At 52.2% G+C, this 96,056-nt stretch carries 98 protein-coding genes, 2 tRNA genes and 1 other annotated feature; of the genes, 38 read left to right on the top strand and 62 right to left on the bottom strand.

Annotated elements, in window-relative coordinates; all coding sequences use genetic code 11:
• Positions 1 to 174: 174 nt before the first annotated feature.
• On the top strand, positions 175 to 501 hold the full coding sequence (locus tag KNP02_RS09790; RefSeq protein WP_157964161.1) for a hypothetical protein: 327 nt from the start codon (positions 175 to 177) through the stop codon (positions 499 to 501).
• 54 nt (positions 502 to 555) lie between these two features.
• Here the strand turns inward: KNP02_RS09790 and KNP02_RS09785 are convergent, their stop codons facing one another.
• From KNP02_RS09785 to recX, 12 genes are all read right to left on the bottom strand, one after another.
• Positions 556 to 1,626, bottom strand: a complete 1,071-nt coding sequence (locus KNP02_RS09785) for an ABC transporter substrate-binding protein (protein WP_214708799.1) — start codon at positions 1,624 to 1,626, stop codon at positions 556 to 558.
• The gene (locus tag KNP02_RS09780; protein ID WP_214708797.1) at positions 1,623 to 2,423 is read right to left on the bottom strand and encodes an ABC transporter permease; all 801 of its coding nucleotides are present in this window, start codon (positions 2,421 to 2,423) and stop codon (positions 1,623 to 1,625) included. Before KNP02_RS09780 ends, KNP02_RS09785 begins: the two co-directional genes overlap by 4 nt.
• Positions 2,420 to 3,241 (bottom strand): ABC transporter permease, encoded by an 822-nt coding sequence (locus KNP02_RS09775; protein WP_034780994.1) that lies wholly within the window; start codon positions 3,239 to 3,241, stop codon positions 2,420 to 2,422. Before KNP02_RS09775 ends, KNP02_RS09780 begins: the two co-directional genes overlap by 4 nt.
• Entirely contained in the window at positions 3,228 to 4,334 is a 1,107-nt protein-coding gene (locus KNP02_RS09770; RefSeq protein ID WP_214708795.1) for an ABC transporter ATP-binding protein, read from the bottom strand. The genes KNP02_RS09775 and KNP02_RS09770 overlap by 14 nt, the downstream gene beginning before the upstream one ends.
• Before the next feature lie 13 nt (positions 4,335 to 4,347).
• Positions 4,348 to 4,887 carry a helix-turn-helix domain-containing protein gene (locus KNP02_RS09765; protein WP_214708793.1) on the bottom strand — a complete coding sequence of 180 codons (540 nt, stop codon included), beginning with the start codon at positions 4,885 to 4,887 and terminating at the stop codon, positions 4,348 to 4,350.
• Between the two features lie 165 nt (positions 4,888 to 5,052).
• The gene (locus KNP02_RS09760) at positions 5,053 to 5,322 is read right to left on the bottom strand and encodes a YfhJ family protein (protein ID WP_131437825.1); all 270 of its coding nucleotides are present in this window, start codon (positions 5,320 to 5,322) and stop codon (positions 5,053 to 5,055) included.
• Positions 5,319 to 5,633: a YfhH family protein gene (locus tag KNP02_RS09755; RefSeq protein ID WP_138859914.1), complete on the bottom strand. Its 315-nt coding sequence runs from the start codon at positions 5,631 to 5,633 to the stop codon at positions 5,319 to 5,321. Before KNP02_RS09755 ends, KNP02_RS09760 begins: the two co-directional genes overlap by 4 nt.
• A gap of 70 nt (positions 5,634 to 5,703) precedes the next feature.
• Positions 5,704 to 6,882 carry an RtcB family protein gene (locus KNP02_RS09750; RefSeq protein ID WP_214708791.1) on the bottom strand — a complete coding sequence of 393 codons (1,179 nt, stop codon included), beginning with the start codon at positions 6,880 to 6,882 and terminating at the stop codon, positions 5,704 to 5,706.
• A gap of 9 nt (positions 6,883 to 6,891) precedes the next feature.
• Entirely contained in the window at positions 6,892 to 8,937 is a 2,046-nt protein-coding gene (locus KNP02_RS09745; protein WP_214708789.1) for an ABC transporter ATP-binding protein, read from the bottom strand.
• Positions 8,938 to 8,959: 22 nt separating this feature from the next.
• Complete coding sequence (locus KNP02_RS09740) at positions 8,960 to 10,684, bottom strand: ABC transporter ATP-binding protein (protein WP_034781002.1); 1,725 nt, start codon at positions 10,682 to 10,684, stop codon at positions 8,960 to 8,962.
• Positions 10,685 to 11,001: 317 nt separating this feature from the next.
• Positions 11,002 to 12,639: an L-lactate permease gene (locus KNP02_RS09735; RefSeq protein WP_052090274.1), complete on the bottom strand. Its 1,638-nt coding sequence runs from the start codon at positions 12,637 to 12,639 to the stop codon at positions 11,002 to 11,004.
• Between the two features lie 49 nt (positions 12,640 to 12,688).
• On the bottom strand, positions 12,689 to 13,501 hold the full coding sequence (gene recX / locus KNP02_RS09730) for a recombination regulator RecX (protein ID WP_214708787.1): 813 nt from the start codon (positions 13,499 to 13,501) through the stop codon (positions 12,689 to 12,691).
• 158 nt (positions 13,502 to 13,659) lie between these two features.
• Here recX and KNP02_RS09725 point away from each other — a divergent pair, with 158 nt between their 5' ends.
• From KNP02_RS09725 to KNP02_RS09705, 5 genes are all read left to right on the top strand, one after another.
• Positions 13,660 to 14,568: a TIGR01777 family oxidoreductase gene (locus KNP02_RS09725; RefSeq protein WP_214708785.1), complete on the top strand. Its 909-nt coding sequence runs from the start codon at positions 13,660 to 13,662 to the stop codon at positions 14,566 to 14,568.
• 13 nt (positions 14,569 to 14,581) lie between these two features.
• On the top strand, positions 14,582 to 15,733 hold the full coding sequence (locus KNP02_RS09720; RefSeq protein ID WP_214708783.1) for an amidohydrolase: 1,152 nt from the start codon (positions 14,582 to 14,584) through the stop codon (positions 15,731 to 15,733).
• A 201-nt stretch (positions 15,734 to 15,934) separates the two neighbouring features.
• Positions 15,935 to 16,501: a GNAT family N-acetyltransferase gene (locus KNP02_RS09715; protein ID WP_021067763.1), complete on the top strand. Its 567-nt coding sequence runs from the start codon at positions 15,935 to 15,937 to the stop codon at positions 16,499 to 16,501.
• A 169-nt stretch (positions 16,502 to 16,670) separates the two neighbouring features.
• Positions 16,671 to 17,360, top strand: a complete 690-nt coding sequence (locus KNP02_RS09710) for a response regulator transcription factor (RefSeq protein WP_021067764.1) — start codon at positions 16,671 to 16,673, stop codon at positions 17,358 to 17,360.
• Positions 17,357 to 18,742: a sensor histidine kinase gene (locus KNP02_RS09705; protein ID WP_214708781.1), complete on the top strand. Its 1,386-nt coding sequence runs from the start codon at positions 17,357 to 17,359 to the stop codon at positions 18,740 to 18,742. The genes KNP02_RS09710 and KNP02_RS09705 overlap by 4 nt, the downstream gene beginning before the upstream one ends.
• Before the next feature lie 24 nt (positions 18,743 to 18,766).
• On the opposite strand, the gene KNP02_RS09700 is transcribed toward KNP02_RS09705, so the two are convergent.
• Positions 18,767 to 19,054: a hypothetical protein gene (locus KNP02_RS09700; RefSeq protein ID WP_034781013.1), complete on the bottom strand. Its 288-nt coding sequence runs from the start codon at positions 19,052 to 19,054 to the stop codon at positions 18,767 to 18,769.
• Between the two features lie 127 nt (positions 19,055 to 19,181).
• Between KNP02_RS09700 and KNP02_RS09695 the strand changes: the two genes are divergently transcribed.
• Positions 19,182 to 19,391, top strand: coding sequence for a hypothetical protein (locus KNP02_RS09695; RefSeq protein WP_034781015.1), 210 nt, complete (start codon positions 19,182 to 19,184; stop codon positions 19,389 to 19,391).
• Between the two features lie 27 nt (positions 19,392 to 19,418).
• Here the strand turns inward: KNP02_RS09695 and KNP02_RS09690 are convergent, their stop codons facing one another.
• The 3 genes from KNP02_RS09690 to KNP02_RS09680 form a co-directional block, all read right to left on the bottom strand.
• Positions 19,419 to 19,826 (bottom strand): cytidine deaminase, encoded by a 408-nt coding sequence (locus KNP02_RS09690; protein WP_034781016.1) that lies wholly within the window; start codon positions 19,824 to 19,826, stop codon positions 19,419 to 19,421.
• 95 nt (positions 19,827 to 19,921) lie between these two features.
• Positions 19,922 to 21,298, bottom strand: a complete 1,377-nt coding sequence (gene rlmD / locus KNP02_RS09685; protein WP_138859921.1) for a 23S rRNA (uracil(1939)-C(5))-methyltransferase RlmD — start codon at positions 21,296 to 21,298, stop codon at positions 19,922 to 19,924.
• The gene (locus KNP02_RS09680) at positions 21,295 to 21,504 is read right to left on the bottom strand and encodes a hypothetical protein (protein ID WP_016510454.1); all 210 of its coding nucleotides are present in this window, start codon (positions 21,502 to 21,504) and stop codon (positions 21,295 to 21,297) included. Before KNP02_RS09680 ends, rlmD begins: the two co-directional genes overlap by 4 nt.
• 85 nt (positions 21,505 to 21,589) lie before the next feature.
• Here KNP02_RS09680 and yfkAB point away from each other — a divergent pair, with 85 nt between their 5' ends.
• From yfkAB to KNP02_RS09665, 3 genes are read left to right on the top strand one after another with little or no spacing between them, the layout of a single operon-like run.
• Positions 21,590 to 22,696 (top strand): radical SAM/CxCxxxxC motif protein YfkAB, encoded by a 1,107-nt coding sequence (gene yfkAB, locus KNP02_RS09675; RefSeq protein WP_214708779.1) that lies wholly within the window; start codon positions 21,590 to 21,592, stop codon positions 22,694 to 22,696.
• A 53-nt stretch (positions 22,697 to 22,749) separates the two neighbouring features.
• Complete coding sequence (locus KNP02_RS09670; RefSeq protein ID WP_214708776.1) at positions 22,750 to 22,944, top strand: hypothetical protein; 195 nt, start codon at positions 22,750 to 22,752, stop codon at positions 22,942 to 22,944.
• 41 nt (positions 22,945 to 22,985) lie between these two features.
• The gene (locus KNP02_RS09665) at positions 22,986 to 24,128 is read left to right on the top strand and encodes an MFS transporter (RefSeq protein ID WP_214708774.1); all 1,143 of its coding nucleotides are present in this window, start codon (positions 22,986 to 22,988) and stop codon (positions 24,126 to 24,128) included.
• A gap of 41 nt (positions 24,129 to 24,169) precedes the next feature.
• Here KNP02_RS09665 and KNP02_RS09660 read toward each other — a convergent pair whose 3' ends face one another.
• The gene (locus tag KNP02_RS09660; protein ID WP_128123764.1) at positions 24,170 to 24,472 is read right to left on the bottom strand and encodes a hypothetical protein; all 303 of its coding nucleotides are present in this window, start codon (positions 24,470 to 24,472) and stop codon (positions 24,170 to 24,172) included.
• A gap of 138 nt (positions 24,473 to 24,610) precedes the next feature.
• On the bottom strand, positions 24,611 to 25,546 hold the full coding sequence (locus KNP02_RS09655; protein WP_214708772.1) for a DMT family transporter: 936 nt from the start codon (positions 25,544 to 25,546) through the stop codon (positions 24,611 to 24,613).
• A gap of 199 nt (positions 25,547 to 25,745) precedes the next feature.
• Here KNP02_RS09655 and KNP02_RS09650 point away from each other — a divergent pair, with 199 nt between their 5' ends.
• From KNP02_RS09650 to KNP02_RS09635, 4 genes are all read left to right on the top strand, one after another.
• Entirely contained in the window at positions 25,746 to 27,653 is a 1,908-nt protein-coding gene (locus KNP02_RS09650; protein ID WP_214708770.1) for a heavy metal translocating P-type ATPase, read from the top strand.
• 119 nt (positions 27,654 to 27,772) lie between these two features.
• Positions 27,773 to 28,699, top strand: a complete 927-nt coding sequence (locus KNP02_RS09645; RefSeq protein WP_034781033.1) for a carbohydrate kinase family protein — start codon at positions 27,773 to 27,775, stop codon at positions 28,697 to 28,699.
• Positions 28,700 to 28,765: 66 nt separating this feature from the next.
• The gene (locus tag KNP02_RS09640; RefSeq protein ID WP_034781346.1) at positions 28,766 to 29,203 is read left to right on the top strand and encodes an NUDIX domain-containing protein; all 438 of its coding nucleotides are present in this window, start codon (positions 28,766 to 28,768) and stop codon (positions 29,201 to 29,203) included.
• Positions 29,204 to 29,271: 68 nt separating this feature from the next.
• Positions 29,272 to 30,219, top strand: a complete 948-nt coding sequence (locus KNP02_RS09635; RefSeq protein ID WP_214708768.1) for a YihY/virulence factor BrkB family protein — start codon at positions 29,272 to 29,274, stop codon at positions 30,217 to 30,219.
• 41 nt (positions 30,220 to 30,260) lie between these two features.
• On the opposite strand, the gene KNP02_RS09630 is transcribed toward KNP02_RS09635, so the two are convergent.
• Both KNP02_RS09630 and KNP02_RS09625 read right to left on the bottom strand, forming a co-directional pair.
• On the bottom strand, positions 30,261 to 30,812 hold the full coding sequence (locus KNP02_RS09630) for a beta-class carbonic anhydrase (RefSeq protein ID WP_034781037.1): 552 nt from the start codon (positions 30,810 to 30,812) through the stop codon (positions 30,261 to 30,263).
• Between the two features lie 19 nt (positions 30,813 to 30,831).
• Positions 30,832 to 31,731, bottom strand: coding sequence for a 1,4-dihydroxy-2-naphthoate polyprenyltransferase (locus KNP02_RS09625; protein WP_214708766.1), 900 nt, complete (start codon positions 31,729 to 31,731; stop codon positions 30,832 to 30,834).
• A gap of 166 nt (positions 31,732 to 31,897) precedes the next feature.
• Here KNP02_RS09625 and KNP02_RS09620 point away from each other — a divergent pair, with 166 nt between their 5' ends.
• Genes KNP02_RS09620 through menC form a run of 6 tightly spaced genes read left to right on the top strand, consistent with a single transcriptional unit; the run spans position 31,898 to position 39,001 of the window.
• Positions 31,898 to 33,283, top strand: a complete 1,386-nt coding sequence (locus KNP02_RS09620) for an isochorismate synthase (RefSeq protein ID WP_214708764.1) — start codon at positions 31,898 to 31,900, stop codon at positions 33,281 to 33,283.
• Entirely contained in the window at positions 33,280 to 34,929 is a 1,650-nt protein-coding gene (menD, locus tag KNP02_RS09615) for a 2-succinyl-5-enolpyruvyl-6-hydroxy-3-cyclohexene-1-carboxylic-acid synthase (RefSeq protein ID WP_214708762.1), read from the top strand. The genes KNP02_RS09620 and menD overlap by 4 nt, the downstream gene beginning before the upstream one ends.
• Complete coding sequence (locus KNP02_RS09610) at positions 34,929 to 35,705, top strand: alpha/beta fold hydrolase (protein WP_214708809.1); 777 nt, start codon at positions 34,929 to 34,931, stop codon at positions 35,703 to 35,705. Before menD ends, KNP02_RS09610 begins: the two co-directional genes overlap by 1 nt.
• Positions 35,706 to 36,530, top strand: coding sequence for a 1,4-dihydroxy-2-naphthoyl-CoA synthase (gene menB / locus KNP02_RS09605; RefSeq protein WP_021067784.1), 825 nt, complete (start codon positions 35,706 to 35,708; stop codon positions 36,528 to 36,530).
• A gap of 49 nt (positions 36,531 to 36,579) precedes the next feature.
• Positions 36,580 to 37,950, top strand: a complete 1,371-nt coding sequence (gene menE, locus KNP02_RS09600) for an o-succinylbenzoate--CoA ligase (RefSeq protein ID WP_214708760.1) — start codon at positions 36,580 to 36,582, stop codon at positions 37,948 to 37,950.
• Positions 37,934 to 39,001, top strand: coding sequence for an o-succinylbenzoate synthase (menC, locus tag KNP02_RS09595; protein ID WP_214708758.1), 1,068 nt, complete (start codon positions 37,934 to 37,936; stop codon positions 38,999 to 39,001). The genes menE and menC overlap by 17 nt, the downstream gene beginning before the upstream one ends.
• 49 nt (positions 39,002 to 39,050) lie before the next feature.
• On the opposite strand, the gene map is transcribed toward menC, so the two are convergent.
• From map to KNP02_RS09570, 5 genes are all read right to left on the bottom strand, one after another.
• A complete protein-coding gene (map, locus tag KNP02_RS09590; RefSeq protein WP_214708756.1) occupies positions 39,051 to 39,800 on the bottom strand; it encodes a type I methionyl aminopeptidase in 750 nt (249 codons plus the stop codon).
• Positions 39,801 to 39,812: 12 nt separating this feature from the next.
• Entirely contained in the window at positions 39,813 to 40,988 is a 1,176-nt protein-coding gene (locus KNP02_RS09585) for an EAL-associated domain-containing protein (RefSeq protein ID WP_353047348.1), read from the bottom strand.
• Between the two features lie 53 nt (positions 40,989 to 41,041).
• Positions 41,042 to 41,293: a hypothetical protein gene (locus KNP02_RS09580; RefSeq protein WP_214708752.1), complete on the bottom strand. Its 252-nt coding sequence runs from the start codon at positions 41,291 to 41,293 to the stop codon at positions 41,042 to 41,044.
• A gap of 100 nt (positions 41,294 to 41,393) precedes the next feature.
• Positions 41,394 to 42,902 carry a degradosome RNA helicase CshA gene (cshA, locus tag KNP02_RS09575; protein WP_131485905.1) on the bottom strand — a complete coding sequence of 503 codons (1,509 nt, stop codon included), beginning with the start codon at positions 42,900 to 42,902 and terminating at the stop codon, positions 41,394 to 41,396.
• A gap of 163 nt (positions 42,903 to 43,065) precedes the next feature.
• On the bottom strand, positions 43,066 to 43,917 hold the full coding sequence (locus tag KNP02_RS09570; protein WP_214708749.1) for a CvfB family protein: 852 nt from the start codon (positions 43,915 to 43,917) through the stop codon (positions 43,066 to 43,068).
• A gap of 288 nt (positions 43,918 to 44,205) precedes the next feature.
• Here KNP02_RS09570 and KNP02_RS09565 point away from each other — a divergent pair, with 288 nt between their 5' ends.
• The 5 genes from KNP02_RS09565 to KNP02_RS09545 all read left to right on the top strand — a co-directional run bounded on the left by KNP02_RS09565 (position 44,206) and on the right by KNP02_RS09545 (position 47,758).
• Positions 44,206 to 44,355, top strand: coding sequence for a hypothetical protein (locus KNP02_RS09565; protein ID WP_021067792.1), 150 nt, complete (start codon positions 44,206 to 44,208; stop codon positions 44,353 to 44,355).
• Between the two features lie 129 nt (positions 44,356 to 44,484).
• The gene (locus KNP02_RS09560; protein ID WP_034781078.1) at positions 44,485 to 44,727 is read left to right on the top strand and encodes a hypothetical protein; all 243 of its coding nucleotides are present in this window, start codon (positions 44,485 to 44,487) and stop codon (positions 44,725 to 44,727) included.
• Between the two features lie 85 nt (positions 44,728 to 44,812).
• Positions 44,813 to 45,073: a hypothetical protein gene (locus KNP02_RS09555; RefSeq protein WP_034781079.1), complete on the top strand. Its 261-nt coding sequence runs from the start codon at positions 44,813 to 44,815 to the stop codon at positions 45,071 to 45,073.
• 94 nt (positions 45,074 to 45,167) lie between these two features.
• On the top strand, positions 45,168 to 45,869 hold the full coding sequence (locus KNP02_RS09550; RefSeq protein ID WP_034781080.1) for a lysophospholipid acyltransferase family protein: 702 nt from the start codon (positions 45,168 to 45,170) through the stop codon (positions 45,867 to 45,869).
• Positions 45,866 to 47,758, top strand: coding sequence for an ABC-F family ATP-binding cassette domain-containing protein (locus KNP02_RS09545; protein ID WP_138859934.1), 1,893 nt, complete (start codon positions 45,866 to 45,868; stop codon positions 47,756 to 47,758). The genes KNP02_RS09550 and KNP02_RS09545 overlap by 4 nt, the downstream gene beginning before the upstream one ends.
• A gap of 86 nt (positions 47,759 to 47,844) precedes the next feature.
• On the opposite strand, the gene KNP02_RS09540 is transcribed toward KNP02_RS09545, so the two are convergent.
• The 5 genes from KNP02_RS09540 to KNP02_RS09520 form a co-directional block, all read right to left on the bottom strand.
• Positions 47,845 to 48,480: a response regulator gene (locus KNP02_RS09540; RefSeq protein ID WP_034781089.1), complete on the bottom strand. Its 636-nt coding sequence runs from the start codon at positions 48,478 to 48,480 to the stop codon at positions 47,845 to 47,847.
• Complete coding sequence (locus KNP02_RS09535) at positions 48,477 to 49,505, bottom strand: sensor histidine kinase (protein ID WP_138859935.1); 1,029 nt, start codon at positions 49,503 to 49,505, stop codon at positions 48,477 to 48,479. The genes KNP02_RS09540 and KNP02_RS09535 overlap by 4 nt, the downstream gene beginning before the upstream one ends.
• Entirely contained in the window at positions 49,502 to 50,194 is a 693-nt protein-coding gene (gene liaF / locus KNP02_RS09530) for a cell wall-active antibiotics response protein LiaF (RefSeq protein WP_138859936.1), read from the bottom strand. Before liaF ends, KNP02_RS09535 begins: the two co-directional genes overlap by 4 nt.
• An 86-nt stretch (positions 50,195 to 50,280) precedes the next feature.
• Positions 50,281 to 50,952, bottom strand: coding sequence for a PspA/IM30 family protein (locus KNP02_RS09525; RefSeq protein ID WP_138859937.1), 672 nt, complete (start codon positions 50,950 to 50,952; stop codon positions 50,281 to 50,283).
• Between the two features lie 22 nt (positions 50,953 to 50,974).
• The gene (locus KNP02_RS09520) at positions 50,975 to 51,358 is read right to left on the bottom strand and encodes a lmo0954 family membrane protein (RefSeq protein ID WP_034781108.1); all 384 of its coding nucleotides are present in this window, start codon (positions 51,356 to 51,358) and stop codon (positions 50,975 to 50,977) included.
• Positions 51,359 to 51,602: 244 nt separating this feature from the next.
• Here KNP02_RS09520 and rsgA point away from each other — a divergent pair, with 244 nt between their 5' ends.
• Positions 51,603 to 52,574 carry a ribosome small subunit-dependent GTPase A gene (rsgA, locus tag KNP02_RS09515; RefSeq protein ID WP_138859938.1) on the top strand — a complete coding sequence of 324 codons (972 nt, stop codon included), beginning with the start codon at positions 51,603 to 51,605 and terminating at the stop codon, positions 52,572 to 52,574.
• 208 nt (positions 52,575 to 52,782) lie between these two features.
• Positions 52,783 to 54,009, top strand: a complete 1,227-nt coding sequence (locus KNP02_RS09510) for an NAD(P)-dependent malic enzyme (RefSeq protein ID WP_138859939.1) — start codon at positions 52,783 to 52,785, stop codon at positions 54,007 to 54,009.
• 39 nt (positions 54,010 to 54,048) lie between these two features.
• On the opposite strand, the gene pflA is transcribed toward KNP02_RS09510, so the two are convergent.
• Together pflA and pflB are read right to left on the bottom strand one after the other, a co-directional pair.
• Complete coding sequence (pflA, locus tag KNP02_RS09505) at positions 54,049 to 54,765, bottom strand: pyruvate formate-lyase-activating protein (RefSeq protein WP_021067805.1); 717 nt, start codon at positions 54,763 to 54,765, stop codon at positions 54,049 to 54,051.
• 59 nt (positions 54,766 to 54,824) lie between these two features.
• Positions 54,825 to 57,071 carry a formate C-acetyltransferase gene (pflB, locus tag KNP02_RS09500; protein WP_214708747.1) on the bottom strand — a complete coding sequence of 749 codons (2,247 nt, stop codon included), beginning with the start codon at positions 57,069 to 57,071 and terminating at the stop codon, positions 54,825 to 54,827.
• Between the two features lie 361 nt (positions 57,072 to 57,432).
• Between pflB and KNP02_RS09495 the strand changes: the two genes are divergently transcribed.
• Genes KNP02_RS09495 through KNP02_RS09485 form a run of 3 tightly spaced genes read left to right on the top strand, consistent with a single transcriptional unit; the run spans position 57,433 to position 59,714 of the window.
• On the top strand, positions 57,433 to 57,855 hold the full coding sequence (locus KNP02_RS09495; RefSeq protein WP_214708745.1) for a hypothetical protein: 423 nt from the start codon (positions 57,433 to 57,435) through the stop codon (positions 57,853 to 57,855).
• 54 nt (positions 57,856 to 57,909) lie between these two features.
• Positions 57,910 to 59,076, top strand: coding sequence for a DEAD/DEAH box helicase (locus tag KNP02_RS09490; protein WP_034781120.1), 1,167 nt, complete (start codon positions 57,910 to 57,912; stop codon positions 59,074 to 59,076).
• Positions 59,073 to 59,714 carry a hypothetical protein gene (locus tag KNP02_RS09485; RefSeq protein WP_214708743.1) on the top strand — a complete coding sequence of 214 codons (642 nt, stop codon included), beginning with the start codon at positions 59,073 to 59,075 and terminating at the stop codon, positions 59,712 to 59,714. The genes KNP02_RS09490 and KNP02_RS09485 overlap by 4 nt, the downstream gene beginning before the upstream one ends.
• Before the next feature lie 28 nt (positions 59,715 to 59,742).
• On the opposite strand, the gene KNP02_RS09480 is transcribed toward KNP02_RS09485, so the two are convergent.
• From KNP02_RS09480 to KNP02_RS09355, 26 genes are all read right to left on the bottom strand, one after another.
• Positions 59,743 to 60,846 carry a hypothetical protein gene (locus tag KNP02_RS09480; protein WP_214708741.1) on the bottom strand — a complete coding sequence of 368 codons (1,104 nt, stop codon included), beginning with the start codon at positions 60,844 to 60,846 and terminating at the stop codon, positions 59,743 to 59,745.
• Between the two features lie 9 nt (positions 60,847 to 60,855).
• Positions 60,856 to 61,662 carry a hypothetical protein gene (locus KNP02_RS09475; protein WP_214708739.1) on the bottom strand — a complete coding sequence of 269 codons (807 nt, stop codon included), beginning with the start codon at positions 61,660 to 61,662 and terminating at the stop codon, positions 60,856 to 60,858.
• Positions 61,659 to 62,339 (bottom strand): ABC transporter ATP-binding protein, encoded by a 681-nt coding sequence (locus tag KNP02_RS09470; RefSeq protein ID WP_214708737.1) that lies wholly within the window; start codon positions 62,337 to 62,339, stop codon positions 61,659 to 61,661. The genes KNP02_RS09475 and KNP02_RS09470 overlap by 4 nt, the downstream gene beginning before the upstream one ends.
• Complete coding sequence (locus tag KNP02_RS09465) at positions 62,317 to 62,709, bottom strand: GntR family transcriptional regulator (protein ID WP_214708735.1); 393 nt, start codon at positions 62,707 to 62,709, stop codon at positions 62,317 to 62,319. Before KNP02_RS09465 ends, KNP02_RS09470 begins: the two co-directional genes overlap by 23 nt.
• A gap of 124 nt (positions 62,710 to 62,833) precedes the next feature.
• Positions 62,834 to 63,439 (bottom strand): kinase, encoded by a 606-nt coding sequence (locus KNP02_RS09460; RefSeq protein ID WP_214708733.1) that lies wholly within the window; start codon positions 63,437 to 63,439, stop codon positions 62,834 to 62,836.
• 57 nt (positions 63,440 to 63,496) lie between these two features.
• Positions 63,497 to 65,182: a b(o/a)3-type cytochrome-c oxidase subunit 1 gene (locus tag KNP02_RS09455; protein WP_034781132.1), complete on the bottom strand. Its 1,686-nt coding sequence runs from the start codon at positions 65,180 to 65,182 to the stop codon at positions 63,497 to 63,499.
• Positions 65,183 to 65,653 (bottom strand): cytochrome c oxidase subunit II, encoded by a 471-nt coding sequence (locus KNP02_RS09450; RefSeq protein WP_034781134.1) that lies wholly within the window; start codon positions 65,651 to 65,653, stop codon positions 65,183 to 65,185.
• 22 nt (positions 65,654 to 65,675) lie between these two features.
• Positions 65,676 to 65,795: a cytochrome c oxidase subunit 2A gene (locus tag KNP02_RS09445; RefSeq protein WP_232819585.1), complete on the bottom strand. Its 120-nt coding sequence runs from the start codon at positions 65,793 to 65,795 to the stop codon at positions 65,676 to 65,678.
• A 242-nt stretch (positions 65,796 to 66,037) separates the two neighbouring features.
• Entirely contained in the window at positions 66,038 to 66,748 is a 711-nt protein-coding gene (locus KNP02_RS09440; RefSeq protein ID WP_058765723.1) for a Crp/Fnr family transcriptional regulator, read from the bottom strand.
• A 173-nt stretch (positions 66,749 to 66,921) separates the two neighbouring features.
• Positions 66,922 to 68,307, bottom strand: a complete 1,386-nt coding sequence (locus KNP02_RS09435) for an aldehyde dehydrogenase (protein ID WP_214708731.1) — start codon at positions 68,305 to 68,307, stop codon at positions 66,922 to 66,924.
• Positions 68,308 to 68,406: 99 nt separating this feature from the next.
• Positions 68,407 to 69,564 (bottom strand): MFS transporter, encoded by a 1,158-nt coding sequence (locus tag KNP02_RS09430; RefSeq protein WP_034781138.1) that lies wholly within the window; start codon positions 69,562 to 69,564, stop codon positions 68,407 to 68,409.
• Between the two features lie 141 nt (positions 69,565 to 69,705).
• Positions 69,706 to 70,419: a purine-nucleoside phosphorylase gene (gene deoD, locus KNP02_RS09425; RefSeq protein ID WP_034781140.1), complete on the bottom strand. Its 714-nt coding sequence runs from the start codon at positions 70,417 to 70,419 to the stop codon at positions 69,706 to 69,708.
• Between the two features lie 15 nt (positions 70,420 to 70,434).
• Entirely contained in the window at positions 70,435 to 71,142 is a 708-nt protein-coding gene (locus KNP02_RS09420; protein ID WP_034781142.1) for a response regulator transcription factor, read from the bottom strand.
• Positions 71,139 to 72,887, bottom strand: coding sequence for a sensor histidine kinase (locus KNP02_RS09415; RefSeq protein WP_214708729.1), 1,749 nt, complete (start codon positions 72,885 to 72,887; stop codon positions 71,139 to 71,141). The genes KNP02_RS09420 and KNP02_RS09415 overlap by 4 nt, the downstream gene beginning before the upstream one ends.
• Before the next feature lie 107 nt (positions 72,888 to 72,994).
• Positions 72,995 to 73,816, bottom strand: a complete 822-nt coding sequence (locus KNP02_RS09410; protein WP_214708727.1) for a M48 family metallopeptidase — start codon at positions 73,814 to 73,816, stop codon at positions 72,995 to 72,997.
• Positions 73,817 to 73,828: 12 nt separating this feature from the next.
• Positions 73,829 to 74,194: a M48 family metalloprotease gene (locus KNP02_RS09405; RefSeq protein WP_214708725.1), complete on the bottom strand. Its 366-nt coding sequence runs from the start codon at positions 74,192 to 74,194 to the stop codon at positions 73,829 to 73,831.
• A 95-nt stretch (positions 74,195 to 74,289) separates the two neighbouring features.
• Positions 74,290 to 75,399, bottom strand: coding sequence for a PQQ-dependent sugar dehydrogenase (locus KNP02_RS09400; RefSeq protein WP_251129246.1), 1,110 nt, complete (start codon positions 75,397 to 75,399; stop codon positions 74,290 to 74,292).
• Positions 75,400 to 75,434: 35 nt separating this feature from the next.
• The gene (locus tag KNP02_RS09395; RefSeq protein ID WP_214708721.1) at positions 75,435 to 76,895 is read right to left on the bottom strand and encodes an MDR family MFS transporter; all 1,461 of its coding nucleotides are present in this window, start codon (positions 76,893 to 76,895) and stop codon (positions 75,435 to 75,437) included.
• 63 nt (positions 76,896 to 76,958) lie between these two features.
• On the bottom strand, positions 76,959 to 77,678 hold the full coding sequence (locus tag KNP02_RS09390; RefSeq protein WP_214708719.1) for an ABC transporter ATP-binding protein: 720 nt from the start codon (positions 77,676 to 77,678) through the stop codon (positions 76,959 to 76,961).
• Positions 77,665 to 78,468, bottom strand: a complete 804-nt coding sequence (locus KNP02_RS09385) for an ABC transporter permease (RefSeq protein ID WP_251130738.1) — start codon at positions 78,466 to 78,468, stop codon at positions 77,665 to 77,667. The genes KNP02_RS09390 and KNP02_RS09385 overlap by 14 nt, the downstream gene beginning before the upstream one ends.
• Complete coding sequence (locus KNP02_RS09380) at positions 78,469 to 79,014, bottom strand: nitrous oxide reductase accessory protein NosL (RefSeq protein WP_052090279.1); 546 nt, start codon at positions 79,012 to 79,014, stop codon at positions 78,469 to 78,471.
• Complete coding sequence (locus KNP02_RS09375; protein WP_214708717.1) at positions 79,001 to 80,188, bottom strand: right-handed parallel beta-helix repeat-containing protein; 1,188 nt, start codon at positions 80,186 to 80,188, stop codon at positions 79,001 to 79,003. Before KNP02_RS09375 ends, KNP02_RS09380 begins: the two co-directional genes overlap by 14 nt.
• A 147-nt stretch (positions 80,189 to 80,335) precedes the next feature.
• The gene (locus KNP02_RS09370; RefSeq protein ID WP_214708715.1) at positions 80,336 to 81,631 is read right to left on the bottom strand and encodes an ABC transporter substrate-binding protein; all 1,296 of its coding nucleotides are present in this window, start codon (positions 81,629 to 81,631) and stop codon (positions 80,336 to 80,338) included.
• Between the two features lie 182 nt (positions 81,632 to 81,813).
• A complete protein-coding gene (asnA, locus tag KNP02_RS09365; RefSeq protein WP_371819469.1) occupies positions 81,814 to 82,797 on the bottom strand; it encodes an aspartate--ammonia ligase in 984 nt (327 codons plus the stop codon).
• A 66-nt stretch (positions 82,798 to 82,863) separates the two neighbouring features.
• Positions 82,864 to 83,105: a binding site (T-box leader), on the bottom strand.
• A 105-nt stretch (positions 83,106 to 83,210) separates the two neighbouring features.
• Positions 83,211 to 84,116 (bottom strand): carbohydrate ABC transporter permease, encoded by a 906-nt coding sequence (locus KNP02_RS09360; protein WP_084592978.1) that lies wholly within the window; start codon positions 84,114 to 84,116, stop codon positions 83,211 to 83,213.
• Positions 84,113 to 85,018 (bottom strand): carbohydrate ABC transporter permease, encoded by a 906-nt coding sequence (locus KNP02_RS09355; protein ID WP_251129245.1) that lies wholly within the window; start codon positions 85,016 to 85,018, stop codon positions 84,113 to 84,115. Before KNP02_RS09355 ends, KNP02_RS09360 begins: the two co-directional genes overlap by 4 nt.
• 242 nt (positions 85,019 to 85,260) lie before the next feature.
• Here KNP02_RS09355 and KNP02_RS09350 point away from each other — a divergent pair, with 242 nt between their 5' ends.
• From KNP02_RS09350 to KNP02_RS09340, 3 genes are all read left to right on the top strand, one after another.
• Positions 85,261 to 86,946 carry a formate--tetrahydrofolate ligase gene (locus KNP02_RS09350; protein ID WP_214708714.1) on the top strand — a complete coding sequence of 562 codons (1,686 nt, stop codon included), beginning with the start codon at positions 85,261 to 85,263 and terminating at the stop codon, positions 86,944 to 86,946.
• A 19-nt stretch (positions 86,947 to 86,965) separates the two neighbouring features.
• Positions 86,966 to 87,895: an alpha/beta fold hydrolase gene (locus KNP02_RS09345; protein ID WP_214708712.1), complete on the top strand. Its 930-nt coding sequence runs from the start codon at positions 86,966 to 86,968 to the stop codon at positions 87,893 to 87,895.
• A 161-nt stretch (positions 87,896 to 88,056) separates the two neighbouring features.
• Complete coding sequence (locus KNP02_RS09340; protein WP_214708710.1) at positions 88,057 to 91,185, top strand: SH3 domain-containing protein; 3,129 nt, start codon at positions 88,057 to 88,059, stop codon at positions 91,183 to 91,185.
• 42 nt (positions 91,186 to 91,227) lie between these two features.
• On the opposite strand, the gene KNP02_RS09335 is transcribed toward KNP02_RS09340, so the two are convergent.
• Genes KNP02_RS09335 through KNP02_RS09325 form a run of 3 tightly spaced genes read right to left on the bottom strand, consistent with a single transcriptional unit; the run spans position 91,228 to position 92,554 of the window.
• Positions 91,228 to 91,641 (bottom strand): hypothetical protein, encoded by a 414-nt coding sequence (locus KNP02_RS09335; RefSeq protein WP_214708708.1) that lies wholly within the window; start codon positions 91,639 to 91,641, stop codon positions 91,228 to 91,230.
• A complete protein-coding gene (locus KNP02_RS09330) occupies positions 91,638 to 92,192 on the bottom strand; it encodes a hypothetical protein (protein ID WP_214708706.1) in 555 nt (184 codons plus the stop codon). Before KNP02_RS09330 ends, KNP02_RS09335 begins: the two co-directional genes overlap by 4 nt.
• Positions 92,193 to 92,194: 2 nt before the next feature.
• On the bottom strand, positions 92,195 to 92,554 hold the full coding sequence (locus KNP02_RS09325; RefSeq protein WP_214708704.1) for a hypothetical protein: 360 nt from the start codon (positions 92,552 to 92,554) through the stop codon (positions 92,195 to 92,197).
• Between the two features lie 128 nt (positions 92,555 to 92,682).
• Here KNP02_RS09325 and KNP02_RS09320 point away from each other — a divergent pair.
• From KNP02_RS09320 to KNP02_RS09305, 4 genes are all read left to right on the top strand, one after another.
• Positions 92,683 to 92,756, top strand: a tRNA-Gly gene (locus KNP02_RS09320).
• Between the two features lie 16 nt (positions 92,757 to 92,772).
• Positions 92,773 to 92,846 (top strand) — tRNA-Gly (locus KNP02_RS09315).
• Positions 92,847 to 93,025: 179 nt separating this feature from the next.
• Positions 93,026 to 93,826 (top strand): MBL fold metallo-hydrolase, encoded by an 801-nt coding sequence (locus KNP02_RS09310; RefSeq protein WP_214708703.1) that lies wholly within the window; start codon positions 93,026 to 93,028, stop codon positions 93,824 to 93,826.
• 395 nt (positions 93,827 to 94,221) lie between these two features.
• Positions 94,222 to 94,428 carry a DUF3006 domain-containing protein gene (locus KNP02_RS09305; RefSeq protein ID WP_016508383.1) on the top strand — a complete coding sequence of 69 codons (207 nt, stop codon included), beginning with the start codon at positions 94,222 to 94,224 and terminating at the stop codon, positions 94,426 to 94,428.
• Between the two features lie 45 nt (positions 94,429 to 94,473).
• Here the strand turns inward: KNP02_RS09305 and KNP02_RS09300 are convergent, their stop codons facing one another.
• Complete coding sequence (locus KNP02_RS09300) at positions 94,474 to 95,025, bottom strand: TlpA family protein disulfide reductase (protein WP_034781171.1); 552 nt, start codon at positions 95,023 to 95,025, stop codon at positions 94,474 to 94,476.
• Positions 95,026 to 95,099: 74 nt separating this feature from the next.
• Between KNP02_RS09300 and KNP02_RS09295 the strand changes: the two genes are divergently transcribed.
• Positions 95,100 to 95,951, top strand: coding sequence for an aldose 1-epimerase family protein (locus KNP02_RS09295; protein ID WP_251128517.1), 852 nt, complete (start codon positions 95,100 to 95,102; stop codon positions 95,949 to 95,951).
• Positions 95,952 to 96,056: the final 105 nt, after the last annotated feature.

The following is a 96,056-nucleotide window of genomic DNA, read 5'->3' as shown; positions in this document are numbered from 1 at the left end:
TTCTCCATATGGTCGGATGACTCTCGTCCCATTCCGATACCCGCGGAGGGGGCGAGGAAATCTGACGGAATCACGAACTTTTGTTCGTTGTATTTGTCACAGGGACATTCAAAGGGTTCGCAAGCAGGCGATTCATCTCCCACCTACGCCGGGCTTCGCCCGAGACGCTTAGAGGTGGGGGAATTCTCGCCAAGTTTAGTTAAACAAAACGAGCTCCATATGCGGGCGATCGAACAACTGCTCGGTCTCGACCGCAGTTGTTTGCAATCGTGGATCGTCTTCAGTGACCGTTCCACATTGAAACGAGTGGAGTCGTCGAGCGTTCCGGTGTTGAATCGAAAAGCATGGGCCAAACAAATGACGGACTCCGTTGAGTCTCGATTGTCGGCGGCCGAACGAATCAACTTATACGAACAACTTCGTCCCTATATGCACGTTAGCGATGAAGTCAAGGCAGCACACATCGATGCCATTCAACAGACAAAATCCCCCATCGGCTAATATTCCCGCCTCAGGCGACACAAAAAGTCCCGCTCACCGTGAGCGGGACTCCTTTCATTTACTCTGCATTTTGAAGCGCAAGTATAGTTCATTGTAGTAGGCGTTCATTCGCTTGCCTAAGTTTTCATACACTTCGAGCTCATCCGTCACGTCTTTCGACGGATAGAAACGTTCGTCTGACGTCACTTCTTCATCCAAGAATTCAAGTGCCGCTTCGTTCGGTGTCGAATATCCGACATAGTCGGTATTGCGGGCCGCGATTTCCGCGTCGAGCATGAAGTCGATGAACTGGTGCGCGCCTTCGACGTTTTTTGATGTGTTCGGAATGACGAGGTTGTCGAACCAGAGATTCGTCCCTTCTTCCGGGATGACATACGTCAACTCTTCGTTCTCATACATGATCTCGGAGGCGTCACCTGACCAGACGACGGCCGCGGCCGCTTCGCGATTGGCCATGAGCATCTTGATTTCATCGCCGACGATTGCTTTAATGTTCGGCCAAAGTGTCTCGAGCTTCTTCTCCGCCTCGAGCAACTCGTCTTTGTCGGTCGTGTTGAGCGAGTAACCGAGCGAGTTGAGACCGAAGCCCATCACTTCACGCGTCCCGTCTGCGAGCAAGATGTCATTCTCGAGCGGCATGTCCCATAGGTCATTCCACGACGTGATTTCGCCGTCTACGAGCTCAGGGTTGTACACGATGCCGACCGTCCCCCAGAAGTAAGGGACCGAGTACGTGTTGCCCGGGTCGAACGACTTGTCGAGAAAACGTGGGTCGATGTTATCAAAGTTGTCGAGTTTGTCATAGTCGATTGGTAGGAGCAGGTCTTCTTCAATCATTTTACTGATGGCATAGTCTGATGGTACGGCGATGTCGAACGCCGTACCGCCTTGCTCGATTTTCGTGAGCATCGCCTCGTTCGAGTCGAATGTCTGATAAATGACCTTCAAGCCCGTCTCTTCCTCGAACTCGCCAATCAAGTCTTCATCGATATAATCACCCCAGTTGTAGACGACGAGCGTGTTATCGCCGCCAAACCCTTGCGCCATATTGATTTGATACACCCAGAGCAAAAGAGCGGCACTGACGAGGACCGGCACCGTCAACATGATGACCAATTTTTTCATCGTCTTACCTCCTTCGCTTTCGCACCGCGTTGGGCAAGTACATAATACCCAAGGACGAGGATGAGTGTGAACAAGAACAAGATGGCTGACAAGGCGTTAATTTCGAGCGAGATACCTTGGCGAGCCCGTGAGTAGACTTCGACGGCAAGTGTCGTAAAGCCGTTGCCGGTCACGAAGAACGTGACGGCAAAGTCATCGAGCGAATACGTGAGCGCCGTGAAGAACCCGGCAAAGATGCCCGGTGTGATATACGGCAAGATGACTTTCGTCAACACGTCCCACGTGCTCGCGCCGAGGTCACGCGACGCATCGATGAGCGTCGGGCTCATCTCTTGCAGCTTCGGTAAGACCAAGATGACGACGATTGGCACCGAGAAAGCGATATGCGCCAATAGCACCGAGTAGAAACCGAGCTGAATCCCGAGCATCGTGAACAGGATGAGGAACGAGGCCCCGATGATGACGTCCGGACTGACGATCAACACGTTGTTGAGCGACAAGAGCGACGTCTTCGTGAAGCGTTGCCGCGCCGTATAGATGGCGAGCGCGCCGATGACGCCGAGCACGGTCGAGATCGTCGCCGACAGCAGAGCGATGACGATCGTGTTCAAGACGATGACGAGCAAGCGCGTGTCGGTAAAGAGCGACTTGTACCAGTCGAGCGTGAAGCCTTCAAAGTTACTCATCGTCCCGCCACTGTTGAACGAGTAGACGACCAAGTAGATGATTGGTGCGTAGAGGATGAAGAACACCGCCATCAAATAGAGGTTGGCTAATTTAAATTTTTTCGGTTTCATCGACGCACCGCTCCTTTCGCGCCCCAGTCACGCGTGATGACCATGACGAGGACCATCGCCAAAATCAAGAACACGGCAATCGTCGAGCCCATGCCCCAGTTCTGCGTGACGAGGAATTGTTGTTCAATCGCCGTCCCGAGCGTGATGACTCGGTTTCCGGCGATGAGTCGGGTGATCATGAACAGTGACAATGCCGGGATAAAGACGATTTGAATCCCTGACTTCACACCGTCGAGCGTGAGCGGGAAGATGACCCGGCGGAATGTCGTCCAGTTCGAGGCCCCGAGGTCACGCGACGCATAGACGAGCGACGGCGGGAGCTTTTCAATGGCGTTATAAATCGGCAAGATCATGAACGGGATGAAGATATAGACCGACACGAACACGAAACTAAAATCCGTGAACAAAATCTGTTGTGTCCCGATGCCAATCGCCTCTAAAAATTGGTTCGTGATGCCATACGTCCCGAAAATGCCGAGGAATGCATAGGCTTTAAGCAATAAGTTGATCCATGATGGCAAAATGATGAGCAAAAGCCAAAGTTGCTTATGCTTTGTCTTCGTCAATAAATAGGCGGTCGGATACCCGATCAAGAGCGAGAAGAACGTGATCAAGAACGCATACCAGAAGGAAGACAACGTCATCGTCAAATACGTCGACGTGAAGAACATCTGATAGTTCTCTAAACTCAAGTTCCCTTCGATATCAAAAAACGAGTAATAGACGACGAGCAGGAGCGGCGCGATGACGAACAGCGCGATCCATAACCAATAGGTCGTCAAATAGACCGTCTTCGCGGTTTGACTAGTTTGATTCATGAGCGACCTCCTCATAGGACTCGAGACGACGGTCGAACTCTTCCTCCGTCTCCCCTAAGCGCATGACGTGAATCGCCTCGTCATCGAACGTGAGGCCGATTTTTGAGCCGACGACCGATTTTTTCGTTGAATGGACGAGCCATTCGTTCCCTTCTTGGTCATAGCAGCAAATCTCATAGTGGACGCCGCGGAACAGTTGCGAATCGACGTCGACGACGAGTTTCGCCGAGTCGACCGACGTCATCTCCAAATCTTCCGGACGGATGATGACTTCGACTTTCTCATTATGATCAAACCCTTGGTCGACACAATCGAACGTCTTCCCGGCGAACGTGACAATGTTATCTTCTGGCATGACGCCCGGTACGATATTCGACTCTCCGATAAAATCAGCGACGAAACGGTTGATCGGCTCATCGTAAATGTCGGTCGGTGTCCCGCTTTGGACGATCTTCCCGTTATTCATGACGAAAATCTCATCCGACATGGCGAGCGCTTCTTCTTGGTCGTGCGTGACAAAGATGAACGTGATGCCGAGACGCTGTTGCAATTCACGAAGCTCATATTGCATCTCCGTCCGGAGCTTCAAATCGAGCGCCGAGAGCGGCTCATCGAGCAAGATGACTTCCGGTTCGTTGACGATGGCACGGGCGATGGCGACACGCTGGCGTTGCCCGCCTGACATCTCATCGATTTCACGTGACTCGTAACCTTTCAAGTTGACGAATTTGAGCGCTTGTTCGACTTTCGTCTTCACGTCCGCTTCTTTCATCTTTTTGATGCGCAGACCGAATGCGACGTTCTCGAACACGTTCAAGTGCGGAAAGAGCGCATAGTCTTGAAACACAGTGTTCACTTGACGTTTGTTCGCTGGGACGTCGTTAATGCGCTTCCCGTTGAACTGGATGTCGCCTTCTGTCGCATCCGTGAAACCTGCAATCAGACGCAAAATCGTCGTCTTCCCACATCCAGACGGTCCGAGCAACGTATAGAACTTCCCTCGTTCAATCTCAAAGCTAATGTTTTCCAAGACGACGGTGTCATCGTAACGCTTCGACACGTTGTCAAAGCGGATAATCGTTTCTGGGTTCATTTCGGTTCCTCCCTTATAAATATGAATGGGTCGCGACGATCAAACATTCACTCTCGCCATCACAGTCGTTGACGAGCTGATGTGAATCCGAAGCGACGTAATATAATGTTTCTCCCGCTTTGGCGAAATACGTGTGATGGCCGAGCTTCAGGGCGACCCGCCCTGACAGGACGTAGACGAACGTCTCCGATCGCGACGGCTCATATCGTTTGAACTCGCCCTGCTTCGAGAACGTTAGTAAAATGGGTTCCATCTCTTTTTCGTTCGATTCCGGGATGAGCCATTCAGTCCGATATTTCCGCTCCTCGTCGACGTAGACGGTCCGATCGTCCTCGGTATAGATCACTTTTTGATTCACATCTTCATCAAAAAATTCTTTCGGCGAACATCCGAGCACTTCCAACAAGTCGAATAGCGTCTCAAGCGAAGGTGAACTCAAATCACGCTCGATTTGAGAAATATACCCTTTACTCAAATTCGTGCGTTCGGCCAGCTCTTCTTGCGTCAAGCCTTTCTTGACGCGGAGCCGTTTGATTTTTTGACCGACGTCCAAGTCACATTCCCTCCTTTCGGCCTCGTCTCAAGTTTAGTGAAAGATGATTCCAACTAAAGAAAGTTTATAAATACTTAACTATGAAACGAACTAATAGCGACCTTTATTATAACGGATTGTGAGTTGTTTGCAAGTAAAAAAAACACGCCGATTGCAGCGTGATTTTTAATGGATGTCGCGCTTGGACATCAAGTGTTTGAACTTCTCATTTTTCGTTTGGAACAAATGGAGCTGGGGTCCGTACGCATCAATCTGTTGCACGACATATTGGAACGATTTTGCTTCTCCCGGATATGGTTCTCCGGCCCGGGCGAGTGTCGTCTCAAAGTCCTCCCACAGCACTTCGACCCACGTCAACGCCTCCACGTCGCTTAAGACATCGTTCTTCTGTTTTAAGATGTGAGCCAAGCGCTCGTATTGTTCGGTCCGGTTCATGCGTTCACCTCCGACAGCTCCGAGAGCGGAATCGCATGCTCAGCCGTCTCGCCTTCGAATGTCCCCCAACCCATGACGCCGTTCACAAACTTCAATCGGAATGGACGGTCATTATAGTTGACGATATACGTCGCCCCCGGCTTGAACGAGTTCGGATCGATCAAGTAGCTCTCGGCAATCGCGATCCGTCGCAAGACGACCTCGATCTCACTGACCATGCCCATCTGCTCGGCTTTCCGCTTCCGTTCATGGAGCGCTCGAATCTCTTGTTCGAGCTCATATTTCGATAAATCACTCAATCGTTTTTCCATTTCGCTCACCTCTCTTGTAGCGTATCAGATTTTTCGCGGAAAAGAAAAAGGCGAAACTGAATTCGCCCTTTCAGTTCGCCTTGAAGTTATACAGCGGTTTAATGACTTGATCAATCGTGACGGCCGGCTCGATATAACGGACAATTTCTTTCATCGATTTATAGACGAACGGTGACTCGTCAACCGTCGACGGTCGGACCGAACTCGACCAGACACCTGCCATCGACTTTTTAAATTCGTTGAAGTCGACACGTTTTCGCGCGGCCGAGCGTGACATGACCCGACCGGCGCCATGTGGACCCGAGTAGTTCCAATCCGGGTTGCCTTTCCCGGTACAGATGAGCGAGCCGTCGCGCATGTTCATCGGGATGATGACCCGCTCCCCGTTCCGCGCCGAGATGGCCCCTTTCCGAAGCATCATCGCGTCGTGATCGATATAATTGTGGACCGTATCGAATTGGTCGACGACGTTCCAGTTCATCGCCTCAACGATAACGTCGGTCATGACGAGACGGTTGGCGGCCGCATATTGCTGTGCGATGCGCACGTCGTGCATGTAGTCTTCCATCGCTTCCCCTTCGACGTAGGCGAGGTCGCGGAAACGTTTCCGTGCCTCGCGCTCCGTCTCGAGATAGGCCGAGATGTCTTGCTGCCGCCCCGTTGCCTTCATCCGTTCAATCTCGTCTCGAATGTCGATCGTCTTCATCATGTGCTCGACCGCCAACTGTTGATAATGGTCAGCGATTTGGACACCGAGGTGGCGTGAGCCGGAGTGGATGACGAGAAACGTGCGTCCGGCTTCGTCGCGGTTCACTTCGATGAAATGATTGCCCGAACCGAGCGTGCCGACCGAGCGGAGGGCCCGGTCGAGCTTATACGGCGCCCGCACATCCTCGAGTGGGAGCTCAGACGCGTAAGAGTGTGCTGTATCCCGGATGTTCATCCCGCTCGGTACAAATTGGCGGATGACGTCGTCGAGCCGTTGAAAGTCGATGCGCTTTACCTTGATTTCCGTACAGAGCATGCCACACCCAAGGTCGACGCCGACGAGGTTCGGCACGACCTTGTCGTGAATCGTCATCGTCGTCCCGACGACCGATCCTTTGCCGGCATGCATGTCCGGCATGATTCGAATCGAGGCGCCTCGCGTAAACGGTTGATCGACGAGTGTTTGGATTTGGGCCCGCGTCGTATCGTCAATCCGTTCATTGAACACTTTGGCCCGGTTATGCTTTCCGATAATCTCCATAAGACCTCCTCAACTGATGGCTTGTTGTTTACTTTGCAACTCATGCATCCGGGCGTAGACCCCGCCATCAGCGATGAGTGATTGATGGTTGCCTCGCTCGATGATGTGACCGTGATCGAGGACGAGGATTTGGTCCGCTTCCCGTATCGTCGAGAGACGGTGCGCGATGACGAACGTCGTCCGCCCGTATGTGAGCGTCTTGAGCGCGTCTTGGATGAGCGCTTCTGTCTCCGAATCGACACTTGCCGTCGCCTCATCTAAGACAAGGATGGCTGGGTCGAAGACGAGGGCACGGGCGAAACTGATCAACTGGCGCTCTCCGCTCGAGAGCGAGGCGCCGCGTTCGATGACCGGCTCGTCTATTCCGTGTGGCAACTGTTTGACGAATCGATCGGCTCCGACCGCCGTCAACGCTTGCCAAATTCGCTCGTCCGAGATCGTCTCGTCACCGAGCGTCACGTTCGTTCGAATCGAGCCCGTGAACAAGAACGGGTCTTGGAGCACGATACCGAGATGGGCGCGGACGGCTTGCGTCGGCAGTTTCGTCACGTCCATGCCATCGATGTTGAGCGTTCCTTCTGACGGGTCATAAAAACGCATGAGCAGGTTCATGATCGAACTCTTGCCGCTGCCCGTATGACCGACGAGCGCCACCGTCTCACCCGGTTCCGCATGGATATCGATGTGTTGAAGCACCGGTTTCCCGGCCTCATAGCTGAACGACACGTCCTCGAAGGCGACCTCGCCTTTAAAGCGTGCAATCCGTTCCGTGGACACGTCTTCCCCTTTCTCGTCGAGCAACTGGAACATCCGGTCTGCCGAGACGAGCGCTTGTTGGAGCGGGGACAGTTGGTTCATGATTTGTGTGACCGGCTCAAAGATCCGTGACACGTAATCGATATAGGCGTATAAAATCCCGAGCGTGAGCACGCTGCCCGTTCCAAGCGTCTGCGCACCGACGACCCAGATGAGTAAGGCGAGCGCCATGTTGCGGAAGAAGTTGACCAAGTTGTGCGACATGAGCGCATCCAGTTTGAGCAGTTTCCGTCTCGTTTGGAAGTTGTCGCTGTTTTTCTCGTTGAACTCGTCATAGACGAGATCTTCTTTGACGTACGACTGAATGATCGGCATCGTCTGGATGCTCTCATTCAATTGGGCGTTCATATCCGCGACGAGGGTACGGACACGGAAGTTGTTTCGGGTCGACAGGCGTTGGAACAGCTTAATCCAGACGATGACGACCGGGATGATGATGAGCGAGACGAGACCGAGGCGCACGTCCAAGAAGAACATGGCGATCAGGACACCAATCATCATGACGACGCTTTGGAAGACGCGTGCGAGCACGCCCAAATATAGGTCGCGAATCGTCTCAGTGTCATTCGTGACGCGGCTGACGATTTTCCCGATCGGTGTCTGGTCAAAGTAGCGGACCGGAATCGTCTGCAAATGTCGCATGACGTCGAGTCGCATCGTTTTGACAATCTTATGGGCCGATCGTTGGAGGAGCATCTGTTGCCCCCAGTTCAAACCTGCCGCGATAAGAAGTAAGACGACGTACAAGGCAGATAACATAAGCACGGCCCGAAGATCCGTCTCATAAAACTGGAAGACGTCGGTCGAGGAGAGCGGCACGATATTGTCGTACGTCGCTGATTCCTCGCTCCGTGTGATGGTGAGGACGCCGTCTTCGACTTCACGTACTCCACCACTCATGACAGCGTCTGGGACGAGATAGTATCCGTCCGTCGTCTGAACGATTGAGACGGGACGGACGACGGTCTCCCCGTCGAGACGTGTCTCTTTTTCATAGGAGTTGCCGTCAAAGTCGACACTCCCGCCTGACTCGACTTGAACCCAATCGCGCTCGATGGCGACGATATGGTCGTCAATGATAATTTTGGCGATATACGGTCCGGCTAGTTCGGCCCCGACCGCTAAAAATAGTAAGGTCAAACCGAGGAAAATCGAGCGTCTCACTTGTTTGGCATAGCCGACGAGTGAACGGATCGTTTTTTTCCTGCGGGCTGGATCTAATTCATATTGATCGATCATGAGAGATTCCCCCTTTCCCGGATTACTCCGACTCTCCTTGTCGAACGTATTGTTCATAATACCAACCGCGTCGTTCCATCAGTTGGTCATGTGTGCCCCGCTCTGTGACGCGACCGTCTTGCAGCACAAGAATCTGATCGGCATGGGCGACAGCGGACAGGCGGTGCGCGACGATGAACGTCGTCTGTTCGGCGCGGCTCGTCCGGACCGAATCGATGATGCGTGCTTCCGTCTTGGCGTCGACCGCTGAAAGCGAATCGTCGAGCAAGAGGATCTCTGGGTCTTTCAAGAGCGCGCGGGCAATCGAGAGCCGTTGTTTCTGACCACCCGAGAGCATGACCCCTTGTTCCCCGACGACCGTGTCGAGACCGTTCTCTAAATGCTCGATATCGGTATCGAACGCCGCAAGTCGAATCGCCGTCTCGAGGTCTTGTTCCGTCGCATCATTTGAGCCGAACAAGATATTGTCACGGACCGTTTTCGAGAACAGCAAATGTTCTTGCGAGACGTAACCGCTCCAACCGCGCACGGTATCGAGTTTGATGTCGTGAATCGGGACCCCGTTGACGAGTAGCGAGTCATCGATCGGATACTCGCGGAGCATTTGACGCAATAGCGTCGTCTTCCCGGCCCCGGTCGGTCCGACGATGCCGATCGTCTCGCCACGCGACACGTGCAAGACGATGTCTTCAAGCGATGCTCGGGTCGATCCTGGATATTGGAACGATAGTGATTTGAACGTGATTTTCTCCGGGACGCCGACTTCGACCGTGCCGGTCGAGACGACGTCCGGTGTCTCGTTCATCGTCGCCTCGATTCGTTCAAGGCTGGCCGTCCCCCGTTGCACGACGTTGATCAGTTCCCCGAACGCGTACATCGGCCAAATGAGCATCCCGAGATAGATGTTGAACGAGACGAGCTGTCCGAGTGTGATGTCGTTCGTGAACACGAGATACGTTCCGAACGACAAACCGATCAAATAGCTCAAGCCGACGAGCAGTTTAATGACCGGTTCGAACAAGACGTCGATTTTCGCGACGTGCATGTTTTTCGCCATCACGTCGTCGGTGATCGTGTCGAATTTCTTCGTGTCCGCCTCTTCTTGGACGAACGAACGGACGACCCGAAGGCCTGAAATCGATTCGACGACTTGGTCGTTCATCACGCCGAACGCGTCCTGTGCCGCTGTGAAGCGAGCATGGATTTGGCGTCCGAGCTTATTCATCGACCAGGCGAGAAGCGGCATCGGCAAGAGTGCGGCGAGCGTCAACTTCCAATCGATGAACACGCCCATGATTGTGAGGGCGATGAGCGTCATATTGAACGAGTCGACGAGCGTCATGACGCCGAACCCGGCCGTCCGTTCCACCGCCTTCAAATCGTTCGTCGCGAGCGCCATCAAATCCCCGGTGCGGTGCTGTTGATAGAAGCGCGGTGTCTGCCGGAGCAAGTGGCCGAAGAAACGGGCCCGCAATTTTTTCTCGAGCAGGAACGCCGTCCCAAACAGACGGGCGATCCATACATACGAAAGGACGTATGATAAAACCATGATACTGAGCAATGATCCGACGATCATGACGAGACGTTCCGTCGTCAAGCTCCCTTCGCGGATGGCATCGATCGCCTGCCCGATAATCCATGGCGGCAGCATATCGACGACGCCGGTGATGATGAGCAGGATGATGGCGACGATATACGTCCGCTTCTGTCTTTTAATAAACCAATCTAGTTGTTTAATCAGTTTCATGACTGATTCCCCCTTCCGTCCTTTCCGCGCACGCAAAAAAAAGCGCACGTCACCTGATTGTGCAACCAATCGGATGAAGTACGCTTCTGAGTCTTCAGTCTTTTGCATGGTCAGGGAAAGGACACTACCCCTATCCAGCTGCCAAATTACGCAGTCAAATACGAGTAGCCATATGATGTTGTGTGTGTGCGTTGTAGTGTTGGAATGTACTTCATCATGCTGGCTCCTCTCTGTTCATAGTTTGAAAATCTACTAAAACCTTAGCAGACTGTTCAGAAAATTGTCAATATTATTGTCGTAAATAATTTGTAACTTTTTTACAAGAAGAAAGTGGCGAGCATCAAGCCAACAAGGCCAGTCGCCGTCACGTAGTAAATCATCGGCATGAGCGTATAGCGAATGATCGTTCCTTCTTTCCCAAGAAGACCTGCGACCGAGGCGACCGCGACGACGTTCAACACACAAATCATGTTACCTGCGTTGGCCCCTGCCATCTGCATCGATAACGCGAGCGTCTCGTTCAAACCAACGGATTCAGCAACATTCGTCGTCAAACTTGAGAACATCATGTTCGAGAACGTGGCCGATCCGGAAACGAAGGCGCCGAGCGCCCCAATCCATGGTGCGACGAGCGGCCAGACACCGCCGAACGTATCGGCTGCAGCCGTGGCAAGTTCGACCGGCATCGAAGCCAGGCCAGCTCCACCATTTTCTGAGTGAATGAAGATTCGAACCATCGGCACTGACGCAGCGAGCGTGATGGCCGTCCCGACGACACCGAGCGTCGTCGCTTTAAACACCGAAGTCACTTGTGACCAGCTCATGTTGTGGAGGAAGAATGTCGCAATCATCGTCAAGATGAACATGAACCCTGGCGAATAGAACGGTTCCCACGACGTCGAGATCCCTTCGACCCCGATGATGTTTGGCAAGTCAATGCGGACGCTACGTGCCAATTCATTCAAGAATGGCACGGTCCGTGTCAACACGAGGAAAATCGTCAAAATCAAATATGGCGCCCACGCCTTCCACTGCGGAAGTTCACGTTTGCCTTTACCGACAGACGGCTTCTCAAGCGGCTGCTCGATCTCATCGGCATAACCGTCGAACGTCCACACCCGTTTTGGCATGAGGATCCCTTTGCGTGCCATTGCGACGAGGATGACGAGACCCGTCAACCCGCCGAGCATGCCCCCGAATTCAAATCCGAGGATGAGTGTCCAAATGTAGGCCGGGATACTGTAAACGAGTGCCGCGATAATGGCAATCGGGAACACTTCGAGCGCCGGCTTGATTGACTTCTCTTTACTGAAGAATCGGGTCAGCATCAAAATCAAGATAAACGGAATCAACAAACCGACGAACATGTCGATGAGTACCGTCTGTAAGACGACGCTTGTCAAAAACTCGATCGTTTCCGGTTGATTGACGTCAAGCGACAGCCCGTTCCCAATTCCGATTAAAGCTGGTGTGCCGACCGCACCGAACGTGACCGCCGAGACGTCGGCCGATAAAGCGATGACGACCGCTGCAATCGGCGGGAAGCCGAGGGCGATCAACAGTGGCGCCGCAACCGTAGCTGGTGTCCCGAAGCCCGAAGCACCTTCGATGAATGAGACGAACAACCAGCCGACGATGAGCACTTGAATCCGGGGGTCCGGTGTGATGTTAACGAATCCAGAGCGAATCGCGTTCATACCGCCGCCCTCTTTCATCGTATTCATCATTCCAATCGCACCGTACACAATCCAGACCGTCGTGACGGCGATCACGAGTCCTTGTAACGTCGCCGCCATAATCCGTGTCGCATCGAGTTGCCAGACGAAGAACGCCAGTCCTGCCGTCAAAACGAGCGAGAGTGGCATCGCGACCGACGCCGGTAAACGCATAATGACCAATAATACGAGCACTGCCACAATCGGCATGAGTGCTGTAATCCATTCAAAAATCGTCAATGTAGACCCACCTTTTCAGATTTTTCCCCTACCGTAAATGAATCTCCCGTTATGACTCTTGTTCAGCGAGTCGATCTAAAGCCCGATCAATCACCTCATATGGAAAACCTTTGCGTCGAAGCTGCATCTTCATCCGCTGTTTCCGCTCATATGGGGCATATCCACTGAACTTCCGATTTAATTTTTCCGCCTGTGTCAAACAAGCCGAAAGTTCAACGTCCTCATCCTCGTTCTCCCAAAACGTGAGAATCGCCTCTGAAATGATATCAAACGTAAATCCCCTTTGCATTAGGGTTTGTTGAATTCTTTGTTGCACTTCTGTGGCAGAACGGCGATTTGTTTCCATTTGTTTCCTATTTACGAACTTTCCGGCCTTTTCAAGCTGGTCTTCGTGCGAAATTGCGCCGATGACTTCTTCAATGATGTCAGCGTCGATTCGGAGCTGGGTGAGTTCTCGTTTGATTTTGATCGGTCCGCTCGGACTCGTATTGAACTTCGTCTGGGTATAGGCTTTGGCAAATTCAGCATCGTTCAAGTAGCGCTGTTCGATCAATCGCTCGATGACGCGTTTGATGGCTGCCTCATCTATCTCTTTCTTCACGAGGTAGTCACGCACCTCTGAAACGGCACGCATTCGGTACGATAAATAATTGACGGCCGCTTTATATGCTTTTTGTTCTTCTTCGGCTTGAAGGACGTCACGGACGAAGTCGTCTTCGAGCTCCATCCCTTTCGTCAATTCATATTTGATGAAGACGTCGAGGTCGATGGCGAACGCAAACTCCTCACGCCCGTCCTTCTCGACGTACACGTTGAGCCGGTCTTTATTTTTCTTTTGGGTCGTAAACTTGGCAATTTTCACGAAATCCCTCCATTTCCTGCTTCTAACATATCACATTCCCCTTTCGAGCAGGATTTTTGATAAGTTAGAAGAAAGGGTATTCACAATACGAACGGTCCGCTTTCTTTATGGAACCCATACCCGTTTTGAAATCGCTTCAATATACTGGAGGGAGACTTATGAAAATTGCAATCACCGGCGGAACCGGACTAATCGGTCGCCCGCTCGTCCGCGCGCTCGCCGAGGCCGGACATCAAGTCGTCGTATTGACGCGCCGCTCGCGCCCGCGACAAGGAGGGATCTCGTTCGTTGAATGGTTGACGCCTGACAGCCATCCTGAGTCCGAGTTGCAAGACGTCGACGCCTTCATCCATTTGGCTGGTGCCTCCATCAACGATGGACGCTGGACACATAAACAGAAACAAGCCATTCTTCAAAGCCGAATCGACGGGACGAAAGAAGTCGTTCGGATCATTAAAAATATGAAACGCAAGCCGAGCGTCGTCATCAGCGGATCCGCCATCGGGATTTACGGGGAAGACCGTTCTATCACGTATTCCGAAGCGACCCCACTCCCGGACCGGACCAACTTCTTAGGAAACGTCTGTGTATTGTGGGAGAAAGAGGCGGCCCCGATCAAAGACATGGGAATTCGCCTCGTCACGATGCGGACCGGTGTCGTCTTAACGAATGACGGCGGTGCCTTCCCGCTCATGAAACTGCCGTACACGCTCGGTGTCGGAGGACGGCTCGGCTCAGGACAGCAATGGGTACCGTGGATTCATTTGGACGACCTCGTTCGCCTGTTTGTCCATATCATCGAGACGACTTCCATCGAAGGCCCCGTCAACGGCACGGCACCGACGCCCGTCACGATGAATGAGTTTGGAAAAACGCTCGGACGCGTGATGCATCGCCCGCATTGGGCACCTGCCCCAGCACCGCTCCTCAAGCTCGCGCTCGGAGAGAAGAGTGTCATCGTCCTTGAAGGGGCGAAAGTCGTCCCGACGAAAGCACTCAATCACGGTTTCCGCTTCCGTTACGAAACGTTAGAACCCGCTTTGAAACAACTACTTCATTTGATTTGAAAGGAGCTAGCACGTGAGTAATTTGTTAATTCGTAACGCCCACATTTATCCAATCACTGCCCCACATTTTTACGGAGATTTGCGCGTCAAGGACGGCAAAATCATTGAAATGGCAGACTTGCTGGACCCGCTCGACGGAGAAACGGTCATCGAAGCCGAAGGCAACTTCTTGTTCCCAGGGTTTATCGATGCCCATACCCACCTCGGACTGTATGACGAAGGGACAGGTTCAGTCGGAAACGATGCAAACGAGACCGTCGAGGCGATGACGCCGCACGCTCGGGCCATCGACGGCGTCTATCCGCTCGATGAAGGGTTTCAAGAGGCGCTCATGGCCGGAGTCACTGCCGTTCAAGTCATGCCCGGCAGTATGAACGTCATCGGCGGGGTGACGAGTGTCATTAAAACGCACGGCCGCTTCATCGAGGACATGGTACTTCGGCGTTATGCCGGTCTCAAGCTCGCCCTCGGGGAGAACCCGAAGCGTGTCCACAGTATGGGGAGATCTGGTGAGTTGACCCGCATGGGGATCATGGGATTATTGCGTGAAGCGTTCCGGACCGTCGACTCGACGAAGACGATCGGCACGTTCGGCAGCCAGATGATTCAACTCGCCCTTGACCGCAAGATGCCAATCCGGGTCCACGCCCACCGCGCCGACGATATTTTATCGGTCGTCCGCTTCGCGCAAGAGTTCGACCTCGATTATCGGATCGAGCACTGTACGGAAGGACATCTCGTCGCTGAAAAGTTACGCGAACTCGGTGTCAAACATGTCACCGTCGGTCCGACGTTCACACGTAAATCGAAAATTGAGCTCCAGAACAAAACATGGGAGACGTACCGAATTTTACATGAACACGATATGATCGTCTCGATCACGACGGACCATCCTTATACGCCCGTTCAATATTTAAATCTTTGCGCCGGTCTTGCTGCCCGCGAAGGACTTCCGGTCGACGTCGCACTCCGCGCCATCACGATCCATCCGGCCGAATCGCTTGGAGTAGACGACCACATCGGCTCGCTCGAAATCGGCAAAGATGCCGACCTTGTCCTTTGGAGTCACTTCCCGCTCGACTACATGTCAAAGCCGATTATGACCATCGTCGATGGCCACATCGTTTACTCGACGAGCCGATCGAAAACACATCATGAGATGTGAGTGAGGCCAGTCGTGAAAGCGCTCTTATTATTTTTTTGTGAAGTTGCATTTTATTTACTTGCTTTTTCAAAAAAACTATATAAAATAATCTTGTAACTTCATAAAAGGGAGCAGCCAAGGCAAGTTCGAACAACGAAGCCAGAAGTATGCTTTCGTTACAACTATTCTTCAGCGGTCTGAAATAGGAGGAGGAATGTAAAGGTGCTCAAATTTCGTGAGCTTACCGACTGCGCGGAGTTGTTCGAACTGATGCAACACCCAGATGTCTTTCCGTATGTCCGTCAAAAGACGGTCCACTTTGACGAGTTTTTATTTAGCACGAAGCAAATCATCGAGCTAGAAGAGCAAGGAAACATCATCTCACGTACCATCACGAACGAGTTTGGTACCCCAATCGGGACAATCAGCTTGTTCGATGTGGAATCCGGCTATGGATTCCTCGGGACGTGGCTTGGCAAACCGTATCACGGCAAAGGTTACAATCAAGTCGCGAAAGAAGCGTTCTTCTCAGAACTTTTCTTCGAGCTTGACATAGAAAGTGTATTTTTAAAAATCCGTCAATCGAATGAGCGTTCGATCGCGGCGGCTGAGAAACTACCGTACGCTTTCTGCGCTAACGAGATCCGGTCTGAACTATTGACTGAAATCAACCAAGGGGACGTCGAATATGTCTTGTATGAAGTGTCGAAGTCGAGTTTCCAACTCTACTTGCACTCACTCCATGCGCCTGAATTCGACCATACCTATGAAGCACAGCTCGAAGCGTAAGCCAATTCTGACAAAGAATTGGCTTTTTTGTGGCGTTTTTGTGTGGATTTCATGAGGACAACTTTACGGCAATGAATATTTCTGTTCTAATTCGGAGAGATAGGTATGATAGAGGTATGAGGGAATTATCACACAGCCTCGTTAACCGTTTTGTAAAGGAGAATGCCCAATGTCAGAACCAACGTTTCGCATCTTAGTGACCGATGATGAAGAACAAATGCGGGATTTACTCGTTTCGAATTTAGAGAAGGAAGGATATGAGACCGTCACAGCCACGAACGGCCTCGAGGCAATCGACTTATTGAAAGAACAGTCGTTCCACCTCGTCCTGCTCGACGTGATGATGCCTGAACTCGACGGCCTCACGGCGTGCATGCGCATCCGCGAGTTCTCGAACGTCCCGATTATCATGCTCACGGCCCGGTCAGAAGAACTCGATCGCATCCATGGCTTGAAGATCGGCGCGGATGACTATATCACGAAGCCGTTCAGTCCGCGCGAGCTGCTTGCCCGCATCGAAGCAACGCTTCGTCGGACGCATAACTTCTCGAAAGAACAAGAAGCGACGTTCGATACCGGAGTCTTGTCCATCGATATCGATGGCCGTGCGGTCAGCGTGAAAGGCAAAACGGTCAACTTGACCCGTAAAGAGTTCGATTTGCTCTACTTGTTCATCACGAATGAAGAGAAAGTCTTCTCACGTGAACAGTTGCTCGATCAAATTTGGGGCACCGAGTACCACGGTAACCTTCGGACGGTCGACACGCATATCAAGACGCTTCGCCTCAAGCTCGGTGAAGCAGGTGGCTACATTCAAACCGTCTGGGGGATCGGCTACAAGTTCGAGGCGACCGTATGAAGCAATACACGATCCGGAAGCGGATTTGGATCACCATCTGGACCGCTAGCCTCTTCTCCGCGTTCGTGTTCATCATCATGACGTTTTACTTATACGACAAGTTCTATATTCAGACGCAGGAAGAACTGCTCATCAACCGCGGAGAGAAGCTCGTCACCATCTACAAGGCGGACGGCTTCTCTGACGCGTTTTCGGACAGTATGACGTACACGAACGAACTGACCGAGACGAAAGTGTTCCTCTCGTCGGTCAGGGAAGACAGTGTCGGCTCAGGCAAGACGTTTTTAAGGGAACAAGACCTCGCCAAACTGCAAGACGGCTACGCGATCTCCGTCACCCGTAAACACCCGACCGAGGATGTGGATATCCTGATGTCCGCCTTCCCGCTCGTCCGGGACGGCGAGCTCGATAATGCGCTCATCCTATATATGGAGTTAAGTAAAATCAATGAGCCGTTCCAACCGATTCGGCTTATGATCACGTTCTTGCTCATCTTGATGATCGTGAACTTGCTCATCTTCGGGACGCAAATTATCGATACGATCATTCAGCCACTCATACAAATGAAGCGAGCCTCGCAAGTATATGCCAAAGGCGACTTCTCGCACCGTATCCCGATTTATTACGATGACGAGATTGGCGAGCTCGCCGAGACGCTGAACCGGATGGCCGAGTCACTCGGTCTCGTCGAAGAGCAACGGAAAGAATTTTTGGCGAACGTCAGTCATGAATTGCGGACACCGTTGTCATATATTCGGGGCTATACGGAAATGCTCCAAGACCCGTCGCTCGACGAGAAAACGAAAAACCAATATTACGAAATCATCGAGAATGAGACGGAGCGCTTGCAACGGCTCGTCAACGACTTGCTCGACTTAGCCCAACTCGAACGCGACTCATATCCGATGACGAAAGAACCGGTCGTCTATTCGCAAGTGCTCGAAGATGTGCTGTACCGTTTCGAGCCGATTGCCGGGGCGAAAGGCGTCACGATCGAGACGGACCTCGATTTCGACTTGATCATTCTTGGGGACCACGACCGGCTCGAGCAAGTCGTTGGAAACTTGCTCGATAACGCCCTTCGCTACACCGAAGCCGGGAAATCGATCCATGTGAAGACATATGCGACCGCCGACAATGCCGTCACCGAGATTCGGGACGAAGGTCGGGGGATCCCGAAAGAGGATCTCGATCAATTGACGAAGCGATTTTACCGTGTCAATAAGTCACGCACACGCGAAGATGGCGGGACCGGGCTCGGCCTCGCCATCGCCAAACACATCATGGAACGCCACGGCGGCTCGATGCACTTCACTTCAGAAGTTGGCAACGGAACGACCGTCACGCTCACATTGCCGCTCTTGCCGGACGAAGACATATAAAAAAGACAGCCGCGGCTGTCTTTTTTATATGTCTTTGCCTTTATAGGCGTCATCTGATTCATTCATGAGACGTTCCCGCTCGGCGTGCGTCTGTGGATAACCATTCGCTTGCCACTCGGCCCGATAGTTCGAATCGAGTTGAGTGAGGCCTTCCTCCGCCTCATCCTTATCCGAATCGACACTTTCCATCTTGTCCATCTTGCTCCATGTATCGTCATCACGGTCCTGAGTCAAGAGTGCCGCCACTTTTGGTGCGACGAGCGCGGCCCCAGCCACCCCGAGTACGATTCCCATCAATACTTTCTTATCCATCCGAATACCCCTCCTTAGTCACTATGTACGGATAATTCCACTGTTCCGCAAAATCGAAACCCGTTTTCTAAAGCGTTTACACCCATTCAGGAAGTGGAATAACAGTCAAGACAAGGAGGCGATGAAGATGAAACAGTCAAAAGATACGTCCAAGCGACCGTTTGATAATCCGGATGCCGTCGATACGGACAAGGAGAGCATCTTCGACCAGGAAGGGATGGAAACGGTCGACCCGATCCCGGTAGAAGAGCTGAACCAGAAAGTGAAAGATGAGAAACAAAAGCGGCACTCGAAGGATGACTCGGTCAGCGAGAAAAAATATGAGGGCAATAAATAAAAATGCGGACGAAATTCGTCCGCATTTTTATGTTAAATCGCTTGGCGAGAAGCCGTAAGGCAACATCTCTTCTTTCGTCATCACTTTCGTCTCCCCGGCCATGTTCGCGAGAATCAATGTAAAGTCGTCACTGGCAAACTCGGCGATAACTTGACGGCAAGCGCCACATGGCGAGATTGGTCCGTCCGTGTCGCCGACGACGACGACAGTCTCGATTGCCTTGCTGCCTTCCGATACCGCTTTGAATATGGCAGTCCGTTCTGCACACATCGACAAGCCGTACGAAGCGTTCTCGACGTTACAACCCGAGATCTCTTTGCCGGTCTCGTCGATGACGACAGCCCCGACATTGAACTTCGAATAAGGAGTATAGGCGCGCGACCGTGCATCAATCGCTTTATGGACAAGCTCGTTCACTTTTTCTTGTGGGATCATCTGATGTTCCTCCGCTTCTTAACGTTTATCAAAGAAGTCTGACATCTGAACTATAACGTGAAAACGTCGTTCTTGCAAGCGTTTTCACAACCCCGTCAATACTTTTTCTTTTTCTTCTTCTCGAAGACGACGATTGACTCGACGTGCGCCGTCTGCGGGAACATATCGTACGGCTGAATATAGTTGATCTTATAGTCGGCTTTCATGAGTTGATCCGCATCACGCGCGAGCGTCTGTGGGTTACATGACACGTACACGATGCGTTTCGCTTTCGATGAAATCATCGCATTCAACAGTTGATGATCGACCCCTGTGCGCGGCGGGTCGACGACGATGACATCTGGAATCCATCCGTCCTTGACCCAGCGCGGGATCCAATGTTCGGCCCGGCCTTCAACATAGGTTGCATGGCTGAAGCCGTTCTCACGCATGTGCGCGTTCGCATCTTCCACCGCTTCCGGGACGACTTCCATCCCACGGATCTCTTTTGCGTGCGGCGCGAGCCATAGCCCGATCGAACCGACACCGGCATACGCATCGATGACGCGCTCTTCGCCCGTGAGTCCAGCCGCCTCGACGACTTCACGATACATGATTTCTGTCTGAGCCGGGTTGAGCTGGAAGAACGCGCGCGGTGACAAGTGGTAATGGACGTCATCGAGTTGCTCGTCCATCTTGTCTTGACCGGCGATATGGACCGTACGGTAACCGAAGATGACACCCGAACGGTTCGAGTTGATATTAATGTGGAACGATACGACGTTCGGTAACGCCATGATGCGATCGCTCAATTCATCTAAACGCGGGACGTCCTCGTTCCCGACGACGAGCACGACTTGGACATCGTCTGTCTTGTAGCCTGAGCGGACGATGACGGTACGGGCGAAACCGACGTCACGGCGCGCATCGTATACCGGGATGTCGAGCTCGTTCAAAATACGGACGATGGCGTTGTTAATGTTCGTCGTGTCGCGCTGCTGTACCATGCAGTGTTCGATTGGCACGAGCTCATTCGTGTTCGGTTTGTAGAGCCCTGACACGATTTCACCGCGGCGCGTCGAGAGCGGGAATTGTGACTTGTTGCGGTAATACCAAGGGTTGTCCATCCCTTTCGTACCACGGATATCCGATTTGTCGACGTTCAATTTCGTCTTTTGACGGAAGGCGTTGCGGACGATTTCTTCTTTATAGTCCATCTGCAGGCGCGGACTCATATGTTGAATCTGGCAACCGCCACACTCGTCATAAATCGGACATGGTGGCTTGACCCGGTCCGGTGAATCATTATCGCGCTTGATGACGCGTGCCTCGGCGTAGTTCCGCTCGACGCGCGTAATTTCGACTTTCGCCTTCTCGCCTGGTAATAAGTTCGGAATGAAGATGACCATGCGATCAATCGTCGCGATGCCCTCTCCGTTAATCCCTAGCCGCTCGGCTTGGGCGCTTGTGTATTCTCCTACGATCAGTTTCAATGTGTTTCATCCTTTCGAGATACTTGTTCTAAATCTTTGGCGTAACGTACGACTTTCGCACGTAAGGAATCAATATCAGCTAACAATCGATGCAAATCCTCTGGCGTCGTGAATTCGTCCAACGTATTGACTGATAAGCACAGTAATTCCGTTCTCGATTTTAACACGTTCATTTTTCCTGCCGTATCCGTTCGTGATTTACCCATCTCGTGATCGCTCCTTTGGTTCGTGACAAAGAGTTGTTATTATAGCATACTATTTCGTGTGACTTGATGAAAAGGTGGAATTGATATGCAAAACATCTCGACAACGTTTGATCCGTGGGAAGCCTACCTCGATCAAACCGAGTTCGGTCGCCTCGTCCTTTCGAACGTCGAAGTGACGACGACCAAGCTATGCAATATGCGCTGCGAACATTGCGCGGTCGGCTATATGCTCGATCAGACGGAAGAACCTGAAGTCCCGCTCGACCTATTGATTTCGCGCCTTGATGAGATCGAGCATTTGCGCGCGTTCTCCATCACGGGCGGCGAGCCGATGCTGTCGATGAAGTCGGTGCGGAACTATGTCGTCCCGCTCTTGCGTTATGCGAAAGAGCGTGGCGCCCGGACACAAATCAACTCGAACTTGACGCTCCCACTCTCTCGCTACCATCTTATTACCCCTTACCTCGACGTTTTGCACATTTCGCATAACTGGGGCACAGACGCCGATTTCTTAGAGGGCGGTTTCGCGATGATGGACCGGAAACCGAGCGTCGAGGCACGTTTGAAGATGCTTCAGACGATGAAAGACAATACCCGGGCGCTCACCTCCGAAGGCATCATCGTATCCACCGAGACGATGATCAACAAACGGACGATCCCGCACTTGAAAGAAATCCATGAAGAGATCGTCGCACTCGGCTGTCAGCGTCACGAAGTGCACCCGATGTACCCCGCAGACTTTGCTAGCGCGCTCGAGTCGGCATCGCTTGCCGACACCCGTCAGGCGATTCATGACCTGCTCGATGTCCGGAACGAGAACGTCTGGATGTTATTCGGGACGTTGCCGTTTTATGCCTGCTCCGACGCACCAGAGGACCGCGCCTTGTTGAGACGACTCCACGAGGCGAAGAACGTCACCGTTCGGAACGACCCAGATGGCCGCTCACGCCTCAACACGAATATCTTCGATGGCCAAATCATCGTCACCGACTTCGGAGACGAGCTCGGCACGCTCGGCACACTGTATGATACCTCGTTCCAGGATGCATACAAAACGTGGACGAACAGCAGTCTGAACGCCACACTGTCATGCCACTGCCCGGCCGTCAAATGTCTCGGGCCGAACGCGCTCGTCAAGCAAGCGTATTACCCGGACGTGAACTTTCAAGAACGTGTCGCTGAGCCGTTTTAATTGTTTTGTTTCGGGAAATGTTCAGTATATAAACTGAATTGAGGTGTTTAAAGATGACAGGCATCTATGTATTCATGATCACCGTCATGGCCATCATCATTTTCGGTGGTGTGCTCAGCATCTTATTGACAGCCGCATTCGTTTCAGACAAAGTAGACCGTGATGAAGTATTCAGTCAAGGCAGTTGGGATGATGAACTCTTACACTTGAATCATGTACCTCAACCGATTGACGAACCAAAAAGCTGAGACCCTTCTCAGCTTTTTACTATTTGAGTATGAGGTGAATTATGCAACGATTTCGGTTTTCGATTTTATTACTCGTCGTCTTTATTTCTGGTTTGATTCAAGGCGCGCTCATCCCGCTCTTGTCGACGCTCATCGAACGGGACGGCAACCCGGCCTGGTTGAACGGGTTGAATGCGACGATGCTCTACTTGGGCGTCATCGTCTCTGCGCCGCTACTCGAACGGTTCGTCCGCAAGTACGGGTTTCGGCCGACCATCGTCCTCGGCATCGTCTTGACGGCGCTTGCCACGTTCTTTTTGCCGCTCTGGCCGTCACTGCTCATGTGGGCACTCATGCGTTTCGTCATCGGATTTGGGGATTCGGCGCTCCATTACGGATCCCAAGTGTGGGTCACGTCTGCGAGCGAGAAGCGAAGTCTTGGCCGGGCGATGGCGTATTACGGGATGGCGTTCAGCCTCGGATTCGCGGTCGGCCCGCTCATCGCCCCGCTCGTCGACCTCCACTTTTGGCTGCCGTTCCTCGTCTTGATCGTCTTCTGTCTCGCATCCTTGTTCTTGATCTTCAAGGTCGACAACGAGTACCCTGAGGCTGAGAAAGTGAAGACCGACTCGAAAGGACGCATCCGCCTCGTCCTCATCGGCGGCGGATATACGCTCTTACCTGCTTTTACATACGGGTTCCTTGAGGCGAGCTTGAATGCCAACTTACCGATTTTCACGGTCCGCAACGACATTGGGCTGACACAGACGAGTACGCTCATCACGACGTTCATCGTCGCCTCGATTATCGTCCAGTTACCGCTCGGCCGCCTCGCCGATCACTTCGGGAAGAAACGCATCCTGCAAATCGTGTTGACGCTCGGAACGCTCGTCTTCGGCGTCGCCAACCTGGCCGTCGACCATTACGCCTGGCTGCTCGTCTTGTTCGCTCTTGCCGGGGCCGGTCTCGGCTCCACGTATTCTCTCGGTTTGGCTCATATGACAGAAGTGTTGCCACGTTCGTTGTTACCGACCGGCAATATGCTCTATAGCATCTCGTTTAGCGTCGGTTCGATCAGCGGACCGATGATTGGCGCGTTTTGGATTGCGTTACCGAAAGAAGTGTATTTCTTGATGTACACACTTATTCTCGGCATCTTGGCTGTGAGTCTGTTCACAGCGAAAGCGAAGCCGATTGATGCATAAAAGGGTGAGTCTCAACGGAGACTCACCCTTTTTCGTATCACTCATTCCTTGATTGGACCGAGACGAACGTCGTTTCGTTCGAACGCGCGCATGAACACTTCATCGAGCGCGAACGGTTCTGTCTCTAGTGAGGCCAGCACGTCCGACTTGATTGTGACTTCAATAACGCGATCATTGATATGCCACTTCGTCTGGATGTCCTCCCCTTGCCTCGTTGCACGCGCGTCCACTTGGTCGTGATGCTCCTTCAATCCGCGACTTACGCACTTCATCACGTATTTGACGTACTCGTCCCGTGGTTGACGCGAGATGAGTATGTTTCGGACAATCGGATTTCTTGCCATGGCACAATCCTCCCTTCTATCAGATTCGCACGCAAGTCTTTACAACGAAGACCGATTTTCAACTGAAAGAATTCAGAATTTTTAATATATTTTGCCATGGGAACAAGATTCCGTCAACCGTGCGTCAGCTTTGTTTGATCAACGGGCCGAACGGTTGACTCGCCCCTGGAAATAAGTCGAGAGATAGATGCCCGCGATGACGAACAATAATCCGACAAGCGCGTTCCACGGGATCGTTTCACCGAGTAAAACGCTCGATAAGACGACACCGAATAAGGGAACAAAAAACATATAAAGTGATACCCGGCTGACCGGATTATATTTCATGAGTGTGTTCCATAACGTGAACCCGATTGCAGACAAGAGCGCGAGATACAGCAAGAAGAAAAGCGTCGTGATCGTGTAAGGAAGGAACACATCCCCTGGCGCGAACACATAGCCGACGACGAGAAGACCGAGCGAGCCGAATACCATCGCCCAAGCCGTCATCGGGGCGACATCATGTGCGCGTGAGTAGTCTTTCGCAATCAAGTTCCCGAACGCCCCTGAAATCATCGCCATAATGAGCAAGATCTCGCCAATCCCAAATCCTATCTCTGCGTGCGCTGTCGGCCAGTTGGCGATGACGATCCCAGAGAAACCGAGTGTGAGGGCAATCCCCTTCAACCGGTTGAGACGGTCATCCTCATAACGGAAATGGGCAAGCGCCATTTGGAAGAATGAGGTCGATCCCGCGATAATCGAACCTTGCACCCCGGTCGAGATGGAAAGCCCGATATAAAAGAACAAATATTGTAAGAATGTCAAAAATGCCCCTAAATGTGCATACGCCTTCAACTTTTCCGCGTTTAATCGAATCGGCCGTTTGAAGACGAGGCGGCTAATCACGAGCAAGAGCAGTCCGGACAATAAAAAGCGTTCGCCGGCAAAAAACAACTGCTGGCCGTACTCGTGCTCTTGAATATCAAGCGCCTCGTAGCTCAGTTTGATAAACGGGAACGCGCTCCCCCATAAAAACGTGTTGAATAGCGCGAGGAACGTGACCGTCCAAGGGCGTTGAAATACATTTTGCATGACACAAAAACTCCTTAATCTTTTAGTTTGTGAGTTATTACGATTGGTGCTAAAATAGACTTACATGATAATCATTATAAATAAGGTTATGAGCCGAAACTAGTATTAAATCCAATCATATCAACAATAGATAATGATAATCATCCTCAATCATTATCATTTAACTGATATATATTCTCATTTAGAAAGAGGTGCTCACATGAACACATCAACCGTCACACAGGAAAAAAGCCACGTCTTCAAACGGGCCAACTGGTTCGAACATATCGAGCTCATCATGGCGCTCATCAGTGGTGTATTGATTGTACTCGCATATATCACGGAAAGACAAGACGGAGCTCCTGCGCTCTACGTCACCCTCTATTTGACCGCCTTTTTAATCGGCGGATATGCCAAAGCGAAAGAAGGTCTGACCGATACGTGGGAAACCCGTTCGTTGAACGTCGAACTGCTCATGATCATCGCGGCCATCGGCGCCGCGGCCATCGGCTATTGGATGGAAGGTGCCATCCTCATCTTCATTTTCGCTTTGTCCGGTGCACTCGAGACGTACACGATGAACAAAAACGAACGCGCCCTCGAGTCATTAATGGAACTGCAACCTGAACAAGCGACGCGATTGAACGCTTCGGACGGCCTCGAGGTCGTCCATATCGACGACCTTCGCGTCGGAGACCACATCTACGTAAGACCCGGCGAACGCATCCCGGTCGACGGTCGGATTTTGAAAGGCAGTGCCTCGATCGAGGAAGCCGCCATCACCGGTGAATCGATTCCGGTCGACCGAAACGTCGGCGACGAGGTATACGGCTCAAGCGTTAACTTGAACGGTGTCTTGACGTTAGAAGTGACAAAGCTCGCCACGGAAACGTTGTTCCAAAAAATCATTCAAATGGTACAGCAAGCGCAAGAAGAAAAATCACCGTCCGCCCAGTTCATCGACCGGTACGAGGGACGCTACGTTCAAGTCGTGCTCGTCTCCGTCACCGCAATCATCTTGCTCGGACCTGTGTTGACGCCGTGGTCGCTTGAGACGAGTATTTACCGCGGTATGATTTTACTCGTCGTCGCTTCGCCGTGCGCCCTCGTCGCAGCCATCACTCCGGCCGCACTCGCCGCCATCGCTTCATCCGCCAAACATGGGATTTTGTTCAAAGGTGGCGTCCATATCGAGAACATGGGCCGTTTGAAAGCGATCGCCTTCGATAAGACCGGTACGCTCACCATTGGTAAACCAGAAGTCCAATCGGCATTGATCCATCCAACCGTTGAGAAAGAGCACGTCTATCGCATCGTCAGCTTGATTGAAGAACATTCGATGCACCCGCTCGCCGAAGCGCTCGTCCAATTCACAGGGAACTACACAGGAACGATGGAACACTTCAAAGACGTGACCGGGTCCGGGATTGAAGCGACGATCGATGGTGTCGCCTATCGGGTCGGCAAACAAAAATTCGCCGATCCGAGCGGAGATTTCTTCCGCGACGATGTTGAACGTTTAAAAGCTGCCGGCCATACGCTCGTGTTCGTCAGCGATGAAGCGAAGACGATTGGAGCGTTCGCGCTCCGGGACACACTGCGCCCAGAAGCCAAACAAGCGATCGAACGACTCAACCATCTCGGTATCGCGACGATCATGATCACGGGCGATAACGAGGCGACAGCCCGCGCCATCGCCACTGAGGCCGGGTTGACCCGTTACATCGCCGAATGTCTCCCAGAAGAGAAGGTCGAGCAGATTAAACAATTAAAACAAGAATACGGTAGCATCGGCATGATTGGCGACGGCATCAACGACGCCCCCGCCCTCGCGACAGCCGATGTCGGGATCGCGATGGGTGAAGGGACAGACGCCGCCCTCGAGACGGCCGACGTCGTCTTAATGAAAAACGACCTCCGTCGGTTGAGCTCGGCCATCAAACAGTCCCGTAAATTGAATCGCGTCGTCCTCCAAAACGTCGTGTTTGCCCTAGGTGTCATCCTCGTGTTGATTGCGACGAACATCTTCGAACTGCTCGTCATGCCGTTCGCGGTCGTCGGCCATGAAGGATCGACCATCCTCGTCATCTTGAACGGGCTTCGTTTGCTCAGCACCTCGTGGGAATGACAAAATTCGACACTCATTCAAACCGTCGTTGAAAGCCGTTAGTAATTTCGCTATAATTGAAACAATGTGTCTAATGAGACCGGAACTAATAGGAAGATTGGCTAAAGGTGGTACAGTATATGAATACGATTGCAGTAATCGGCAAGGTGTTTGTCGATATTAAAGGAACCTCGTTCGCCCCGCTTCATAAAGATGCCAAGAACGTCGGTGACATCGCGTTCTCGAACGGTGGGACCGGCCGAAACGTCGCCCAAAACTTAGGTGTTCTCGGGAATGACGTCCGTTTCGTGTCGACCGTGACGAACGATCAAATCGGGATGGGTGTTCTCGAAGAACTCCGCGGTTTGAACGTCAACGTCGATCACGTCGATTTGCTCGATGACAATGGGATGGGCATGTGGCTTGCCGTCATGGATAACAACGGTGACCTGCAAACGTCAATCTCGAAGCAACCGGACGAAGCGATGATGGAAGAATGTATCCTCCGTCGCATCGATACAGTGTTCGCTGAAAGTGAGGCGGTCGCGATTGACCTCGACTTGTCGGTCAATGTATTGAACGAGACCATTGAACTGTGCCGCGAAATGAAGCTTCCGCTGTATGGCGTGTGCGGTCATCTGTCGGTGATTGAACGGAACCGTCATTTACTCCAAGGTTTCACCGGCTTCATCTGTAGCCGCGAAGAAGCGGAGATTTTGTCTGATATGTCCATCGTCACAGTGGACGATGCGTTACGCGTCGCCGAAGTGCTCGCGATGAAAGGAGCTCCGCTCACAATCGTCACGATGAGTGAGCTCGGCGCCGTCTATGTCGACTTACGCACGAATGAACAAGGTCACGTCCCGACGACGAAAGTGAAAGTTGCCGACTCGACCGGTGCGGGTGACTCATTCTTCTCCGCTGTCATCTCTGAGTTGATGAAACGTCACCCGATTGAAGATGCGCTCCGACTCGGGATGCGCGTCGCTGGGAAAGTCATCGCCTCGCACGATAACGGCCTGACACCTGACATGTACGCCTCACTTGAACAACCAGCAACAGATTAACCAAAACGCATCGGCCGCGAGTCGATGCGTTTTGTTCACGATACGAAATCGAAAGGAACGATTCCATTGGTCAGAACGAAATTACGCAGTGCCATCATCCTCGTGAATGAACATGACGAAGTCGCGCTCATTCGCCGAGAGAAAGAAAACCTTTTGTATTATGTATTTCCGGGCGGTGGTGTCGAATTCGGGCATACGGCTGAAGAGACGGCCGTCCGTGAAGCGTTCGAAGAGCTCGGCGTCCACGTCGAACTTGAAGGCGTAGCCGCACATGTCGCCTTCAATGGAGAGTTGAACCCATACTACTGGGCCCGGATGACCGGTGGCGAATTCGGCACCGGGACAGGTGAAGAATTTCAAGCAGAGCAAACGAACGGATCGTATACGCCGATGTGGGTGAAGCGAAGCGCGCTCAGCCATTTACCGGTACGACCACCGTCACTCGCCGACTTGCTGTCGAACGAAGCCGAGCGATTTTTCAATAAAACGCTGGCCGAAGACTAATTTCATGTGTAGCCTCCTGACATTTCGGGAAAGAAAGTTTCTAACGATAACGTTCAGGAGGCATACACATGGATACTGCAGAAGTAAAAGAAAAAAAGAATTGGTTCGCCTTTGGGAAGGAGTTGCTTCGTCGCTTTAAAGAACATGATGTTCAAGATTATGGTGCGACGCTCGCTTTTTTTTGGTTCTTATCGATTTTCCCGGGACTCATCTTCATTCTCGCGTTGTTGTCGTTCTTCGACATCTCACAGGCGTCATTCCAAGAACAACTGAATAACTTGGCCCCGGGTGCGGCCGCGACTGAATTTTTATCCGGCATCTTTGACGCCATTGGCGAACCGCGCGGCGGACTTCTTTCGATCGGTGCGATTTTAGCGATTTGGTCGGCCGCTAAAGGGGTTGAACGCTTGATCAATATGGCGATTCACGCGTACGGGGAAGATAACGAACGTAATTTCTTCGTCAGCAAAGGCATCGCCCTTGGGTTGACGTTATTACTCGGCGTTGGCATGTTACTGCTCATCGTCTCGAACGTATTCGGTTCGCAAATCATCGATTTCGTGGCCCGTTTCATCCCGATTTCGGGGGCCGACGTCATCTTGATCAACGTGTTCCGCTACGTGTTGACGACCGTCATCTTGATTTTCACGCTGTCAATTTTCTATAAAATCGCCCCGCAGCAACACGTGTTCTGGAAGAGCACGATTCCAGGTGCGATCTTTGGCGTCATCGCCTGGCAGCTCGTCTCCCTCGGCTTCAGCCTGTACGTTTCGAACTTCGGCAATTACGATTCGACGTACGGCTCACTCGGAGGAATCATCGTCACGTTGCTTTGGCTCCAGCTGACCGGCATGATCATTTTGATCGGCTCAGAAATCAACGCTACTTGGCAACGTTTCTTCAAAACGCCGAGCGAACGTGAGTACGAGAAAAACTATAAGAAAAATAAAAAGTCCAAATCAAAAGATTCGGACGAAGACGACTATAAAGATATCCCCGTCAACACATACGGGTAACGAAAGAAAGGCGGTCTCTCCAGAAGAGACCGCCTTTTGCATTATGCTTCGACGACGTCAAGACGACCGGTCGCAGGGTCGATGACAAACCCATGGACGTTCGTGCCCGGCGGCAAGAGCGGGTGGTTTTTGACGAGGTTGACCGAGTTGACGACGTTCGCTTCGACCGAGTCAAACCCGTGCAACCACTTCTCCAAATCCATCCCTGACGACTTGAGTGTTTGAAGTGTCTGCGGTTCAATGCCGCGACGTTCCATTTCTGCGATGACCGCATTCGGATCGATCGCCGCCATGCCGCAATCATAATGACCGATGACGATGACCTCTTCGGCCCCGAGCGCATACAACGCGACGAGAATCGAACGCATAACCGATCCGAACGGATGTGACAATACGGCTCCCGCATTTTTTATGATTTTAGCATCCCCGTTTTTTAGTCCGAGGGCTTGAGGCAACAACGCCGTCAGACGCGTATCCATACACGTTAAAATGACGATTTTTTTATCGGGAAACTTATCCGAGACAAATTGCTCATATTGTTTCTCTGTTACGAATTTTTCATTGAACGCTAGCATTTCTTGAACGACTGACATGTGGTTCCCTCCTCTTAATTCACGCGATTAGCCGCGCGACCATTAACCCGATGACCATCCAAGCGCCAAACAACGTGTTCACTTTTGCGGTCATCGCCATCGCCGGCATGAGTTCAGCCGGTTCACGCTTGACCCAAAAACGCTTCACTGCCCGTACCATGATTGGAATTGTCAGCAATGACAACAGCACCCACGGCGTCACGCCAAACCCGAATACGGCGACGAGGATGCCGACCAATGCCGCGATAAAGAATCCGGCCAAGACGAGAACGGCACGACGATGTCCGACGAGACAGGCGATTGTTTTGCGCCCATTCACTTTATCATTATCCAAATCACGAATGTTGTTCGCGAGCAAGATCGCCCCGATCAAAAGCGCCATCGGAAACGATACGAGCAACAGTTCTGTCGTCACCGTCCCGATTTGGATATATCCCGAGATGCCGATGATGACATAACCCATGAATAGGCCAGCGACGATTTCCCCGAACGGCGTGTAGGCGATCGGGAGCGGACCTCCCGTGTACAGGAATCCGACGACCATCGACAGCACACCGATCCAAATTAAATTCCAACTCGTTGAAGCCGCAATATAGAGCCCAAGCACAGCCGCTACCCCATACATACCGAGCGCGATCCCGAGCACTTGTCCGGGTGTGAACCCATCACGTACGATCGAGCCACCGATTCCAATGGAACCTTCGTGGTCGAGTCCACGATTGTAATCATAATATTCATTAAATAAATTCGTCGCGATTTGAATCAAGACCGAGGCAATGAGCATCGCTAAGAACAATCCCCACTTCAACTCGACTTGCCCGAGGACGATGAACGTCCCTAACAGCACCGGTATAAAGCTCGCTGTCAACGTATGCGGGCGAATCATGCGCCAATACGCACCTTTCTCTCTCTTCTTCATGCACTTCCCTCCCTTCGTTAGTTTACGTCTCTTTGAAAAAACCTGTCAATGCCCGCCGCTCGGACGGCTCCCTTCACTTTCTCGAGCATTTGACGGCCAGTTCTGTTGTGAAGTCATGATACACTAAAGAATGAGAATTCCATTGGATTGAGGAGGCTTTTCTTTCATGCCAGATACTCAAACACACATTAAACAACGAATCGAACAAGCCCATAAACGGGCACGTGCTTGGCAACGACCGGTACTTGCCTCGTACACGTGGGAAATCCCTTCGTTCGACGCGTTCCATATTATTCAAAACACTGAAACGTCCCACTACTATTTTTCGACGCCAGACCGCTCCCTCGAGATGCTCGGATGTGCCGATGCGCTCGTGTTGACGGCTTCTGGTCCCGAACGTTTCCAACGTCTACAGTACGATTGGAGCCTGCACCGCCGGGACGTCGACGCGGTCATTTATGCGTTCTCGGGCTTTTCGTTCGACACGTTCGTGCGGCCCCAAAAAAATATGTGGGAAGCGTTCGGTGAAGCATCGTTGGTCGTGCCGAAATTTCTATATCGCCGCTCGGGCGACAAGCACACGTTGACCGTTTCGACGCTCGTCTCGGCCAAACGTTCGGTCGAACAATATTTGATTCAATTGGCCGATCAACTCGCCCAGTTCAACGCGCTACATGCGCCCGACAAACAAACACCGACTTACTCGCAAGTCAAAGACGGCGTCGACCATTTCAAGTCGAGTTTCCAACAAGCTAAACTGAACATCACTGAAGAACGAGTCGAAAAGATCGTCATCGCCCGGGAAGAAATCTACCAGACCTCGGAAGAGGCGTTCCCGTTCGCGACGACACTGCGCCACTTGTCAGAACATCAGACGGGCAGTTACGTGTTCTTGTATCAGCCGAAGCGGGAAATCGGATTTTTCGGAGCGACGCCGGAACGGCTCGTCAAGAAACAAGGACCGTACATTGAAACGGCCGCCATCGCCGGCACCATCAAGCGACCAGACACCGAGATCGAATCGGATGTAGCCAAACAGACGTTACTCCACGACGCCAAAAACCTCGAGGAACACCAAATCGTCGTGAAGGACATCAAGAACGCCCTCACACCATACGCGGCTACCATCAAGGCACCGGAGTCGCCGCGCATCTTGGAGAACCGGTCGGTTTTCCATCTGCACACACCGATTCAAGCAACGCTCGATACGAACGCATCCTTGCTGTCGATCATCGAGTCGCTCCACCCGACCCCGGCGCTCGGTGGATCTCCGAAACGGACATCTGTCCGCTTGTTGCGCGAGATTGAACGGTTCGACCGCGGCTGGTACGGGTCACCGTTCGGTTGGCTGAACACGGACGGTGAAGGAGAGTTCGTCGTCTCGATCCGGTCGGCTCTTGTCCACCATCAATTCGTGGCGCTATACGCAGGCTGTGGAATCGTCCAAGAGTCTGAACTCGAAGCGGAGCTCGCCGAGACAGAAATCAAGCTCAGTCCAATCAAGCAAGCTCTCGGATTGGACAAAGTACGCGCAGGAGGCAATGAAGCATGAATGAACCGTTAACGGAGTGGGTCGCCGGTATGATGAACCGGCTCGTCGAACAAGGAGTTGAGGACGTCGTCATCAGTCCCGGCTCTCGCTCGACACCGCTCGCCATGGCCGCCTATCTTCATCCGAGTGTCCGACATCATATCATCGTCGACGAACGGTCGGCTGCCTTTTTCGCACTCGGGTTGACTCGTTCGCAATCATCGTTGCGCCCGGTCGCGCTCATCTGCACGAGCGGCACTGCCGCTACCAACTACTTTTCGGCGGTGGCCGAGGCAAATATCTCACAACTGCCGCTCGTTGTGTTGACGACCGATCGGCCGCACGAACTTCGGAACGTCGGGGCGCCTCAAGCGATCGACCAAGTCCGACTGTACGGCGAACACGTGAAAGCGAGCGTCGACCTCCCCGTTCCTGAAGCAGCGAGCCAGCGCTACATGGAACAGACAGTCGCCCGGCTCGTCCGGACGAGTATGCATGCGCCGTTCGGTCCGGTCCATGTGAACATCCCGTTCCGTGAACCGTTGTTGCCGGATATCGAGCGCTTGACGTCACTCCTGGGCGGTGAAGCCGAATCCTCTGAGCCGACCTATCTTAAACCGACAAGTCTCGACTTGAAACGGTTCAAACAAGAGATTGACGTCAATCGTCTCGCCTTCATCGTCGGACCAGGTACTCCGACATCATGGCTTGAGCCTCTCTACACGTCGGCGCTGGCCCATCGTATTCCGGTCTTCGCCGACCCATTGAGCGGGATGCGCCGGTTTGACCATGTCTTGACGAACTATGACGCGTGGCTCGCGAGCGAGCATCGCACGGAATGGACACCTGACGCGGTCGTCCGGTTCGGGGCTGCCCCCGTCTCGAAACGGCTGAATCAGTGGCTTCACGACGTGCCATACGTCTTGATCGAGCAACCGGGATCGTTCCGCGACCCGTCGAACAGCGCCACGGTCGTGTACGGCGATGCGATTGATTATGTCGCCACCATCAACAAAGACTATGACGCCGACTTATTCGATCGTTTCGCATTGTTCGAACGCGTCGCCGAATCCGCAAAACCTGCTTTGAGCGGAGAAAGCGCATTGACGCGTCATTTGCTGGCGTCTCGTCTTGATCGCATCTTCGTCAGCAATAGCATGCCAATCCGTGATATCGATACAACACTTTCAGCCGGTCAGTCAATCGACGTCCTCGCCAATCGCGGGGCGAACGGGATTGACGGCATCATCTCGAGCGCGCTCGGTGCCTGTCACGATACGGACAAGGCCGCCCTGTTAATTGGCGACTTGGCGTTTTATCATGACAGCAACGCCCTGCAACTCGTCAAATCGCACCCAGGTACGTTCTCCATCGTCGTCGTCAACAATGATGGCGGCGGCATCTTCTCTTTCTTGCCACAAGCTTCGATCGCACCGCAAATGTTCGAGGACTTGTTCGGGACGCCGCTCCACTTGAACTTGCGCGGATTTGCCGAGACATACGGACTCAGTTATCGCTTGCTCGAGCAGCCTGAAGATGTCATGACGGCGATTGAAGCAGGCGTTCAGCTGATTGAATTTCCGTCTGATCGCGCTAGGAACGTGGCCGAGCATCGTCGTTGGACCGCTTCGCTCACGGACCGTTTGACGACGGAGAACGAATCGTGATGCGTTCCGTGCGTGGCGTCTCTTATGAGTTGCTCGAACGTGGGAGCGGCCGTCCCGTTTTGCTTCTTCATGGGTTCACCGGGAGTGCGGCTTGGATCTCCCAGTTCCCTGAGCTCCCCGTCCGGCTCGTCGCCCCGTCGCTATTGCAACACGGCGGCACCGGACAGCAAGCGGTCGGGCGTGCCAAGATGAGTCAACAGATTAAAGACTTGTCGGCGCTACTCGATACGGACGAAGGTCCGTGGACGGTCGTCGGTTACTCGCTCGGCGGACGTATCGGGATGACACTCGCCGCCTATGATGATCGGGTCAACCACTTCATCGGCATTAGCACGACGCCCGGGCTCAACATAGCGGCTGAACGTCGACAACGCCGGCTTCAAGACGAAAAGCTCGCCGAATTTATCGAGCGAGCAGGACTTGAGGCGTTCGTTGACCGTTGGGAACGTCTTCCGCTCTGGCATCAAACCGATGAGATGCGCGCCGCCCTCCGTCCCGAGCGGTTGGCCCAACGTCCAGCCGCACTTGCGGACAGCCTCCGCGCCATCGGGACGGGTAGCATGCCGTCGCTCTGGCCGCTACTCGACCGTTTACCTCGCACCGATTTGATCGTCGGGGAACACGATGTGAAGTTTCAACAGATTGCTCGGAATATGCAGTTGATTCGTCCCGATATTGAAATTCATGAAATTTCGGACGCATCTCATGCTCCACATGTCGAGAATGCCCAACAATTTGGTACAATGATAGAGAAATTGATTTTAGGGGGAATTTAAATGGAATCAGTAGCAAACTGGACATCGGTCCGCACGTACGAAGATATCAAGTACGAGAAGTGGAACGGCATCGCAAAAATTACCATCAACCGCCCGGAAGTACGGAACGCGTTCCGTCCACTCACGGTCAACGAGCTCATCGACGCGTTCGCACGCGCCCGTGACGATAAAGAAGTCGGCGCCATCATCTTGACTGGTGAAGGCGATCAAGCCTTCTGCTCAGGCGGCGACCAAAAAGTCCGCGGCCACGGCGGCTACGTCGGTGACGACGAGATTCCACGCTTGAACGTCCTCGACCTTCAACGTTTGATTCGCGTCATCCCGAAACCAGTCATCGCCATGGTAGCCGGTTATGCGATTGGTGGCGGACACGTCTTGCACGTCGTCTGTGACTTGACGATTGCAGCCGACAACGCCCGTTTCGGTCAAACTGGACCAAAAGTGGGCTCGTTCGATGCCGGTTACGGTTCAGGTTACTTGGCCCGCATCATCGGCCACAAGAAAGCACGCGAAATCTGGTACCTCTGCCGTCAATACGACGCACAGCAAGCGCTTGACATGGGACTCGTCAATACGGTCGTTCCACTCGAGCAACTTGAAGCCGAGACGATCCAATGGTGCCAAGAGATCTTGCAACACTCTCCGACGGCCCTTCGCTTCTTGAAAGCAGCGATGAACGCCGACACGGACGGACTCGCAGGACTTCAACAGCTTGCCGGCGACGCGACGCTTCTCTACTACACGACAGACGAAGCAAAAGAAGGCCGCGACGCCTTCAAAGAAAAACGCGATCCAGACTTCGGTCAGTTCCCGCGTTTCCCGTAAATCGACAAAGAGTAGCGACTTCGCTACTCTTTTTTTGGAGGTTCTGATGATGAATCGTTATGTGACACAACATCGACGCGACGCCATGGCACTCGTCACCGCGTCCGTCAGTTTGACTTGGGCCGAGTTAAGCACGGAAAGCTCCCGTTTGGCCCACTTCCTGGAACGGGTCGCACCCGAAGCCCGGCATATCGGATTACGCGCTGTGAACAGCGCTGATTATGTCATCGCTGTCCACGCCATCCAGTTACTCGGAAAAGTACTCGTTCCGCTCAACACACGGTTGACGATGAGCGAACTGGCAGGACAAATCGAGACGGCCGATATCGATGTATTGCTCGTCGATGAACCGATTGAACTGTCGATCACCCAATTCGCGTTGACGTCACGAGATGAGGCGTCACTCGCTACACCGCACGAGTGGGCAGACGATGAAGTCATGTCGCTCATGTTCACCTCAGGCACGACTGGACGGGCCAAGGCCGTAAAGCAGACGTTCGGCAATCACGTCGCGAGCGCCGAGGCGGCCAAGACGCGCCTCGGTTACGGGACAAGTGACCGGATGCTCGTCGTGACGCCGCTCTTCCATATGAGCGGACTCGCGCAAGTGTATCGGAGCGCTCGTTTCGGTTCGTTACTATACGTCGAACCGAAGTTCGATGTCGCTCGTACACTCGAGTTGATTGAGACGGCGAGAATCACCCACATCTCGCTCGTTGCGGTCATGCTTAAGCGGCTCCTCGACGCAGGTCTCTCCCGCCATCAGTTGCAACTTCTGCTCGTCGGCGGCGGTCCCGTACCGCGTCCGTTGCTCGAAGAAGCCGAGCGGCGGCAGTTACCGGTCGCCCAGACGTACGGGATGACGGAGACGTGTTCGCAAGTCGCGACGCTGTTGCCAGCCGAGGCACTCGCCCACATCGGCTCGAGCGGTCAAGCAATCGCGCCGACCCAACTCCGTATCAATGCGGATGGGGAGATTGAAGTGAACGGACCGACGGTGACCCCTGGTTACTATAAACAGCCAGAGGCCGATGCTTGGACGCCCGACGGCTATTGGCAAACGGGCGACCTCGGCACGATGAAAGACGGTTACTTGTACGTCCATGACCGCCGCAGTGATTTGATCATCTCCGGCGGTGAGAACATTTATCCGGCCGAAATCGAGAGCGTGTTATTGCGTTGCCCGGGCATTCAAGACGTCGGGGTCGTCGGTCGTCCCGACCCGACTTGGGGAGCGGTACCCGTTGCCTTCACGGTCGGTACGTTCGATTTCGATGAGGCGATTCAGCTGCTGCACGACCATCTGGCATCTTATAAACATCCGAAAGCATGGATTGCCGTCGACGAGCTGCCTCGTAACGCCAACGGTAAATTGATGCGTCATCGCTTAAAGGAGGCTGACCATGATTCGTCGCGCTGAACTGTATATCGTCCCCCTCACGTTCAAACATCCGATTGTCACCGCCCACGCCGTGTTGGCGACGAGACGGACGGTCATTCTCCGGCTGGAGACGGTCGACGATGTTGTCGGCTACGGGGAAGGTGTCGCGTTCGATACGCCATGGTATACGGCTGAGACCGTCCGCTCCGTCATCGATACGTCCGCTTTAATTGTCCAACTCCTGAAAGGGATGACGTTGTCTGCCGCCTCGTTCGGTACCCATGTCAGCTCGATCATCGGCCAACCGATGGCGAAAGCGATGTGGGAGAGCGCTCTATGGGAAGTGGAAGCGGCCCGCGCGAATCAGACATTAAAACAATACGTCCAAGCCGGCGATGTCGTGGCATGCGGCCGGACGATTGGCATCGGTCTGCTCAGTCAGACGTTGAACGCCATCGAGGCTGCGCTCGCGTCCGGATTCGACCGGATCAAGTTAAAAGCGTCCCCGCATGAACTGCTTCCTGCACTCGGCGAGATTCGAAGCAATTTTCCGGACGCCCCGCTCATGATTGATTTGAATGGAAGTGGCTCCGAGCAACCGCTTGACTGGTTCGAGGCGTTAGATACCTACCGTCTCTTGATGATCGAACAGCCTTATCCGAGCACACATTGGGTCGAGACAGCGGACTTGCAGGCACGGCTCACCACACCGATTTGTCTCGACGAATCGATCAGTTCGGCTCAAGACGCGACGACGATGCATCGACTTCGAGCCGGTCGCATCGTCAATATCAAACCGGCCCGCGTCGGCGGCTGGAGCGAGGCGCTCGCGATTCGCGATAGCGGCACCCCTTACTGGGTCGGTGGGATGTATGAGTCCTCGATCGGCCGTTATCACACGCTCTTATTCGCCTCATTGAGCGGAGCCTCCTATCCGGCCGATATGGCCGGGACGAGCGCTTACTTCGAGACCGATTTGCTCGATACCCCGCTCGAGGTCGAGAACGGACAATTGATGCTTCCCGACCAGGTCGCACCGGATTGGACGAAAATCGAGCAACTGAGTGAACAGACGATTCGACTCCTGTAAAAACTCCGCAAAAAAGGCGGCAGACTTCGCGTCTGCCGCCTTTTCATCGTTAACGGAATGTGCCCGTCAATACTTCATAGCCGTCTTTCGTGACGACGACCGTGTGCTCGAACTGGGAGACGAGGCTGTTGTTCGGGGTGAACAACGACCAACCGTCCTCTTCTGATTGATAGACGATTTCATCTTTCGTCGAGATGAACGTCTCGACGGCAATGACTTGTCCTTCTTTCAAGATGTCGTTCTCTTCACGGCTATAGTAGTTCGAAATCGTCTCCGGCTCACCGTGAAGCGTGCGACCGAGGCCATGGCCCGCCAAGTTACGGATGACCGTGAAGCCGTTCTTACGGGCATCGGCATAAATCGCTTTCCCGATTTGGTTGACCTTGACGCCGGCCTTCACTTTGCTGAGACCCGCTTCGAGCGATGTCAATGACACTTCGACCAAACGCTCGTGTTTAGCCGATTTCGGTGTGCCCGCGATGACCGTACGTCCTGTGTCCGCATAGTAGCCGTCCTTCACGGCGGATACGTCGACGTTGACCACGTCGCCGTCTTGGATGACGAGGTCACCTGGAATCCCATGGGCTGCGACGTCATTGATGGAAATACACGTATAACCCGGGAACTCATACATCGTGATCGGGGCCGATGCGGCCCCTTCCGCTTCCAAAATACGCTGCCCGATTTCATCCAACTGTTTCGTCGTCATGCCCGGTTTGACCGCTTTCGCCATCTCATCGCGCGCCAAGGCGACGATTCGCCCAGTCTCACGCAATGCATCGTAATCATAATCTAACATTCGTTTTCCCTCTCAATCTAATAATCGATTTTGATATAAGAACTCTTCTGATAAATCCGCAAACAAGAACATGCCGTCCGGTAACGGATAACTGAACGTCCGCGTCACTTCGTTCGAGCTGAAGTCACGATAATCCTCGGACAAGTAGCCCCGTCCACGCACGTCCATTGCCGCCATCGTTCGAATGAAGTACGGTCGGAAACTCCAGTTATAACCGCGATACGTATTGTCGACCGCCCAATCCGACTGCGCCTGATACACGTTCGCGCTCGTCTGGAACCCGGTTTGGTCCGTCAAATAGTAACGGACGAACGTCCCTTCGAGTTTCGGGGCAATATGGAGCAACCATTCATCTTTCTTATCGCGCGACCACTTCCCGTTTTGGACGAGGTCGTGGATTTGTTTATGGAGTTCGAACTCCAATTCATATAATCGCTTTAATCGCTCTTGATCGTGTAAGAAGAACGACGGTACTTCTTGCGTCAATACGCTCATACCTTTCGCTTCGCGCGGCGGCATCGCATCGCTTTGCCCGAGGAGACTGCCCATATAATAACGTCCGCCATGACGCCACGCATAACGCAACTGTCCGAGATGGTCGATTGATTTATAGAGGAGCGGAGCCCCGAGACGGGAAGCGATGTATTCCATCGTCTGAAGCATTTGCGGATACGTGACCGATAACGTCTTCTTCTCGACCATCGTCGCCAAATCGACGAGCAACATCTCAGGCGCCACCGTCATGATGTCTTCGATGCTCGTTGATTCTGCGAAGTCGAGCGCGACTTTAACACCAGATGAACGATAATATTGGACGACTCGTGACAAGCGTGACACGTCAACGAGATCCGTCCCTTGAAGCGTCACATAAATGCGATGGAGCGGGAAGTTCAATTCTCGAAGCGGGGCCAAAAACGCCTCGCCTCCTTGTTCGAGAATCCACTCTGAACGACATCGGAACGTGACGAATTGCGTCGCATCCCTTAACTGTTCGGCCGCTAAACGCTCCATCCGTTTGGCGATGTCGAGCTGATACTCGAGCGGAACGTCATCGTCGTAAAAGAATGGGGTGAGCGACTCGCCCCTGAACTGTCCATGGACCATATAACCTTCTACTTGGAAGGTGGCGGCTCCCAGGATTGGTTCAAATGTCACTTCGACTTCTTCTGGATTCATCATCACATCCACTGCGTCCAACTTGATCACCTCGTCTTTTTTCTAAACACGAAAGCGAGCTGGGTTCAGCTCGCTCGTGTATGCACATACATATAGGCACCGAAACAAGCAATGAAATATACGATACTCATCACACCGTAGCCGATTCCCATCTTCCCGCCCACGCCGATGGCCATCACAAGCCAAATCATCGCGCCGAACAGAAGCGTGGCGACCGGGATATATCGAAAATTCGGACGCTCGGTCCGCGTAATAATCGGTCTCAAAGCCAGGACGCACGCCACTAGTATGACGAGACCAAAACCTAGTTCAATCATCCGTTGACACCTCATTTTTCTGTCTCTACTCATTTAGTGTAGCATGACACCAAAAAAAAAACCGCAAATCCACTTAAGGAGATGCGGTTTTAGTTATTGATTAGTCACGCGGACGGCGTGGGCCACGGTCGTCTGAACGACGACGGTCGTCTCCACCCGTGCGTTTGCCACGGTATCCACCGCCGCCACCGCTGCGTCCACCACGGTCACCGCCGCCACGACGTTCGCCGCCGCCGCTGCGATTTCCACGGTATCCACCACGGTCGTTACGTCCACCTTGACGTTTGACGCGTACTGGTTCTGCATACGAGATTTCAACCGGAGTTGAATCTGGCTCTTTCGTCAATCCACGAAGTGCCGCTGCAAGAAGCTCGACTGCTTCGTATTCTTCAAGAAGCTCAGTCGCAAGTTGCGTGTAAGCTTTGAAGTCGCCCGCTTGAACACGTTCGATCAATTCTTCAGCTGATTGCTTTTGGTTGCCCTCGAGCACTTCTGCGATTGTCGGTACGTGACGACGGTTCATTTTCTTGTTCGTTACGCGTTCGATTGCTTTGACTTGACCGAATTCACGTGGCGTGATGAACGTAAGGGCTGTACCTGTTTTACCAGCGCGGCCTGTACGTCCGATGCGGTGCACGTAGCTTTCCGGATCTTGTGGGACGTCAAAGTTGTAAACGTGAGTAACACCTGAGATATCAAGACCACGGGCTGCAACGTCTGTCGCGACCAAGATGTCGATCGTGCCGTTTTTGAAACGACGGATGACTTGGTCACGTTTTGATTGCGTTAAGTCACCGTGAAGACCATCAGCCGTGTAACCACGTTTGATGAGTGCTTCTGTCACTTCGTCAACACGTTTCTTCGTACGAGCGAAGATGATGCTGAGTTCTGGCGAGTCGATGTCGATCAAACGGCAAAGCGTATCGAATTTTTGACCTTCGCGCAATTCAAGGAATTGTTGGTTGATATTCTCAACTGTCATTTCCTTCGCTTTTACTTTGATGATCGTCGGCGACTTCATGAAGCGCTCAGCAATCTTCTTGATTTGTGGTGGCATTGTTGCAGAGAAGAGAAGCGTTTGACGTTCAGCCGGAAGGCCTTTCAAAATCATCTCGATATCTTCAACGAAGCCCATGTTGAGCATTTCATCTGCCTCGTCCAAGATCACAGTTTGGATCTCGTCGAGTTTGATCGTCTTACGCTTCATGTGGTCCATGAGGCGGCCCGGTGTGGCAACGACGATTTGTGGGTTCTTTTTCAAACCACGGATTTGGCGGTCGATTTGTTGGCCACCGTATACTGGAAGTGCGTAAACGCGCTTCGCTTCACCGATTTTGTTCAATTCTTCTGCAACTTGAATCGCAAGTTCACGTGTCGGTGCAAGAACAAGTGCTTGGACTTGACGTGCCTTTGTGTCGATTCGCTCAATTGTCGGAATACCGAAAGCTGCTGTTTTCCCTGTACCTGTTTGCGCTTGACCTAATACGTCCACTCCTGTGAGTGCGACAGGAATTGTCTCAGCTTGGATCGGTGTAGCTTCTTCGAAGCCCATTTTGAGTACACCTTTTACTAATGCTTCACTTAACTGTAAATCTTGGAATTTTGTCAAATTATATTCTCCTTTTTTCATACAAAAAACGTCTGAGGTTTTGTTCTACAGACGTTTTTCCAATGTTTCCTCGTAGTCAACTTTACTAACTATAACGTATTTGTTTCTAAAATGAAAGAAATACATTCTAAAACTTTTCATAGCCACCTGGACATGAGTTATCTTATTTCAATTTATAGCCGTTGTCGAGTTTTTCAACTTGCTTTTCTTTCAGCAGTTTCCCGAGTGCGCGTTTGAACGCCGCTTTACTCATCCCGAACTCACGATCGATCACGTCCGGCGCCGTCTTGTCGCCATAAGGCATTTGGCCGCCGCGTTCTTCAATATAAGCACGGATACTTTCCGCGTCCGGGTCGATGGCTTCATATGCCCGAGGTTTCATCGAGACGAGTACCGTCCCGTCTTGTTTCACTTGCGTCACACGCACGGTCAATTGCTCACCGAGACGTGGCCAACGTGTCATCTCTGCTTCATGTAAGAAACCGAGTGATTCATTTTCGACCCAGACGTTCACACCGACGTCGCGTCGATTGACGACGACCGCATGGACATCTTGATTGCCCCATTCTTCTTTAGCGGGACGCGCCAACAAGTTCAAGTACGCATAGTGGGCCGGTTCCCCGAGAAGACGGCTCTTTTGATCGTACTTGAGACGAATGCAAAGCTTGTCCCCTTCTTTTGGCCAATACGACCGGTTCTCAGGAAGATCATCTAATGAGACGAGTACATCCTTTTGAATCCCGATATTGACGAACACACCGGTGTTATACCGGACTCCAGTCACTTCATACCACTCATAGTCATCGAACGTGACGCTCGGAATCGTCATCGTCGAAGCGAGACGTCCTTCTGAGTCGTGATAAAGGAAGACCCGCACCGTCTGTCCGACTGTGACTTCCTCAGTTTGTTCTTTTCGATGAAGGAGTACCTCTTCGCGACCGTTTCCGATAAACACACCAAAATCAGCTGAACGTTCCGCGACCAAGTCTACTACTTCTCCTGCACGTAATGCCATACAATCCACATCCTTTTTCATCTGTTACTGTCAGTATACCTACCTACACACGTTCCTAATCATATCACGTTCGATTTCCTTACTCCGTTCAATTGTGTCTAAAATGTGAACAAGATTACCCCCCCGTTATGCTAAATGGGTCCGTATACTAGCTTCTATATTTCAAATTTTGTGACAATTTTGTGAACGTGCATTTTCCATCTAGTATCCACATTTTGAAAACGTTATTATTAAGGAAGTGTTGTTTAACGATTTAGGTTTCAGCCATGGCCGAACGGGGGATATAAAATGTTTGATGTACAATCTCGATCATTCGCGAAGCGCTTCATGAAAGGCTTATTGATTGCTTTCTTCGCGCTACTCGCTTCACTTAGCTTCATTTTTTCAAACGGAGTCGATACGAACGTATCCTCATCCGTCACGATGGTCCAAGAGTAAACGCCCTCTCCTGACAGAAGGCGTTTTTTTTGTTTTGTTCCGACAAAAAAAGGGATTTTTTATGCATCTGTCGAACGAACATAACGTTCGGCTTTTATTATTGAATCATCTGGGAAGGGAGAGTCACTCATGCTATTTTATTTTCTCACCACGATTCTTTCGGTCGTCGGTTTATCCGTCTCGCTCCAAACCGGTTTTTTCAAAGACCCGATCGGTACATTCCTGTTCGCCGTATTGCTCGCTATGGGCTTATCTTCATTTAAACAGTTGGTCGCACAAACGAACGTCTTGCTCATCGAGCGCCGGAATCAAAAAAAGATCAAGCGCATCGTGGCGCGCATGCATTCAACTACGCGTAAACGTTCTACATAACGCTCGTCTTCCCCCTCCACTTTTGTTATTCTATTCTAGACAAGAAGAGCAAAACGGACTCAACCCGTAGGAGGCACAAACACGTATGAACGAAATCCCTTTATCGAACGAGTGGCTATTGCGTTATTCACCTGTCATGGAGCTTTGGCTAAAAGAAGACGGCATCTTGCTCGTCGACGATGACAATCGCATTCGACTCACGCTTGAAATCGGCAGTGACCAAGTCATGCAGTTCAAGAGCATCGAACAAGATGGGGCTTACTTTGCTGTGGACCCGGTGAATAAACGAATCACGTTCGAACTCGAGGAAGAAGAAGAGGAAAGCGATTCTCGCTTCTGGGAATAAAGATTCATGCCGAAGAGTCGGATTCTCGTCAAGAGAGGAAGACTCTTTCTTCGTGTCCAGACTCATTACTGAACGATCGAGAGGAGAAATATGTATGATCCGCACCGCCATCTGGTTTATCGCCTTTTTCGCCGTCTTACCGCTGACACTTCCGTTCTATCCGAAAGCGAAGCGACTGACGCCCCCGGAACGTTATGGATACGTCCAAACCGTCGCCTATAAGTGGGCAAGCTTTCTACTACGAATCGCCGGCGCTCGCGTCCGTGTTCACGGCCAAGAGAACATCCCGAATGAACCGGTCGTCTACGTCGCGAACCACCAAGGGAACTTTGATGTCCCAATTATGATCACAGCGACGAAACATCCAAAAGCGTTTATCTCAAAAATCGAAGTGCAAAAGTTCCCAATCATTCCGCGCTGGATGGAACTGATGGGTTGTATCTTCATCGACCGCAGCGACCGGCGCCAGTCCATTAAAGCAATCCGTTCCGGCGTCGAGACGATCCAATCGGGACAGTCGATTATCGTCTTCCCGGAAGGCACCCGCTCAAAAGGCGGACCGATCAAAGAGTTCAAAGCTGGTAGCCTGACGCTCGCCACATCAAGCGGTGCCAAAATCGTCCCTGTCGCCATTAAAGGAAGCCACCATTTGCTCGAGACGACAAACCGAATCACACCGGGTACGGTCGACGTCACGTTTTTACCGGTCATCGATCCGGCAGACGTCCCGAATAAAGAAATTGCGGCGCTGGCAGAGACGATGATTCGCCGCGTCGTTGAAGGAGAAGAATCATGAGTTTATTAGCCATCGAAGGCATTCATAAAGAATTTGCAGATAAAGTCTTGTTCGACGACATCACGATGACGATTCACCCAGGTAATCGCATCGGGGTCATCGGGGTCAATGGCTCCGGAAAGTCGACGTTCTTAAAAATCATCGCCGGCGTCGAGACCGCAGACCGGGGTTCGATGCAACACCCGAACGATTACCGGATTCGCTATTTGACCCAAACGGTCGACTTCGCCCCCGGGCAAACGATTTTAGACGCGTTGTTCACGAGTGACACCCCGTCCGTCCAAGCGTTGAAACAGTATGAGCTCGCGCGTCAAGCACTCGAGGCGAACCCGACGAGCGAACAATGGTTGGAACGCTTTATGAAAGCCCAGCAAGCGGTCGATGCAGCCGACGCATGGGAGACTGAAGCGAAGTTGAAATCGATTTTAAATCGGCTCGGTCTTCCGGACGTGACGGCAGAGATTAGCTCGCTTTCCGGTGGACAACAGAAACGGGTCGCTTTGGCCGCATCCCTACTCGACGAAGCTGACTTGTTATTACTCGATGAGCCGACGAACGAACTCGACGCCGATACGATTGCTTGGCTTGAGACGATTCTCGCTGATTACCGGGGGGCCATCCTGCTCATCACCCATGACCGTTATTTCTTGAACCGAGTCACGAATCATATCCTTGAAATCGCCGATGGCACGAGTTACTTCTATGACGGCAACTATGAGCTCTTCCTTGAGAAGCGTGCCGAACGAAAAGCCCGGTCGCATTCAATGGAGCAAAAGCGGCAAAACATCTTGCGTCGTGAGCTCGCTTGGCTGCGTCGTGGTGCCAAGGCGCGGACGACGAAACAGAAGGCACGCATCCAGCGCGTCGAGGACTTGAAGCATCAAGAGACGCTTGCCGAGGATGAGGCGCTCGAAGTATCCGTCGGTTCGCGCCGCCTCGGGAAAAAAGTAATCGAGGTGGAGAACTTGTCCTTCGGTTATGACGATCACTTGCTCATTGAAGATTTCACGTGGTTGTTCGGACGCCGGGAACGGTATGGCATCGTCGGACCAAACGGGAGTGGGAAAACGACACTCATGAACTTGCTTGCCCACCGCCTCGAACCGACGAACGGAACGGTCGTCCACGGGGAAACCGTCCATCTCGGATATTATGGGCAACAAGTCGAATTCGAAGACACGACGCGACGCGTTATCGACGAGATCGAGCGCATCGCCCAAGTCATCTATACGCCGGACGGCGAAACGATCACGGCCAGTCAGATGCTCGAACGCTTCCTATTCACCCCGGACGCGCAATACAAACCGATTGCCAAACTGTCGGGTGGAGAGAAACGCCGCCTCGTCTTGCTTCGGATTTTAATGGACGAGCCGAACGTGCTATTTTTAGATGAACCGACGAACGATCTCGACACGGAGACATTGTCCGTCCTCGAGGACTATTTGGAGTCGTTCCCAGGCACGGTCATCGCCGTCAGTCACGACCGCTATTTCTTAGATCGGATCGCCGAACAGCTGATTGCGTTCGAAGACGGGACGATCAACGTTTATCATGCGGAGTACAGTGACTATTTGGCCACACTCCAAGAACAGACGAAGCAACAAGTGAAAAAAGAATCGAAAGAGAAGAAAGAACGTGTCAAAGTCGATGTCGTCAAATTCACTTTTAAAGAGCAGAAAGAATGGGAGACGATCGAGGATGATATCGCCTCTCTCGAATCTGAGATCGAGGCAGCCGAGGCACGGCTCGCCGCAGCGGGTAGCGACCTCGGTAAAGTGAATGAACTGTACGCCGACATTGCCGCGTTGAAAGAAGCGCTCGATGCGAAGATGGAGCGATGGGAATATTTATCGGAGATTGATGAACAAATTCAAGCACAGAAGAACTAAAAACAAGGATCACGCGTCGGCGTGATCCTTGTTTGTCGTGTAGCCATGTATGGACAATTCGAGTGCAGCGCTTGGAAGCACCCTGTTCATCCTTTACTGACGATATTATGTTGAAACGCATAAACGACGGCTTGCGTCCGGTCGTAGACGTCAAGCTTCGTCAAAATGTTGGAGACGTGTGTCTTCACCGTCTTCAACGAGATGTATAGTTCATCGGCGATGACTTGGTTCGATTTCCCTTCCGCCATCAATTGCAAAATCTCACGTTCCCTTGCCGTCAGACTCTCGTGCAACGTCTTTTCCGGATGTCGGAGCCGTTCGAGCATCTTGCCCGTCACTTGGGCGGCCATGACCGGATTGCCGGCTGCCGTTTGACGAATCGCGTCGGCGATCTCGTTGGCGTTCGCCGTTTTCAAGACGTAACTCATTGCCCCGGCCTCGATGACCGGATACACTTTCTCGTCATCCAAGAAACTCGTCACGACTAAAATCTTGGCCTCTTTCCAACTCGCCTTGATCCGCTTCGTCGACTCGACCCCATCGACAGGTTCCATCACTAAATCCATCAAGACGACATCGGGCTTCTCGGCGATGGCAAGCTCGGCCCCTGTCGCGCCGTCCGATGCTTCTCCGACGACTTCGATGTCAGGCTGCGTCGACAGAAACGCCGAGACGCCGGCCCGCACCATCTCATGGTCATCAATCAATACGACTCGAATCATTCTAACCCCTCCACTTGTTGTTTCACACGCACTTCAATCTGAGTACCGACGCCTGGCACACTGACGAGTCGTAACGTCCCGCCGACCTCAGCCGTCCTCTCTCTTATCGATTGTAAGCCATATGAGGCGACTTGTGTATCATCGACATTAAAGCCGATCCCGTCGTCGTTTATTTTTAAGATGACCGTCTGTTGCACGGTCCGCATTTCGATTTCAAGTCGTTTCGCTTTCGCATGGCGAAGCGTGTTGCTGATCGCTTCTTGGACGATGCGGAACAGTTCATTCTCAGTATGTCGCGACAATTCGACTTCTTCGAGGCGCCATACGAGCTCGGTCGATTGTTTGCGTGACAGTTCTTCTAACAGGCGCTCGATTCCCGTCTTGAGCGTCATTCCTTCGAGCTCGACCGGACGGAGTTGCAACAGAAGCGAGCGCATTTCCGCCTGAGCAGTTTGTGCCATCAGTTCGACTTGTTCGATTTGTTTGGCGGCCACGTCCGGCTTCGCCTCGATCGTCTGCTTGGCTGCCGTCGTCATCATCGAGATGGCGTACAGTTGCTGGCTGACCGAATCATGTAACTCTCGGGCGACACGGCGCCGTTCTTCGACGACTGCTTCGCTGCGCGCTTCCTCGACACTGACAGGCCGGTCACCGACCCGTTTCGCCATCTCGACCATTTCTGCGCGCTGTTTCGAGATGCGTGCAATCCGTTCGAGTGTATCGCGATAAGGCGACAATGGACGGAATGTAATCTCTTTTTGATTCTCAAGCTTCCACAAGGCAATCGCCACTTCCCGGAAGTCGCGTCGCAAATAAAAATACGAACCGACCCCGAAGATGCTACCAATCAAGACGGCGATGACGAGGATAGACACACCGAAAGGCAACCCTTCTTCACGTGTGAACAAATCTCGGAGTGAAGTCGAGTCACCTATTAAAAATGCGATCGTGACGAACAGTGCCGTCAGTAGGCTGCTAAATAACTGATGCCAGACGACCGTCCTTGGATACGAATCCTTCTTCATACGGTCATCACCTCGACACTTCCGCTCATGAGCACGATATGAATCCGGACTTTTCGCGTCGCTGACGCGTAATCGTCCGATGCCGTATAAAAGCGACGATTGAACACGGGCGAATAATTCGATTCGTCGACTTGAATCTTGCCGAATCCGATTGATGCATCAATCGAGTAATCGTAGCCGGCCGGAATGAGAATTCGGACGTCCCCGGCGAGTCCGTTCAATAATAAGAACGTCTCTCCCTCCGGAATGATGGCGCGCGACAAGTCGAGTTCGACGTCACGCAACAAGAAGAATTCATTCGTGTCTTGAAGCACGTAGTGACCGCTCTCTTTCGTCCCGAACGAAAAGGCCTGTTCTTGCCGGATATGTGACTTGAACCGACTCGATTCGAGCGGACGATTCTTGTACAGCCGATAGCCGAACATGAGCAATAAACCTGACAATACGAAGCCGAACGCCGCCGACGAGAAGATGAGCCCGACGAGCATGATACCGCCAATCCCGTAAAAGATATAGCTGACCGGCTGATTGCCTTTGCGGCTAAAACGACGCCCGATATACAGCAACAATAGCGGGACGACCATGCTGAAGAGGACGCTGTTACCACCCGTCGCGATATCGATAAATAGTCCAATGGCGAATAGAATAATCATAAAGCCGATGATTTGGCGTGTGTTCCAACGTTCCACGTTGCTTCCCCCTCTCTAACAGTATGTAACATGAAGCAAAGAAGCGATGGCCCAACCATTCGCCGGACCATCGCTGAACCGTTGCGTCAGTCTTGTTTGAAACGACGCTCAAGTTCTTTTAGTTTTGCTTCGAAATCATCTTCGTCCGCTGGATCGATCTTCTCTTCAGCGGCCGGTTCTTGTTTCTTCTCTTCTGCTTTTTTCTCTTCTTCTGTGAATGGATGTGTCTTCGACGTCTCTGCCCCGAAGATTTGATCGAGCGCACCTTTCAATAAATCCAGGTTCTCACGCATTGCGAACTCATACCGTTTGTTTTGCATCTCATCGAGTTTCAATCGCATCTCGAGAGCTCGGCGCTCGAGGGCATCGAGTTCACGTGCTCCTTCATCGAGGAGACCTTCAAAATAACGATACTGCTCACCGTAATGCTTCGACTCGAGAGCTGCCCGTTCGGCGAGCTTGTCTTCGCCTGCTTGTTTGGCGAGTTCCGTCTGCTCGTAACGCTTATCGGCCATCTGCTTGGCGTCATCGCGTTTTGTAGCAAGTTCCTCGAGCAATGACTTTTGACGCTCAACGAGACGTTCGACTGACAGCGCCTCTTTTTCAGCACCGCGGATATGGCGGTTCAATTCGGCTTCCCCACTTGAGCGTGGAGCCGAACGTGGCCCCTCTTTATCTTGAAACTTCTTCATCTCTTTCGATAGTTCTTTCGTCAACTCGTTAGCTAAATCACGAAACTGGTCAAATGGTGTTTTCATCTTGATGTCCTCCTTTTGAATCTTAGCGACGGTTTACAAACTTCTGCCAAACTTGATCGAACGATTGAAAACTGCTGCGGCTCGCACGCGACCCGTCCGCATTGAAAATCTCGACGTCTTGTTTTTGGTTGGCATACATCATATACCCTTTAAACAATACCCATGCCACCACAATCCCGATCAACGCCCAAATATTCGATAAAATTGTGATGATCCCGATCACGGCAAGCGCGCCGTAACCGATTTTTGCGCCGACATGTGTCACGGCCATAAATCTGACTCCAGCCCACAGTGCTAAGAGCGCCCCCAAACCGAACATGATCATGTTCGGTAAAAAGCCGATTAGAACGAGAACTAAAGAGATCGCGGCCACAATGAACAATACTTGCTTCACCTGGCGATTCATCGATTATCCCTCCTCGTTAAGTACACTCTTATCATAATACGTTATTTTCAATAGTGCGACGAGCGGAAGGCTTGTTTTCCCTCGGTCTGTAGACTGAGATGATAGCGTTCTCAAATCGTGTGTTATACTAGAGGCATCGAACAACGAAAGGATGATGTTTTATGAGCACCGTACAATTCGCAGTACACACTTTGTCAGCCAACAGGAGGGCGACTGTCCTCCACAACTAAAAGGAGGATTCTATTTGAATCAAACAACGACAACGGGACGTGTCACGGCACAGTTCCAACATATGTATACCATCACGACTGAAAGTGCGAACTATACGTGCAGTGTCACCGGGAAATTCCGACATGAGGCCGAAAGCGAGCGCGACTATCCGGTCATCGGCGACTTCGTCGAGTTCACCGTTCGTGAGCATGGTCAAGGCGTGATTCGACGTCTCCTTGAGCGGCGCACTGTCCTGTCACGGGCAGCTGCCGGCAACGAGACGCGCGAACAATTGATCTGCGCGAACGTCGATTTTATCTTGATCACGATGGCGTGCGGGCATGATTTCAACCTGCGCCGGCTCGAGCGCTATTCGCTCGCCGCGTGGGAAACCGGAGCCACCCCGCTCATCATCTTGACGAAATCGGACCAAGTCGACAACGCCGAGGCGCTCGTCGATGAGCTCGCTTTGACGGTTCCGGGGGTCGATGTCTTCCCTGTCAGTTCACTCACAGGCGACGGCGTCGAGGCGTTGCGAGCCGCACTGCCGAGCGAAAGCACGATCGTACTCGTCGGTTCGTCCGGCGTCGGGAAATCGTCACTGACGAACGCGCTTGCCGGTGAGACCGTCGCCGAGACACAAGCCGTACGCGAGAGCGATGAACGCGGCAAGCACACGACGACACATCGTGAACTGTTCCGGATTGACAATTTGTTCGTCATCGACACCCCGGGCATGCGTGAGTTCGGACTTTGGGACGGGGCCGATCACCTCGACGACACGTTTCGGGATATCGAGGCACTCGCCGAGACGTGTCGGTTCCGGGACTGTGCGCACAGCACCGAACCGGGCTGTGCCGTCCGATCCGCCATCAAAAACGGTATACTCGATGCGAAACGCTATCAGAGCTTCGTCAAGCTCGAGCGCGAGCTCCGCTACGCGGAAAAACGGCAAGCAGAGGCGGCGCGTCTCGCTGAGAAGAAGAAACGAAAAACGAAAGCTTAATCTAAGAGAGGAGTCACAGAAAAACTGTGGCTCCTTTTTCGACCTTCCTGCCCTAGCACCAAGTCTTATCACCAATCCGACATTTGTGAACAATCGTTCAGAAATAGTTCGCCCAAATGCAGGTAAAACCCTCGAAAGTAAGCGGTTTCTCCGCTACAATGGACTCGTATTGTCACAGATTAAAATCGCTAATTATAGGGAGAGACTTATGAAAACATTGAACGAACGCGCACTCGAGATGCATGCCTTCCATCACGGAAAATTGGAAACGACACCGAAAGTCGACGTCGACACGAAAGAAGCGCTCAGCCTCGCCTATTCACCAGGTGTCGCCGAACCGTGCCGTCGCATCGCCGAGGATAAAGAGTTGTCGTATGACTACACGCTCCGCGCCAACACGGTCGCCGTTGTCTCGGACGGGAGCGCCGTGCTCGGTCTCGGCAATATCGGTCCAGAAGCCGCACTACCGGTCATGGAAGGGAAAGCCGTCTTGTTCAAAAGCTTTGCCGGGGTCGATGCGTTCCCCATCTGTCTCGACACGCATAACGTCGACGAAATCGTCCGGACGGTCGAACTGCTTGCGCCGACATTCGGTGCCGTCAACTTAGAAGACATTAAAGCACCCGAGTGTTTTGAAATCGAGGCCCGTTTGAAACAATCGCTCCCGATTCCCGTCTTCCATGACGACCAACACGGGACGGCCATCGTTGTCCTAGCAGGTCTCGTCAACGCACTGCGACTCGTCGACAAGACGATGCCTGAACTTCGGGTCGTCATGAACGGTGCCGGGGCTGCCGGCATCGCCATCGCGAGACTGTTGAAGCGTTTCGGCGTCGAAGACCTCGTCATCTGTGACACGAAAGGCGCAATTTACGAAGGACGCGTCGAAGGGATGAACCCGTTCAAAGATCAAATCGCCAAAGCGACAAACCGGAAGCAACATGAAGGGACGCTCGCCGATGTGCTTCAAGGTGCCGACGTCTTCATCGGCGTCTCGGCGGCCGGTGCCGTCACCGAAGAGATGGTTCGTTCGATGGCTGTCGACCCGGTCATCTTTGCACTCGCGAACCCGATTCCGGAGATCATGCCGGACCTCGCGACAAAAGCTGGGGCGCGTGTCGTCGCGACCGGTCGTTCCGACTTCGCCAACCAAGTGAACAACGTCCTCGCCTTCCCTGGTATTTTCCGCGGGGCGCTTGACGTTCGCGCCACCGAGATCAACGAAGAGATGAAAGAAGCGGCCGTCCACGCGATTGCCGACTTGTTGACCGAGGAAGATCTCATAAACGGGGTCGTCATCCCAAGCCCGTTCGATGAGCGAATCGCACCCGCCGTCGCAGTCGCAGTCGCCAAAGCCGCCGTCGAGACCGGCGTCGCCAAGCGCCCACTCGATGAGGCAGCCATCCGTCAGCACGTCAGTCAAAAACATTTGTAATCCAAAAACTGCGCAGACCGTGACGGTCTGCGCAGTTTTTTAAACGGTTCCTTGTAAGATTCCTTCCGCCCATTCGACTTCTTCCGTCGTCGGGGGTTTGATCCCTTTGAGTGGATAGTCGAGACCGAGTGCCTCCCATTTATAGACACCCATCTCATGGTACGGCAAAATTTCGACTTTCTCGACGTGGTCGAGCTTTTGAATGAACGCGGCCGTGCGGCGGAGCGCTCCTTCATCAAGTGTCCATTCCGGGACGAGGACGTGGCGAATCCACATTTTCGTTCCGCGCTCGGATAAATGTTCAGCGAGCGCGAGCGTGTTGACGTTGCTCCGTCCTGTCAGTTTCTTACACATGTCATCGTCGATATGTTTGATATCGAGTAAGACGAGATCCGTATGATCTAAGATGGCGTCCAAGTTAGGGGGACGAAGTGCACCCGACGTGTCGAGCGTCGTGTGGAGCCCGTGTTTCTTCGCTTCACGCAAGAGCGCTTCTAAAAACTCTGGCTGCGCGAGCGGGTCGCCCCCTGAAATCGTGATACCGCCTTTTGATGCTTCCATGAACGGACGATAGCTGAGCGCTTCTTGAATGACGTCCTCGGCCGAACGATGGTTATTCTTTTTGAAATCCCACGTGTCAGCGTTGTGGCAATACAAGCAACGAAGCGCACAACCTTGTAAAAAGACGATAAAACGAATTCCCGGGCCGTCAACGGTTCCAAACGATTCGACCGAGTGTACATATCCCATTGTCATCGAAATGACCTCCTAACGAATGAGCGGCCCTCGAGTGAAGGCCGCCAAGCCTTGATTACTTACAATGAACCGTGGAACGTCCGGTTGATGACGTCGATTTGTTGTTCACGCGTCAACTTGATGAAGTTGACCGCATAGCCAGAGACGCGGATGGTGAGCTGTGGATATTCTTCCGGATGCTCCATCGCATCGAGCAACGTTTCACGGTTGAAGACGTTGACGTTCAAGTGATGTCCTTTATGCTCGCCGCCCATATAGCCGTCAAGAAGTGCCGCTAAGTTGAGTTCACGAGCTACTTCTTCTTTGCCTAGTGCTTTCGGTACGATTGAGAACGTGTATGAGATCCCGTCTTGCGCATGCTCGAACGGAAGTTTCGCGACTGATGAGAGCGATGCGGCAGCACCTTTCGTATCGCGGCCATGCATCGGGTTCGCACCTGGGGCGAACGGTTCGCCGGCATTGCGTCCGTCCGGTGTGTTGCCTGTTTTCTTGCCGTAGACGACGTTTGATGTGATCGTCAAGACTGATTGCGTATGGAGCGCGTCGCGGTATGTTTTATGCTTACGCACTTTTTCCATAAACGACTCAACGAGTTCGACGGCGATTGAATCGACACGGTCATCGTTGTTGCCGAATTTAGGGAAGTCGCCTTCTGTCTCGAAGTCGACAGCAATGCCTTGCTCGTTTCGGACCGGTTTCACGGTCGCATATTTGATGGCTGACAGACTATCTGCTGTGACCGAGAGACCGGCGATTCCGCATGCCATCGTCCGTAGGATTTCTGGGTCATGAAGTGCCATCTCGATCCGTTCATACGCATATTTATCGTGCATGAAGTGGATGACGTTGAGCGTGTTGACGTAGAGCTCGGCGAGCCAATCGAGCGTCCGGTCGAAGTCGGCATACACTTTGTCGTACGTGAGCACGTCTTCGGTGTTCATCTCCCAAACCGGTGCGATTTGGTCGCCGCTCTTCTCATCGCGGCCTCCGTTCATGCTGTAAAGGAGTGCTTTTGCCATGTTGGCGCGGGCACCGAAGAACTGCATCTGTTTCCCGATCTTCATCGGTGACACACAGCAGGCGATGCCGTAGTCGTCGCCAAACTCTGGAAGCATGAGGTCGTCGTTCTCATATTGGATCGCAGACGTCTCAATCGACATCTTCGCGCAATATTGTTTAAATCCTTCTGGCAATTTCGTCGACCAAAGCACCGTCAAGTTCGGTTCTGGTGCTGGCCCGAGGTTTGAGAGTGAATGCAAGAAGCGGAATGAGCTCTTCGTCACGTTCGAGCGACCATCCTCACTCATCCCACCGATTGACTCGGTCACCCACGTTGGGTCCCCCGAGAACAATTCGTTGTAGTCAGGCGTGCGCAAGAATTTGACGATCCGGAGCTTCATGATGAAGTGGTCGACGATTTCTTGAACGTCTGACTCGGTCAAACGACCTGCTTCGATATCACGTTCTGCGTAAACATCGAGGAATGTCGAGACACGTCCAAGTGACATCGCGGCGCCGTTCTGTTCTTTGACGGCTGCGAGATATGCAAGGTATACCCATTGGTACGCCTCTTGTGTATTTTCCGCCGGACGGCCGAGGTCAAACCCGTACGCCGCACCGAGTTGTTTCAACTCTTGGAGGGCCCGGAGCTGCTCAGACATTTCTTCCCGTGTCCGAATATCTGACTCTGATAAGAAACCGCCACGGTTCGCCAAGTCTTTTTTACGTTCTGCAATCAAGAAGTCTAACCCGTACAAGGCAACACGACGGTAGTCGCCGATGATCCGTCCCCGGCCGTAAGCGTCAGGAAGACCTGTGATGATCCCTGACTTCCGCGCCGCCCGCATCTCAGGTGTGTACGCATCGAAGACACCTTGGTTATGCGTTTTGCGAATTTCCGAATAAATCTTTGTGATTTCAGGGTTCGGCTCGAAACCGTATGACTCAAGGGCAGCGTCGACCATCCGGATCCCGCCGTTTGGATGAATCGAACGTTTGAACGGCTCGTCCGTTTGAACGCCGACCACTTTCTCGAGCTCTTTGTTTAAGTATCCCGGTCCGTGCGAGACGATTGTCGACGGATTGTTTTGATCGACCGCCCAAACACCACCGCGTTCCCGCTCTTCTTTCGTCAATTCCATCACTTGTGCCCAAAGACGGTTCGTCGCTTCGGTCGGTCCGACGAGGAAATGATCGTCCCCTGTGTATTCGTGTCGGTTCAAACGGATAAACTCACCGACGTTCACTTCGTTCGTCCACTGCCCAGGTACAAATCCTGACCAGGCTGATTTAATTTCGGTTGCCATTGTGGGTCACTCCTCATAGTTGAGATAACTGCGTGCTGTCTATAAGTTGAGTGTACGTGAAAACGTGAACATTTTGTTTTACATTCTTGTGAAAGTTGTAACAATCTCATGAACGTTGGCATAAAGCCGTTTTTTGTAAGCGCTTTAAATACTGTTATAATGCAAACACCCTTCCTTCTGAAACAGATAAGTCTTGTTTCGGCAGGATTCAACTCATTTCTGTATCATTTCAGATGGGATGTGACGATTTATACAGTTTTCGTAGTGATGTACCTCACACCTCGGTGATAGAACTTGAATTTTTGCCTTATATCGGACACAATGAAGGCAGAACATTGTAGAAGAGGAAGGGGTTCTTCCCATGACGTACGAATTATTGACAGCCGCTCACGATTTAAAGACCGGTGACCGCATCTCTCTTAAAGTAGAGGATAACGGTGAACAACGTGACGGATTCATCACAGAATTTGAAGACGCAGGTTTTTGGATTCGGTTTGACGACGACATCGAAAACGAGGATTTCATCGACTACCGCGATAACTTGCTCGTTGCTCTCATCTCGCGCCCGATTGACGTGGCAGCGACGTATCCAGAGCTCGCTTCATACGAACGGTTGACGAAAGAATTGCAGTATCGTGTGTATCAAGGCTTCACCGTCGAAGGCGTCGAGGCGTCGGCTGACCAAATCGATGTGCACATCAAACTCATCGAGGACGGACAGACGTTCACACAGACACTCCGTTCTTCATTCGACCAAGATAATGAACATGTTCGCTATATCTAAGACAGGGAGCGCTTATGCTTCCTTTGTTTTTGCCCCACGATAAGGAGAATTGATATGAACTTTACAAAACCATTTATTAACGAAGCCTGGGATCGCCTTGGCTTTACTGAACCAATGCCGGTCCAAGCCGAAGCCTTCCCGCTTCTTCTTGACGGAAAAGACGTCACGATCGAAGCGCCGACAGGTACCGGGAAGACACTTGCTTACTTATTACCCGCCATCGAAAAAATCGACGCTTCGAACGACCGCATCCAAGTCGTCATCGTCGCGCCGACGCGTGAACTCGTCATGCAGATTCAAACGGTCGCGCAACGCTTCACCGAGAAAGGTGACGTCCGCATTGCTTCGTTCATCGGTGGCGTCGAGTTGAAACGTCAAATCGACCGGTTGAAGAAAAAACCACATTTAATCGTCGGGACACCGGGCCGACTCGTCGAACTCATTGAGAAGAAAAAGTTGAAACTTCACGAGACGCATACGATCGTCCTCGACGAAGCCGATCAAATCATCGATAGCGGTTTGACAGAATCTGCCGAACGGATCATCAAACATACGGCGCATGAACATCAAATCGCCCTCGTCTCGGCGACACTCACAGACACGCTTCAAGCTTGGGCTGCCCCATTCTTGAACGAACCGGCCCACGTGAAAATCGAGCGGGCGGTAAGCGCACAAGTCACCTATGGCTACATGTTGACGACGCGCCGGTATAAACCAGAGTTGCTCCGCCGCCTGTCTCACGTCGACAACGTCAAAGCGCTCGCGTTCATCAACAACCGGTCGTTCTTGCCACCGTTGAAAGGTGAGCTCGACAAGATGAAAGTGAACTATCGTATGCTCGACAGCTTGAAAGGAAAGCGCGAACGTGTCGAAACACTTCGTGAGTTCCGTAAAGGTGACTACCCGCTTCTCATCACGACTGGCCTCGCAGCCCGTGGTCTCGATATCGAGGAAGTGACGCACGTCGTCCACTTCGACTTGCCAGAATCAATCGATGACTTTATTCACCGCTCAGGCCGGACAGCACGCGGAAACGCGGCTGGGACGGTTCTCTCGCTCGTGACAGATGAGGATTTGACCCATTTGAAATCGTTCGCCCGTCAACTCGGCGTTGAATTGAAAGAACTCGAGATTTACCGTGGCGACGTCATCGAGAAACGAATCGAAGACAAACCGCCGGTCGTGAAACGCCCTGCGAACAAGCGAGGACCTCGCCGATGAAAAAAGACCGGAAAGTGATTCCATTCCCTTTGCTCGTAGAAGAGTCCGAATTGCTGGCCGAGCTGAAAAAGTTGTATGAGCAAGCCGCGCTCGCGCGCAGCACGCAATGGACGAACTATATTCAAGAAATCGCCTCGGAAGGCACGTGGCACTTGAAAGACGCGGAGCTATTCCGTGACCTCTTTATCGACTGGGCCGTCTTTTTCGAGACGGATGAGGACGGGATGACGCCGCATGGCCGCTACTTGGCGGACCATAAGGCCGACATGTCTCCTGCCCTCTATCACGCGCTCAGGGGCTTGGCGGTCCCGCGTTGCTCCGTGTTCGAAGTGACCGAGGACGGACTGCGCGACTGGGAGACGAAAGAGATTTACAAAGTGATGCTTCCGGAAGCTCGTGAACCGGGCGATATGATGCTCGGCAAACTGCTCGATATCCGCGGCAACTGGCGCTTCGGGTCGGCATTCCTCGCCCTCCCGGCGAAAATGGCCGGTAACGTTTCAGACCTGTATATCGACTTCACCGATGAGGTCGGTCCGGGTGCGTTCCTCGACCAGTTCCCGGAGTTCTGTGCGGAACTGATCGACATGTTGCTTGATCTAGAAGAAGGGGTCATCATCCCGAAACCATCAAAATAAGCGAGAGGCAGCCGCCTCTCGCTTTTTTTTATTCCACGTAATATTCTGTGTTGGTCACCAATGCTTTCGCCTCGTCGTTCGTCGCTTTCACCGTGGCGCTCGAGATGGCTTTTCCATCTTGATAGACGTCGATGACGGCCCCGTCTTTCGTAGGGCGGGCATGGTACAGTCGGTCCCCGACGTATGAGGTCGTGCCGACCGAACCATCGATGACTGAACGTGTCGACTGCTTCCCAGTCTTCAAATCGATGACGAATTCGGTCCCGTCTTCTTGTAAGGAAATCAATTGATCCTCGTACACCGTTGCGTTCCACATGTCACCGTCTGGCATCAATTCAACGACTTGCTTCGTTTCCGCATCATACGCATAAATCCCAATCTTTTCTTGCTCACTTAAATAAGTTTCTCTATTTTCCGTGATGGATGTTTGCTCGGTCATGCCAACCGGGATGAACCGATTATCCGCGTCAATCGTCGCCATGTGCGGTCGGAAAGCCCACGATGTTCCAGTCACGGTCGAAATGGATTCATCTTGTAACGCCACGCTCTCGATCACGATTTGTTTGGCAGCCTCATCGAACCTAGCAATTTTCGTCTCTGGATTCTCTCCATAACCATCTCGGTAAATGACATGCACGTTTCCGTCATGAACAAAGAGGCCGGCCCAAGGACTGTCCATCAATTCAGAAGCGCCATCAACTTCATTCCCAAAGACTTGTTTGGTGACTTCTTGTCCATTCATTCGAAACACCGCAATCTCTTTGTTCCCGTTCTGGCCGACGCCAATATAGCCGTCAGCTGTTCGAATCGATTGCATAAAACTTAAGCCAGACAATTCTCGATAAAAACCACGAACTGACGGATCTACCTCGCTCCGATAATTTAACGCCTCTTCGATATAGTTCACATTGCTCGTCACACGACTACGATTGGTCGTCAATTGGAATCGTTCCGTCGTACCTTCTTCTTCCGTTCCGTAAAATAGACCAACCGTTTGTGACTTCCACACACTAGGATTCGTTTTGATATCTAACTCCCATTCCGCTTTCGTGTCCCGCATATCGAAAGCGAACGTCCCGAGACCGATGACGACGACCGCACCGAGTGCGACCACATTCCACATTCGTTTCATACGCTCACCTCACACACTTAATTTCTTCATTAGGTAACGACGACTAATCCACACCGCTGCCATCATCCATGCCATCAAACCGAGACCAATCACAAGCGTTATCTCATCCATAAACAAGCGGTTCTCCAGGAAGAAAAGTGCCGTCATAGGAACGACAATCAACGTTCCAAGCATCAGCATCGCAATGATTGACGACCACATTGTCCGTTGCCATAGACTTCGTTCAATCAACACGAATGTGAAGACGAATAAAATGATGATCACAATCAGCACTTGATGGATGATAAAGTTGACGATTGAAGCAGGATACATGATTGAGAGCGCCCCATCGTAGCCGATGGCCTGTTCGAAGGAGCCACCCACCGGAATCATCTGCGAGTCCAACCAACTCGAAAACGCTATGTACTGGAGTTTGAGCGCAATCCACTGGACGGAGAACAAGCCAAGGATCATCAACATCATCGTCACTAGCTTCGCACCGAAGACGATCATCCGCTGTTGCGGCATGAGCAATAGGCGCATCATGAACGTCCCACGGCCTTGGAAGTCGCGATACCAAATCCAAAAGCTATAGAGGAGCATCGCTGCGACGGCCACGCCGATTGACAAAATGAACGGCGTCCCTCCGAGATAATTGGCAAACGTTAAGACGTAATCTGGCGTCCCGGTGAGACGAATCTCTTCATACATATTCGTCTCGCTCCATAAAAAGAAGCCGAGCCAAGCGAACTGTGCGACAACAAGCAATGTGATCAAGATGAGATACGGTTTCGTCGCCCGCTCCACTTCCCACCCGAGTAATTTTAATAGGTTCACGCGCCATACTCCTCTCTCATGACATCGACGATCGACTTGCCGTGAATGAAACGGACGTCCTCGACGTCGAACTCGCGAACGATTCGACCGCGGTTCAACATGACGGCCTTGTCGACCAAGTATTCGATGTCTTCAATCTCATGCGTCGTAATCAATACGCCGCGGTCTTCCATGATGTCACTCGAGAACAACTCGACGATTTGTTCTTTCGAGAATACGTCGATGCCCGAGAACGGTTCGTCGAGCAATAAATAGTCCGGGTCTTGGGCGATGCCGAGCGCCAAATTCACTTTCGCGAGCGTCCCTTTCGACAGTTCATTCAACTTGTCCTCGGGGAACAGCTTGAACTCATCGACAAGACGGGCAAACAATTTCGGGTCGAACTTTGGATAAAAGTCGCGCATGAACGCCTCGCACTGTTCAATGGTGAAATGGATGGGGAACGTCGAATGATCCGGTACGAACGCGACACGATTCAAGTCGAGCGGTTTGCCGTCGACGAGCACCGTGCCCCGGTCGAATGGCGTCAGCCCCATGATCCCTTTGAGAATGGTCGACTTCCCGGTCCCATTCAAGCCGATCAGGCACGTGATTTCTCCTTTTTGGGCTGTGAACGACACGTCTTCGATAACTTGTTTTCTCCGGTAACGTTTTTTAACTCCCAATACTTCGATCATCGAGATTCCCCTCCCCGTATTGCCGTTTGATTTTATCGACGAGCTCATCCATCGTGACGTCGAGTTCTTGAATCGATTCGACGAAGACGGCGACCGCCTCATCGACGAGTTCGGTACGGATCCGTTTCAATACATGTTCATCGGTCGTCACGCGACTTGGGCGATTCCGTTCGGTCGTAATCAATTGTTGTTCCTCCATTTCTTTGAACGCCTTTTGGACGGTGTTCGGGTTAATTTTCAATTCGCTCGCTAACTCACGCCGCGACGGCATCTCTTCGCCCGCTTTCAGTTCGCCAAGTGCCATTTTCTTTTTGAAGTAGTCGACGACTTGGATGTAGACCGGGGCTCTCGTGTTGAATTGTATGATCATGTGGTCACCTCTCTAAGTGTATGATGCGACTAATACACTACCTGACTGTATTATCACCATAGTACACTAACGGAGTCAACAGTTTTTTCCAAAATAAAAACGCATCCTCCTATAAGTGGATGCGTCAACTGGATTGAACGATGTGATTGGCTTTGGCTTTCGGGTTGACCGTCTTCAAATAATGCACTTCTCCGGGCCAGTACCGGCGCTCGTACTTGGCAATCCGCTCCGACAACTCGCCGATATACGTATCCCGATTCAAGACCCGTTCATACCGGACCTCTCGTGGGCAGTCGAGATAGACGACGTAGTCAAAATAATCGCGCCACTCGGCTCGCAATAAGAAAATCCCTTCAATCAAGACAAGTGCGTTCGGAGCAATCTCGATCGTTCGCATGACGATTTCGTCCCGGTCGCGCGCATAGTACGGTAACGTCAGCGTTGTCTCCCCTTGCCGCAACGGTTCGAACAACGTCTGGACAAGTAAGTCGACGTCCCATTGGAGCGCATAATATTCCATCGCTTCCGATTGTCCCGTCCCGTAACGCCGATGCCGCTCGACGATAAAATCATCGATATGTAGCATCACTTCCTTCGGTGAGGTCCCGCACAGTTGATCAACAAGCGTCGTCTTCCCAGCTCCGCTCAATCCATCGATGGCGACGATGAACGGCCGGCCTTGCGGATACTTGGCGTGTTCTCGACGAATGGTTTCCCGTAAAGTGTCCATCCCCTCATCCCCTTCCTACAAAAAAAGTCAGCCCTAAACTACAGGGCTGACTTCAGTTTACCAGAGCACCCAGCCTTTCGCTCCCGGTGGCGCACTCTCAATCAAGTGCCAAATCGGGACCGTATAAGCGAACGCGATCAAGACGAACGTGACGGTGATCCATAGTTTCCAGTTTTCAAAGAAACGAGGCGTCTCCATCGCTGCCTCTTCCGTCTCAGCGAGCGGGAATTCTTCCTCTCCTTTCGGCGCGAGGAACGACAAGTTGAACATTGAGTAAACGAAGATGAGGACCGAGATCAAGAGGATCGTCCCGCCAATCGCCATGGCGATGTGGTATGGAATCCATTCGCGCGTAAGCGCATCCGAGAAGTACGTTGCCGGTCCGGTCCGACGCGGGTTACCTTGGAGTCCTGAGATGTGCATTGCGTAAGACATGATTGACATCCCAAACGCCCACGTTCCCGTTTGAATCAATCCGAGTCGGTTCATCTTTTTCGTGAGTGTACGACCGCGCAATACCGGTACGAGCCAATATGCCGTTCCGAAGAACGTCAAGGCGACGGCCGTCCCGACTGTGATATGGAAGTGACCTGTGACCCAAAGTGTGTTGTGGACCATCGCGTTCAATTGGTGCGATGCGTTGATGATCCCGCCGGCTCCGGCTGGAATGAAGAACAACATGCCCACGAACGGCGCGAGGAAACGGACATCCCCATATGGCATTTTCTTGACCCAACCGAATAGCCCACGGGCACCGAGTGCGCGACCGCGAAGCTCGAACGTCGCAAACAGCGAGAACGCCGTCATAAACGACGGGATGACGACGAGGAACGTCAAGATGACTTGAACGAACTTCCAGAACGGCTCAATCCCCGGCTCTGTCAACTGGTGGTGGAAACCGACCGGGAACGAGAACAAGAGGAACAACAGGAACGCCATCCGGGCGAGCGCATCCGAGAAGATTTTCCCGCCGATGACTTTCGGCACGACCGTATACCAGACGATATAGGCTGGCATGAGCCAGAAATAGACGAGGGGGTGACCGAAGTACCAGAACAACGTCCGTGATAACTCAATCCCGACCGTATCTTTCCATCCGAGCGAGAGCGGTAGCAGCTGGAACAGAATCGTTCCGGCAACACCAAGCGTTGCGATGACCCACAATAGCATCGTCATGACACTCATATACGCCGGAAGCGGCGGGTGAATACCTGGGTTCTCCCGTTTGTAGTCCGCATACATCCGGAACATGGCGAACGCAGACAACCATGTGCCGACGACGAACAAGACGAGGCCGATATAGAAGATCGGGTCGGCCATGAGCGGCGCGTAAAACGTATACAACACGGTCGCTTTATTGGCGAGCACCATGATCGTGACGAGCACGGCACCGGCGATGATCATCCAAAATCCGAGCCACGCGACCCGGGTCGGGAACGACTCAAAACGTCCGAACGACTTAGCGAGGAGCGCGTAAAGAAGACCGATGATGAACATTGTCGTGAAGACGAGACCGAGCATGATGCCGTGCGCGGTCAAGAGTTGATAATAACCGAACACTTCCGGGATGACGCCCGTTCGGATGAGCGTCTGCATGAGTCCTGCCAAACCGCCGATCAGGACGGCGAGGACCGAAATGACGACATGGGCATAGGCGAGGCGCGCTTCTTTAACACCGATACTTGGTACCGGTACGCCGCGTTCCATTTCCCACTGTTTTAATTTTGAGGCTACGTCATTCATTTAGTCCACCACCTTAATTTTTGTCGACATCATGTGATGTCCGGTCCCACAGTATTCGTTACATAGAATCAAGAATTCGCCTGCTTCTTCGAACGTATACGTGAGCGAGTTGATGTGGCCTGGCACGACCATCATATTGACCGGTGTCCCTGTCAATTGGAACCCGTGGACGACGTCCGGTGACGTGACGAGAAACGTGACTTTCGCCCCTTTTGGGATTTCCACATTGCCCGGTGTGAATGTGAACGCTTGGGCGACCATGACGAGCTCATACTCGTTGTCACCGATTTTATGAAGCCCTGGTTTGTCGAACGGTGCAGTTTGATGCACTTTTGCCGGGTCGATCAAATCGGCGTCCGAAGCCGGCTGATTCCCTGCCGCAAACGCAGAGATACCGAGCACTGTCAAAAAGACACCTAATAGAATAATGCCGAATACTAACCAATACTTCTCAAGTTTATGAATATGCATCGTGCTTCCCTCCTCTTGCTCGTTATCGTGTCACAAATAAGTAAAAGACCGACGACCACATGGCAATGATGACGCCAGCGACAATCATGACCGATGTGAACGTGCCTTTTAAGTTCGGTTCTTGTCCATCGTTTTTCTCCACGTGAAGGACCCCTTTCCCTTTGATTTCCACTTTCATTGTATGAAAAGGGGCACTGATTAATATGTGACATTTGTCACTTCAAAAGTGACAATCACATCAAATTTGCGTAGTTTCCACACATAAAGTTCACATTTTGTATAAAGGCATACAAAAAAGGCGATTGTCCCGATACGAATCGAGTCAACCACCTATTCGGTTTCACGCGCTTTGACAAGGTGAAACGTTGCAGCTCTCTTGAAAGATTAAAGCCGACAAATACCGGCGGGACAGCCTTCGCAGTAACATAGCTCTTTCAAGAAATCGATGTCATGCAAAATCATCTCTGTCCCCGTCGTCGTCAACATGCCTTCCTTCCGCCACTGGTTCATCATCCGATTCACCGTCTCGCGAGGTGCGCCAATCAGCTGCCCGAGCTCCCCGTCTGACGGATGTTTCGGCACGACGATCCCTTCTGCTGACTCGACGCCGTCCATCGCCGCCATGCGAAGCAACGTCGAGGCGAGCGCCCCTGGCTTTCCATACAGCAACAAGTCACGCAACTTCATCTCGGACTGTTTACGCATCATCGAAGTCCAACGCAACACCTCCGTAGCCAGCTGCGCGTCTTGACGCACGAGCTCGTCCATCTCTTGTTTTGAAATCCAGCCGATGACACTGTCCTCGGTCGTCTCGATACTGTAGGAGCTCGGGAATACATCGTCGATGTCGAACTCTCCAAAGAAGTCGTCAGCGCCGTATATGAACATGATGAGCGAACTCCCTTTTTTCGTCAGTTTCGTGAATTTGACGGTACCGCTCTTCAAATAAAAGAACTTACTGCATTTTTCTCCTTCCCAACAAACGATACTCGCTTTTGAATATTCTTGAAACGTCATCATCTCGAATAAGAGCTGTTTCGTCTCTTCTGAGAAGACGAAGCTGTTCGGTTGGGTCGTCCCACATTTCATAGTCATGTTGTCTGCTCCCTCCACTGGTCTCATGCCTAATCTGGCCTCGTGCGTGATATATGGTTTTATTATACAGGAGGGCAATGGGCATTTTCATAAAAGTATGTGACATTTCAAACAATCTTCTTATTTTTTCGTTCACAAAAAAAAGACTGCAGGCTCTCTGCAGTCTAATCCAATCATCGGTAGACGAGTCGAATCAACTTCTCGGCTCCTTTGAAGTTCGGATAACGAACCGGTAAATCAAATTTCGTCGTATTGCGTAAAATCGATTTGGCATGGCTGAACGTCTCAAAGCTGTAGCGACCATGATACGAGCCCATTCCGCTCTCACCGACGCCACCGAACGGCAGGTTCGGGTTCGTCAAATGCATAAGGACATCATTGACACAACCTCCGCCAAACGCGAGATGCTTCATCACCTTCTGCTCCACCTCTTTCGTCTCAGTGAACAAATAGAGCGCGAGCGGGTGTGGGCGCGCTGCGACGAAATCAATCACTTCGTCGAGTTGACGATACGTGAGTACCGGTAGAATCGGCCCAAAAATCTCATCCTTCATAACGTTTGCGTCTTCTTCGATGTCCGTCAATACAGTCGGAGCGATCTTCAATTGATCTCGGTCGGTCTGACCTCCGAAAAATACGTCGCCTTCCGTCAAATATCCGATCAAGCGGTCGAAATGTGTCTCATTGACGATTCGTGTGAACCGCTTCGTCCCGACGCCATTCCCGAACATCGTGAACGCTTCACGTTTAATGGCTTCGAGGAATACCTCTCGTTTCGATTCATGGACGAGGACATAGTCTGGAGCGACGCACGTTTGCCCGGCGTTCATCCATTTGCCCCAAGCGATCCGTTTCGCCGCAATCTCGATATTGGCATCGTCATGGACGATGGCCGGCGATTTCCCGCCGAGCTCAAGCGTGACCGGCGTCAAATGTTTTGCCGCCGCCTCCATGACAATTTTTCCGACCGGTGTCGACCCAGTGAAGAAGATATGGTCCCACTTCTTTGCGAGCAGTTCCGTCGCCACGTCTTTATCTCCTTCGACGCTGACGACGTAGCGGTCAGTGAACGCCCGTTCGAGCACTTTTGTGATTATTTGGGCGACGTTCGGTGTCAATTCCGAAGGCTTCACGACGGCCGTGTTCCCTGCGGCAATCGCTCCGATGAGCGGTGCCATCGCCAATTGAAACGGGTAGTTCCATGGAGCGATAATCAGTACCGTGCCATAAGGTTCATACATGACCTCACTTTTCGTCCCGAGATGAATCGAAGCACCGCGGACTCGCTTCGGGCGCATCCAACGTTTCAACTCACGAGTCGTCCGTGTAATCTCATCGTAGACGAAACCAATCTCCGTCGTGAACGCGTCGAGTTCCGATTTGTTCAAATCCTGCTCCAACGCTTGGAGAATTTCGGCCTCATGATGTTTAATCGATTCTTTTAAAAACGTCAGCATACTGAGACGGAATGCGAGCGATTTGGTCGCTTGTGTCCGATAGAAGCGACGTTGTTTACGGATGAGCTCTTCGATGGTCAACTGTTCGATTGGTGCGAGCATAAATCTGCCTCCCTTAGATGATAGCGCTAGCTTCATCTTATCATTTTCTCTTGGCCATCGACCATTTTGAACCTTCGCTCCGCACACTCTCGGTCTGCCTTATCTCACGGGCACGTTCCGCTTTTTCGCTTGTTGCATCATGACGAGAACCAACCCGGCGGCGAGCAAGATGCCTCCGGTCACCGTGAATTTTTGCGTCAACGTGATGGAAAGCCAGCCTAAAAAAGCCGATCCCGTTACCGTCCCGAGCGAGAAGAAGGCATAAAAATATCCGTAGGATTTGCCACGGTTGGCATGGTTGGTGGCTTTGATCAACATCGTGTTGATGGCTGGGAATAAGATCGCGAAACCGACACCGTACAAGGCGAGCACCCCGTATAAGAGACTAGATGTCTCGGCACGGCCGATCAACAGTTGGCTCACACCAAGAATGCCGACACCGAGTGCCGCAAGTTTCGCTGGTTCGATTTGATCGAACAAACGGTTCGTCGGTAACACAAATACGAGCACCGCCATGATTCCGAACGTACTAAGCAGTGTCCCGCTCAAGCGGGAGTCATAGCCGAGCGACTGTACATAAAGCGGTAGCAAGAACGCGATCGCACCTTGCGAGAACATTAAAAGGAAGGCACCGATATACGCCTTCACGACGTCACGTTCAAGCCGTGATTTTCCTTCTTCTTGACGGCTCGATGTTCCGAGCGACAGTTTCGACGGACGTAAAAAGATGAGTGCAAGTAATGCGACCATCGCCCCATAAAACGCGACATATGTGAAAACGACGGGGACGGTCGTTCGACTCGCCATGATCCCACTGAACGCCGGCCCGATGATGGCCGCCAACCCGACAAAACTGCCGGTCAATGCCACTTTCTTCCCTTGACGGTTTGCTGCGGTCAAATTGGCAGACAATGTGAACGCGGCCGGTACGATCAAGCCGGCGACGAACCCGTGCACGATGCGGACGATGAGAAGCGTCGTCGATGTGTCGACGAGATGGTATGACAATAGACTGAGGCTCGATAGCCCGAGACCGACGAATAAGATGACAATCGGACCGATCCGGTCAGTCCAGATTCCCGATAAAATGTTGCCGAACGTGTTCGACAACGAATAAATGGCAATGACGAGTCCGGCGATGAACGGTGTCGCACCGACCGATGTCGCGAACGTGCTCATGACTGGAAGCTGGGCAAAAAGATCAAAGAAAGCAAAAAAGACGATACTATAAATGACAAAGGCAGATGCTTTGTTCATAGTCACAACTCCTTGGTACAGCCCGATTTTCGAACTGTTCGTTTCAGCTTCAGTCTAGCTTGCCGGTTTCACTTTGTATACACGGGAAGGCGCACGGACACAAAAATGCCCTACAAACCAGTGGCTTGTAGGGCATTTGCATCAGTTCGTGACTTCGACCGCTGTATCGAGTGCGACACGGATCATCTCGTCAAACGTCGTTTGACGTTCTTCGGATGTCGTCTCTTCTCCTGTCAACAAGTGGTCTGAGATCGTAAGGATCGTCAACGCGTTCACTTTATGTTTCGCAGCGAGTGTGTAGAGTCCTGCCGCCTCCATCTCGATGGCGAGGCAACCGAAGTCGGCCCACTTCTTGAAATGGTGGAAATCATCTTGATAGAATTGGTCGGCTGTGAAGATTTGACCGACTTTGACCGGGATGCCGGCCTTTTCAGCGTTCATATAAGCGCGATGTAGGAGGTCGAACGTCGCTGTCGGTGCATAGTCCATCCCGTTGAAGCGCACACGGTTTTGACCCATCTCACTCGATGCGCTCATCGCGATGACGACGTCACGTACTTTAACGTCTTCTTGAATCCCACCGGCCGTACCGACACGGATCAAGTTTTTCGCGCCGTATGACATGATCAATTCGTTCACGTAAATCGACATCGATGGAACGCCCATTCCTGTCCCTTGAACCGAAATGCGTTTCCCTTTATATGTTCCTGTGAAGCCATACATCCCGCGGACCTCGTTATATAACTCGACGTCCTCAAGGAACGTTTCCGCGATATATTTCGCGCGAAGCGGATCCCCCGGTAACAATACCGTTTCTGCGATTTGTCCTGGTTCTGCCCCAATGTGTACACTCATGATTAAATTCCTCCTTCAAGATAGTCGGTGACACTGCTCCCGATATTCATTCGGGGTGATGCCAACCTGTTTTTTAAAGACTTTCCGGAAATATTTATCATCCGAAAAGCCGACCGCTTGGGCGACTTCATAAATACGTTGTCTACTCGTCTCAAGGAGACGTTTCGCCTCGAGCATCCGGATCGACAGCAAATATTCGGATAAGTTGACGCCGTACTGTTGTTTGAAGCGACGCGATATGTATTCGCGGCTCAAGTAAAAGCGCTCGCTCATCCCTTGTAAGCTGAGTTCTTCCGCATAATGGCGCTCGATGAACGCACCAATCTGTAGAATCGGATCCGCTTCATCAGGCGTGACGTCAGCAAGAGCGCGTGCAAGCGTCTCATTCAAGACGTCCGGGTCGATCGGCTTCAACAAGTAATCAAAACTACCGAGCTGAATCGCACGCCGCATGTACGAATATTCGTCATAACCGGTCAATACGATTAGCTTGGTCGCCTCAGCTTCCTTATGAACCCATTCCATCAGCTCGATGCCGTTACAACGAGGCATCTGTAGGTCCGATAAAATCAGTGCCGGCCGTTCCTTGGCGATGATTCGTTTTGCTTCTTCCCCGTCCTGCGCCTCGATCACTTTCGTGACGCCGAGCTGTTCCCACTCCCCGAGCAGTTTCACGGCTTCCCGGACCGGCGACTCATCATCGACGATCAATACTTTCGTCATGACGCATCCGCCTCCTTTACGGCCGGGAAACGCATGACAATACGAAATCCGCCTGTCTCTGGTGTAGCCAACATAAACTGAGCCTCCCGATTATAGTTTAACATGAGTCGATCCCGAATGTTCTTTAAACCGGTGCCTTCTGCACCATTCAAAGGTTGGGTCGACTTCTCAATCCGTTCTTTTAACAGCGCTAGCTCTTCGTCCGAGATATCGCGTCCGCTATTCTCACATCGAATCACGAGATCTGGCCCTGCTTGGTGAATCCGGACCGAGAAGTGGTTCGCTGCTGTCGCACCGTCCCGCTCAAATCCATGCTTAAAGAAGTTCTCGGCGAGCGGCTGCAAAATCATCTTCGGCACGGTCAAATCGAGGAGCGTCTCCGGCACGTCGACCTCGATCTCGAATTGATCCGGGAACCGGACTTGCTGCAGCCGAATGTAAGACGTGAGGTGGGCGACTTCTCGCCTAAGCGTCACCATCGATTCGTCCGGATGCATCGTGTAACGCATCATCGACGAGAGTTGGGTAATCAGACGGTACACCGTCTTACCGTCCCCTTTCAACGCGAGCGTCCCAATCGACTGCAAGGCGTTGAATAAAAAATGTGGGTTTGTCTGGGCTTGAAGCGCTCTCAGTTCATTCGTCCGATTTTCGAGCGCCAGACGATACTCGCGTTGAATCAAATCGTCAATGCGTTCGATCATCCGTTTGAATTGCCGTCCGAGCACACCGAACTCATCATTTCCCAGGGAATCGAACGAGACCGTCATATCCCCTTGTTCAATGCGCCATATATTCGATGTCAGTGTCTTGATTGGGGTCGTCAAGCGCATCGAAGCGTAGGTCGCACCGATCAACGCCAATACGAGCGACACCATCCCAACAACGAAGATGATAAACGATGTCCGCGATGCCGGTTCGGTCAACAGACGATCAGGAATCGATTTCCCGACGTAAAACGTCTGGTTCTCAAACTCGAACGATTTGACAATGCGGTGATGCTTCCCGTCGCTCGACAACGAGTTCGTCGACACGTTTTGCGGGATTTCACCGTCACCGAGTTGCGCGAACACCTGATTACCGCCTCCGATGAACCAGAGGCTCTCAGTCGGGTTGTTCTGTAACGAGGCGAGCTGACCGATGAAGACGTCTTCCGGGATATCAATGGAAAGAATCGCGAGCGGCTGGTCCGTCTCAATCTTATCGAGCCGAAAATGAAGCGTGACGACCTCTTCTTCCGAGACGAGCGGACCGAAATCATGATACGGCACAAGCGGATGCGAGGCCTCGAGCAGGACGCGACTCTCTTCATCCTTCAACAACTGCTGTTGAATCGCACTCGGTTGCTGTTTCGAACGCGGGGACACTTTCATTTTATAAGCGGCGAACGAGTCCATGTCTTCGAGCATGAGCAGTTGAATCTGGGCCACATCCTCGCGGGACAAGTACATTCCGAGGAGCGCCCGTCTCACTTCCAATTCGGTCTGCTGAAGGGATAGCCCCGGCCCATACTCGAGAATATCGAGCACGTCCCGGTTCGCATATAGACTTGTCGGCAGGCGGCTCAAGTCCGAGATATATCGCTCCATTTGCAGCGTCCCACGCTCAAGCGACCATTCGGTGAGCTGGAGCCCCCGCTCTCGCTCCCTATCTTTGACGTACCAAAAAGAAATGACCGTCGCCAAAATGACGGGAACGATAATCGTCAAGGCGATCATTCCCGTAAGCTTCGTCCGAATGCTCATCCGCGCATCGCATCCTCGCTGTCATTATATCACGGTCCATGCAAGCGTTTGCAACAGCTGTTATTAAAAAGGTTTATGGCCACACGCATGGCCATAAACCTCTCTGTTCACTCGTACGATTGAATCAATTCGATGATTCCTGTTGGTTGACCGGAGTCGGCAGCGAGTTCGGCCGGCGTCATGCCATCCTCGTTCTCAAGCGAGACGTCGGCGCCGTTCTCAAGCAACAACCCAACCGTATCGATGTCCACGCCTTCATTATAGAGCAAGTTATGAAGCGGCGTGTCGCCGTACAAGTCTTGCGTGTTGACGTCAGCCCCGTCTGCCAATAAAGCCTCAAACTCTTCGTACGTTGCGGCGTTATAGGCAAGTTCTTGAATCGGTTCTTCTGACATCGCATCAAGTGAGCCGATGCCTTCCGATAAGCCCGTCAATCCATCGCTCGTGAACAACCAGGCGACGATGGCCACGTTGACAATGACGCTCAAGATGATCGTGCTGATAATCGAACCTTTGACGTATCCGGCCGTCTTGAAGACCGGAACGTTCGTTTCACCCGCGTTCGTCGCGATGGCCGCAATCCGTTTCGGGAGCGGCGGATGCGTCGATAACAGCTCGCTCAACTTGGCGATAAATCCGTTCTCACGGCTCGCTTCGTACAAGTAGTCAAACTCGCTCACTTCTTGTGCCAACTTCCCACCGATCGCAAGAATCGTGAGGGCACGTTTCGATGCGGCTTGTTCTTGAATGTAGTGGGCGGCCATGCGGTCACACGTAAATTCACAGGCGCGCGAATAGGCAGACCCTAAAAACGGGATCCAGCCGCCGAGCATCATGGCCCACTGTTTTTGAACGTGATTACGGCGAATGTGTGCCAGTTCATGCGCAATGACAAACTCGACTTCTTTCGTGTACCCATCACGTGACAACTCGATGATATCCTAATACAAGATGACCATGTTCTTTTGGAAGAAACGTGTCGCGAAAGCGTTCAAGACGCCCCCGGCTTGAAGAATATAGACGTCCGGGAGTAGGCGAATCCCCATCTCTTGCCCGACACGCTGATACGTATGACGCAAGTCGGCGAATTGACGCTCTGTCACTTTGACGCCGTTCGTGCGAATATATCCGATTTGAAGCCAGTGCGTGAATAGAGACAGTGCTAAAATCGTTCCGATTATCCATAAGAAAATACCGAGTGAGGCGATTGTGAAGACGATTCCTAACACCACCGTCAACACGCTGGCCGCGACGAGCAGTCCAAAATACAGTTTTTCGTTCTTATGTACCAATTGCGATTGTTTCATGTAAAATTTCCCTTCATTTTCCATATGAAGTCCATTATACCTGATAATTGGATATCGACAACAAAAAAAATAGAAACTGACACGGGTGTCAGTTTCTATTCGAGGGTCAAGCGATACAGCTGATCATCCTCATTGCTCGGATTTCCGCGTCCATCCGTATTGTTCGTGATGAAGTAGAGCTCTCCGTCTCCTAACCAGACATCACGGATACGCCCTTTGTCCTCGACGAGCGGGGTGACCTCTTTTGTCTCTCGGTCGATGGCAACAAGGCGATTCCCCCGAAGCGTCGCCATGTACACGTAACGGTCGTCCGCCGCGATTCCCGAAGGTGCCCACGACGTCTCTCCGACTTCGAACCATGGTGTCTCGAGACCATCTTGTTCCTGGTCTGCCTCGATGAGCGGCCAGCCATAGTTGTTTCCCCGCTCGAGAATGTTCACTTCATCGTGACCGGACGCCCCATGTTCACTCGCATAAAGCGTGTCGCCAACTTTCGTCAAGCCTTGGGGATTGCGGTGGCCCGACGAATAAATCCAATCGGTCGGCTCGCCTGTTCCGGATAAGGACACCCGTAACACTTTTCCGGCAATCGACGTCTCATCTTGAGCGAGATCCGGAACGAGGGCGTCTCCCGTGGTGACCCAAAGTGCGTCGCCATCGAGCAATAAGCGGCCGCCGTTGTGGAACTGGGCGCCTGGGATCTCATCGAGCACGACAGCCGTCTCTTCAAAGCGCTCCCCGTCCCACGTCAATTCGACGACCCGGTTTCGTACGTCCCCAGGTGTCCCGTACGTATGATAGGCGTACACTTGTCGGGATGTCGTGAAATCTGTCGTCAAGGCCAGGCCGAGTAAACCGCCCTCACCGATTTCGAGCACATCTTCTTCGAGGACGACCGGTTGTCGGTCGAGATTCCCGTCCGCATCGATGACGGCGATTGTGCCACCTCGTTCCGAGATAAGCCACCCTTCGTCGGTCCTTACCATCGACCACGGTACGTCCAATTGCTCAACGACAGACTCGCTCGCACCGAATGTCAGCGAATCGTCTGCTTCCGATGTTGGTGTATCGCCTGGTGTATCTTCCGCAGGTGTTTCTTCAGTCGACTCTTCGCCCGGAGTCTCCTCTGGCGCCGGTGCGTCAGCAGGTTCCGATGCACAACCTGCTAATACGGCAAGAGATAACACAAGGATCCATCGTTTCAACATGATCGCCTCCTTTTCACCATCATACCGTGTCTTTAGTTGTCGCGTGAAGGTTCGGGTGGGTTAGCTGGTAAGCGAAGCGCGATCAACAATGCGATGAACGCCGCGAGTGCCGCTCCGATGAAGACGGTATTCAATCCCGTGGCGATGAGTTGCTCGCCTTGGAGCCGGACCGTCGTGTTTAACGTCTCGGTGACGCTTCGATTAAAGAACGATTCGAGTGATACGTCGCTCAAGCCCGCCTCGTCACGGAAACCGCTGAGGACGATAAAGTTGAATACTGCACCAAACACGGCAACACCGAGCGTCTGACCGACTGTACTCAAAAATGAGTTCGCGGCCGTCGCGGTCCCGCGTTGCCGGTAAGATACGACGGTCTGCAAGACGACGATGAACATCGGCTGTGACAAGCCGAACCCGACGCCAATAATGGCGACAGCGAGGTAGACGAACAGATCTGGGCTTGATTGCGTGAGCAGCGTCAAGATGGTTGTCCCGATCAACAAGAGACTCATTCCTGTCACGGCCCGACGCCGTGGCGAGGCCGCTCCAAGTGTACGGCCGCCGATAATCGACGTGAATGTCCAAGCGACCGAGAGTGGCATGAGCATGAATCCGGCTTCGGTCGCTGATTTCCCAAGGACGGCCTGTGCCCAAATCGGGATATAGGCCGACATTGACACGAGGACCCACGCCGCGAAGAAGACGGCCCCATTGATCGACGCGATGATTGGTTGTTTCAATAATTCGAGTGGCAAGAGCGGTGTCTTCGCCCGTCGTTCCGATAAGAAGAAACTGGTGAGCAAGATGACGCTGAAGACGGCACTGGCGACGACCGAGGCCGTCCAGACGTTCGTCTCGCTGAACGTGATCAGCCCATACAAGAACGCCGTCGTACCGAACGCGAACAACAACGCTCCTTTGACGTCAATCCGTTCCGTCGTCTCGGTCACGGTCTCTTTATAGAACGTGACGATCATGATGAACGATAACAGTGCGAACGGTACGTTCAATAAGAAGACGTAACGCCAAGACAACGTCTCGACCAAGAACCCGCCGATGACCGGACCGAGAACGCCCGATACGCCCCACACCGCGCTCAAAATCCCTTGAATCTTGCCGCGCTCTTCGTATTTATACAAATCGCCGATAATCGTCATCGAGATCGGTAATACCGCACCGGCGCCGAGCCCTTGAAGCGCCCGGAAGACAATCAGTTGTTCCATCGATGTGGCAAGTCCGCAAAGAAGTGAGGCGAGCGTGAACAGCCCGATTCCAAATAACAGGACACGCTTTCGGCCGAACAAATCGGCCACCTTCCCATAGATTGGTGTCGATACCGCCGTGAACAGCAAGAAGGCGGCAAACACCCAGCTCACGAGGGCAGCCCCATTCAATTCGCTCGCGATGACCGGCGTTGCGACGGAGACGACCGTCCCTTCAATCGCCGCTAAAAAAGTCGCCAACAACAGCGCGACCGTAACATTCTTTCTCATTTGTTTCATCTCCCCAATAAAATAGTGGTGCCGGAAGGTTCCGAGCACCACTTCAACTGTCTATTATTTTGTGCGAGCCGCGCCGGTTTGACAAGCCTCAACTTCCGATTCGAAAAAGAAACGTTTGATTTCAGCATAAGCCGCCGCTTCGTCCGTGACGAGGACGCGACCTGCAAGCCGACCGTCCTTGAGCATCCATACTTCATCAGCGAGCATCGCTGCCACATCAAGCTGGTGTGTCGAGCAGACGATCGTCGCACCACGCTCAGCTTCTTCCCGCAACAAGCCACCGAGCAGACGCATCCAAGTCGGATCGAGTCCGTTCGTCGGTTCATCGAGGAGCAAGATGTCAGGTTTCGTCACGAGTGCCTGCGCCAGTAGGAGACGTTGACGCATCCCTTTCGACAACTTCCCGACGGCTCGGTTTCTCAATCCATCGAGACCGACGCGCTCCAACAACGCTAAATCCGGTTTCACACCTTGCCATAATGCGTAATAGGCGTACGTCTCACCGACGGTCCAAGACGAATCGAACGCAAAGTCGTCTGGCATGTATCCAAACGTCCGATGGTACGCCTTCCCGTCATCGATCGTTCGACCGTTCAAGGACACGCTCCCGACGCTTGGGGGAATCGTGCCGTTCATAAGATTCAACAGCGTCGACTTCCCAGCCCCGTTACTGCCGCATAAAGCGACGACCTGGCCTGAGTCAATCCCACCGTCAAGCGGATGGAGCGCCCATGACTCGCCGTATCGTTTTCCCACTTGATTAAGTTGAATCATGTCGACCCTCCCGTCGTAACCACCACGCCACCGCGCCCAACATACTGAGAATGACCCCGATGATCGTCGCACCGACGACAGCCGTACCGACCGGGCCGTCGAGCCACCTAATAAACGTCTCATAGATGGCCCCGAACAAATCGGGGGCCGCCAATACTGCGCTCACCCAGACGCGCAACAACTCAAATCCGTTCAAAAACAAGGCGCCGACCATCGCTTCCGCCTGAACACCGTATGGTATCCATGCAATGACACTGACGAGCACCGTCGGCCATAACAAAATCAAGACCGTCCAAACGAGGAAAGACATGAGGACGGCTTGAAGCCGATTTCGACCGATGACGCCAACGAATGTCCCGAACGCCGCCCCATACGCGATGAGCCCGAGCGAATATGCCCAAAGGACGACCCACGTCTTGAGAGGCATCGATACGAAGAATGACGAGAGCGCATAAGCGAGCGTGACAATTAAAGCCTGCGTCGCGAGAAAGGCGGTGTAACGCATCCAGACGAGGCGAAACATCGATAGCGGGTACGTCGTCAAGAGGCGCAAACGTTTCGACTCCCGCTCCCCTCCCCACTGGAGCGCCGTCGTCAACATGACGAAAAGCGGTAAGACGAGTCCGATGATGGTGAGGAATGTCGCGTTGACGTTCGTGTAGGCGGTCGCCACCGGTAGCGCTTGTCCGAGACCGCCAAGCAGCACGAGCGTCACCATCCAGGTGAACAGGAAGACATAACTCTCTTTTTGACGTAACGTGCGCGACCACTCGATCCGCCACAGCATCATTTACTGTCCGTGGCCTTCTGAGGAATCATTCTCACTCATCTTGCTATCATCATCTGCGTTCATCTTTTTATGCTGTTTCATTTCCCCGCGCTCCCATGAATGGTCTTTCAAGTCGTCGAGGTCCATGACCATGCCGCCGTTCTCGTCCACGTATGCCTCAGCATCCGCTTCCTTCGCAAACGAGACGATATTGTAAGCCATCGGTGTCTTCGACATCTTATCGTAGACAAATGTTCCTTCTTCAAGGTCGACCCATTCTTTCGTGTTGTAGTCTTTGACGTACATAGCTGCGATGTCTTCTTCTGTCTGTTCCGGATACCAGTCCCGCATCAAACAACCGATGTCATCGAATGCATAGCCTTTTCCGTTGTCCATAATCGCCTCGGCAGCGAACTGTTCGTCCATGATCTTCATGTTACATACAACGCATTCGGTCTCGCCCCATTCGATGTCAAACGGTTCCGCCGCCGCGCTTGAACACGCACCTAATGCGAGCGTCAATCCTGATACGGTAAGTAATCCTGCCATCTTCTTATAAGTAATCATCTTGTTTCCTCCCAAATCGCCATAATAAAATCAATAATCCACTTAACACGGTTGCCCCAACCGTCCCCTGCCACTTTAACTCGAACGTCGTCGCCCGTGGCGAAACATCGGTGAGCGTGACCTCGTCGGGGCTCCTGAGGACACGCTCGAGTACGGTCAACCCTGGAGCCCCGTACAGCAATTCAAACGCTTCATACGAATCAGCGAGCAAAAACAAATATGGGTCGGCCCGATACGGGATCTCGCTCTGCCCGTCCTGGGTCAAATCGAGTGTCTGCCCGCCCCATTCGTTGCCGACAATCACGTTATCGGCCGCTTCAAATGATACGACGGGATAGCGATTGTTCGTCACATCGTTCCCGGTCAACGTCATCCCGTTGGCCCGTTTCATCCTTAGGCCGATATCATTTCCGTTCACACCGTTATCATGAATCGCTGTCCATTCCGATTTTTCGGCATAAATGCCGACGCGGTTCCCATAAATCGCATTGGCACGGATGCTCGTTTCAATCGCTTCGAACAGCATGAGTCCCATTCCTGTCGCACCGACTTGATCATAGATTTGTCCATTCTCGATACGGACGCGCTCGGTCCCCATCACCATCGCGCCAGTTTCATTGTTGTGCAGATTCGGGGACACAATCGAGACGTCCGTCGGGAACATAAGATGAACGCCGTATCGTGAGTTCGTGACGAGCGGCCGGGTCAACTCGTATCCGGTCCCGTTTTCAATATAAATGCCGTCACGGACGTGGTCGACGATGGCTCCTTTGATGACGGTCGCCTCGCTATCCTCGATCGAGATTCCTTCCTCCTCACCCTTCCCTGTCACGTTCGGTCGAATCAACCTGACCCCGTAACTGTTCTCGACGGCGATCCCGGTCCCGGTCGCCTCAATCGTAACGTCGATGACTTGATGGCCGAGTCCCACGACGAGCACCGCGGGTACGGTCGTCCGTTCGCACTGTTCAATCTCGACGTTCTCGAGCACGGCCCCGGTCCCTTCGAGTTGAAACGCAGGATGTTCACAACTACTGAACCGCTTTCCTTCACCGTTAAACGTTTCGTTCGATTGAATCACAATCGGTTCTTCGAGCGACACCGGTTCCTCGTTCGCTTGAACAGTGATCGGTGAGAAGAACCATAACGCAAGTAACCCGCTTAGTCGTTTCATAACCCCTCCTCTTGATCAATCGCTTACAGAAAATATTGTACGAAAACCCAGGGGGGTATGTGTGTCATTTTTATGGGATTCATGTGACAGTTTCTTCATAAAAAAAACACAAGTGGCGAAGGGGTCATTTCGCCGCTTGTGTTGCTATCATTTCGCCTTATCGGCCCATACTTTCGTGAAGTCTTGAAGCATCTCGTCGCCTGTCTTTTGACCGCCAACGTATGCTTGCATCAGTGCGCCATACTCGTTGACCGCACCATCCGGATACTTGAACCAGTTCCACGAGATCGTCTTGCCTTCGTTTGAATAGGCCAAGATATCGTCTGCAAGTGGTCCAAGGTCGTTCGCTTCAATCGATTTGAACGCTGGGATAAATTTGAACTTGTTGACCATGTAATCTTTACCCGTATCAGACGTCGCCATCCATTCGAGGAAATCCTTCGCTTCTTCCTTATACTCGGAGTTTTTGTTGACGACCCAGTTGTTCGGGACACCGACCGGGAGGCGGTCCATCTTCTCTTTGTCATCATTGATCGGAATTGGCACGAAGCCCATCTCGATGTCCGGGTTCACGTCAAGAATCATCTGTTGCGCCCAGTTCCCTTGCTGAAGTATTGCCGTCTCACCTTGAGCGAACTGTGTGACTTGCGTGTTATAGTCCGTCGTGAGCGGGTTCTTATTGCCGTATTTGATGGTGAGGTCAAACAGTTTCAAGAATTGTTGGAACTGCTCATTGTCCTCAAATTTTTCTTTATTCTCGTTGAGTGCCTGGATGAACGCATCCGGGTCGTCTTGTTGCGCCATCGGAATGTTGAACAAGTGAATTCCGAGAATCCAAAACTCGGCATAACCGACCGAGAACGGCGTGATGCCTGCTTTATCCAACTTCTCAGCCGCATCCGTCAACTCAGACAACGTCTTCGGCAACTCACTGATGCCCGCCTTATCGAACAGCTCTTTATTATAGATGAAACCATAGCCTTCCAAGTTCATCGGCATCCCGTACAGTTTGTCGTCCATCGTCATCGGTTCTTTGGCCACTTCGGTCAAGTCACCGACCCATTTCTCGTCCGACAAGTCTTCCAACTTGTCTTTCCACGTTTGTGCTTCGGTGAAGCCACCGTTATTGAAGATGTCCGGCTCGTTGCCTGACGCGAACTGGGACTTGAGCGCTGCCCCATAGTCGGCTCCGCCTCCGACCGTTTGGACGGTCACTTTGACGCCAGTCTCTTCTTCGTATTCTTTCGCCATCGCCTCGAGGTCTTTGGCGATTTCCGCCTTGAACTGGAAGACGTTCAACGTGACGTCTTGTTTGTCCCCGCTATCCGCGTTCGCATCGTTCGATCCTTCATCTTCCGTAAGCGACCCGCCGCCACAGGCCGCAAGAGTCAATACCATCCCAGCCGTCATCACGGCGGTCGATAATCTCCATTTACGTTTCATTTCGCTTCCTCCCTAAGTATAGAGTCGACATTCATGATTCCAATCGGTACACCCTAACTTTAGATGAAAACGCTTCCATTATGTAGGTGTCAAAATTGACGTGTAGGGTGGAAAATGTTGCACAGAAAACCAGGACTTTCTTATTGAAAAAGAAAGTCCTGGTTTTAGTTTCTTCTATATAATTACAACAGGCTGATTCCGGCTTCTTCACACGCGGTGATCATCTCACTCGGCCAAACCGAAGATTGGACTTCGCCGATATGGCGGGCACGAAGCAAGTACATGGCGACGCGGGATTGCCCGATGCCCCCTCCGATGGTAAGCGGGAGGCGTCCTTCGAGGACGGCTTGGTGGAACGGGTACTTCCGTTTCTCTTCGGCACCGGCTGTAGCCAACTGCTCAGCGAGTACCGTCTCGTCGACACGGATCCCCATCGACGACAATTCGAACGCCGATTCGAGTTCCGGGTGCCAGACGAGGATGTCGCCGTTGAGTGACCAGTCATCGTAGTCGGCCGCACGACCGTCATGCTTATCGCCTGAGGCGAGTGCACCACCGATTTGCGAGAGGAAGACCGCACCGTACGCTTTACAAATCGCGTGCTCACGTTCTTTTGGTGTGAGCGTCGGGTAAAGGTCTTCGAGTTCTTGGCTCGTCAAGAAATGAATCGACTCTGGCAAAATCGCCTCAATCCCGTACATCGATTCGACCGTCTGTTCCGTCTCGCGGAGTGCCGCGTAAATCGATTCGACCGTCGCCTTCAAGTACTCCGTCGTCCGGTGTTCCCGGGCGATGACGCGTTCCCAATCCCATTGGTCGACGTGAAGCGAGTGCGTCGCGTCGAGCTCTTCATCACGACGGATGGCGCACATCTGGGTGTACAAGCCTTCCCCGACCTCGAATCCGTAACGGCCGAGCGCTTCTCGTTTCCATTTCGCGAGCGACTGAACGATTTCAAGTTCGTGTCCCGGATACTGCGTGTCGAACTGAATAATGCGTTCGACGCCGTTCAAGTGGTCGTTGACACCGCTCGCCGATGTGACGAACAGCGGGGCCTGCACTTGTGTCAACCCAAGCGCCGTGCTGAACTTGTCTTCGAATGTCGCCTTCACTACTGTAATCGCCTGTTGTTTCGCTTTCATCTTGCTTGTTGCTGTCGTTGTCATGTTTTCTTCCTCCAATTGTGGGATTTTGGGACGGAGCAATAGAAAAAAGCCCTCCAATCCCATGGACTATGGGACGGAAGGCTTCAAGCTCCGCGGTGCCACCCAAATTAGTAGACGAATCTACTCACTTTTTCGAGACGAACATCTCGTAGTTCCGATAACGGGGAACATTCCGGCTACGTCTACTTGCAAAGCGTTCGGGTAGCGACTCCAGGAGGTTCTTCGACAGAGATTTCAGTCCGGGCTCTCACCTTCCCCGGCTCGCTTTGCTTACGTCTTCTGTGTACTCGTCCTTTCAATGTCGTTCACAATTGAATTGACCCAATTATTATAAATATTCCGACGAATGTCAACAGCTTTTTTCAAAAAAATTCTCCCCCGTGTAGCGGACGGGGGAGATCCCTTGGGAAGGGTTATTTGATCGAGCCGCTCGTGATCCCTTTGATAATATGCTTTTGCATACCGAAGAAAAAGACGAGGAGCGGAACGATCCCAAGGACTAAACCAGCGAGTGCCAAATCCCATTGTTTTGTATATTGTCCGAAGAAATAGAACGTCGCGAGCGGAATCGTCCGCAGTTCGATGTCTCGGAGGACAAGTGAAGGTAACAGGAAGTCGTTCCAAATCCAAAGGCTGTTCAAGATGACGATCGTCACCGTGATCGGTTTTAAAAGCGGGAACACGATGCGCCAAAAGACGCCCCATGTCGAACAGCCGTCAATGATGGCTGCTTCTTCGATCTCTTCCGGAATCGACTTCATAAACCCATGATATAAGAACACGGAGATGCCTGACCCAAACCCGAGATACATGACCATCAGTCCCCAATGGCTATTTAACAGCCCGAGTACGCTCGATACTTTCACGAGCGGAATCATGATTGACTGAAACGGGATGACCATCGCCGCGACGAACAAGAAGAAGATGACCGTCGAAATCCAATGTTTCGTCCGGACGAGCTTCCAAGCCGCCATCGATGTGAACAACACGATCAGTAGGTTCGCGCCGGCCGTGATGAGGAGCGAGTTCAAGAAGACGCGTCCGTAGTTCATCGCCTCCCATGCCTCTGAATAGTTCGAGGCGAGCCAAACATTCGGCAAGGCAGACGTATTCGTGTAAATCTCGGCGATCGATTTGAACGAGTTGACGATGACGTAATAGAACGGGACGAGGTACAAGAGCCCGAGTAAGATCGCCACCAACTCGACGAGACCGAGCCCCGCCGTATATCCGCCCGTCCGCAACGGCTTTTGCGGCAACAATTGTCGTGGTGCCTGATCGATATTCGCTTCGATGCGTTCAATTTTTTCCGTCGTCATGCCTCCACCTCCCGCTTTTTCGTCAAGTACACTTGCGTGACGGTAATCGCCGCGACGACGAGGAAGAAGATGACTGCTTTCGCCGAGCCGAGTCCGTAGTTGTTATTCACAAACGATTCGGTATAGATGTTCAAAGCGAGCATCTCCGTCGATTTGAACGGCCCGCCGTTCGTCAGTGACAAGTTCGTATCGAATACTTTGAACGACCATGAGATGGTCAAGAACAGACAAATCGTGATCGACGGCATGATCATGGGGAGGGTGATATGACGAAGCATCTTCAACCGGTTTGCCCCGTCGATTTTAGCCGCTTCGAGTAAATCTGTCGGCACATTTTGGAGCGCCGCGATGTAGATGACCATGACATAGCCCCCACCTTGCCAAATGGCGACGATGACGATGCCCCAGAACGCCGTCTGAGCGTCACCTAGCCATGGCAGTTCGAACAGACTCCACCCGGTCAGTGCCCCGATTGATTCAAAGCCTTTCACATAGATAAACTGCCAAATGAACCCGAGAATGAGCCCGCCAATCAAGTTTGGCATGAAAAAGACGGTGCGCAGGATATTGCGCGTCTTAATGTTCATCGTCAATAGTAAAGCCAATAGGAAACCGACGATATTCGTCAGCACCACGGCCACGAGCGTATATTTCGTTGTAATCCAGAACGAAGCGCGGAACTGTTCATCTTCAAATAAAATCCGATGGTAGTTGTCCAGTCCGACCATATTCAATTGCCCCGTCACACCGTTCCAATCTGTGAAACTGTAATAAATCCCGTTGAAAAATGGAATAAGCACGATTGCCACAAATGCCAAAAAGGCCGGACCAACGAATGTGATAAAACTCGCCGGCTTCTTCCAATTTCGTCTCCGTTTGATTCGTTTCGGTGTTTCTGTCATGTTCATCGCCTCCACTATCAACTTACCTTCCTGGACCAAAAATGAAAACGGATACATTTGACGGAAAGGGTGGAATATATTGCACTCAATGGGTGAATTCTACGAAGCGATGGGTTATGATAAACTCAATGACAACACGAACGAGTCTTCCCTAACGAAAGATTAAACCTTGATTCTGGGTCGATTCACGAATGAAAATAGCTAAATAGATTACATTGTTCGAAAGTGGAGGGATTTTATACATGACGACGATTAAACCGTTATCCGACCTAACAATTGCCCAACAAGCCGAGATGCTACCTGTCAAAGAGATTGCGGAAAAACTCGGTTTACAAGAAGATGACCTCGATTTATACGGGAAATATAAAGCCAAGTTATCATTCGATGTCATCGATCGGATGGCGACTCGAGAAGACGGGAAACTCATCCTCGTCACGGCGATCAATCCGACTCCAGCCGGTGAAGGTAAATCTACCGTGACCGTTGGGCTTGGCCAAGCGCTCAACCGACTCGACAAGCAAGCGATCGTCTGTCTGCGCGAACCGTCGCTCGGCCCGACGATGGGTTTAAAAGGCGGTGCCGCTGGCGGAGGGTTCAGCCAAGTGTTACCGATGGAAGACATCAACCTTCACTTCACAGGCGACATGCATGCGATCACCGCAGCTCATAACACGATCAGCGCCATGCTCGATAATCATCTTCATCAAGGGAACGACCTCGGGATCGATGTCCGGAAAATTGTTTGGAAACGTGTGCTCGACTTGAATGACCGGGCGCTCCGTCACGTGACGATCGGTCTTGGCGGCAGTGCCCACGGGGTACCGCGTGAAGACGGATTTGACATCACCGTGGCGTCTGAAATCATGGCCATCCTCTGCCTCGCCGATTCGTTGACCGACCTTGAGACGCGCATCAAGCGTATCGTCGTCGCCTACGATCAAGACAACGAACCGATCACGGCCGAACAAATCGGTGCGGCCGGTGCCGCGACGTTGCTGTTGAAGGAAGCGTTCAAGCCGAACTTGGTGCAGACACTTGAACAGACACCAGCCCTCGTTCATGGCGGTCCGTTCGCCAATATCGCGCACGGATGCAACTCGTTGATTGCGACGAAAACCGCGCTCAAACTCGGCGAATATGTCGTCACCGAAGCTGGATTCGGAGCCGATCTTGGTGCCGAGAAGTTTTGTCATATCAAGTCACGCATCGGAAAATTGAATCCGGACGCCGTCGTTCTCGTGGCGACTGTCCGGGCTTTGAAAATGCATGGCGGCGTCGCCAAAGACCAACTCCACGTCGAGAACGTCGGAGCTGTCGGAAACGGATTGAAACTCCTCGCCAAACATGTCGAGACGATGGGGAAACTCGGCTTGCCGACCGTCGTCGCGCTCAACCGATTCAATTCGGATACGGCCGAAGAATTGACGGCCGTCCTCGACTGGTGTGAAGCGAACCACATACGTGTCGCGCTCAGTGAAGTGTGGTCAAACGGAGGCCAAGGCGGACGCGCGCTCGCCGAGGCCGTCATCGAGACGATTGAGTCGAATGAGAGTGCATTCACCCCGCTCTATGCGTTGACCGATTCGATCGAACAAAAAATCTTGACGATTGCCCGTGAAGTGTATGGGGCGGCCGACGTCACGTTCACCGCGACCGCAAAAAAACAAATGGCGCAAATCGAAGCGAACGGCTGGCAACACTTGCCGATTTGTATGGCGAAGACGCCGTTCTCGCTGTCAGACGACCCGACGAAACTCGGTTACCAGTACGGGTTCACTGTGACCGTAAGAGAGTTGAAACCGTCGGTCGGCGCTGGCTTTCTCGTCGCCTTGACCGGAAACGTCTTGACGATGCCGGGTCTGCCGAAGCAACCGGCCGCCTTGAATATGGGAATCGACGAGACCGGTAAAGCGATCGGATTATTTTAAACGACACGGAGGGATACAGATGGACGTCACGGAACATACGTATGCGGACGGGTATCGGACGCATGTGCTACACATTCCAGCCTCACAACCAATTGGAAATTGCTTCATCTTTCACGGTATGCTCGAGCATCACCGACGATATGTCGAATTCGCTAATTTTTTGTCAGAAATTGGTTTTAACGTATTCCTATGCGATCTCCGCGGTGCCGGTTCTTTGGCACGGGATCAGTCCACTTACGCCCACTTGTCTCCACATGAAGGATTTGATCAAATGGTTGATGACGCTATCTCACTCCTCGATCACTATCAAGACGAGTTGCCGACCGTCGTCCTCGGCCATAGTTTCGGCTCACTGCTCGCCCGTCGCCTCGGGCAACGGTTAGGTCATCGCCTAGCTGGCGTCATCGCCGTGTCTCCGCCTCCGCATTCGGGATGGATCGGGCGGATCGGACTGTATGCGATCGATCTGGCCATCCGGTTCAAAGGGAGCCAATATCAATCTCGCTTCTTCGAACGCTTGATGTTCGGACGATACAACTTAAAGTTCTTACCCGCCACGACCGAGAGCGATTGGATTTCAAGCGTTCCAGAAGAAGTATCCTCCTATGTAAACGACCCGGATTGCGGTGGCATTCCGACGCTCGGCTACTTGCATGAGGTCGCCCGCGCCTCACTCGATGTGACGTCCACTGCCCGGATTCACGAGCATCCGAAAACGTTACCCATCTTGTTCGTTGTCGGGGCTGACGATCCGGTCGTCCATGACGGTGAAGGACTCACGGGAATCGTTCATAAACACCAAGTTGCCGATATCGAGTTGACCGTTCTCACCTATGACAATGCCAGACATGAGATTTTGCGTGAACGACAACGACAAGACGTGTGGACCGATATCGGCGATTGGATGCATCAAACCGTACAATTCGAAAAAAGAACCTCCATTTCCTAGGAGGTTCTTTTTTCTTTCCATAATAATACATCACTTTTCTAATTCATTTACCTTTTTTGTAATTTACATTCTTCTTTCCAATTTTTAAGTACGCTATACTTAGACCGCACACTACATGAATACATACATGTTGATCTGTATTCACCGAAAGGGGTAACACATTGAAGCCAACAATCACACGATTGAGCACGGCCGTCCTCATCTCTAGCACAATGTTGAGTACGCTTGTTCCCGCTCATTCATATGCAGCAACATACGAAGGAACCGTGAATACATCTATTTTAAACGTACGTTCCGCCACTTCGACCACTTCGGACATTGTCGGGAAATTGACGCAAGGCGAGACCGTTCAAGTGTACACAACGAACGATAACTGGGCCCAAATCGAATTCGAGGGCGAAAAACGCTACGTGTCGGCGACGTATTTGACATTGAAATCAACCGTTGAAAAGACAGCGACGACAACGGCATCGGCCTACACAGCGGACGCGAACGTCAACTTGCGTTCGTCGACGTCGACTTCTGCCGTCATCCTCACGACGATCCCGAAAAACGCGACCGTGACCTATATCTCTTCGCACGGCGCGACCGGCTCGTGGATGAAAGTGACTTACGGGAAATATACAGGTTACGTTGCAGCCCGCTACTTCACACCGACGACGCCTGTCGAAACGCCTTACTATACTGTCAAGACAGCCGTGCTGTATGACTCGACAGGTTCAGGGGCGACGAAAATTGGAACGATTCCGGCAGGTGCCAAAGTGACGCACCTCGCCTCACTCGGCGCGACCGGTTCGTGGTTTAAAATCGAGTACGGCTCGACCGTCGGATACGCCCCGGCCCGGAACTTCTCGACTTCGCTCTTGACGCCGGAAGCGACGACCCCTTACTTCGCGGTCAAGAACGTCGCTTTCTATAACAGTTCCGCCTCGGGCGCGACGAAAATCGCGACGATCCCACTCGGTGCCCAAGTCGAACAACTCGCGATGCCAGGGCTGAGCTCATCTTGGTTCAAAATCCGCTACAATGGCGTGACCGGCTATGCGGCAGCACGTAATTTCTCAAAGACAAAACCAGAAACCGTTGTGCGGACGCCTTACTATGCCGCTCGTGACCTCGTCTTGTATAAATCATCAGCTTCAGGGGCGGAACGTCTACGGACAATCCGGGCCGGTAGCAAAGTGACACAAGTGTCAGAGGCCGGACTCGCAAGTTCGTGGTTCAAGATTGAATATGATGGCGTGACCGGCTATGCCGCGGCTCGAAACTTCTCGACGACTCCGCCAGAAGTGATTGTGATCAAACCTTATTACGCGATTCGCAACGTGGCGATGTATAATTCATCGGCTTCGGGTGTGACGAAAATTGACACGATTCCATTCGGCGCGAAAATCGAGCAGATTTCGCAGAGTGGATTGTCGAGCTCATGGTTTAAAGTACGTTACGACGGGAAAACGGGCTATGCAGCTTCACGCCATTTCTCAGTCGACAAACCGGAGGTGATCGTCGTGACCGATTATTATACGACGCAACGAGTCGTCCTCTATGACCGGTCTGTTTCACCGAAAACAAAAATCGCCGTCATTCCGACGGGAACGAAAGTTCAGCAAATTTCTGAGGCTGGCTTGACGAGTTCGATGTACAAAATCAAGTACGGCTCGCTCACGGGCTATGCGACCGCCGCTTATTTCGCCGACAAGCCACCGGCTCCGGAAGAACAGTTAGAAGCTGAACGGGAAGTCGAGGTCGTCGTCGCCAACAATGGCACGCTGAACGTTCGGACGAAGCCGGTGGACGGAAACGTCATCGGCACGCTCGCGAACGGCACGGTCGTCAAAGTGAAACCGATCGTCGGTAGCGACTGGGGCGTCATCTCGTATCTCGTCAACGGTTCGCTCGTGAAAGGGTACATCTCCCTCACGTATACGAAACCGTACACGCCACCTGTTGCCGGCAGCAAAGAGATGGTGATCACAGAGACGGCTTATCCGTATACCCTCGCGACGATGGTGGCTACCCAGCGAAACGTCATTTCTCAATCAGACGCTTTCCGGGCCGCGAACGCGTATGTGCCGAAGTCGCTGATTTCCAAGAGCACGACAGGTGAACTATTCACGACGAAGTTTCAATATCTAAAATCTACCGCTTCGTCTTCTGCAACGACTCTTGCTACGTTACCGAATCACACTAAACTTGCTTACCTCGGCTCTCAGCAAGTCGGGACCGCAATTTGGTATAAAGTGAAATATGGTTCCTTTACGGGCTATGTCATGGCAACAGCGACCGCACCGGCCGGAAAAGTCATAGCAACCGAACTGTACTCAACTCGATTCCAGTATTTGAAGGCGACCGCATCGTCAGCATCAACGAACGTGACCAGCGTATCGACCAATACGAAACTCGACTACCTTGGTACACATAAAGTCGGCTCGACGACGTGGTACAAAGTGAAGTACGGATTATTCACCGGATACGTGAGTGCCGCTAACGTCGCTGGGAACGTCAATGTATTAAAAGATGCAGCGATGACGTCCCACTCGTTTGGGGTAATCAATCCCGGTGAAGATGTCGCCATTACAGGGGAAACGGATCAATACTATACAATCGCTTATTATCGTCCGAGCGGATACCATATCCGTGTCTTCGACCAATCATGGCGACGGGCGACGGATGAAGAAATCACGCGCCAAGTCTCCCCATCATCGTTTGCTAAAACTTCGCGTGAGTACTTCCAATTCCTAGATTTGTCGAAGGGCGCTGACTTGACTGCCAGCGTCTTGAACAAGTCGCTCATTGGAAAAGGTATTTTAGCAGGCCGTGGCCAGGCGTTCATCGACGCCTCACGCACGCATAACGTCAATGAGATTTATCTATTGTCACATGCATTGATTGAAACAGGTCACGGCACATCTGGCCTCGCTACCGGAACGCTCGTCTCGAGCGTCGACGGCAAGGCCGTCACGCCGAAGACCGTCTACAACATGTATGGCATTGGTGCGATCGATGGGAACGCCCATGTCAAAGGTGCCGAACGCGCTTATAAAGAAGGCTGGTTCACACCGGAAGCTGCCATCATCGGCGGTGCCAAGTTCATCGGCGACTCATATATCAACAATCCGAGCCGGAAACAGAACACACTCTATAAGATGCGGTTCAATCCAAGTAACACCGGCACAGACCAATACGCTTCAGACATCGCATGGGCGACGAAACAAACAACCAGTATGTATAACATGTACCAACAGCTTGACGCCTACACGCTTTACTTCGATGTACCGAAATTCCAGTAAGACACAAAGAGACACGCAACCGTTATAGGTGCGTGTCTCTTGTTATGTCCATTCGATCGAGTCGATAATCGATTCGATTTCCAACTTTTCATTCGTCACTTCATCGGCGACATACGTCAAAAACAAAAGTCGCTTCCCGTCTGTCAACGACCATACGTCGAGATGCATGCCGTCTTCAATTCCGCTCGCGTAGGCCGTCGTCATGCCGCCGGCCTCCGACGTGACGCTTGGGGCGACTTTGACGTCGATCGGGAACTCACCTAAAAACGTGTTCAATTCTTGAAGCGCGGCGTCACTCGGGGCTTGTGCTTCCTCCGCTTCATAGATGGACATTTGAAGCGTCCCTTGCGCGTCTGCCTCGACCGAGTAAAAACTGACATGGTCTTCTTCTTCATTGTATTCAAAGTGTTCTGGGTAGGATAGACGGATCCAACCGTCAATCTCGTATTCCTTCATGCTGTTTGCTCCTTCGTCTTCTTAAATGCTAGACCTGTCACCCTCTTCGCTTGGAGCGCATATTTGAGGCGCTCCGTTACGTAAAGGCGTTGACTGTTTTGGTCTTGGGCAATCATGTGCCCGAATAAGTTTAATCTTACGGTTTGATGTGATAAAAAATAGAGTCGGTCCGGGTCTAACGGTCGATATTCGCCTGAATCTTCGAGATGCTCAATCTCGAAGCGACGCAATACGTTGAGCGCGCAATATTGATCCGTCTTTCCGGTGCTCGTGTGCAACTCGACTCGAACGAGTTGAATATCGTATGGGCATAAGTTCATAAAAATTGGACCGATTCGTTCATGGATGAGCAACACTCCCATATCCGTCTCAATCAAATCGGGGAGTGCCTGCTTGTCTTGTGAGATGCTCAAGACGACATAAGGACGTTCAGTCGGTGCGAGCAATTCCCCTTTAAAAAAGCGGAATCGTTGGATGCCGGTCAATACACGGGCCCGCCAGGCACTCCCACGAGCTTCCGCTTCAATCCGATATAGCCTTTCTCGACTCACGACTACTCCCCCTTCATCTGTTTGAGCGACGCGACGAATCGTTCCCACTCCTGGTCGTCACAGACGACCTTACTTTCAATTCCCCATTCTTCATCGATAGTCAAACGTACTTCGTTCGTTTCGAGATGACGCGTGAGCTGTAATGCCCCGATTTGGACGAATAACGGTTCAATGATGAACTGATCGGTCGCCGGACTGACCCATTTCAAGCGCTCTGTCCGGAGAATCACATGCCAATTCGCCTCACGGCTGATCGAGAATGTCCATTGGCGCAGCTTCGTCTCATGATTGATTTGTTTGCCTTCTTTCATCATCCGAAAGCCCTCGCTCATCATCTGTAAATAGGATTTACGCTCACTCATGCCCCATCCACTCCTCTCTCCTATTATCTTAGCAAGACGACCTAGCCGCAACAACCAATGTTTTTTCAAAAAAGGGTTTGCAAAGCTAAAATCCTGTGCTATTATATTACCGTAACGTTAAGCGTTTCGCGGGTGTAGTTTAATGGTAAAACCTCAGCCTTCCAAGCTGATGACGAGAGTTCGATTCTCTTCACCCGCTCCATTTTAAAATTTCATATGCGGGTGTAGTTTAATGGTAAAACCTCAGCCTTCCAAGCTGATGACGAGAGTTCGATTCTCTTCACCCGCTCCAATTACCGACATATACGCGAGAATTTGCTCGCACACATAACCGCACGGTACACCGTGCATGAAGCAGGACGTCATTCGACGTTCTGCTTTTTTGTTTTTCACGATAATAGCAGTCATACCGGCGACGCTTAAATGATGACGATTCGGGAAAAGGATGGAAGACAAGAAGGAGGGATTCCCGTGATTCAAGTACGTCTTCAACCGTTCACTGTTTACGAAAGTGCACTCATGCGAACGACTTCGACGTTGATTGAGACGAATGAGAGCTTAATCGTCATCGATCCGAACTGGCTGCCTGAAGAGATTGCCACCATCCGCCGAGACGTCGAACTGCGTCGACAAGGCAAAAAGCTGTATGTCATCTATACGCACCAGCATTACGACCATATTATCGGTGCCTATGCGTTTCCCGATGCGACCGTCATCGCATCTCAGGCGTTCGTCGAGACGGATGCGCGCTCGCAGTTAGACGAGATCCAGTCGTTTTATGAGCAGTATTATATCGATCGCCCCATCGTCAAACCGGCCGTCGACATCATGATCTCCGAGGACGGGACGCTCGCACTCGGCTCTACCCCCATCACGTTTTTATTGACGCCAGGACACGAGTCGACCCATATGTCTTTAATCGTCGAACCGCTGCGACTCCTGATTTGTGGCGACTACGGGTCTAATATCGAGCCTCCGTTCATCGAGCATGATGCCGAGGCGTATTTGAATTCCTTGCAAAAACTCCAAGCCGCCATTTATGAGTATGAGATTCGTTGGCTCGTCCCGGGCCACGGCGATTTATGCGACGATCGCAGCAAGATGATGGAGCGGCTGAGCGCGGCCGAAGAGTATATCCTCGCTCTGCCCGAGGAACGGGTTTGGTCTCCCCATTGGCCCGAGCACGCCTTTTTCCAACGCGTCCATGAACGGAACCGTAAGCACGTCAAACAAAAAGCGAAAGATCGCGAGTCACGGCAGCAAGATTATTGACACAAAAAAATCGCAACGTCTCCCCAAGACGTTGCGATCCCCCCTATTATGTAGACCTATTTCTTTGTGATGCGCTCTGAACGGACCGTGAACATACGGTCAATCCCATAAATGGTCACGCCGGTTAAGGCGAGCAATCCAATCATAGCTGATGAAAACATTGACCATACCCCCATTGTTCACAAATTCGTCAAAATCACCCCGTGCCTTCATTATAGAAGAAAACAAACAAAAAAGAAAGCGTTTTCTTCTAACTTTCTTCACAATTTTGTCACCTCTTTGAGTTCCCATTTGCTTGTCCAGCCTTGCGCAAATATGTGTAGCTTTTGTGGAATGTGGGAATACACTCTATAAGAATAAAGAGATAGAAAGCTGTTCGTTGAGGAGGAAGAGGCATGATTAAGTACGGCACATTGGTGCGGGTCGAAGGGAAGTATGCCGTGTTACGTTGGAACAACGGCTCGAGTTTCATCCCAAGACGATTCTTGCCATCAGAAGCACGTGTTGGCGATACAATCATTCGAGATAATCATCACTATTATCTCGAGGAAGACATGACACCGAATTTTGATGCGCTCATCAAACAACATTATAAAAAGTAGACAAAGACAGACCGGTTCACTCCCAGTCTGTCTTTGTCCGTTCATTTACTTTGTTTTGTCTCGCAACCAATCGAAATCGACCGGTCCGACTTGTTTGGCGGTGATCACACCGTCTGATCCGATGACATAGGTCGTCGGCATGGCCACAATGCGATACGTTTTTACAGCCTCGCCGTCTTCGTCTAACAGGACCGGGAAACTGAGCGGCACTTCTTCTAAAAATGCATCGACATCTCGTCGGCCGCGACGTTCGTTATTCGTGATGTTCACGCCTAGCACAGGGACGCCCGTCTCATCGCTAAATTTAATCAGTTCAGGTAGTTCTTCACGGCACGGAGGACACCACGTCGCCCAGAAGTTCACTACAACCGGCTGTCCTTTGTAATCGGCGAGCGATAGGCGTTCCCCTTCGACCGTCTCCAGTTCAAGGGCCGGCGCGCGTTGACCGACCTCGAGACCGCCAAGTACGCTATCGTCCGTGGCGATGCTGACCGCCGGTTCCTTCGCCTGACTATTAAACTCGTCATATCCTTTATAGCCTAAACCGGCCACGAGACCAGCCATGATCAATCCAATCGCTAGTTTATGAAATCGCATGATTTACCCCTTGTCCTGTGTACTGTTCACTCCTAAACTTAACTTATCATATCATTCAAAGGAGAGTAACTATCTTGCAACTTTACAACGAGAAAGTTAGCGTCACACTAAAAGCACACGGTGCCGAAATGACCAGTTGGAACGTCGACGGGACGGAGCTCCTCTGGCAAGGTGACCCAACGTATTGGGGCCGGCAAGCCCCGATCCTTTTTCCGTTCGTCGGACGCCTGCTCGACGACCGTTACTTATATGACGGAATGACGTACACGATGAGCCAACACGGATTTGCGCGCGACGAACTGTTCGAGGTCGCCGAGGCTTCCGATACCCACGTCCGCTTTATCCTGCGCGATTCTGTCGAGACGCGTAAACACTATCCATTTTCATTCGAACTGAATGTCATCTATCGCCTCATCGGCGAAGAGTTGAGCGTGACGTATCGTGTCGTCAACCGAGATGATACCGTCCTCCCGTTCAGCATCGGCGGGCACCCGGCCTTTAATATCCCATTTGCCGGGGGGACGTTTGAAGACTATACGATTGACTTTGGGGAGACGCGAACACTCGACCGTCTATTGCTCGAAGGACCTTACTTGACGGGTGCCTATCAACCTCTCGGGGAACGCCGTTACATCCCGCTGACTCATCACTTGTTCGACCAAGATGCCCTCATCTTTGAACAAATCGAGTACGCAGCGCTTCGACATCAACCGAGCGGTCGGGCCATCGTCATGGAATCCCCTCACTTCACCCATTTCGGCATCTGGTCGCCTCCACACTCCGACGCCCCGTTCGCTTGTCTCGAACCTTGGTTCGGACACGCTGACTACAAAGGTCATCGGAAGGACATCCGCCATAAAGAAGATATGCAACTGCTCGACCCTGGTGAGTCGTTCGAGGCGACTTACACGCTCTATACCGAATAAAAAACGAGCTGACCGATGTAATCTGTACCCCTTGTAAAGGACAATAATAAAAAAACTTATGCTGATTCAAGGAGATGATTCCTGTACTGTACGGGAGTCATCTTT

Origin of the sequence: Exiguobacterium sp. s40 (genome assembly GCF_018617905.1) — a bacterium.
In the GTDB taxonomy this organism is placed as follows: domain Bacteria; phylum Bacillota; class Bacilli; order Exiguobacteriales; family Exiguobacteriaceae; genus Exiguobacterium; species Exiguobacterium mexicanum_A.
The sequence above is the reverse complement of the archived record's forward strand: the minus strand, read 5'-3'. Positions and strand labels throughout refer to the sequence as shown.

Bases quoted from the DNA above. Each gene is read 5' to 3' on its own strand.
- KNP02_RS09785 (WP_214708799.1), bottom strand. From the start codon at position 1,626: ATGAAAAAATTGGTCATCATGTTGACGGTGCCGGTCCTCGTCAGTGCC.
- KNP02_RS09780 (WP_214708797.1), bottom strand. From the start codon at position 2,423: ATGAAACCGAAAAAATTTAAATTAGCCAACCTCTATTTGATGGCGGTG.
- KNP02_RS09775 (WP_034780994.1), bottom strand. From the start codon at position 3,241: ATGAATCAAACTAGTCAAACCGCGAAGACGGTCTATTTGACGACCTAT.
- KNP02_RS09770 (WP_214708795.1), bottom strand. From the start codon at position 4,334: ATGAACCCAGAAACGATTATCCGCTTTGACAACGTGTCGAAGCGTTAC.
- KNP02_RS09760 (WP_131437825.1), bottom strand. From the start codon at position 5,322: ATGAACCGGACCGAACAATACGAGCGCTTGGCTCACATCTTAAAACAG.
- KNP02_RS09755 (WP_138859914.1), bottom strand. From the start codon at position 5,633: ATGGAAAAACGATTGAGTGATTTATCGAAATATGAGCTCGAACAAGAG.
- KNP02_RS09750 (WP_214708791.1), bottom strand. From the start codon at position 6,882: ATGGAGATTATCGGAAAGCATAACCGGGCCAAAGTGTTCAATGAACGG.
- KNP02_RS09745 (WP_214708789.1), bottom strand. From the start codon at position 8,937: ATGATCGATCAATATGAATTAGATCCAGCCCGCAGGAAAAAAACGATC.
- KNP02_RS09740 (WP_034781002.1), bottom strand. From the start codon at position 10,684: ATGAAACTGATTAAACAACTAGATTGGTTTATTAAAAGACAGAAGCGG.
- KNP02_RS09725 (WP_214708785.1), top strand. From the start codon at position 13,660: ATGAAAATTGCAATCACCGGCGGAACCGGACTAATCGGTCGCCCGCTC.
- KNP02_RS09710 (WP_021067764.1), top strand. From the start codon at position 16,671: ATGTCAGAACCAACGTTTCGCATCTTAGTGACCGATGATGAAGAACAA.
- KNP02_RS09705 (WP_214708781.1), top strand. From the start codon at position 17,357: ATGAAGCAATACACGATCCGGAAGCGGATTTGGATCACCATCTGGACC.
- KNP02_RS09700 (WP_034781013.1), bottom strand. From the start codon at position 19,054: ATGGATAAGAAAGTATTGATGGGAATCGTACTCGGGGTGGCTGGGGCC.
- KNP02_RS09695 (WP_034781015.1), top strand. From the start codon at position 19,182: ATGAAACAGTCAAAAGATACGTCCAAGCGACCGTTTGATAATCCGGAT.
- KNP02_RS09690 (WP_034781016.1), bottom strand. From the start codon at position 19,826: ATGATCCCACAAGAAAAAGTGAACGAGCTTGTCCATAAAGCGATTGAT.
- KNP02_RS09680 (WP_016510454.1), bottom strand. From the start codon at position 21,504: ATGGGTAAATCACGAACGGATACGGCAGGAAAAATGAACGTGTTAAAA.
- yfkAB (WP_214708779.1), top strand. From the start codon at position 21,590: ATGCAAAACATCTCGACAACGTTTGATCCGTGGGAAGCCTACCTCGAT.
- KNP02_RS09670 (WP_214708776.1), top strand. From the start codon at position 22,750: ATGACAGGCATCTATGTATTCATGATCACCGTCATGGCCATCATCATT.
- KNP02_RS09665 (WP_214708774.1), top strand. From the start codon at position 22,986: ATGCAACGATTTCGGTTTTCGATTTTATTACTCGTCGTCTTTATTTCT.
- KNP02_RS09660 (WP_128123764.1), bottom strand. From the start codon at position 24,472: ATGGCAAGAAATCCGATTGTCCGAAACATACTCATCTCGCGTCAACCA.
- KNP02_RS09655 (WP_214708772.1), bottom strand. From the start codon at position 25,546: ATGCAAAATGTATTTCAACGCCCTTGGACGGTCACGTTCCTCGCGCTA.
- KNP02_RS09650 (WP_214708770.1), top strand. From the start codon at position 25,746: ATGAACACATCAACCGTCACACAGGAAAAAAGCCACGTCTTCAAACGG.
- KNP02_RS09645 (WP_034781033.1), top strand. From the start codon at position 27,773: ATGAATACGATTGCAGTAATCGGCAAGGTGTTTGTCGATATTAAAGGA.
- KNP02_RS09635 (WP_214708768.1), top strand. From the start codon at position 29,272: ATGGATACTGCAGAAGTAAAAGAAAAAAAGAATTGGTTCGCCTTTGGG.
- KNP02_RS09630 (WP_034781037.1), bottom strand. From the start codon at position 30,812: ATGTCAGTCGTTCAAGAAATGCTAGCGTTCAATGAAAAATTCGTAACA.
- KNP02_RS09625 (WP_214708766.1), bottom strand. From the start codon at position 31,731: ATGAAGAAGAGAGAGAAAGGTGCGTATTGGCGCATGATTCGCCCGCAT.
- KNP02_RS09620 (WP_214708764.1), top strand. From the start codon at position 31,898: ATGCCAGATACTCAAACACACATTAAACAACGAATCGAACAAGCCCAT.
- menD (WP_214708762.1), top strand. From the start codon at position 33,280: ATGAATGAACCGTTAACGGAGTGGGTCGCCGGTATGATGAACCGGCTC.
- KNP02_RS09610 (WP_214708809.1), top strand. From the start codon at position 34,929: ATGCGTTCCGTGCGTGGCGTCTCTTATGAGTTGCTCGAACGTGGGAGC.
- menB (WP_021067784.1), top strand. From the start codon at position 35,706: ATGGAATCAGTAGCAAACTGGACATCGGTCCGCACGTACGAAGATATC.
- menE (WP_214708760.1), top strand. From the start codon at position 36,580: ATGAATCGTTATGTGACACAACATCGACGCGACGCCATGGCACTCGTC.
- menC (WP_214708758.1), top strand. From the start codon at position 37,934: ATGATTCGTCGCGCTGAACTGTATATCGTCCCCCTCACGTTCAAACAT.
- map (WP_214708756.1), bottom strand. From the start codon at position 39,800: ATGTTAGATTATGATTACGATGCATTGCGTGAGACTGGGCGAATCGTC.
- KNP02_RS09580 (WP_214708752.1), bottom strand. From the start codon at position 41,293: ATGATTGAACTAGGTTTTGGTCTCGTCATACTAGTGGCGTGCGTCCTG.
- KNP02_RS09570 (WP_214708749.1), bottom strand. From the start codon at position 43,917: ATGGCATTACGTGCAGGAGAAGTAGTAGACTTGGTCGCGGAACGTTCA.
- KNP02_RS09565 (WP_021067792.1), top strand. From the start codon at position 44,206: ATGTTTGATGTACAATCTCGATCATTCGCGAAGCGCTTCATGAAAGGC.
- KNP02_RS09560 (WP_034781078.1), top strand. From the start codon at position 44,485: ATGCTATTTTATTTTCTCACCACGATTCTTTCGGTCGTCGGTTTATCC.
- KNP02_RS09555 (WP_034781079.1), top strand. From the start codon at position 44,813: ATGAACGAAATCCCTTTATCGAACGAGTGGCTATTGCGTTATTCACCT.
- KNP02_RS09550 (WP_034781080.1), top strand. From the start codon at position 45,168: ATGATCCGCACCGCCATCTGGTTTATCGCCTTTTTCGCCGTCTTACCG.
- KNP02_RS09545 (WP_138859934.1), top strand. From the start codon at position 45,866: ATGAGTTTATTAGCCATCGAAGGCATTCATAAAGAATTTGCAGATAAA.
- KNP02_RS09540 (WP_034781089.1), bottom strand. From the start codon at position 48,480: ATGATTCGAGTCGTATTGATTGATGACCATGAGATGGTGCGGGCCGGC.
- KNP02_RS09535 (WP_138859935.1), bottom strand. From the start codon at position 49,505: ATGAAGAAGGATTCGTATCCAAGGACGGTCGTCTGGCATCAGTTATTT.
- KNP02_RS09525 (WP_138859937.1), bottom strand. From the start codon at position 50,952: ATGAAAACACCATTTGACCAGTTTCGTGATTTAGCTAACGAGTTGACG.
- KNP02_RS09520 (WP_034781108.1), bottom strand. From the start codon at position 51,358: ATGAATCGCCAGGTGAAGCAAGTATTGTTCATTGTGGCCGCGATCTCT.
- KNP02_RS09510 (WP_138859939.1), top strand. From the start codon at position 52,783: ATGAAAACATTGAACGAACGCGCACTCGAGATGCATGCCTTCCATCAC.
- pflA (WP_021067805.1), bottom strand. From the start codon at position 54,765: ATGACAATGGGATATGTACACTCGGTCGAATCGTTTGGAACCGTTGAC.
- pflB (WP_214708747.1), bottom strand. From the start codon at position 57,071: ATGGCAACCGAAATTAAATCAGCCTGGTCAGGATTTGTACCTGGGCAG.
- KNP02_RS09495 (WP_214708745.1), top strand. From the start codon at position 57,433: ATGACGTACGAATTATTGACAGCCGCTCACGATTTAAAGACCGGTGAC.
- KNP02_RS09490 (WP_034781120.1), top strand. From the start codon at position 57,910: ATGAACTTTACAAAACCATTTATTAACGAAGCCTGGGATCGCCTTGGC.
- KNP02_RS09485 (WP_214708743.1), top strand. From the start codon at position 59,073: ATGAAAAAAGACCGGAAAGTGATTCCATTCCCTTTGCTCGTAGAAGAG.
- KNP02_RS09480 (WP_214708741.1), bottom strand. From the start codon at position 60,846: ATGAAACGAATGTGGAATGTGGTCGCACTCGGTGCGGTCGTCGTCATC.
- KNP02_RS09470 (WP_214708737.1), bottom strand. From the start codon at position 62,339: ATGATCGAAGTATTGGGAGTTAAAAAACGTTACCGGAGAAAACAAGTT.
- KNP02_RS09465 (WP_214708735.1), bottom strand. From the start codon at position 62,709: ATGATCATACAATTCAACACGAGAGCCCCGGTCTACATCCAAGTCGTC.
- KNP02_RS09460 (WP_214708733.1), bottom strand. From the start codon at position 63,439: ATGGACACTTTACGGGAAACCATTCGTCGAGAACACGCCAAGTATCCG.
- KNP02_RS09455 (WP_034781132.1), bottom strand. From the start codon at position 65,182: ATGAATGACGTAGCCTCAAAATTAAAACAGTGGGAAATGGAACGCGGC.
- KNP02_RS09450 (WP_034781134.1), bottom strand. From the start codon at position 65,653: ATGCATATTCATAAACTTGAGAAGTATTGGTTAGTATTCGGCATTATT.
- KNP02_RS09440 (WP_058765723.1), bottom strand. From the start codon at position 66,748: ATGACTATGAAATGTGGGACGACCCAACCGAACAGCTTCGTCTTCTCA.
- KNP02_RS09435 (WP_214708731.1), bottom strand. From the start codon at position 68,307: ATGCTCGCACCAATCGAACAGTTGACCATCGAAGAGCTCATCCGTAAA.
- KNP02_RS09430 (WP_034781138.1), bottom strand. From the start codon at position 69,564: ATGAACAAAGCATCTGCCTTTGTCATTTATAGTATCGTCTTTTTTGCT.
- deoD (WP_034781140.1), bottom strand. From the start codon at position 70,419: ATGAGTGTACACATTGGGGCAGAACCAGGACAAATCGCAGAAACGGTA.
- KNP02_RS09420 (WP_034781142.1), bottom strand. From the start codon at position 71,142: ATGACGAAAGTATTGATCGTCGATGATGAGTCGCCGGTCCGGGAAGCC.
- KNP02_RS09415 (WP_214708729.1), bottom strand. From the start codon at position 72,887: ATGAGCATTCGGACGAAGCTTACGGGAATGATCGCCTTGACGATTATC.
- KNP02_RS09405 (WP_214708725.1), bottom strand. From the start codon at position 74,194: ATGAAACAATCGCAATTGGTACATAAGAACGAAAAACTGTATTTTGGA.
- KNP02_RS09395 (WP_214708721.1), bottom strand. From the start codon at position 76,895: ATGAGAAAGAATGTTACGGTCGCGCTGTTGTTGGCGACTTTTTTAGCG.
- KNP02_RS09390 (WP_214708719.1), bottom strand. From the start codon at position 77,678: ATGATTCAACTTAATCAAGTGGGAAAACGATACGGCGAGTCATGGGCG.
- KNP02_RS09385 (WP_251130738.1), bottom strand. From the start codon at position 78,468: ATGATGCTGTGGCGGATCGAGTGGTCGCGCACGTTACGTCAAAAAGAG.
- KNP02_RS09380 (WP_052090279.1), bottom strand. From the start codon at position 79,014: ATGATTACTTATAAGAAGATGGCAGGATTACTTACCGTATCAGGATTG.
- KNP02_RS09375 (WP_214708717.1), bottom strand. From the start codon at position 80,188: ATGAAACGACTAAGCGGGTTACTTGCGTTATGGTTCTTCTCACCGATC.
- KNP02_RS09370 (WP_214708715.1), bottom strand. From the start codon at position 81,631: ATGAAACGTAAATGGAGATTATCGACCGCCGTGATGACGGCTGGGATG.
- asnA (WP_371819469.1), bottom strand. From the start codon at position 82,797: ATGACAACGACAGCAACAAGCAAGATGAAAGCGAAACAACAGGCGATT.
- KNP02_RS09360 (WP_084592978.1), bottom strand. From the start codon at position 84,116: ATGACGACGGAAAAAATTGAACGCATCGAAGCGAATATCGATCAGGCA.
- KNP02_RS09355 (WP_251129245.1), bottom strand. From the start codon at position 85,018: ATGACAGAAACACCGAAACGAATCAAACGGAGACGAAATTGGAAGAAG.
- KNP02_RS09350 (WP_214708714.1), top strand. From the start codon at position 85,261: ATGACGACGATTAAACCGTTATCCGACCTAACAATTGCCCAACAAGCC.
- KNP02_RS09345 (WP_214708712.1), top strand. From the start codon at position 86,966: ATGGACGTCACGGAACATACGTATGCGGACGGGTATCGGACGCATGTG.
- KNP02_RS09335 (WP_214708708.1), bottom strand. From the start codon at position 91,641: ATGAAGGAATACGAGATTGACGGTTGGATCCGTCTATCCTACCCAGAA.
- KNP02_RS09325 (WP_214708704.1), bottom strand. From the start codon at position 92,554: ATGAGTGAGCGTAAATCCTATTTACAGATGATGAGCGAGGGCTTTCGG.
- KNP02_RS09305 (WP_016508383.1), top strand. From the start codon at position 94,222: ATGATTAAGTACGGCACATTGGTGCGGGTCGAAGGGAAGTATGCCGTG.
- KNP02_RS09300 (WP_034781171.1), bottom strand. From the start codon at position 95,025: ATGCGATTTCATAAACTAGCGATTGGATTGATCATGGCTGGTCTCGTG.